Consider the following 109,924-nt stretch of genomic DNA (forward strand, 5'->3'; position numbering starts at 1 on the left):
CGTCCCGAAGCCAAACGAACCCTGTGGCGCTGGCGTGAGGTGCTGGTGGCGGTGGTGGTCCTGCTGGTCGGCCTCAGCTGGTACAGCGGCCCGGGCGGGCTGCTGGGTTGGCTCGGGCTGGTTCTGGTCGCCGTAGCCTTTGCCCTGGCGGTGATCGGCTTTCAGCGCGCGCGGTTTCGTGGCGGGGCAGGCGGCCCCGGCGTCGTGTCTGTCGACGAGGGGCAGATCACCTATCTCGGCCCGCTGGACGGCGGCATGGTCGCAACGCGTGAGATCGAGAGGCTGGCGCTGGATCCGACCTCGGACCCGGCGCATTGGGTGCTGGACCAGCCGGGACAGCCCACGCTTCACATTCCGGTGAACGCCGAAGGGGCCGAGGCGCTGTTCGATGTGTTCTCGACCCTGCCGGGGCTGAAAACCGAACAGATGCTGTCGGAATTGAACGGCGGCGCGGTGCATCCGGTGGTGATCTGGGAACGCAAGCCCATGCGCCCTTCCCACGTTCGGCTGCATTGACACCGGCGCGGATTGCGCTCAGGACTGACCGTCAAGACAGAGACACATCAGGATCGGAGAGCGGTTCATGTCCATCCCCCAGTCCGGCGGCGGGCCGATCGAACGCCATGAGCAACTGGCCGAATATCTGGAATCAGGCTGCAAGCCCAAATCCGATTGGCGCATCGGCACCGAGCACGAGAAGTTCGGCTATTGCAAGGACACGCTGAAACCGCTGCCCTTCGAAGGCACCCGCTCGATCGTTGCGGTGCTGGAAGGTCTGCGCGGCCGTCACGGCTGGGCCGAGGTGCGCGAAGCCGGGCATCTGATCGGGCTTGAGAAAGACGGGGCGAATGTCAGCCTGGAACCCGGCGGCGCGTTGGAACTGTCCGGTGCCCCGCTGGAGACGATTCACGAGACTTGCGACGAGGTGAACACCCACCTGCGTGAGGTGAAGGATATCGCTGACGAGATCGGCGTGGGATTCATCGGTCTGGGCGCGGCCCCGATCTGGACCCATGACGAGATGCCGCTGATGCCCAAGGGGCGTTACAGGCTGATGAACGACTATATGGAGAAAGTCGGCACCATGGGCCGCGCCATGATGCGGCGGACCTGCACGGTTCAGGTCAACATCGACTTCGGCTCCGAGGCCGACATGGTGCAGAAACTGCGCGTCGCACTGGCCTTGCAGCCGGTGGCGACGGCGCTGTTTGCCAATTCGCCCTTCTTCGAAGGCAAGGTGAACGGCCAGAAAAGCTGGCGCAGCTATATCTGGCGGCATTTGGACGATGCGCGGACGGGCATGCTGCCGTTCGTGTTTGAGGACGGCTTCGGGTTCGAACGCTACGTGCAATACGCGCTGGATGTGCCGATGTACTTCGTCTACCGCAATGGTGGATATATCAACGCGCTGGGAATGTCCTTCCGCGACTTCCTGCAGGGCAAGCTGCCTGCGCTGCCCGGTGAGACGCCGACGCTCAGCGATTGGGCCGACCACCTGACCACCGCCTTCCCCGAGGCCCGGATCAAGAAATTCATGGAGATGCGCGGCGCCGATGGCGGCCCATGGCGGCGTCTGTGTGCGCTGCCCGCGTTCTGGGTTGGTCTGACCTACGATCAGGGCGCGCTGGATGCGGCCTGGGATCTGGTCAAAGGCTGGGATGCAGAAACCCGCGAGGCGCTGCGGATCGAGGCCGCCAAAGACGGGCTGCAGGCGCAGGTCGGCAATATCCGCATGCATGATCTGGCGCGCGAAGTGGTCGCGATCTCGGAAGCCGGTCTGAAATCCCGCGCGCGCCCGGGTGCGGGCGGGCTGGTGCCGGATGAGACGCATTTCCTCAACGCGCTCAAGGACAGTATCGATACGGGCAAGGTTCCGGCGGATGAGCTGCTGGATCAATACAATGGCGGCTGGAACGGCGACCTGACCCGGATTTTCCCCGAATACAGCTATTGATCGCGACCGTCCCGCTTGCATTCGCGGGGCGGGGTCGATAGCAGGTTGGCGACCAAATTCAGAGGGCGTCATGGACGATCTTAAGGCAAAGTATCTGGGGCAGATCGCCGAAGCGGGCGACGAAAACGCGCTTGAGGCGATCCGCGTCGCCGCCGTGGGTAAAAAGGGCGAGGTCGCGCTGAAGATGCGCGAGCTGGGCAAGATGACGCCCGAGGAACGCCAGGTCGCAGGCCCCGCGCTGAATGCGCTGAAGGATGAGATCAACTCGGCGCTCTCCGCGAAAAAGGCCGCTCTGGCCGATGCCGCGCTGGATGAGCGTCTGCGCACAGAATGGCTGGATGTCACCCTGCCGACCCGCACGCGCCGTCAGGGCTCGATCCACCCGATCAGCCAGGCGACCGAGGAACTGACCGCGATCTTTGCCGAACTGGGCTTCTCGGTGGCCGAAGGGCCGCGGATCGAAGACGACTGGTACAATTTCGACGCGCTCAATATTCCCGGCCACCACCCCGCGCGGGCCGAAATGGACACGTTCTACATGCACCGGGCCGAGAGCGACAATCGCCCGCCGCATGTGCTGCGCACGCACACGTCTCCGGTACAGATCCGCTCGATGGAGAAACAGGGCGCGCCGATCCGCGTGATCTGCCCGGGCGGCGTGTATCGCGCCGATTATGACCAGACCCACACGCCAATGTTCCATCAGGTCGAGGGGCTGGCGATTGACAAAGACATCTCGATGGCGAACCTGAAATGGGTTCTGGAAGAGTTCGTGAAAGCGTTCTTCGAGGTCGACGATGTCGAACTGCGCTTCCGCGCCTCGCACTTCCCGTTCACCGAACCCTCGGCCGAGGTCGATATCCGCTGTTCCTGGGACAACGGCCAGTTGAAGATCGGCGAGGGTGACGACTGGATGGAGATTCTGGGTTCCGGCATGGTCCACCCCAAGGTGATCGCCGCCGGTGGGATTGATCCCGAGGTCTATCAGGGCTTTGCGTTCGGGATCGGCATCGACCGTCTGGCGATGTTGAAATACGGCATCCCGGATCTGCGGGCGTTCTTTGACAGCGACCTGCGGTGGTTGAGGCACTACGGGTTTGCGGCGCTGGATATGCCGAACCTGCATGGTGGTTTGTCGCGTTGAAGCTGGACGAGGAAAAGTTTCTTCGCGTTATGGAGTATATTGAGGCTTCGGATGATTCCGGAGCCTCTTTCGATGATGCTGCTGAGAGTGGGAACGCTCGTTATCCAACGGAGGAGCCTCGGCTAGACACAACCCAAAACAAACTTCGGATGTCGATTTCTGAACGAGACTTCCTATTCCGTCTGATGCGTGCAGAGGATCTCATCACTGGGGCGTTCATGAAGAACGGCGCTTTAAACATACACCTGACTTACAAAGGGCATGTATGGTTGCAGGAATATCGCCAAAATACTCTTTCTAGGCGGGTTCTTAGATGGTCTGGCCGTCAACTCGATAAATTGTTTTCTTCCGTTGCTTTACCAATAGTAGCCGCCGTTCTGACGGTGTTCGTTCTGGATTATATTGGAACTTCTCGTGGAAAATCTGTTGATGAGGTTGCCATCGAAGGCGCTGTGGAAAGCTATCTAGAAAAGCGTGGCGAGGAAGTAACCGAGTAGACAGAGAGCAGAATTGCCCTTTCATTATCTGTTTCTGAATAACTTGAAAGCGCGGAGCAAAGGCCGATAGGCCGCCGCGCTATCGGTCGTTCATTGCGGCGCCATTGGTTCAAGCCCAATGGGCGACACCGCCCGCACGGGCTGGCGATTTGTCTCCGCAAGCGCTCTGTTCGATCATCACACGGACTTGGCCAGTATAAAGCGCCTAACACCACCGGTATATCGCCACCCCGCGGTTTGGCGATAGCGCGGCTTGCGCGGCGCGCGAGCCCGCCGCACTGCAATATACGTTACCTCACAATCACATCTTTTCGAAAGCTAAAGATGGCGAAAAGTCTTTCATGTACAGCGGGATAGACATCAAATAGATTTAACGCATTGCAAGTTTAACATCTGGTTACCGATGAAAAAAATTACCGATTGGACCCCGAAACAGATTTTCGTCACTATGATCTCAGCGCTGGCTGCAATCCTCGGTCTCTGGGGTGGGCTGATCAGCGTCGGGCTGCTCGATCCGGTCTCGCAGGGTGCGTCGCGGGCGGATGCTCAGCTTCGTGACGCGGTTTTGGGCAACTGGTGCGCCACCAAGGAAAACGCAATGTGGTTGGATGCGCGGCTGACATTTGCCGGGCAGGGGCCGCAGACCACTCTGACCTCGGACCTGTTTACCTTTGCCGATTTCGACAATGCGCCGGTTCAATTGTTCAATGAGAATAACCGTGTTGTTTTCACCATGGATGAAAAGCCGGGGATGGTCTATTTCGTTGATGTCACAGGTGAAAACCTGATTTTGGAGATGTATCGCAAGCTTCCGGCCACCGATTTCGGGGCGGGTGAGTTCATGATGCGGCAGTTCTATGAGCGATGCGCTTAAGGCCCGAGCAATAACGCGTAAGTGACGTGACAGGGTGCGTCATCCGATTAGTCTCGGGCGCATGATTCATCGCCTGCTTTTCCTTCTGCTGATCGACTCTCCCGCCGCCGCTGTCGCCACCTGCCATGGCGATACCGCTTGTCAGGTCGGCGACCGCTCGTATCACGTGCTGGAACCGGACGGTTGGGATGGCGAGACGCCTCTGCCCGTGCTGTTGCACTTCCATGGCTGGGCGCGGCAGGGGACCGTGGTGGTGAATCATCAGCGCATTGCCGGGGCGACTAAGCTGCGGGGCGTGTTGCTGGTGGCTCCGAACGGGCTGGGCAAAAGCTGGAATTTCTGGTCGGCGGACACGGCGGATGTGGGTTTTGCCGATCGGGTGCTGCAGGATGTGGCGCGACGCTATCCGGTCGATCCCGACCGCATCTATGTCTCGGGCTATTCCTTTGGCGGCGCGATGGCGTGGCGCTTTGTCTGCCAGTCGGGCAACGACATCGCCGCCTTGCTGGCCGTTGCGGGCAGCATCCGGCAGACCGAGGAGTGCCCCGAGGCCCCGCGCGAGGCGCGGCATGTGCACGGGCTGGACGACTCGGTGATGGATTACCCCTTCGGTCCCGGCGGCGACAGGACGTATCCGGTGGCGCTGTGGCGGGCGAAATACGACTGCAACGGCCCCACCCCGCGCGGGGATTGGAGCGTTGAGCCGTTCCTGACCCTCAGCCGCGTGGAATGGACCGATTGTGCTGGGGGGCAGGTGGTGCTGGACACGCATCCCGGCGGGCATTTTATCCCCCATGGCTGGATCGGCCGGCAACTGGACGAGCTTTTGGGCCGCAGCCCGACCTATCCCTGACGCGCAGCCTTGCACCTTGGCGCAATCTTTGCCATTGCCTTTGCGGACTGGATATCTGCCAAAAAAGGCCCCGAGCAATGAAATTCACTCTGTCCTGGCTGAAAGACCACCTGGAAACCGATGCCTCGGTTGACGAAATCGCCGAGGCGCTGACCGATCTCGGGCTCGAGGTCGAAGAGATCGTGAACCCGGCGGACCGGCTGGCAGGCTTTACGCTGGGCCATGTGAAACACGCGGAAAAGCATCCCGATGCGGACAAGCTGCGCGTGTGCACGGTGGAAACCGATGAGGGCGATCTGCAGATTATCTGCGGCGCGCCCAATGCGCGCGAAGGGATCACGGTCGTGGTCTGCAAGCCGGGCATGTATATCCCCGGTCTGGACCTGACCATCAGCGTCGGCAAGATCCGCGGTGTCGAAAGCTTTGGCATGATGGCGTCCGAGCGCGAGCTGGAACTGTCGGAGGAACATGACGGCATCATCGAACTGCCCTCGGGCGAGGTGGGCGACAAGTTCGTCGACTGGCTGGCAGAGAATGAGCCTTCGAAAGTTGATCCGATGATCGAGATCGCGATCACCCCGAACCGCCCCGATGCGCTGGGCGTGGCGGGGATTGCGCGCGATCTGGCGGCGCGGGGCATCGGCAAGCTGAAACAGCGCGACTATGCGCCGGTACCGGGTGATTTCGACAGCCCGATCAAGGTGGTGATTGATGAGGACACGCTGGACGGCGCGCCGCATTTCACCGGGCGTCTGATCCGGGGCGTGAAGAACGGCCCCAGCCCGCAATGGCTGCAGGATCAGTTGAAGGCGATTGGTCTGCGGCCGATTTCGGCGCTGGTGGATATCACCAACTACATGACCTTCGATCAGAACCGCCCGCTACACGTGTTCGACGCTGACAAGGTGCAGGGCAACCTGCGGGTGCACCGCGCCAAGGGTGGTGAGACGCTGACCGCGCTGGATGAGAAGGAATACACACTGCAGCCCGGCATGATGGTGATATCGGATGACAAGGGCCCCGAATCCATCGCCGGGATCATGGGCGGTGAGGAGACCGGCTGTACCGAGGAAACGGTCAACGTGTTCCTTGAAAGCGCGTTCTGGGATCATGTGCAGATTGCGCTGACCGGTCGGGCGCTTAAGATCAACTCGGACGCGCGCTATCGGTTCGAGCGCGGTGTCGATCCCGAATATACGCTGGAAGGGCTGGAACAGGCGACGCAGATGATCCTCGATATCTGCGGCGGTGAGGTGTCCAAGGTGGTTGAGGCCGGGAAAGCCCCGAACCATGCGCGGGCCTACAAGTTGGATTCCGCCCGCGTGCAGTCGCTGGTCGGGATGGACATTCCCGAGGCCGAGCAGCGCCAGACCCTGACCCGTCTGGGCTTCCGTCTGGAAGGCGAGATGGCGCATGTGCCCAGTTGGCGGCCCGATATCATGGGTGAGGCCGATCTGGTGGAAGAGGTCGCGCGGATTGCCTCGCTGACCAAGCTGCAGGGCAAGCCGCTGCCGCGTGTGACGGATGGTATTCCGAAGGCGGTGATGACCCCGACGCAGCGCCGTCAGTCGATGGCGCGGCGCACATGCGCGGCGCTGGGGTATAATGAATGCGTGTCTTATACCTTCATCGATCAGGCCTCGGCAGCGCTGTTCGGGGGTGGGGATGATGTGACCCGGCTGGAGAACCCGATCTCGTCGGAGATGAGCCATATGCGCCCCGACCTGCTGCCCGGTCTGTTGCAGGCCGCAGCCCGCAATCAGGCGCGCGGTTATGCCGATCTGGCCCTGTTCGAGGTTGGCCCGGTGTTCCATGACGGGGAGCCCGGCGATCAGAAAACCCAGATTGCAGGCCTGCTGGTTGGCCGCAACGGCCCGAAGGATGTGCATGGCGCGTCCCGCCCGGTGGACCTTTACGACGCCAAGGCGGATGCCGAGGCGGTGCTGGCGGCCATAGGCGCGCCCGCCAAGGTGCAGATCCTGCGCGACGGCGATGCCTGGTGGCATCCGGGCCGTCATGGCAAGATCTGTCTGGGTCCGAAGAAAGTGCTGGGCGTGTTCGGTGAGCTGCACCCCCGCGTGCTGCAGGCGATGGACATCAAGGGTCCGGCAGTGGCCTTCACCATCTGGCCGGACGAGGTGCCGCTGCCACGTAAATCCGGTGCCACCCGCGCCGCGCTTGAACTGAGGGACCTGCAGGCGGTCGAGCGTGACTTTGCCTTTGTCGTCGACGCGGGCGTCGAGGCGCTGACGCTGGTCAATGCCGCCGCCGGGGCCGACAAGGCGCTGATCGAGGATGTGCGCGTCTTTGACGAATTCATCGGGGGCAGTCTGGGTGAGGGCAAGAAGTCCATGGCCATCACCGTGCGGCTGCAGCCGTTGGACGCGACCCTGAAGGAAAAGGACATCGAGGCGGTCAGTGCCAAGATCGTCGAGAAGGTGGCGAAAGCCACGGGCGGCGTTTTGCGGGGCTAAGGGCGTTTCCGCCTCCGGCGGGAGTATTTTTGAAAAGATGAAGGGGCGGGGTGCGCCCCATTTTCATAGGAGGAGAAACAGATGTTGAAGGTTTATCTGTCTGGTGAGATTCACACGGATTGGCGTGAGCAGATCGTGGCGGGGGCCGAGGGGCTGGATGTTGCCTTCAGCAGCCCGGTGACGGATCACGCGGCCTCGGACGATTGCGGGGTGGCGATTCTGGGGGCGGAGCCGAACAAGTATTGGCACGATCACAAGGGCGCGATGGTCAACGCGATCCGGACCCGCAAGGGGATCTCGGACGCGGATGTGGTCGTCGTGCGCTTTGGCGACAAGTACAAGCAGTGGAATGCGGCCTTTGACGCGGGCTATGCAGCGGCATTGGGAAAGTCGATCATCGTGCTGCATGGTCCCGACCACCAGCACGCTTTGAAAGAGGTGGATGCCGCCGCGCTGGCCGTGGCGGAAGAGCCGGCGCAGGTGGTTGAGATCCTGCGCTATGTCCTGACGGGCGCGTTGCCCGGCTGAGGTTGGGGCAGGGCGCGCAGGCGCCGCTGCCCGGTTTTTTGGATCAGTCCCGCGCGGGGATGAGCAGGCCTTTCTGGACCGCCGGTCGTTCCAGAAAGCGGTCGAGATAGGCGGCAACGTTGGTGTAGCCGTCCCAGCCAATCACCTCTTTGACGTCGTAATAGTCCAGCCCGCGCAGCCAGGGCGCGATGGCGATGTCGGCGATGGAATAGTCTCCGGCGATCCAGTTCTGCCCGTCCAGTTGCCCGTTCAGAACGTTCAGCAGGCGCTTGGCCTCGGCCACATAGCGTTCGCGGGGGCGGGGGTCTTCGATCTCGCTGCCGGCGAATTTGTGGAAATAGCCCAACTGGCCGAACATCGGCCCCAGCCCGCCCATCTGGAACATCAGCCATTGGGTGACCCGGTGTTTGTCTGCCGCGGTCTGGCCAATGAACTGGCCGCTTTTCTCGGCCAGATACAGCAGGATCGCGCCGCTTTCGAACAGGGCCAGCGGCTCGCCATCCGGCCCGTTGGGGTCGATCAGGGCGGGAATCTTGTTGTTGGGGTTCAGCGACAGGAACTCGGGGCTTTTGACATCGGCATCGGCCAGCGTGACCTTGTGCACCTCATACGGCAGGCCTGTTTCCTCGAGCATGATCGAGGCTTTGACGCCGTTGGGGGTCGGATAGGAATAGAGTTGGATCTTTTCCGGGAACTGCGCAGGCCAGCGGTTCATGATCGGGTGTGATTTGGCGTCCAGCATCGGGGGCTCCTGTTGAAGTGGCTCCTCAAAAGGTAGGCCGCGACACCCGTTCTTGTAAGGCCCAAATGATGTGCAATACCGGTCAATTGGTGTTTGCCGGTGAACAACGGGGAAAACCGGGCCGACTGGCACCTAGACCGAAAGGCATTTTTGGCACAAACTCCGCCGACCCCGCGTGAAGTACGCGGGTTTCTTGTTGTTGAAAGGAGATGCGCGTGGATGAGGTCGTAACACAGGTAGGCGCGTTCGCCCCCCTGATCATGAGTGCGGTCAAGGCTCTGGTCGTTCTGATTCTGGGTTGGATCGTGGCAAGCGCGATCGGTGGCATGGTGCGCCGCCGGATCAACGCGACCCCGCAGATTGACCCGACGCTGGGCAATTTCATGGCCAGCCTGGTCAAATGGGCCATTCTGGCCATGGTGCTTGTGGCCGTTCTGGGCATTTTCGGCATCGAGGCCACAAGCATCGTGGCCATCCTGGGTGCCGCGTCGCTGGCCATCGGTCTGGCGCTGCAGGGCACGCTCAGCGATCTGGCCGCCGGGGTGATGCTGGTGGTGTTCCGGCCCTACAAGCTGGGCCAGTATGTCGATATCGGCGGCACGGCGGGGACGGTGAAGGACCTGAACCTGTTCACGACCGAACTGGTGACGCCTGACAATGTGCAGATCATCGTTCCGAACGGGCAGGCCTGGGGCACTGTCATCACCAACTATTCGGCCCATGACACGCGCCGGGTCGATCTGGTGTTCGGTATTGACTATGGCGACAGCGCCGACAAGGCGATGCAGATCATTCTGGATATCGCCAAGGCGGATGCCCGCATTCACCACGATCCTGAGCCCTGGGTGCGGGTGACCAATCTGGGTGACAGTTCGGTGGACCTGACCGCGCGTCTGTGGTGTGCGGCGGCGGATTACTGGGATGTGAAGTTCGAATTGACCAAGGCGGTCAAGGAAGCCTTTGACGACAAGGGCGTTTCGATCCCCTATCCGCATTCGGTGGAAATCCAGAAACAGGGCTAAGGCTGCTTGCCTGAACGCAACTGCGCCGCGCCTTTTGGCGCGGCGCTTTGCCCAACGCTGTAAAGCGGCCCCCGGCAGGGGCCGTTTTCAGGGGCGGGAGGATTTACGATTTGACCACGATATTGGGCGAGACGACGTCGATCCCCAGTGCCTTGCCAACCGCGTAATAGGTCAGCTGACCGGCATGGACGTTCAGACCTTCCATCAGATGCGGGTCGTCCTGACAGGCCTGTTTCCAGCCCTTGTCCGCCAGCGCCAGCATGAACGGCATCGTGGCGTTGCCCAGAGCAATGGTCGAGGTGCGCGCAACCGCACCCGGCATGTTGGCAACGCAGTAATGCATGACGCCATCGACGTTATAGATCGGATCCGCATGGGTGGTGGCCTTCGAGGTCTCGAAACAGCCGCCCTGATCGATGGCCACGTCCACCAGAACCGCACCCGGTTTCATGGTCGAAAGCTGCTCGCGCGTTATCAGCTTGGGCGCGGCGGCACCGGGGATCAGGACCGCGCCGATCACCATATCGGCATCCTGGATCAGTTCGGCCGTTGCACCGGCGGTCGAATACTGGTTCTTGAACTGGCGGCCATACACATCGTCCAGATAGCGCAGGCGGGGCAGGGACCGGTCCAGAACCGTCACATCCGCGCCCATGCCCGCCGCGATCTTGGCGGCGTGGGTGCCGACAACACCGCCGCCGATCACCACGACCTTGGCCGGGCCAACACCGGGAACACCGCCCATCAGCACACCGCGGCCGCCATTGGCCTTCTGCAGGGTCCATGACCCGACCTGAGGGGCCAGACGACCGGCAACCTCGGACATCGGGGCCAGCAGCGGCAGGCCGCCATTGGCATCGGTCACGGTCTCATAGGCAATCGCGGTACAACCGGATTCCAACAGATCGTGGGTCTGGTCCGGATCGGGCGCAAGGTGCAGATAGGTGAACAGCAGCTGCCCTTCGCGCAGCATCTTGCGTTCGACCGCTTGCGGTTCCTTGACCTTGACGATCATGTCGGCGGTGGCAAACACCTCTTCCGCCGTGTCAACGATACGGGCACCGGCGGCAACATAGGCGTCATTGTCAAAGCCCGAGCCCATCCCGGCCCCGGTTTCGATGATCACCTCGTGACCGCGCGCCACCGCTTCCTGCGCGGCGTTGGGGGTCATGCCGACGCGGAACTCCTGCGGTTTGATTTCCTTGGGGCAGCCGATTTTCATGAGAGACTCCATTCATAAACTGCCTAAATTATGGGCATTCTTCGTTGCAATTTCTGTGAAACATTGCGTGCGAAAGAGCTTTTTCCGGGAAGAATTTCCTGTAAGATGGCAGCTTCTTGCAAAGGATGTGCATGAATGAGCCTTGATACGACGGATCGGAAGATTCTGTCCGCGCTCCAGCGGAACGGCAGAATGTCGAACGCCGAGCTTTCAGAGCAGGCGAATCTGTCGCCCTCGGCCTGCCACCGCCGCGTGCAGCGACTGGAGGCCGAGGGGTATATCCGCAACTATGTCGCCCTGCTGGATGCCCGCAAGATGAACGTGCCCACAACGGTGTTTGTCGAGATCACCCTGCAGGGTCAGGCCGAAGAGGTGCTGGATGCGTTCGAAAAGGCCGTCGCGCGCATTCCGGATGTTCTGGAATGCCATCTGATGGCCGGGACGGCGGATTACATCCTGAAAGTCGTCGCCGAAAACACCGAGGATTTTGCCCGCATTCACCGGCAGTATCTGTCGCGCCTGCCCGGGGTGGCGCAGATGCAAAGCTCGTTTGCCCTGCGGACCGTGTTCAAGACCACGGCCCTGCCGGTTTAAGGCTCAGGCCGGGGCCGGGTAGGTGAAGAAGACCAGATGCACGAAGTTGAAGGCGAAGTGCATCGCGACCGGCACCCACAGCCGACCGGTTGCAGAATAGGCCAATCCGCAGGCCAGACCAAGAAGCGAGGCGAAGATTACCAGCTCGGGTCCACCTCCGAAATGGGCCAGACCAAATGCGAGGCTGGCCAGAGCGATTCCGTTTGCTACCCCGATCCGGGAAACGAGGACGGATTGCAGGTAGCCGCGAAAAAACGCCTCTTCCGTCAGGCAGGTCAGAAACAGGTTTGAAAGTGCGAAGATCAGCCACCAGGGCGGTAGGGTGATCTCGGGCCGGACGGCTTCTGCCGCCAGCCCAATCGCGAACAGGATGGGCAGCAGGGCGAGGCCGAAAATAAGACTCGGAAGGTTTACCATCCGCCCGGTGTTCAGCATTGCGGGCCAGGCCAGCAGGACGGCGAAGAACACCATCGGCTTGTCCATGTTCAGATGCAGGGTGAAGGCGGCACTATCGGGCCCGGCAAGAACCTGATCCAGAATCCGAAGGTTGTAGAACCCCGGAACCAGATGCGCGCCCAGTGCCACGCACCAGACAATCAGTGCCAGATGTCCCAGCCCGGCTGCCCATCCCGACAGACGGGGCAGAAACGACGCGCCCAACACTCCCAAAGCAATGATCGCAGCGGCCAGTGGCGACATCAGCCCGAGGCTCAGCGCGACGCTGCCGAACAGCACCAGAACGGACAATCCGATGGCGGTTCTGCCCGTCAGCACCAGGACCTGCGCCGCGATCAGGATCAGCCAGGGCCAGAGGACCGGCAGTTGAGACAGAAAGAAGGCCACGTGCGTTCCACAGTTTTGCTGACCGCAGTGTTGCCGCGAAAATATACGCCATTGCAAGACGCCAGTCCGGCCCGGCCGGCAACCTGTTGGCATTGCGGCAATTCTGCCGGTTGTATCTGCCGCCCGTCCGGGTCACATTGAGGGCAAAGACCGCAGGGCTGTTGAAATTGCGCCTGTTTCACCCAACAGGACCCCGCACAGCCGTTCCATTGCGATGGCATCAATTTTTCCGATGACATCGGGCGGTTACACATACCCGGTACGGTCCGAACCCGTTGACTGAGAAGGAGCTGATTTTGGCTTACGAAAACAATGACGCGCCCAAAGACTGGCTGGAAGCCGAATTGGAAGACACGCTGGACGAGGACTTTGAGATCGAGTTCAGCGAGCCGATGCTCTCGATGGAAGTCCGCAAGATTTACAAGGACCAACACCCGGACATGCTGGACCGCAAGGTCTATTTCCGCAACCTGCTGCGCCTGCAGGCCGAACTGATCAAGGTGCAGGACTGGGTGCAGCACACCGGGGCCAAGGTCTGTATCCTGTTCGAAGGCCGCGACAGCGCCGGGAAAGGGGGCGTGATCAAGCGCATCACGCAACGGCTGAACCCGCGGGTGGCCCGTGTCGTTGCCCTGCCCGCCCCCAGCCGTCGTGAACAAAGCCAGTGGTATTTCCAGCGCTACGTCCCGCACCTGCCTGCTGCGGGCGAGATCGTTCTGTTCGACCGCTCATGGTACAACCGCGCAGGCGTCGAGCGGGTGATGGGTTTCGCCAACGACGATCAGGTCGAACAGTTCTTTCAGGACGTTCCTGAATTCGAACGGATGCTGGTGCGGTCGGGGATCATTTTGCTGAAATACTGGTTCTCGATCACGGATGAGGAACAGCAGCTGCGATTCCTCATGCGCATTCACGACCCGATGAAGCAGTGGAAACTGTCGCCGATGGATCTGGAATCCCGCATCCGGTGGGAGGCATATACCAAGGCCAAGGAAGACATGCTGTTTCGCACCAACATCCCCGAGGCCCCGTGGTACATCGTGGAGGGCAATGACAAGAAGCGCGAACGCCTGAACTGTATTGAACATCTGCTGACCAAAATCCCCTATGAGGATGTGCCGCAGGAAAAGGTCAACCTGCCCGATCGGCGCTACAATCCCGAATACGAACGCCGCGTTCTGCCGGATGAGCTTCACGTGCCGAAGATCTACTGACCCCGGCTGTGCGAGGCAGAGGGTCTGCCTCGCACCGGAAGGGCCGCTCAGGCGGCGTCCATCATGCAGTCGAAGGTGTAGAAATTGAACTGGAAGACATCGGCTGTATCATCGCATGCAACATCTGACATCGGCGTGTCTTCTTCGACGGTTTCAGAATCGTCCATCACCAGATCGAACGCTTCGGTCGAATCTGACGGGTCCATCCCGCTGTCATCCCAGGCAAACTGATCCAGCCGCGATTGCAGGGCTTCGATAAACGCCTCGATCTCGGCAAGGAAGGCGGCGACGTCGAAACATCCGTCATCTGTTTCGCCACTATCTGTCCCGGGTGTTTCCGGCGCGGGGTCGGCCGTTTCGGTTACGTCCGTATCGGGCGTTTCCGGTGCCGGTTCTTCGGTTTCTGTGACATCGGTATCAGGCGTTTCGGCGACCGGGTCGTCCGTCTCGGTGACATCCGTGTCGGGTGTCTCAGTTTCCGGATCGTCCGTTTCCGTGACGTCTGTATCGGGCGTTTCCGGCGCGGGATCTTCGGTTTCGGTGACATCCACGTCGGGCGTGTCCGGCGTCGGGTCGTTCGTGACATCCGTGTCCGGTGTGTCCGGCGCGGGGGCGGGTGTATCCGCAACGTCCGGGGCCTCGGTCACAGGCTGATCGGGCGCTGGCTGGTCGGTTACTGGCACCTCGGCCACCGGCGGTGTCGGGGCGGGGGGAGTCGCCGCGCCACTATCCAGAACCACCGTTCCGTCCGTGGTGGCGAAGTTCTGCGTGACCATGACCGCGTCAAAGCCTTGCATATCCCCGGTCTCGATCCCGATGCCGATATATTCAAACTCGGGGTTCAGGATGTTGGCTCGGTGGCCGGGGCTGTTCATCAGATTCTGATGCAGCTGGGCCACATCATCTCTGATGCCCGGCGCGCCGCGTTCGGATTGCCAGGCGATGTTTTCACCGGTGCGCCAGCTGCCGGACAGGTCGAACCCGGCATCGCGCATCCGCTCGGTCGCGCTGGAGCCGCCGGCACCGGTATGGCTGAACATGTCGGTGTTCAGCATCCAGGTGCTGTGATCCTCGGACGATTCATTCAGATTGGTTTCCAGTTTCAGCGCGTTCAGCCCGCGGGATGTGCGCTCGGCGTTGATAAGCGCCAGCATTTCCTGCTCGATTGTGCTTGCAGTCGACATTTTGCCTCCGTTTGGTTTGCCGTCTGTTTCGACGGGGCCAGTTACATGGGGCATCGCGGCAGGGGACAGGGGCGCTTATCAGTTGAGCGAAATCCGGCAGGCCCGCGCTACCTGAACGGGATTCGCTGCGCTGCAAAATGCCGGGCAAAATGTTGCTGAGCCGGAATTGGCAGCTTGCCGCACACTGCCCGGCGCGAGTCGGCGGAAAAGAACCAGCCCTGAAAACGACAAACCCCCGGGCGGGGCCTCGGGGGTCGTCAAATAGTGTCATCCAAAGCTGGACGAGCGAGGTTTTAGAGCAAACCTTCGCGCTGGGCTTTCTTGCGTGCCAGTTTACGGGCACGGCGGATCGCTTCAGCTTTCTCGCGCGCTTTCTTCTCGGACGGTTTCTCGAAATGTTGCTTCAGCTTCATTTCACGGAACACGCCTTCGCGCTGCAGCTTTTTCTTCAGGGCACGAAGCGCCTGATCGACGTTATTGTCGCGAACACTAACCTGCATGTGGTTGTCACCACCTTTCTAGATAGAGTTGCAAGGAAATTGCAGGAATTGGCCGTATAGCAAAGCGGGCCTATCTTGTCTAGTACTGGGGCTGAAAGCCGGAGAACCGCCATGACCGTTACCTACGAAGATGCCAAGCAGCAGCTTTTGGATGCAATTCTGATCCATGTTCCTTTCGATGGCTGGTCGGAAACAAGCTTTCGGGCGGCGATTTCCGATTGCGAAATCGATGACGGTCTGGCGCGCGCCATCTGTCCGCGCGGGGCGGTCGATCTGGCGCTGGCCTTTCACGCGCGCGGCGATGCGGCCATGCTGGAGCGAATCAAGTCCGAGGACCTGAGCGCGCTGAAATTCCGCGAAAAGATCGCCGCCGCCGTGCGGTTCCGGCTTGAGGCGGTCGAGGATAAAGAACTGGTGCGCCGGGGCATGACGCTGTTTTCGCTGCCGACCCATGCGGCGGATGGGGCCAAGGCGTTGTGGCAGACTTGCGATCTGATCTGGGACGCGCTGGGTGACACCTCGGACGATGTGAACTGGTACACCAAGCGGATGACGCTGTCGGGGGTCTATTCCTCGACCCTGCTGTTCTGGCTGGGGGATGAGACCCCGGATCATCAGCGCACGTGGGAATTTCTGGACCGGCGCATCGGCGATGTGATGCAGTTCGAAAAGCTCAAGGCGCAGGTGAACGGGAACCCGCTGCTGAAGCCGTTTCTGGCGGTACCGAACTGGCTGGCGGGTCAGGTGCGGGCCCCGATGAAGATGCGTGCTGATCTGCCGGGGCTTCTGAACCCCCGAAAGTAACTGTCTGGGCGTTTGAGCGCAGGCCTGCTAGGCATTGGGCAAAGGAGATTTGCCGATGACCCAGATGATGCGCGCTGTTGAGATCACCACCCCCGGCGGCCCGGATGTTTTGCAGGTGACCGAACGGCCCATGCCCGAGCCCAACGCCGGGCAGGTGATCCTGAAAGTGGCCTATGCCGGGGTGAACCGGCCGGACGCCCTGCAGCGCGCCGGGGCCTATGATCCGCCGCCGGGGGCTAGCGATCTGCCGGGGCTGGAAGCGTCGGGCGAAGTGGTGGCTGTGGGTGCGGGCGTCGAAGGAGTCGCGATCGGCGATCGGGTCTGCGCCCTGCTGCCCGGCGGCGGCTACGCAGAATATGTCGCCACGCCCGCCGCGCATTGCCTGCCCGTGCCTGCTGGTATGGGAATGAAACAGGCCGCCTGCCTGCCCGAAACCTTCTTCACCGTCTGGTCCAACGTCTTCACCCGTGGCGGATTGAAAGCAGGAGAACGCTTTCTGGTCCATGGCGGGTCCAGCGGAATCGGCACCACCGCGATCCAACTCGCCAACGCCTTTGGCGCGCGCGTCTTTGCCACCGCCGGGTCGGACGAAAAATGCGAGGCCTGTGTGAAGCTTGGCGCGGAAAAGGCGATCAACTACCGGGATGAGGATTTTGTGGGCGTCATGCGGGCTGAAGGCGGCGCGAACCTGATCCTCGACATGGTGGGCGGGGATTACATCCCGCGCAACGTCAAGGCTCTGGCCGAGGACGGGCGGCTGGTGCAGATCGCCTTTTTGCAGGGGCCGGTGGTCGAGTTGAATTTTGCCCTGATGATGGTTAAACGCCTGACCCTGACCGGCAGCACCTTGCGCCCGCAAAGCGATCTGGCAAAGGCCAAGATCGCGCAGGATTTGCGCGAGGCCGTCTGGCCCTTGTTGGAGGCCGGGAGGGTCGCTCCGGTCATGGATTCAGAATTCGATCTGGCCGAGGCCGCAGCCGCCCATGCGCGCATGGAAAGCTCGGGCCATATCGGCAAGATCGTTCTGAACATATCCGGCGGGTAACGGCGCGGGTCAGGCGACCGCGCGTCTGTACAGATGCCAGGTCGCGTGGCCCAGCACCGGCATCACCACGATCAGCCCAAGCAGCATCGGAATCGCGCCCAGCACCAGCAGGACCGCGACGATGAAGCCCCATGTCAGAACGACGCCCGGATTGTGCCGCAGCACGCGGACCGAGGTAACGACCGCGACCGGCACGCCGACCTTGCGATCCAGCAGCAGCGGAAAGCTGACGACGCTGATGGCCAGCGCGCACAGGGCAAAGACAAACCCGACCGCCGTGCCGACCACGAACATGGTCCAGCCTGCGCTGGTGGTGAACACATCGGTCGCAAATGCGCCAAGCGAGGCAGGCGGTTCCGGGCCCAGCGTGCGCTCGTAGATGCCTTCAGCAACCCAGAGCCAGATCAGCAGCAGCATCACCAGATAAAAGCCAAGCGCCAGAATCGCGCCGAAGGACGGTGAGCGGAAGACCCCGAACGCGTCCAGCCAGTGGACCGCGCCGCCCTGTTCGCGCTTGCGGCTGATCTCGTACAATCCAACTGCCGCGACCGGGCCGATCAGGGCGAACCCTGCGACCAGAGGGGCCAGAAGCGGCACCATATTCATGTTCACCGCAAATCCGAACATCAGAAGACCGGCAATGGGGTATATCAGCACCACAAATATCGCATCGGCGCGGGTTTCGAGGAAATCGTGATACCCCGCCCGCAGACAGGCGCGCAGATCCTGCAATGTAAGCGTTTGCACCACCGGCAGTTCGCGGGTTTCCGAGCTGCCGATCCGGGATACGCTTTCCGTGACGTGATCGCTGGTAGCGCCAAGGCTTTGGGCCACCCAGCTGATCGGATTACCGATAGTTTTTGCCATCTTGATCCCTTTCCCTGACGAAATGCGCCGCGGGACGGATCCGGCATAAGGTTGCCCGTGGCCGGACCAGCCGGCAACGCCTGTGACCACTATAGCACAGATTCCCAATTCGCCGAATCACCGCTACGAGATTGCACCGATTGCCCTGTTGCGCAGTCGTGTTAGCTTGGGCGCAGGCAAGAAGGAGGTCAGCATGCAGCAAACGGCAAAAACCGTCATCATCCATGAATTCGGCGGACCCGAGGTTTTGCAGATCGAAGACAGGCCGTTGGGCGACCCCGGACCGGGTGAGGTGCGCATTCGCCACCATGCCTGCGGATTGAACTTTATCGATGTCTATCAGCGCACTGGTCTTTATCCGCTGGACCTGCCTCATGCGCTGGGCATGGAAGCCTCGGGCGTGGTCGAGGCCGTGGGCGAGGGCGTGACCCATCTGGAACCCGGCCAGTGCGCCGCTTATGCCGCTGCGCCCTCGGGCGCCTATTGCGAGGCGCGCGTGATGCCCGCCGCGCAGGTCTGCCCGCTGCCCGACGGTATCGGCTTTGAAGCCGCCGCCGCGATGATGCTGAAGGGGATGACGGTCGAATACCTGTTTCACCGCACAACGCCGCTCAGGCGCGGGGATACGGTGTTGTTCCACGCCGCAGCCGGGGGTGTGGGCCTGATCGCCTGCCAATGGGCGAAATCCGAGGGTATCACCCTGATCGGCACCGCCGGGACGGACGAAAAATGTTCCCTCGCGCAGTTCAACGGGGCGGCGCATTGCATCAACTACCGGACCGAGAACTTTGCCGAACGCGTCGCCGAGATCACTGGCGGCAAAGGCGTGGACGCGGTGATGGATTCGGTCGGGGCCGATACGTTCGAGGGGTCGCTGGACTGCCTGAAACCACTGGGGATGATGATTTCCTTCGGCAACGCCTCGGGGCCGGTGCCGCCGGTGAATCTTGGGGTTCTGGCGCAGAAAGGCTCGCTCAAGATCACCCGGCCAACGCTGTTCACGCATATCTCGGACCATGCCGCCTGTCAGGCGATGGCAAGGCGGCTGTTCGGCAAGGTCGAAGGCGGTGAGGTCAAAATCCACATCGATCAGCGCTTCCCGCTGGAACAGGTCGCCGATGCCCATCGTGCGCTCGAGGCGCGCCAGACCACGGGCAGCACGATTCTGGACCTTTGAACGGAAAGACCCGGCGGAAAGCGCCGGGTCTGATGGTCTGTGAGGGATGCCTCAGAACCGATAGGTGGCGCGGAACTGCAGGGTGGTAGCGTCCACATCCACGCCGGTCGAGTTGAAATTGTCGAACTCGTGATACAGCAACTCGCCGCCAATGCTGACATTGGGGGCGACGATCTGCTCGTACCCTGCGCCGATGAACCAGCCATCGTCGCTGCCCAGATTGTCGGTTCCGGCCTCGGCATAGCCAGCGGTTCCGTAAAACAGGCCCTGCGGGTTCACCTTGTATCCGGCGCGCGCCTTGAGGCGCCACACATCCTCGACCTTGGCCGCGCCGGACAGGTTCACATCGGTCCAGTCATAGTCGAAGCCGCCGCCGATCACCCAATCGCCCAGATCATAATCGTAGCCCAGAACGATACCGCCGATCGCGCCATCGCCGTCGATGCCGGACACGTTGGTATCCACGTCGATATAGCCAAGCTGCAGACCGCCATAAAACCCGGTCCAGTTGCCCGAAGATTGCGCAAAGGCCGATCCTGCCGCCAAAGTCGCGACAGCGGTGACGAGTTCCAATTTACCTGTCATCTGTGTTGTCCTTTCGTTCGAAACCAGATCCCGCAGGGGTGTAATTCGCTGCGGGTGCCTGCTGATTGATACGGCCCGATCCCCGGACCGGATCAATGATGTCTGTTCTATTCCAGCCCGTAGTCTTGCGGTTCCGCGCGGTGGCGCGGATGCAGGTCCGTTGAAGCCGGACGCTTGTTTGAAGAAACAGATAGGTGCCGAACCGAAGGGTTCAAAACGACATGCGGCGGCGGATACGCTCCGCCGCCGACACGTCTGAAATATTCAGCGGATTATTGCTGCTGCAGTTCCGCAGGGGTCTTGTCGGCGATGTCTTTCCAGTTGGCATCTGCGCGCTCGTTAAAGCCCGGGATGTCGCCTTCCCAGCGTTCCTGAATATCGGCCGACAGGTTCAGGTACAGCTTGTTGTCAACGATCTTCCAGTAGTTCGGGTCGCCGTCGAACTTGAAGCCCATCGCGGTGCCGAAGGCGCAGTAACCGCCATAAGCGGGCAGATACGCTTCGGGGTTCTGCTCGAACGCCACTTTGTTTTCTTCCGACGCAAAGCGGTACAGCGCTTCGTTGTGCAGCGCGGTGATGCGGTAATCGCCCTTGGTGGCCTCGCCCACGGTGAAATAGGCAACCGGGTCGTAACCCTGCAGCGCCAGACCGGTCGAGCTTGCGTTCAGTTCGACGCCAGCGGCCAGAGTTGTGCTTGCAACCGCGACAGACAGGGCGACACCACCGATGAGGGATTTGATCTTGTTCATGACTTCACCTTTCGTGAATAGGTCCGCTTTCGGGCACCTGAATTTTGCCCCGGCGAACCGGATTTGTTTTTGTGACACCGGCAATTGGCTGTCACGAAATCCAGTTGGGAATTGCCCTGGTCACGTTCAAAGCAATCAATTGTGATTGTGCAGGGGTGAAGAGTCTCTGTTCAGAAATGCAGGGCAGAGGTCAGCCCTCGGGCCGCAGCGCGAGGACGAATTCGATGACTTTGCAGACGGGCATTTCGCAGGGTCGTAGCAGCAGGCCGCTGTTGCGGGTCTGGTACAGGTTGAGGCTGATATAGTCATTGCCGCCCCTTTGATGCGCGACCAGTTTATGGGCCTTTCCGCCCGCCATCGCCTGCCGGGTGACGACATAGCGCAGGCCATCTGCCGTGCCGGTGAACGTGCCGAGAGGCAGGTCGAAGAACGCGGATGCAAACGCGTCGGGCGGGGTCACGATTTGCCGATTTTGGGCTCGGTCCCGGCCTTGATGCGCGCGACATTGGCGCTGTGGCGCCAATAGACCAGCAGGGTCAGAACGATGCCGAGGATGAAGGTCGAGCCATCCGTCAGCACCACGATCCAGGTCGTCGACAGCGCCGCTGCCGCCAGCGCCCCGACCGAGGACATCCGCCAGATCGCCACCGCAACCAGCCAGGACAGGCAGCAGGCCACGCCCACGGGCCAGGCGAGCATCAGCCACAGGCCCAGAAAGGTCGCAACACCCTTGCCGCCCCTGAACCCCAGCCAGACCGGGAAACAATGCCCCACAAAAGCGGCCAGCGCCGCAATCTGTGCCGCATCTTCCCCGGCGAAGACCCGGGCCAGCAGGACAGCGACGGCCCCCTTGCCGCCGTCAAACAGCACCGTCAGGCCAGCTGCCGTTTTGTTTCCCGTGCGCAGAACATTGGTGGCCCCGATATTGCCGGACCCGATATTGCGCAGATTGCCCAGCCCCATGACACGGGCGAGGATCATGCCAAACGGGATGGACCCCATCAGGTATCCAAGCCCTGCCCACAGGATCAGCTGGGTCGTTGTACTGTCGATCGGGGGCATCAGGGTCTCCGGTAAACTTCTTGGCCTGCGACATAGGTCGCTGTGACCTTACCCTGCATCTTCTGCCCGTCAAACGGTGTGTTCTGGGATTTGGATTTAAGAACAAAGCGGTCGAGCACAAAAGGCACATCCGGGTCGAACAGAACCAGATCCGCCGGTGCGCCCTGCGACAGGCGGCCCGCGCCCAGCCCCAGCCGTTTCGCCGGGTTCAGCGCCATGGCGCGGAACAGGGTCGGCAGGTCCAACTGCCCCGCATGATAGAGGCGCAGTGCCGCAGGCAGCAGCGTCTCAAGCGCCACCGCGCCCGAGGCGGCCTCGGCAAACGGCAGGCGTTTGCTTTCCTCGTCCTGCGGCGTGTGCATCGAACTGATCGTGTCGATCAGCCCGGTACGGACCGCTTCGATCACCGCCTGCCGGTCGTCCTCGGATCGCAGCGGCGGCTTGACCTTGAAGAAGGTGCGATAATCGGCCACGTCCAACTCGTTCAGCGTCAGATGGTGGATCGAGGTCCCGGCGGTGATGTCCAGCCCGTTCCGCTTGGCCCGTTCCAAAGCGGGCAGGGCGCGGGCGGTGGTGATCTGGTCGGCGTGATACGCGGCCCCGGTCATCTCCAACAGCGCGATGTCGCGGTCCAGACCCATACGTTCCGCCATGGGAGAAACTGCGGGCAATCCGCGCAGGGCGGCGAATTTGCCGCTGGTGGCGGCCGCCCCGGCGCTCAGCCCCGGTTCCTGGGGGTGGGCAATCACCAGCGCGCCACAGGACTTCGCATAGGTCAGCGCGCGCGAAAACACCTTGGTATTGGCCACCACGTGGTCGCAATCGGTAAAGGCGACAGCCCCGGCATCGAGCAGAAACCCGATCTCGGTCATTTCACGCCCGTCGCGCCCCTTGGTCAGCGCCGCCATCGGCAGCACGTTGACCGGCGCATCCGCCTGCGCGCGCCTTGTGGCGAATTCCAGCGTTTCCGGCGTATCGACCGCAGGCAGCGTATCGGGCCGGGTGACGATAGTGGTCACCCCCCCGGCAGCCGCGGCGAGACCCGCTGATTTATAGCTCTCCTTGTGCCGCTCGCCCGGCTCGCAGACCTTGACGCCGATATCGACGATACCGGGCGCGAGGCACTGCCCGCCGCAGTCGATCACCTGCCCGTCAGTGCCAGGCGCATCCCCATCGCCCTTGCCCTGAATTAGACCATCGGCAATGTGCAGCCAGCCGAGACTGTCCGTGCCGGTTTCCGGGTCGATCAGACGGGCGTTGGTGAAGATCAGGGCAGTCATGTCTGGGCCTCTCGGGCTTGGGTCAGCGCCTTCAAAACAGTGTCGGGATCGGACAGGTGTTCAAAGGCAAAGAAGGGATGACGGTCAAACAAGATCGCGCGGCGTCCGGTTCGAAAGGTCAGAAAATTGTCGATTTTCAGGCTTTTGGACTTTAACTCTCTGTTGAGTTTCCAGGCGCTGTGCGAGGTGACTGCGTACATGCGCTGCGCCCGAACGAAACGGTCTGCGTAGATCACGAAGGCAAAGCCAATCGTACAAAAAAAGATCTCCCAGAATTCCCGGACAGTTTCGATCATCCATGGGCTACCCGCCCAAATCCCGATGAGCAGAAGCAGTATTGCTTTGTAGGCCCAGCCATAGCGCGGCGGAAAAAAACCCTGATCCGGCTGCCCGACCCACAGAATCTTTTCGCCATCAGGAATTTGTTCTCGCCACCACTCGTCGCTCATCCCATCTCCCTTTCAATCGCGGCTTTGGTGGCGGCGGGGTCGGCCTGATACTTGATCAGGTGCTTGTCGCCGCCTTTGGTGACAATCTGGACGAAGCTGCCCATCGTTTTGACCGCCTCGATCTGGTTCAGCGCCACCTTGCGCGGGCCGGGGCCGGTGAGGGTGGTCTCGGTCATCTCCCACGTGTTGTTCAGTTCTTCCGAGGCCAGATACCACGCGCGGACAGCAACGGCGGCCAGCCCGGCGGGTGCGCCGGTCCAGACATAGGGGTTGCCGATCAGCCAAAGCACCACCATCGCCGCCGCCATTGCGAACGCGGCCAACCACGCGTTGGTGCGGATGTAAGCGCCTTTGTCGGGGGCGAAGGTCACAGGATCAGCCACAGGGCACCTCCGATCACAAGCAGGATCACCAGCGCCAAAAGGGCCGAGCCGATGCGCCGGGGTTGCGCGTCCGGCGGGGTCTTAGGGGCCGAGAACGGCCTGGCGCTTTCGGTTTCGATCACGCCGCCAGTCCAGTTGGTGGCCTCTTCGGTGAACAGACCAATCAAGTGCAGGCGCGGGTCGGGTTCGATACTGGCCGCGCGCCCGTGAAAGGCGGCGCTGCGCAGGGCCAGGACCCAGCCCTCGACAGCCTCCAACGCAGTACGGTCCAACTGATCCGCCGACACTCCGCAGCCCTCGTTCAGATAGCCGTACAGCCCAAGGTCTTCGAGGTCGGAGACCGGGAAGATATCGATCTGCGCGGGGTCCAGCCCCTCGACCCCCAGAACCTGATCGGCGGCACCGGGTTCGCGCAGGAACTTCGCCTCTTCCGGGCGCATGCCCAGCGTGAACAGGCGGATCACGCCGCGTTCATGGGGGGCGACGGTCAGGTCGTTCATGCGGCCTCGGCCAGATTGCGGGCCAGCAGTTCCATCGCGGCCATGCGCACGGCGACGCCCATTTCGACCTGTTCCTGAATGACCGAGCGGTTGATGTCATCGGCCAGCGTGCCGTCGATTTCCACCCCGCGGTTCATCGGGCCGGGATGCATGACGATGGCGTCCGGCTTGGCAAGCGCCAGTTTCTCGGCGTTCAACCCATAGCGGTGATAGTATTCGCGTTCCGAGGGGATGAAGCCGCCATCCATTCGCTCGCGCTGAAGGCGCAGCATCATCACCACATCGACGTCTTTCAGGCCTTCGTTCATATCGTCGTAAATCTCGGCCCCGAACTCGGCGAACTGACCGGGCACCAGCGTCGGCGGGCCGATCAGGCGGATGCGGTTCTCCATCTTGCCCAGCAGGATCAGGTTTGACCTTGCTACGCGGGAATGCGCGACATCGCCGCAAATCGCGATGTTTAGCCGGTGCAGGCGGCCCTTGGCGCGGCGGATGGTCAGCGCGTCCAGCAAGGCCTGCGTCGGGTGTTCGTGCCGCCCGTCGCCTGCGTTCAAAACGGCGCAGTTGACCTTTTGCGCCAGCAGATCGACCGCACCGGAATGCGGGTGCCGCACCACCAGCAGGTCGGGATGCATCGCGTTCAGCGTCATCGCGGTGTCGATCAGCGTCTCACCCTTTTTGATCGAACTCGCCTGCATCGCCATGTTCATCACGTCGGCCCCCAACCGCTTGCCTGCCAGTTCGAAACTGGCCTGCGTGCGGGTTGAGTTCTCAAAAAACATGTTGATCTGGGTCAGTCCTGCCAGCACGTCGGAATGCTTGGTCGACTGGCGGTTCATTTCGACATATTTTTCGGCCAGATCAAGGATGGCGGTGATATCGGATTGCGACAGATGCTCGATGCCAAGAAGGTGACGATGGGCGAAACGCATGGGCGGGCTCCTGTCTGACAATCGGGCCGCTTATAGGAAGCTGCGCGGGCAGAAGCAACCTAGGGATCGGTGCCCTCGGGCAATATCTCGCACCCGCCTTCGGGCAAGCAGCGCTCGCCCGGTTTGCACCATTTGCCATAGCCGCAGTCGATCGCCCTGACGGGCACGCAGCCCTGGTTGCGCGAGCATTTGAAGCCGGGGCGGCATTGCGAGCCGGTTTTTTCGCACAAGTACCAGCCGGGGCGCGAGCAGCCGCCCTGCGGCAGGCAATAGGTGCCCGAGACACAGCTGCGCCCATCGGCGCACTGCGTCTGAAGGTTGAAACCGGGGGAGGGGGTGGGATCGAATTCGGGCGTCAGCGGCTCGCATTCCCCGCGCCCGTTGCAGAAACTGCCGCCCGGGCAGTCGAGGCGCGAGCGGCATTTATTCGCCCCCGCCGGCGCACAGCGGGTGCCCCCGGCCACGCAGCGTTCGAACGGGCCGCAGCGGCGGCCGCCGCCGCAATAGGTGCCGCCCAGCGGGATGCAATGGTTGTCAAAGCTGCATCGCTGCCCGCCGGAACAGCAGCGGCTGCCGCAGGCGAACTGGCCCCCTCGGCACTGGTCGCGTTGGGTGTTGATCTGGGCAAATCCGGGCTGGCCGCTGGTGACGGCAAACAGCACTCCGATCAGAAGGAATCGCAAAACTGACAGCATGAATGCGCCCATGGTCGGTGCGACCCGGTGCCATGGCAAGGTCTATTCGCTTTCCCTCGGTCAAAAGGTGGTTAGATTGAAAGGCATGGAATCGGCTTTGGATTATCACACCGCGCGGGCGCTGCTGGACTGGCAGATCGAACTGGGCGTCACCGATGCCATCGGCGATGCGCCGGTGGATCGATACGCGCTGCCGGATACCGCGCCCAGGCCGAAGAAGTCGCAGCCTGCACAGGCGGCACCGGCAAAGCCTGAGCAGGTTGATCCGGTTGCGGTCGCCCGGCAGGCGGCGCGCGAGGCGGGTTCGTTGGACCAATTGCGCGCGGCGATGGATGCGTTCGCGCATTGCGAGTTGAAAAAGGGCGCACGGCAGTTGGTCTTTGCCGACGGCACACCGGGCGCGCGGGTGATGATCATTGGCGAGGCTCCGGGCCGGGACGAAGACCGCGAGGGCAAACCCTTTGTCGGCCGGGCCGGGCAGTTGCTGGACCGGATGCTGGCGGCGATTGATCTGGATCGGCGCGAAAATGTCTATATCACCAATGTTCTGCCCTGGCGGCCGCCGCAAAACCGCGACCCCAAGCCGGAAGAGATCGGCATGATGAAACCGTTTCTGGACCGCCACGTGGCTCTGGCGAAACCGCAGATTCTGGTGGTGATGGGCAATATCTCTTGCCAGGCGGTGCTGGGCAAACGCGGCATCACGCGGCTGCGCGGGAATTGGGATCAGGCGCTGGACCTGCCGGTGATCCCGATGTTCCATCCCGCATACTTGCTGCGGCAACCTCAGATGAAGCGGCAGGCCTGGGCGGACTTGTTAGAATTGCGGGCACGGCTGGAGGCGGCGCGATGAGGATACTGGCCTTCTCCGACCTGCACATGGCGCGCAACCGGGCCGCTGATCTGGTTGCGGCCAGTGCGGATGCCGATCTGGTGATCGGAGCCGGAGACTACTGCAACATGCGGCAGGGTCTGGACGAAGCGATGGCGATGCTGTCCGGCATCTCGGCCCCGCTGGCGCTGGTGCCGGGCAACGCCGAAAGCGCCGGAGAGCTAGCCGATGCCGCGCCCGAGGGGGTGCACGTGCTGCACGGCTCGGGCATGACCATCGACGGCCTGCGCCTGTTCGGTCTGGGATATGGCGTGCCGGTCACGCCGTTCGGCGACTGGTCCTGTGACCTGACCGAGGCGGAAGCGACCGAAATGCTGGATCGCTGCGACGGTGCCGATGTGCTGATCGTGCATTCCCCGCCCAAAGGCCATGGCGATACCACATCGCAGGGCCAGTCGGTTGGCTCGGTCGCAGTGCGCGATGCGGTGGAACGGATACAGCCCGCCTTTGTGTTCTGCGGTCATATCCATGACAGCTGGGGCTATCGCGGCACCTTGGGGCGCGCGCAAATTGCCAATCTTGGCCCCAAGATACATTGGTTCGAGGTCCCCTCATGATCGAAACGGTAACGCTGCTGGCTTTTGTGCCAGCTGCTCTGGCGCTGAGTTTTACCCCAGGCGCGGATATGATGTTCTGTTTCGGGCAGGGGCTACGGTCCGGCGCGAAACCGGCGCTGGTGGCCAGTGCCGGTGTCTCGACGGGTTTGATGATCCACGTTCTGCTGGCCGGGCTGGGGCTGGGCGCGGCTGTGTCTGCCGTGCCCTGGCTGTTCGATGTGATCCGCTGGGTGGGTGTGGCTTACCTGCTGTATCTGGCCTGGGGCGCGATCCGGAACGGAGCCGTTTCCGGCGACGCACCCACGAAACCCGCGCATTTTGCCTTTCGGGATGGGCTGGTCGTCAACCTGACCAATCCCAAAGTCATCCTGTTCGTGCTGGCCTTCATTCCGCAATTCGTCGATCCCTCGGTTGGTCCGATCCTGCCGCAGTTCCTGATCCTCGGTGCCATGATTGCGCTGAGCGGGTTTGTGGTGAACGGGCTGGTGGGCATTTTTGCGGGCGGGGCCGGGCGGGTGCTGATTTCGAACCCGCGCGCCTCGCGGATCATGGGCTGGGTCACGGGGGGCATCTTTGCCGCGCTGGCGGTCCGGCTGGCCATCATGGAAAGGGCCTGATGCAGATGTCGCGCATCGACGAAAGCATGGAGTTCATACCGGTCCGGATCGCCGTTCTGACCGTGTCCGACACCCGCTCGCTGGCCGAAGACCGCTCGGGGCAGACGCTGGTGGACCGGATCGAACGCGCGGGGCATGCCGTGGCCGATCGCAAGATCATCCCCGATGAACGAGCGCAGATCGCCGACCAGCTAAGGGTCTGGATCGCGGACCCTGAGATTGACGTTGTGATCTCGACCGGCGGCACCGGATTGACCGGGCGCGACGTGACGGTCGAAGCCCATCGCGACGTCTATGAAAAAGAGATCGAGGCGTTCGGAACCGTGTTCACCATCCTGTCGATGGAGAAAATCGGCACCTCCGCCGTGCAGTCCCGTGCCACCGGCGGTGTTGCGGGCGGCACCTATCTGTTCGCGCTGCCCGGCAGCCCCGGTGCCTGCAAGGACGCCTGGGACGGGATTTTGCAGAAACAGTTCGATTACCGCCACCGTCCCTGCAATTTTGTGGAAATAATGCCCAGATTGGACGAACACCTGCGACGGAAGTAGACTGGTCGTACGTTCAACATCTTATAACCGCTTTGTGGCTTGGCATATTTCACCGTCCGGCTACATTTTGCGGAAGGCAGCATATTGCAACCGGGGTTAGTGGTTAATGCGATTCTTGCGGCAAAGTCTTGTCGGTGTGTTTCTGGCGTCTCTGACGCTGGCGCTGCTGTTTGTTGCGGCGCAGATGATCATGGGGGCGGTACAGGATGTGCTGACCCGTGAAGACAAAGCGCCTGCGGCGCGGGAACGGATTTTCGCCGTAACCGTCAAGTCAGCCGAGCTGGAAACGGTCACGCCCCATCTTGAAGCCTTTGGCGAGGTGCAAAGCCGCCGCCGTCTGGAACTGCGCGCGGCGCTGGGGGGCCGCGTGGTCGCGCTGGCGGATGATTTTGAGGATGGCGGCACGGTCACGGCGGGCGAGGTTCTGGTCGAACTTGATCCGGCGGATGCGCAATCGGCGCTGGATCGTGCCAAATCCGACCTGCTGGATGCGCAGTTTGAAGAACGCGATGCCGAACGGTCGCTGCTGCTGGCGCAGGACGAGTTGAAATCCGCCGAGGCGCAGGCCGAACTGCGCCAGCGCGCCCTGCAGCGGCAGCGCGATCTTGAATCGCGCGGCGTCGGTGCGACGGCCAGCGTGGAAGAGGCGGAACTGGCGGCTGCGGTTGCCGAGCAATCGGTATTGGCCCGCAGGATCGCCCTGGCGCAGGCGGAATCCCGTGTCGATCAGGCAACCACCTTGCAGGCGCGCGCGGTGATCGCGCTCGAGGCCGCCGAACGGGATCTGGATGACATGACCGTCCGCGCAGGTTTTGGCGGAACGCTGACCGATGTCACGCTGGTCGAAGGGCGGCTTGTATCGGCGAACGAAAAACTGGCGGAACTTGTGGACCCGAACGCGCTGGAGGTCGCCTTTCGGGTGTCCACCGCGCAGTTTGTGCGGCTGCTGGACCCTGACGGCGCACTGATCAATGCGCCCGTCACCATCTCGCTGGAGGTCACCGGCACCGATCTGACCGCCACCGGCAGTATCAGCCGCGACAGCGGCTCGGCGGGAGAGGGGCAGACGGGCCGGTTGGTCTATGCCCGTCTGGACAGCGCGCCGGGGTTCAAGCCGGGGGATTTCGTGACGGTTACCGTGGAAGAGCAACCTCTGGACGCGGTGGTGCGCCTGCCGTCGTCGGTGCTTGATGCCTCGGGGACGGTTCTGGTGCTGGGCGCGGATGACCGGCTTGAGGTTCTGCCCGTGACCCTGATCCGCAGGCAGGGGGACGAGGTTCTGCTGCGCGGCGAAGGGCTGGAAGGGCGCGAGGTCGTGATCGGCCGCACGCCCCTGCTGGGAACGGGCATCCGTGTCCGCCCGCTGCGGACCGAGGCCAATGCCGGCGCGGACCCGGACATGGTCGAACTGTCCGACGAACGCCGCGCCGCGCTGGTGGCGCAGGTCGAAGCCAGCGAGCGTATGCCGCAGGATGTCAAGGCGCGGATGCTCGGGCAGCTGGAAGAGGCCAAGGTGCCCGCGTCGCTGGTCCGCACCATTGAAAACCGGGCCGGGGGCTAGCCGCCATGATGCGCGAGATCCCCGGCGCGGCGGGCGGCATCCTCAGCTATTTCACCCGGCACCGCACCGTCGCCAATCTGCTTTTGCTGGTCATGCTGGTTCTGGGGGCCGCGGCCATCCCCAACATGCGGGCGCAGTTCTTTCCCGATGTCATTCTAGAAGAGGTCAACATCAACATAAAATGGGACGGTGCCGGTCCCGAGGATGTGGACAATGGCGTCGTCCAGTTGCTGGAACCCGCCCTGCTTGCGGTCGAGGGCGTGAACTATTCCTACGCCACATCGCGCGAGGGGTCTGCCGAGATAAGCCTGGAATTTGAACCCAACTGGGATATGTCACGCGCGGTCGAAGATATCCGGACAGCTGTTGATGGCGTTACCGACCTTCCCGATGACGTCGAAGAACCGACCATTCGCCGCCGCGCATGGCGCGATCGCGTGACGGATGTGGTGATCGCAGGGCCGGTCGCGCCGGACCAGTTGGCCAAGTACACAGACGAGCTGATAAACCGCCTGTTTGATGCAGGCGTCACCCGCACCACGATCCGCGGCGTCGCCGCGCCGCGCGTCGTGGTCGAGGTGCCGACCGCACAACTGATCGCCAATGATATCGCGCTGTCCGAGATTGCTTCGGCCATCGCCGCCGAAGTCAATGCCAGCCCGGCAGGGGATGTCTCAGGGGCCAATGCCCGTATCCGCACCGGCGCGGAAAAACGCACCCCGGAAGAGATCGAAGGCATCGCCCTGCGCAACTTTGCGGATGGCTCCAAGCTGTTTGTCCGGGATGTGGCGCAAATTCGTGTCGAAGGTGTGAACCGCAACCGCAGCTATTTTGTCGGCGACAATCCGGCCATGTCGATCCGGGTTGACCGCTCGAACAGGGGCGATGCCATCGCGATCCAGCGCGCGGTCGAAGATGTGGTGGTCGACATGCAGGCCAGCCTGCCCGAAGGGGTCACGCTTGAACTGATCCGCACCCGCGCGCAGGCGATCACCGACCGTCTGAACATCCTGATCGACAACGGGCTGATGGGGCTTGGTCTGGTTGTTTGCCTGCTGTTTCTGTTCCTGAACGCGCGCATCGCGTTCTGGGTGGCCGCCGGGATTCCCGTGGCCATGTCGGCGGCGATTGCCTTCATGTATATCGGCGGTTTGTCGATCAACATGGTCTCGCTGTTCGGGTTGATCATCACCCTCGGCATCGTTGTCGACGATGCGATTGTGGTGGGCGAGCACGCGGATTTTCGGGCGCGCCGGTTGGGCGAACCACCGGTGGTCGCGGCTGAGCGCGCCGCCCGCCGCATGGCGATGCCGGTCTTTGCCGCCACGATAACCACGGTGATCGCCTTTTTTGGCCTGACGCTGGTCGGCGGCCGGTTCGGTGAGCTGATCCGTGACATTCCCTATACCGTGATCGCGGTGCTGATCGCCTCGCTGATCGAATGTTTCCTGATCCTGCCCAATCACATGGCCCACGCCATCGCGCATTCCGCGAAAGAACACTGGTATGACTGGCCCAACCGGGTGGTGAACCGGGGGTTCCGCTGGGTGCGCGACCACCTGTTCCGCCCCCTTGTCGCCTGGGTCGTCTGGGCGCGGTATGTCGTGGTGGCGATGATGGTGGTCATATTGGCCAGCCAGGTCGCGCTGTTCATCCGGGGCGATGTGAACTGGCGGTTCTTCAACGCGCCGGAACGCGGCTCGGTCACCGGCAATTTCATCATGGCCGAGGGCTCGACCCGCGCCGATACGCTGGACATGATGCGGCAATTGCAGCGCGCGACCGACGAACTGGGGCAGATTTACGAAGACCGCCATGGCCGCAACCCCATCGACTATGTGCTGGCCGAGGTTGGCGGCAGCGCCGGATTTGGCCTGTCTGCGGCGGATGGCAAGGATTCCGATCTTCTGGGCGGCATTTCCATCGAACTGATCGACGCCGATCTGCGCCCCTATTCCAGTTTCGAATTTGTGGCCGAACTGCAGGAATTCGTGCCGCGCCATCCCAAGGTCGAACTGCTCAGCTTCCGGGGCTGGCGATCCGGTCCGGGGGGGGATGCCATCGATGTGGAGTTTTCCGGCGCGGATGTGAACACGCTCAAGGCCGCGTCCGAAGACCTGCAGGCCGAGTTGCTGAAATACCCCGAAGTGTCGGCGCTGGAAGACAATCTGGCCTATGACAAGGAAGAGTTTACCTTGGACCTGACCGCGCAGGGCGAAGCGCTGGGGTTCCGGATCGAAACGCTGGGCCGGGTGTTGCGGGACCGTCTGAACGGGATCGAGGCCGCAACCTTCCCAGACGGCCCGCGCAGCGCCGAGATTCGAGTGGAACTGCCCGGGGGGGAACTGACCGCCGATTTCCTTGAGCGGACCCTGATGCGTTCGCCCGACGGGGTCTATGTGCCGCTGGCCGATCTGGTCTCGGTCGAGCGCGAGGCGGGATTTTCCACCGTCCGCCGCGAAAACGGTCTGCGGGTGATTTCGGTGAATGGCGATATCTCCGAGGACAACCCCGCCCGCGCCGCGGAAATCGAACGTTCCCTGAACGAGGTGATCCTGCCCAACATCGCCGCTGAACGTCAGGTCGAATGGCGCATGTCCGGCCTGAGCGAGCAGGAGGATGAGTTCCTGTCCGAGGCCCGCACCGGCCTGATCCTGTGCCTGACCGGCATCTATCTGGTGCTGGCCTGGGTCTTTGCCAGCTGGAGCCGGCCGCTGGTCGTTATGGCGATCATCCCGTTCGGGCTGGTCGGGGCCATCTGGGGCCATTACATCTGGGATGTGCCGCTGAGCATGTTCACGGTCGTCGGCCTGCTGGGGATGAGCGGGATCATCATCAACGATTCCATCGTTCTGGTCACAACGATCGACGCCTATCAGAAAGAGCGTGGACTGGTGCCCTCGATTGTCGAAGGCACGGCTGACAGGTTGCGGCCCGTGATACTGACCACGCTGACCACGGTGCTGGGCCTGACGCCGCTTCTGTATGAGGGTTCGCAGCAGGCACAGTTCCTGAAACCGACGGTGATCACTCTGGTCTACGGCCTGGGCTTCGGAATGTTGCTGGTTCTGATCCTTGTGCCCGCGCTTCTGGCCATTCTCAACGATGTCTCGCGCCCGATGACCGCCATGCGCCGCGCGATGCGGGCGCCGGACCGGGTGGTGCAGGGATCGCTGGCCGCAACGGCGCTGGCGCTGATGCTGTGGTTCGGCGTGACGATGCTTTGGCCGTTGCTCACCGGCGCGCCGGTTGGTGTTCTGTCGGGGCTTTATGCCGGGGAAGACGGTATCGCGATTCTGCAAATGGGGCTGGGCGCATTTCTTGCGGGCGCGATTCCGATTGTGATTGTCAGTGTGTTGGCGTCTGGGCTGCTCTATACCCGCCTGCGGGGTCGCGCCGGGGCTTAATCCGCCAGGGCCCGTTGCAGCAGGTCGATCACCCGCGCGCTCATCGGCAGGTCCCCCTGCCGGATCTGGTCGATGGGAAACCAGCGGGCGTCCAGCGCATCGTCACCTGCGACAGGCGCTCCGCTTTCGTACCGGCAGGCAACCCCTACCAGCAGGTAATGAGAAACGACCTGGCCCGTTTCGTCAGATCGCAGCAAATCGAGATTGTCGAGGTAATGCGTGGCGGTTGCCGTGACCGAGGTTTCCTCGAGCAATTCCCGCTGCGCGGCCTGCAGGACGGTTTCGCCCCATTCTACATGGCCGCCGGGAAAGCCCCAAAGCCCGGCATCGGGCTGTTTGCTGCGTTGGACCAGCAATACCTGACCCCGATGCAGAACAACGGCCAATGCGCCGATCTTGGGGGTCTGGCTCATACGCTCAGCCTGCTGTGCAGCCCTGAATTTCCACCGCGTGGTCCGAGCCCAGCACGGTGATGCGAATCTCGGACCGGTCCAAAGCGAATGGTCCGCCCGAGGCGCTGATGATCTCGGACCGCGCGATCAGCGTGTCGCCGCGCCGTTCGGTTTCGGGTTGCGAGGCCCAGAGCACCGGATTGCCCGGTTCGATCACCGCAACCTCGCGCCCGCCAGCAGAGGGCATGGTCACGCGGGCCTCGATCTGCATGCCGTCCTGAGTCGCGCTCAGATGGCAACTGGCCTGTTTCACCCGCGCCTCGCGCGCCGAAAAGGGCCGTTGCGCAAGTGCTGCGGCAATGGCCGGGTTGCGTCCGGCATCGGCATCCAGCGTGTGATCGAAGCCCAGACGTTCGGGAATGCACACATCCTTGCAGACACCCAAATCCATTTCGCCGCGCAGGCGCACGGGTTTGGCCGGGTTCCTGGGCGTGATCTCGACCGGCAGCACCAGTTGGTCTTCGTATCCGATCGATTGCAGGCCGTTCTGGTTGAAGATGTCCGGTGCTGGCCAGGTGATCGACACGTCACCGACATTTCCCGATCCGCTCCAGTCGAACTCGGGCGGGATACCGGCATCGCCGGGCGCGCGCCAATAGGTCTTCCACCCGTCTTTCAGGGTCAGCCGTAGCGCACCCAGATAGGTGCCGTTTGCGGTGCGGCCGCCATCCAGAATGTCCAGTTGCACAACACCATCCAAAGCCTGCGCCGACGCCGGTGCAGCAAAAGCGAAACAGGCCGTCAGCGCGGCGGCGGTGCTGTGCAGCAGTGTTTTCATACCCCATAAATGCGCGGTCCCGCCCCGGATTCCAAGTCACGTTCCGGTCACTTGAATGAAATCTGCCGAAATATCCCCTGCTCCCTTGCCAATTCCCTTGCCGCAGGGTCATTGTTGAGGGGAGTCTAAGAATGAGATGCCCCCATGGACCTGACCGGAAAACTGTTGATTGCGATGCCCGGAATGGGCGATCCGCGATTCGATCACTCGGTCGTCTACATTTGCAGTCACGGCGATGACGGGGCGATGGGGCTGATCATCAACAAACCCTCGGATCTGCGGATCAAAACCCTGCTGGGGCAGTTGAACATCGCCTGCCGGATCCCGGTGGTGGGCGAACGTCTGGTACATTTCGGCGGCCCGGTCGAGATGTCGCGCGGCTTTGTCCTGCACAGCGCGGATTACGAGGCGAACCTGCATTCGATGCAGATTTCCGACGATTTCAGCATGACCGCGACGCTGGATGTTTTGGAGGACCTGGCCGCAGGGCGCGGGCCGCTGAACTCGATGCTGACGCTGGGCTATTCCGGCTGGGGACCCAGCCAGTTGGAGGATGAGATCGCCATGAATGGCTGGCTGACCGCCGAGGCAAGCTCGAAGCTGGTGTTCGACGAACCCGACGATGACAAGTGGGAGGCCGCTTTGGCCACGCTGGGGGTCGATCCCCTGACGCTTTCCGCCAGCGCCGGGCGCGCCTGACTACCCGTCGCGCGGCGCTGCGGCGCGGCGCAGCCGGTCATTGATCGCAGCGCCCAATCCATGATCCGGGATAGGTGTCACCGCAATCGGGCGGCCCGTGGCGTTCAGGCTGTGCAGCGCCGCGAACAGGTTCGCCGCGGCCTCGGGCAGATCGCTATCCGCTGACAGGTTGAGGTCGCAATCGACCGGGCCGAAGCCCAGCAGAACCTCATCCCCCTGCCGGGTTTCTGCGTTCAGCCGGACCGGCGCGTCGGGCGCGTAATGCGATTGCAACTGCCCCGGTGCCGTCAGCAGGTCCCCCGGCTGATGCGCGTGCAGGGGTGTTCCCAGCACCTCTTCGATCTGTTCCAGCGCCACGCCGCCGGGGCGCAGCAGGGCGGGTTCTCCGGCCAGGCCGACGATGGTGGATTCCAGCCCGACGCCGCAGGGTCCGTCATCAAGAATGGCGGCGATCCGCCCGCCAAGCCCGGCGCGGACATGGTCGGCGGTGGTTGGGCTGATCTGGCCCGAAGGGTTGGCGGATGGCGCGGCCACAGGGCCATCAAACTCGGCCAGCAACGCCCGCGCCGTGGGATGGGCCGGCACCCGGACCGCCAGCGTCCCGAGCCCCGCTGTCACCAGCGAGGACACGCCATGCCCTTCCCGCAAAGGCAGAACCAGCGTCAGGGGGCCGGGCCAGAAGGCCCGAGCCAATGCCTCGGCCTGATCCGACCATTGCACGAAACGTTGTGCCGCCTGAACCGAGGCGACATGGGCGATCAGCGGGTTGAAACTGGGCCGCCCCTTGGCCGCGTAAATCCCGGCCACCGCCTGACCGTTGCGGGCATCGCCGCCCAGCCCATAGACCGTCTCGGTCGGGAAGGCGACCAGCAGGCCCTGCCGCAGCAGGTCTGCCGCGCGCGCAATGCCGCCCGGATCGGCAGTGAGGTCGAGAGTACCGGTCAGGTTCATGGATCGTGACGCCGCGTTTCGGTTGCCTGCACCTTTGGGAAGGGTAGGTAATGGTTCCAAGCCTAAGTGCATACCGGTGCTGGCCGACGATTCCAAGCCCGTCTGCGCGACCCAATCAGACCGCCTTTTGAGGGAAGTCATGCCATACCGCGCCCCAATCCCTGACTACGAGTTTCTGTTCCGCAACGTGGTGGGATTCGATCAGGTCGCCGCCACCGAAAAATTCGCCGATGCCAGCCCGGATGTGGTCAGCGCGATCCTGAGCGAGGCTGGGAAACTGTCGGAAGAGGTTCTGGCCCCCCTGCAGCGCCCCGGCGATCTGGAACCGGCGCGGCTGGAAAACGGCATCCTGCGCTCGTCGCCGGGTTTTGCCGAGGGCTGGAAGGCCATCGCCGACGGCGGCTGGATCGGGATCAATGGCGATCCGCAATATGGCGGCATGGGGCTGCCGGTCTCGGTGACAACGGCGGTGAATGAGATGTTCGCGGGCGCCTGCCTGTCGCTGCAACTGGCCCCGCTGATGACCCAGGGACAGATTGAGGCGCTGGAACACCACGCCAGCGACGCGTTGAAAGAGCTGTATATTCCCAAGATGATAGCAGGCGAATGGACCGGCACCATGAACCTGACCGAAGCGCAGGCGGGGTCCGATGTTGGCGCGCTGGCGTCGCGGGCCGAGCCGAACGGAGATGGAACTTATGCGGTGACGGGTCAGAAGATATTCATCTCGTGGGGCGACAATGATTTCGCCGAAAATGTTTGCCATCTGGTGCTGGCGCGCCTGCCCGATGGCGTGCCGGGAACCAAGGGGATTTCGCTGTTTCTGGTGCCCAAGTTCATCCCGGAAGAAAACGGCAATCCCGGTGTGGCGAATGATCTGAAGGTCGTGTCGCTGGAACATAAGATGGGCCTGCACGGCTCGCCGACTTGCGTGATGCAGTATGACGGGGCGAAGGGCTGGCTTGTGGGCAAGGAACATGGCGGTATGGCGGCGATGTTCACGATGATGAACAACGCGCGTCTGGGTGTCGGCGGTCAGGGGGTTGGCGTGGCCGAAGGGGCCTATCAGCACGCGCTGGCCTACGCGACCGAGCGCAAGCAGGGCAAGACGGCGTCTGGCACGATCATCGACCATGCGGATGTGCGCCGGATGCTGCTTGAGATGCGCGCCGACACGTTTGCCGCCCGCGCGATCCTGCTGGCCAACGCGGCGGCCATCGACATGGCGCAAGCCACCGGCGATGCCGATTGGGTGGCGCGTGCGGCGCTGCTGACGCCGATCGGCAAAACCTTCGGAGCCGAGACCGGCATCCGCGTGTCCGAGACCGGCATGCAGGTGCATGGCGGCATGGGTTATGTCGAGGAAACCGGCGCCGCCCAGTATTGCCGCGATGTTCGTGTAACCGCGATTTACGAGGGCACCACCGGCATTCAGGCGATGGACCTGGTCGCCCGCAAGATGATGGACGGGGGCGAGGCGGCCTCGCGCCTGTTGGACGAGATCGAAGATCACGCCGAACAGGCCCGCGCCACCATGCCCGATCTGGCCGGTCCGGTTTGGGAGGCGACCGAGTCCCTGCGTGAAGCGACCGAATGGCTGATCGCGCAGGACGATCTGAACGACCGCTTTGCCGGTGCGGTGGCCTATCTGCGGGCCTTCGCGCGGGTGCTGGGCGGGCATTACCATCTGGTCTCGGCGCTGGCCGACCCGGATGGCCCGCGCGCGAAGCTGGCGCGGTTCTACATCAATGCCCTGCTGCCCGAATATTCCGGTCTGCTGGCACAGGCGCAAACCGGTGCGGGGGACTTGTTCGCGCTCAGCCCTGATGAGTTGGTCGCATGACGGGCCCGCAACAAGGAGCGATCCGGTATCCTTGGCCCGAGGCCCCCTCGGGTGCCGAGGCGGTCGAGATTGCCGAAGGCGTGCTGTGGATGCGGCTGCCCCTGCCGATGGCGCTGGATCACGTGAATATCTACGCGCTGGATGACGGCGATGGCTGGACGGTCATCGACACCGGTATCTCGACCAAGAAGTCCCGAGGACTGTGGGAGCAACTGCTGTCAGGCCCGCTGGCGGGCAAGCCGGTGAACCGCGTTGTGATCACCCATCACCACCCCGATCACGTGGGCAATGCCGGTTGGTTTCAGTCCGAACACGGGGCCGAACTGGTGTCCAGCCGCACCGCCTGGCTGTTTGCGCGGATGCTGACGCTGGACGTGCAGGACAGCTGGCCGCAGGAAACGCTGGAATTCTATCGCGGTGCCGGTATGGACCCGGACATTCTGGCCAAGCGGATGGCCGACCGCCCTTTCAACTTTGCCGACACCGTCTATCCGATGCCGCTGGGTTTCACCCGGATCAAACAGGGCGATGTGATCCGCATGGGCGGGCGCGACTGGGACGTTCACATGGGCAACGGCCACGCGCCCGAACACGCAACCTTCTGGAGCCGCGACGACAATCTGGTGCTGACCGGCGATCAGGTCATCAGCTCGATCAGCCCCAATCTGGGCGTTTACGCGACCGAGCCGATGGCCGACCCGGTGACCGGCTGGCTGGAAGCCTGCGAACGGCTGAAGCTGATGGCCCGCGACGATCATCTGGTTCTGGGCGGCCACAAACTGCCCTTCACCGGGCTGCCCCTGCGGATGCAGCAGCTGATCGACAATCACCACGGGGCTCTGGCGCGCCTGATGGACGATCTGGACAAGCCCAAAGCGGCGTCCGAGTGTTTCCTGCCGCTGTTCAAACGCACCATCAGCGAAGGCGAATATGGGCTGGCGCTGGTCGAAGCGGTTGCACACCTGAACCATCTCTACCACATTGGGTCTGTCACCCGGACGCAGCGCGCGGACGGGGCTTGGGAGTTTCAGCGCAAAGGGTAAAGCGATGCAGGACCAGATCGAAACCTCGGCCGAGGCCGCCGAAGCCGCCGCCCTGCCACGCTGTTACGAGGTTCATGCCAATCCCGACGCCGAATCCGGTGCCAAGAACCTGCCCGGCCCACTGCAAAAGCCGGTGGAAACCAAAAGCCCGGCCCAATGGGCCTATGAACGTCTGATCCTCTATATCCAGAATTTCGAAAAGACGCTGGACGGCGATCATGAGGTCGCAATGGGATTCACCGGCGGCGATGCGGGCGTCATGCGGATCGAGGGGATGGGCTATTTCGACCCCGATGTGATTACCTTTTACGGCTCTGACGGATCGGGCGCGCGGACGCAACTGGTGCAGCATGTCACCCAGTTGAACGTGATGCTGCGCGCCCTGCCCAAATCGGTCGAGGACAAGCCCGCCAACCGCATCGGCTTTCGTCTGGCTGCCGATCTGGAAGAAAGCTGACTTGCAATTCATGCTTTCGCAGCCTTGAATGAGTGAACCATTCAGGAGGCCGCGCGCGTGACCAGTTTCTCAGCCGTTACAAATGCCTATGCCCGCGCCTGGCGGCGGCGGTGGGTGTTTGTTCCGATTTATCTCGCCGTGCGCCTGCTGCTGATCGCGCTGATCGCGCCGGGTGTGGCGGTGGCTGTCAATCTGGCGGTGTCGCTTTCGGACCAGACGGCCCTGACGGATCAGGACATCGCGATGTTCATCCTGTCGCCGGTGGGCTTTGTTGCGGCCATCGTCGTGCTCAGCCTGTTTCTGCTGGCCGAGGTCTTTGTCTTCTCGGTCATGGCCGGGTCGCTGCGGATGGGCGAATCCGATCCGTGGCGCGCGGGCAGTTCCGCCATCGGTCTGATCCTGTCGCGCCTGCCTGCGCTGTTTGGTTTTGCGGCGCGGTTCATCCTGCGGGTGCTGCTGCTGGCGCTACCTTTTCTGGCGGTGGCGGGGCTGATCGCGTGGTGGACACTGACCGAATATGATATCAACTACTACCTGACCTTCCATCCGCCCGCTTTCTGGGTGGCCGTCGGTCTGATCGGCGCGGTGGCGCCGGTGATGGCCTGGGTGCTGATCCGCAGGCTGTCGGCCTGGGCGCTGGGCCTGCATCTGGTGCTGTTCGAAACCATCCACCCGGCCCATGCTTTCAACATCAGTGCCCAACGGATGGAGGGTAGGCGCGGGCGTCTCAAGGTTCAGCTGGTTCTGTGGCTGGTCCTGCGCCTTGTCATTGCTGCCGGTATCGCGTGGATCGCCGGGCTGCTGTTTGCCCTCGTACCGCTGCAGGGGGCCAGCCATCTGCGGCTGGCGCTGATCTACAGCTTGCTGGTTGCGGGCCTGTGGTCTTTGGCCGGGTTGGTTCTGGCGGCCACGGCGCTGGGGGCGCTGGCGGTGCTGCTGGACCGGTTCTTCGAGATCAGGACAGAAGAACCCCCGCATCCCGAACCGGGGCAGTTGGGGGTTCCGCTAGTTGTGGCGGTCGGGCTGGCGCTGGGGGCGCTGGTGATCGGCGGGGTGTTCAGCCATCAATTGCTGGAACGCGTGCAGGCCCCCGACCACGCCGAGGTCATCGGCCATCGCGGCGCGGCGGCGCTGCGGCCGGAAAATACCATGGCCTCGGTCCTGAAAGCCATTGAAGACGGCGCCGACTGGGTCGAGATCGACGTGCAGGAAACGGCGGATGATGTGGTTATCGTCGCCCATGACAGCGATTTCATGAAGCTGGCCGGTGTGAACCTCAAGGTCTGGGACGCCACGATGGCGGATGTGGCCGAGATCGATATCGGCAGCTGGTTCGGCCCCGAATATGCCGATGAACGCACGCCTACATTGCGTCAGGTGCTCGAGGCCGCGAAGGGCCGCGCCAAGGTGATCATCGAACTGAAATATTACGGCCATGATGTCGATCTGGAAAACCGCGTCGCCACGCTGGTCGAGGACCTGGGCATGCAGGACGAGATCGCCACCATGTCGCTGAAATACCCTGCGGTGCAAAAGATGAAGGCGATCCGCCCCGACTGGCGCGCAGGTGTTCTGGCGGCCACGGCGGTCGGCGATCTGTCCGGCCTTGAGGGCGATTTCGTGGCGGTGAACGCGGCAACCGTGTCGCCGGGGCTGATCCGGCAGGTGCATGAGGCGGGCAAGGACATCTATGTCTGGACGGTGAACGATCCGCTGCAGATGTCGGCCATGGCCTCGATGGGCGTGGACGGTCTGATCACCGACCGCCCCGCCATGGCCAACGAGGTTCTGCGCGTGCGCGCCGAAATGGGCCCGGCCGAGCGGCTGTTGCTGTGGCTTGCCACCACGTTTGGCCTGCAGGTCGATACCGAGGCGATGCGCGATGAAAGCCCCTAGGCTGGCGCTGCTTTTGCTCGGCCTGTCTGCCCCGGTATCGGCGCAGGACTTTATGCGTGGGGTTGAGATGCCCGCGCACAGGGCGCTGATCGCGCAACGCGGTGAGGCCGAGCTGATCCCGTTTGAAACCGATGGCTGCTCGGGCGGCCTGTCGGCCAGTTGGCGCTGGGTCGCAGACACCTTCCCTCAGATCGGAGAACTGTATCAGGCGCATCCGCCGTGGGAGGAGTGCTGCGTGATCCATGACCGCGCCTATCACAATGCAGGCGGTGCATCGCGGGCGGAAGACAGCTATGACGCCCGCCTGACTGCCGATGAAGCCCTGCGATCCTGTGTCAAAGCCCATGGCGAAACCCATGCGGACGACTATGCGACCCGCTACGACATGACCCCGGACCAGATTCGCAACGTGCATTCCCTGACCGCCGACGCCCTGTACGGCGCTGTCCGCTTTGGCGGGGGGCCCTGCAGCGGCCTGCCGTGGCGCTGGGGGTTCGGCTATCCGGGATGCTCGGTCTTTGGCGAACGTGGCCCTGCGCGCGAATGACGTGGTGACAGGCCCCGGATTTTCCATTATCCAACAGATCAAACACGCGAATTAGGAATCTTCGACTCATGGCTGAACACAAGCACGGCGAAATGGACATCACGGTTCAAACCAAAACCTTCAATGGCTTCATCAAGGCCACAACCTGGTGCGTGGTTTTCATCGCCTTCCTGTGCCTGTTCCTGGCGGTTTTCGCGTCCTGAGCCAAAACGGGGGCAGCCGTGTTCCGTATTCTGATTGCCTGCCTTCTGGCGGCCACACTGGCAGGCTGCGCGGGTTCGAGCCGCCCGCAGGCGGATCAGTCTGAAATAACGGCCCGGTCTTACCGCGATCCCGGCCCCTCGACCCTGACGCTTTATACGATGATCAACACGCGCACCGGCTCGGGCGCGCATACCTCGTTGATGATCGGTGGCAGCGAGCGGGTGATTTTTGACCCCGCAGGCTCGTTCCGGGCGGATGTGGTTCCGATGAAGGACGATGTTCTTTACGGCATCACCCCCGCGGTCGAGCGCGCCTATCGCAGCGCCCATGCGCGCGAGACGCATTATGCCCGCATCCAGACCATCGAGGTTTCGCCGCAACAGGCCGAGATTGCGCTGCAACTGGCGAAACAGTCCGGGCCGGTTGCCGGGGCCTATTGCGCGAACTCCACCGCCCGCCTGTTGCAGCAGGTGCCGGGGTTTGAAGAGATCGACGTGACCTTCTACCCGGTCAAACTGTCCAAGCAATTCGGGCAGCTTCCCGGTGTCGTGACCGAGGAATATCGCGAGAACGACGATGCGGACCTGCAAAAAGGTCTGGCGGCGAACAACGTGCGGCTCAATCAGCTGGATGCGTCAGCCCAGTAGATACAACAGTCCGTAAAGCACCCCTGCGCCGCTGAAAATCGCGGCCAGAACGTTCTTTGTGATCAGGCCGACCCCCAACGCAACTGCCGCAGCCGCCATGCGCGGCACATCCGGCTGGCCATCCGTGGCCGGGGGCCAGACCACCAGCGGCGCGATCAGTGCGGGCAGGATCGCAACTGCGGTATAGCGCAGATGGCGCAGCAGCCAGGGCGGCATCGGGCGGTCTCCGACCAGCCCGATGAAGGTGAACCGCAGGGTGTAGCTGCCAACTGCCAGACCGGCGATGATGATCCACATGGTGGTCGGGTCGATCTGTGTCATGTCTTTTGCCGCTCCAACATCAATTCGGTCTGTGCGCCTGCAACCATGCCCGCCGCGCCTGCGATCAGCAGGCCCAGATTGAACGGCACGCCAACGGTCAGCAGCGCGACAGCGATAGCGACCAAAGCAGCCACCACATGGGCCAAACTTCGCATCATCGGACCGATCATGGACAGAAAGGTAATCGGCAGGGCAAAATCCAGCGCCCAGCTTTCCGGGATCTGTGTCCCCAGCACGGCCCCCAGATAGGTGGCCAGCATCCAAAGCGGCGTGATCGGCGTGACCGAGCCGACGAAATAGGCCATGCGCTGCGGCACGGTCATCTCGGGCTCTTTCTCGAACCGCACGATGGAACTGGCGTAAGACTGGTCCACGATCAGATAGGCCGCGCAGGCCCGCTGCCAGAACGGCGCCGCCCCCAGATAGGGCGTCAGCGAGGCCGAATACATCGCGACCCGCAGATTGACCGCAAGCGCCGAGATCAACACGATCACCGTGGGCGTGTTGTCCTGCAAAAGCTGCAGGGCGGTGAATTGCGCGGCCCCGGCAAACACGGTGGCCGAAAACGCCATGGTCTGGACGATGTTCAACCCGGCCTCGGTCGCGAACACGCCGAACAGCATGCCAAAGGGAGCGGCCACGAAGATAAACGGCGTGCCGTCCCGAAAACCCTTCCAGAAGTATGACTTGGATGTGGCAGAGGCCATGGCTAAATCCTATGGTGACGGCAGCAGCAGTAGCGGTCTTGGGAAAGGGTTGCAATTGGCCACGGAATTGGATGTCTCGGATTACATCATCGCCCCCGATCCCGGAGCGGCCCGTCTGACCCGCGCGGTCGACGGGGTGGACCAGAATGGCGAGGTCAGCCACATCTCGGTGGTTGAGGAGCGCCCGCTGACGATTTTCCTGAACGCGCAGGAAATCGTGACCGCGATGACCATCGGCGATTACCCCGAATATCTGGCGCTGGGCTTCCTGCGCAATCAGGGCATGTTGCTGCCGGATGATAAGATCACACGCGTCGATTACGATGACGATCTGGAAACCGTGGTGGTGCGCACCGCGCGCGAAACCTCGTACGAGGACAAGCTGAAAAAAAAGACCCGCACCAGCGGCTGCGCGGTGGGAACGGTGTTCGGCGACATGATGGAGGGGCTCGAGGATGTGCGCCTGCCGCAGGTGCAGGTGCGCACCTCGTGGCTGTATGATCTGGCGGCGAAAATCAACCGCACTCCGTCCCTGTACCTTGAGGCCGGGGCGATCCACGGCACCGTCCTGTGCCATAAGAGCCGCCCGCTGGTCTATATGGAGGATGTGGGCCGCCACAATGCCGTCGACAAGATCGCAGGCTGGATGCTGTCCGAGGGTGAGGCGGCGGCGGACAAGATTTTGTACACGACCGGCCGTCTGACATCCGAGATGGTGATCAAGACAGCGACGATGGGCATTCCGGTTCTGGCATCCCGCTCGGGCTTCACCGCCTGGGGCGTGGAAATCGCGCGCGAGGTCGGCCTGACCCTGATCGGCCGCATGCGCGGGCAAAGGTTCGTGTGCCTGTCGGGCGAGGACCGGCTGGTGAGGGATGTCGATCCGGCGAGCGTGGCGGTTGAGGATAAGAAACACAGGCGGAAGAGTGCGGGATGACTTTGGACACACTCTATATCCTTGCTCTCGCTATTGTTTCGCTTGGCATTCTTCCGTTGTATTTTTTGTTTCTGCGCAGCTTTGGACGCAGCAGGCGAGCAGTTGTTGAAGGCATGGCTGAATTGGACAGCGACACGCTCAATCGATTGGGATGGACGCCAAGGGAATACATCGGGGTCTTCGATTTGCGTACTCCGTTTCAATTGGGCTGGCAGTCATGGGGATTAATGACGCAACAGCAAAACGTGGCGCTTCAGCGGGTCATTTTGCACGGGTTGCCCGGTGTTGCAGGCTTGTCCGACGATACTCAGAAAGCAGCACGCCGGTATCGGCGCTTTATGCTGTTCATTGGTATTTTTGTTGTGCTCTTCTTTGTTCCGTCTTTCATCGGTCTGAGTCGCTCGATTGCAGAATTCACAGGAACACCAAGAGGATTGTGGTACGCTCTGTTTTGTGTATGCATCCTCATCTGCGCTTTTTTGCCAACTGAGAAATTCCGAAAATGGCCGGAATTTGAGGTCCACACATGACCCGCCCCCTCGGCATAATCCTCGCAGGCGGTCTTGCCACCCGGATGGGTGGCGGCGACAAGGGGCTGTTGCAGCTTGGCGGGCAAAGCCTGCTGGGCCATGTGATAGACCGGCTGGCCCCGCAGGTGGACGCTCTGGCGCTGAATGCCAATGGCGAGCCAGAACGATTTGCGGATCTGAACCTGCCGGTGATCGCGGATTCGGTCGAAGGGTTCGCGGGCCCTCTGGCCGGGGTTCTGGCGGGGCTGGATTGGGCCGCGCAGGAAGGGGCCGATTGCATCGTCACAGCCGCCGCCGACACGCCGTTCTTTCCGCGCGATCTGGTGGCGCGTCTGGTGGATGCCGCCCAGGGGCAGACCCATCCGCTGGTGCTGGCGACGACCCCGCGCACCGGGGAAGAGGCGCTGAAATCCGGCGGCGGCAAGCGGGTCAACCGGCATCCGACCTTTGGTCTCTGGCCCGTGGCGCTGCGCGATGATTTGCGCGCCGCCCTGAACGATGGGCTGCGCAAGGTGGTGCTGTGGACTGACCGGCATGACGGGCGCGAGGCGCTGTTTGCGGCAGACCCGTTCGATCCGTTCTTCAACGTCAACACGCCCGCCGATCTGGAACGGGCGCAAAGACTGCTGGAGCAGGCATGAGGGTCTACGGCGTCACCGGCTGGAAAAACGCGGGCAAAACCGGGTTGATGGAACGTCTGGTGGCCGAGATATCCGGGCGCGGATTCTCGGTCTCGACCGTCAAACATGCCCATCACGCTGTCGATGTCGATCAGCCGGGCACCGACAGCTATCGCCACCGGGCTGCGGGGGCGCGTGAGGTGCTGTTGGCCTCGGGCCAGCGCGTCGCGCTGATGCAGGAGCTGCGCGGTGCCCCCGAACCGACGCTGGATGCGCTTCTGGCACGGCTGTCTCCGGTCGATCTGGTGCTGATCGAAGGGTTCAAACGCGAAGACCATCCCAAGGTCGAGGCGTTTCGCGCCGAAGCCGGAAACCCGCTGATCGCGGGCAGCGATGCGACGGTCCGCGCTGTGGCCAGTGATACACCGCTGGATCTGCACGTCCCGGTTTTCGATCTGAACGACACCGCTGCCATCGCGGATTTCATCCTTCAGGAGGTCGGATTATGAGCACACCTGACATCGCCCCGCCGCCCTTGCGCAACGATTGTTTCGCTCTGCCTGCGGGGGTGAACTGGACCCCGGTGGATGACGCGCTGGCCCTGCTGCGCGACAGGTTGCGCGTGGTGACAGGTATTGAGACGGTTGCGCTGCCACAAGCTATGGGCCGTGTTCTGGCCGAAGATGTGATCGCGAAACGGTCAAACCCGCCGCTGCCCAACAGCGCGGTGGATGGGTACGGCTTTGCCGGGCGCGCGCCCGAGGGTGCGCAGGTGATGCCGCTGGCCGAAGGGCGCGCCGCCGCCGGTGTCCCGTTTGACGGCGAGGTCCCTGCAGGTTTTGCGCTGCGGGTGCTGACCGGCGCGGCGCTGCCAGCCGGGGTGGATACGGTCATTCTTGAGGAAGACGTGACCCTGAAAGATGGGCATATCGCCTTCAACGGCCCTCTGAAGCTCGGGGCAAACGCCCGTGATGCCGGGGAAGACGTGGCCGAGGGCGACGCAGCGCTGCCCGCTGGCCGCCGGTTGACCCCCGCCGATCTGGCCTTGCTCTCGGCCATCGGCGTGGCAGAGGTTTCGGTGCGCAAACCGTTGCGCGTGGCGGTTCTGTCCACCGGTGACGAATTGGTCGAACCGGGAGAGGCCGCCGGGCCGGGGCAGATTTATGACGCCAACCGCCCCATGCTGTTGTCTCTGATAAAGCGCATGGGATTTGTCCCGGTCGATATGGGCCGGGTGGCCGATGATCGTGAAACTCTGCGGGCACGGCTGGACGCGTCGGCTGAGCAGGCGGATGTGGTTCTGACCAGCGGCGGTGCCTCGGCGGGGGATGAAGACCATGTTTCGGCCCTGTTGCGGCAGGCCGGGGCGATGCAGGAATGGCGCATCGCGCTGAAACCGGGCCGTCCCCTGGCGTTGGGCCTGTGGGCGCGCACGCCGGTATTTGGCCTGCCGGGAAATCCGGTGGCGGCCCTGGTGTGCACTCTGATCTTCGCCCGCCCGGCTCTGGGCCTGATGTCGGGCGAAGGCTGGTCGGAACCGCAGGGGTTCGACGTTCCGGCGGCGTTCGAGAAGCGCAAAAAGCCGGGGCGGCGGGAATACCTGCGGGCGCGCATCCGCGATGGTCGGGCCGAGGTGTTCCATTCCGAAGGATCGGGCCGGATCAGCGGCCTTAGCTGGGCCGAGGGGCTGGTGGAAATCGAGGACGGCGCGCGGGATATAGAACCCGGCGACATGGTGCGGTTTCTGCCCTATGGCAGTTTCGGTCTGTGACCGTCACCGTATCGCGCGGGTTCAGCCCGGCAGAGCGGCCCCTGGCGGCCAAACTGTTCTGGCAGGCGTTTTCGGCCAAGCTGAACAGGGTGATGGGGCCGGATGAAAAGGGTATCGCTTTCTTTGAACGCGCCCTGAATCCGGACTTTGCGCTGGTTGCGCGCGACCCGGATGGCGCCATGCTGGGACTGGCGGGGTTCAAGACCAACAAAGGCGGGTTGGCCGGGGGCAGCATGTCCGATCTGGCAGCCGTTTATGGCTGGTTCGGCGCGTTGTGGCGTGCGGCGGTCCTGAGCGTTCTTGAACGGGACCTGCAGCCCGGTGTGTTCCAGATGGACGGCATTTTCGTCGCGGCAGAGGCGCGCGGGCAGGGGGTGGGCACCGCCCTGCTGACGGCCATCAAGGCCGAGGCGCGCCGAACCGGAGCGACGCAGGTGCATCTGGACGTGATCGACTCCAACCCCCGTGCGCGCGCCTTGTACGAGCGTGAGGGGTTCCGGGCCATCGGTCAGGAACAGACCGGCCCGTTTCGGTACATTTTCGGCTTCAGCAGCGCCACGAAGATGAGTTGTGCGGTCACGCGGGACTAATCGAAGGTCCCGGCCACACGGCCCAGCAGCATGAAGGCACGGGCGGTTCGCGTCTCACCCAGCGCCGTAAGTTCGCTGTCGCTGGCATCCGGCTCGAACTCGACAATCATGTTGTCGAAGCGGCGCAGAAAGTGATGCGCGGCGTCGCGAAAGATCGGGTCCTGTTTCATCCGCGCTGCCGTCAAAGCCAGCGACGACCGGTCGCGAATGCCGCCAAGGGCCGCGATCGAGCGGCCCCGCGCGCCTTGGGCAAACTGACGCCAGATCTCGGGCCGGGCCATGTCGGGGCGCAGGTCATCCATATAGATGCCTTCCTGACTGAGCAACGTCAGAACATCCTGCGAGGCCTGCACCAGTTGTGCGGCCTTCCGGTCTTTCAACGCCATTCGCAGGGCATTGAAGCCTTCGGTGTCCTTCTCGGTCTCGGGGAAATTCATCGCCCGGATGAAGATACCCGTTGTCAGCGGCGGCGCGATATCTTCGGCCGGAGTGCCCAGTTCCAGCGAGGTCTGGTCGTCCGTCGCAGACGCCCGGACACCCGCGGCCACCGGTTCATTGCGTTTGGTCGAAAACGTCGCCAGCGCGCTTTCGGTTTTCTTCGCAGCGGCGGCGATTTCATCCAGCTTCTTGGTCACAGCTGGCTCGGAGGTGCTGGCGGCGCGCTGCTGCTGGATGACATAGGCCTGCCGGATTGCGTCGATGGCGGTTTGCAGCCGCGCGCTTTCCTCGCGCATCACACGGCTGGCGCGCATGGCGGTGGCGGCGACCCAGATCATCGCCACCGGCATGAAAACGGCCAGAAAGGACACGACAAACCCGCCCTGTCCCTGACCGGGCAGGACCAGAAACACGACCGAGACGACCAGCCAGATCACGCTCAGCACCAGCGCCGCGATCTCGATCCCGGTCACGCTGGATTGCTTGGGACGATCATAGATGCCCAATGAGGTTGGCCGTTCACTTTCCGGGTCTGGGTTGGGCCCCGACATGACGCGCGCTCCGGGTCAGGCGTATTCGATATTCAGAACTTCATAGGACCGCACGCCGCCGGGGGTGCGCACCTCGACACTGTCGCCTTCATCCTTGCCGATCAGGGCGCGTGCCATGGGCGATTTGACGTTCAGCAGACCGTTTTCGATATTGGCCTCATATTCGCCGACGATCTGCCAGGTCTTTTCTTCGTCGGTATCCTCGTCGACCAGCGTCACCTTGGCCCCGAACTTGATCGCGCCCGACAGCTTGGCCGGGTCGATCACATCGGCCAGCGACAGGATGCCCTCAAGCTCTTTGATCCGGCCTTCGATGAAACCCTGCTTTTCGCGGGCCGAGTGATATTCGGCGTTTTCTTTCAGGTCGCCCAGTTCCCGAGCGGTTGCAATCGCTTCGATGATCGCTGGGCGCTCGACGGATTTGAGGTTTTTCAATTCCGCCTCGAGCGCGGCATTGCCCGCAGGCGTCATGGGAATCTTTTCCATATTCTTGTCGTCCACGCATAAATTGAGCCGCCCCGCCGCGTGGAAAGCGCCGGGGCGAAAGATGGGTCGTCAAATACCTGACCCAAATAGCGCGTGAAATGCAAGAGCCGACAAGACCCCGCCCGTTCAATTCGCGATTTAGCGCCGTCGTGGCGGCGGCGGTCGCCTGTGGCGTTGGCCCAACAGATCCCCGCGCCGCCATCTGTGCGCCTCGGTTCCAAGCCAGAGCAATTCAATCATATTGAACCACCTCGAACTCGATGCCGTTGTCATCGTCGAAATAGAACCGCCGGCCCGGCTCGTAATCCGCATGCGACTTGGGGGTGAAACCGGCCTCGATCACACGGGCCTCGGTCGCGTCGATGTCTTCGACCAGAACGCCCACATGGTTCAGCCCGCCGACGATGTCATAGCTGCTTTCGCCGGACTGTTTGGGGTTCTCGGGCGCATAAAGTGCCAGATAGGTGTGCTGGCTGCCCACATGTACAGTGTAGCCGCCCGCGATTGCGGGACCTTCCCAGCGGGTTTTCCAGCCAAACACCTTGTGCATCCACGCCGCCGAGGCCTGCGGGTCGCGGACGGTGAAATTGGTGTGTTCAAGCGTTGCCATCATGGGATCTCCCTTTTTCAACTTGAGATATGTCCCGACTCACCGTAATTTCTAAACCTAACTTTAGGTCAAGATGTTTTTTACGAGGGTCAGATGGCAGCTTCCGACGGATTATCCATCGGCGCGTTGGCGCAGCGGACGGGGTTGGCGGTTTCGGCCATCCGGTATTACGAGGCGCAGGGGCTGATCTCGCCCTGGCGCAACGCGGGCCGGCAGCGGCGCTACCAGCGCGCCGATATCCGGCGGCTGAGCTTTGTCATGATCGCCCAGCAATTCGGCCTGACCCTGCCTGAAATACGCGAGGTGCTGTCGGGCCTGCCCGGAAACCGCACGCCGACGCCGCAGGATTGGAAAAACATCAGCACCGGCCTGCGCGCCCGTCTGGATCAGCGAATCGATACTCTGATGCGGTTGCGCGACAATCTGGATAGCTGCATCGGTTGCGGCTGCCTGAGCCTGCCGAAATGCGCCCTTTACAACCCCGATGACCGTGCCAAATCCCATGGTAGCGGTCCCAGATACCTGATGGGCGATGCTCCCGAGGCATAACTGCCGCATTGCAGCAATGTTACGCCGTGTTTTGATTGACCAAGGTCTTTCCGACCATGTAATCAGCCGTGAAACAAAATTGCGCAGACCATGCGGTGAGAGCGCCAATTCGGAAAGTTAGCTAAGGAGCCCGCGATGGCCGAGATTGAACGCGAAGCGATGGAATACGATGTGGTGATCGTGGGCGCAGGCCCCGCGGGCCTGTCGGCGGCCATCCGTCTGAAACAGCTGGATGCGGACCTGAACGTTGTGGTTCTGGAAAAGGGCTCGGAAGTGGGTGCGCATATCCTGTCGGGCGCGGTTCTGGACCCCTGCGGGCTGGACGCGTTAATCCCCGACTGGAAGGAAAAAGGCGCGCCGCTGAACGTGCCGGTGCATGAAGACAACTTCTACATGCTGGGTGAGGCGGGAAAAATCCGCATCCCCAACTTCCCGATGCCGCCGCTGATGAACAACCACGGCAATTACATCGTCTCGATGGGCAATGTCTGCCGCTGGATGGCCGAACAGGCCGAAGAACTGGGCGTTGAAATCTTCCCCGGCATGGCGTGTTCCGAGATGGTCTATGGCGACAATGGCGAGGTCAAGGGCGTGGTGGCCGGTGTCTTCGGTCTGGAACCCGATGGGTCCTATGGCCCACAGACCGAGCCGGGCATGGAACTGCACGGCAAATATGTCTTCCTGTCTGAAGGCGTGCGCGGCTCGCTGTCCAAGGAAGTGATCGCCAAATACGACCTGTCTGCGGGCAAAGAGGTGCAGAAATACGGCGTCGGCATGAAAGAGATCTGGGAGATCGACCCGGCCAAGCACAAAGAGGGCTCGGTCACGCACACGATGGGCTGGCCGCTGGGCAGCAATGCGGGCGGTGGGTCGTTCATCTATCACCTTGAAAACAATCAGGTCTATGTCGGCTTCGTGGTGCACCTGAACTACAAGAACCCGCACCTGTACCCCTATATGGAATTCCAGCGCTTCAAGCATCACCCGATGGTGGCCGACCTGCTGAAAGGCGGCAAGCGCGTGGCCTATGGCGCGCGGGCGATCACCGAGGGCGGCTATCAGTCGATGCCCAAGCTTGTCGCGCCGGGCGTGGCGCTGCTGGGCTGTTCGGCGGGCATGGTCAACGTGCCGCGCATCAAGGGCAACCACAACGCAATGCTGTCGGGCAAGGCGGCGGCCGAGGCCGCCTTTGACGCCATCAAGGCGGACCGCTCGGGCGACGAACTGACCGCCTATGAGACCGACGTGCGCGACGGTGCCATCGGTGCCGACCTGAAAAAAGTTCGCAACGTTAAGCCGCTGTGGTCGAAATACGGCCTGACCGCATCCCTGATGCTGGGTGGTTTGGATATGTGGACCAACACGCTGGGCTTTTCGCTGTTCGGCACGGTGGGCCACGGCAAGAACGATGCGGATTCGACCGAAGAGGCCAGCAAGCACCAGCCCATCGACTATCCCAAACCCGATGGCGTGCTGTCATTCGACCGCCTGACCAACGTGTCCTTTGCCGCGACCAACCACGAGGAAAGCCAGCCCTGCCACCTGAAGCTGGCCGACCCCGAAATTCCGGTCAAAGTGAACCTGCCCAGGTTCGACGAACCGGCGCAGCGCTACTGCCCGGCGGGAGTATACGAGATGGTCGAGGATGAAGACGGTCCGCGATTCGTCATCAATTTCCAGAACTGCGTGCACTGCAAAACATGTGACATCAAGGACCCCAGCCAGAACATCACCTGGACCACGCCGCAGGGCGGGGATGGCCCGAACTATCCCAACATGTAAGCAAAATACGGTCGTTGGCAGGGTCGTGAAGGCTCTGCCATTGCCTCTTGTCTGCCAAAGCCCTAGCTTGTCGTTCAGACAACGATAGCAAGGCAGGATTTCGGTGGTTTCCCTGGTTCGTCGCGCGGCGCTGGCCGTGCTGCTTTCATCCTCAGTCGCAATGCCCGGATTTGCGGATACCGGGGCCGGGTCCTATCTGGCCGGGCGTCAGGCGATCTATGAAAGCGACTATACCGCAGCCGAAAGATACTATGCGCAGGCGCTGAAATTCGACTCGCAGAACGAAAAACTGCTGGAAAGCGTGCTTCTGGCGCGTCTAGCGCTGGGCGAGGTTCAGCGCGCCCTGCCGATTGCGCAATCCATCGAAGAGGCCGGTCTGAACAGCCAGCCTGCGCGCATGGTGATCTCGGCCAATCTGATCGCCGACGGGAAACTGGACGAACTGCTGGCACGCGACCCCGAAACGCAGGGCGTCGGGCCCCTGGTCGACGGGCTGATGATCGCCTGGGCCTATCTGGGGCAGGGCGAGATGACCAAGGCGATGGAGCAGTTCGATACTGTCTCCACCCAGGACGGTCTGCGCGAGTTTGCCCTGTATCACAAGGCGATGGCGCTGGCTTCGATCGGAGATTTCGAAGGGGCCGAGGCGATTTTTGCCGCAAATGACGGCGCGGTCGCCCAGTTCACGCGCCGCGCGGCCCTTGCCCGGTCCGAGGTCCTGTCGCAACTGGACCGCAACGAAGACGCGCTGGGTTTTCTGAACAAGGTTTTTGCGGCAGGCAATGACCCTTCAATCGACGATTATTCGGCGCGGCTGAGCGCGGGGGAAACCCTGCCTTTCACCCATGCCCGATCCGCGCAGGACGGCATGGCCGAGATTTTCTTTACCGTCGGTGCCGCGCTGAACACCGAAGCCTCGCATGACTATGTCCTGCTCTATACCCGCACGGCCAGCTTCCTGCGCCCCGATCACGTCGATGCCATCCTGCTGAGCGCCGAGTTGCTGGACGAGCTGGGCCAGAACGATCTGGCCGTCGCGGCGTATCGCAAGGTGCCGCCGGGCAGTCTGGATCATCACGTCGCCGAACTGGGCCGGGCCGAGGTTCTGGGCCGGTCCGGCAAAACCGATGCCGCCGTTGAGGTTCTGCAAAACCTTGCGGCGCAAAGGCCCGATCTTCCCAGCGTCCATGTCGCCCTTGCCGACCTGCAACGGCGGCAGGAAAACTATACGGCTGCGGTCGCCTCATACGACACAGCGATTGCCTTGACCGAAGAGGGCGCAACCGGCAACTGGTTCCTGCACTATGCGCGCGGGATCTGCCACGAGCGCCTCAAGAACTGGGACCAGGCCGAGGCCGATTTCCGCCGCGCGCTGGAGCTGAACCCGGATCAGCCGCAGGTGCTGAACTACCTGGGCTATTCGCTGGTCGAACGGCAGGAAAAACTGGACGAGGCGCTGAGCATGATCGAACGCGCCGTCGCCACCCGCCCGGACAGCGGCTATATCGTCGACAGCCTCGGCTGGGTGCTGTTCCGTCTGGGCCGCTATGACGAAGCGGTCGAGCATATGGAGCGCGCGGTGGAATTGATGCCGGTCGATCCTGTGGTGAACGATCATCTGGGCGATGTCTACTGGGCTGTCGGGCGCGGGCGCGAGGCCGAATTCCAGTGGAGCCGGGCGCTGTCCTTCATCGACCCCGAGGATACGGATGGCGAAGCCGACCCCGATCGCATCCGCCGCAAGCTTGAAATCGGTCTGGACGCGGTTCTGGCCGAAGAAGGCGCCGACCCGCTGAAGGTCGCCAATGGCAACTGAGGCCTTCGCGCCGGCCAAGATCAACCTGACCCTGCATGTGACCGGCCAGCGCGAGGATGGCTATCACCTGCTGGATTCGCTGGTTGTGTTTGCGGATGTGGGGGATCGGTTGGAGTTCACGCCGGGCGATCACCTGTCCATGTCCATCACCGGCGAACATGCGCCCGGTGTGCCTGACGATCATCGCAATCTGGTCTGGCAAGCCGCCGAAGCGGCGGGTTGGGCTGGCCACATCGCTTTGAACAAAGTGCTGCCCCATGGCGGCGGGATCGGTGGCGGGTCATCCGATGCGGCGGCGGCGTTGCGCGCGTTTTCCGATCAGGGTTTCAACCTGTCGCCGGATGCGTTGGTGTCTCTGGGCGCGGATGTGCCGGTTTGCATGGTGGCAAAGGCCGCACGGATGCAGGGTATAGGTGAACAGATTTCGCCCGTGACCTTGCCGCTGCTCTACGCATTGCTGGTCAATCCCGGCGTCGAAGTGCCCACGGGCGCGGTGTTCAACGCGATGAAAACGCGCAACAATCCGGCGATGCCAGCGGTGGTTCCGTCCTTTGACGGACCGGACGAGTGCGCCCATTGGCTTGCAGGCCAGCGCAATGATCTGGAACGGCCCGCCATGGAAATCGCCCCGGCAATCGCACGGGTTCTTGATGAACTGGGCGGAACGCGGGACGTGTTGCTGGCCCGCATGTCGGGGTCAGGCTCAACCTGTTTCGCGCTCTACCCGTCGATGAAGGCGGCGCATTTCGCGGCTTACGAGATCGGCGCGGCGCATCCCGAATGGTGGTGCCGCGCTACGCAGCTTAATTGAGCCGCGAGACCACGTAATCCGCCAGATCGCGCAGCAGGGTCCGAATCTCGTGATCCGGCAACGCTTCGAGTGCTGTTTTTGCCTTCGCCGCCCAGCTGCGGGCGTCTGACCGGGTGGCCTCCAGCGTCTTGTACTTGTTCATCAGGGCCAGCGCCTGATCCAGATCGCCATCCTGCTGGCGGCCTTTCTCGATGGTACGTTCCCAAAATGCGCGCTCTTCCGGTGTGGCCTGCGCGACGGCTTTGATAACCGGCAGCGTCAGCTTGCGTTCGCGGAAATCGTCGCCCACATTCTTGCCTGTGGCGCTGCTGTCGCCCTGATAATCCAGAAGGTCATCGGCAATCTGAAACGCAATCCCCAGCGCATCGCCATAGTCATAAAGCGCCTTGACCTGCGCTTCGGACGCCCCGGCGATCACGCCACCCACTTCGGTTGCGGCCGAAAACAGGGCCGCCGTCTTGCCGCGCACAACTTGCAGGTACACGCTTTCATCCGTGCGCAGGTCGGTGGCTGCGGTCATCTGCAGTACTTCGCCTTCGGCAATTGTGGCCGAGGCGTTGGCCAGAATGTCCAGAACGCGCAGCGAGCCGGTTTCGACCATCAGCTGGAAGCTGCGGGAAAACAGGTAGTCGCCGACCAGAACGCTGGATTTGTTGTCCCACAGCAGGTTCGCCGTGGGCCGCCCGCGCCGCTGGCCGCTTTCATCGACCACGTCGTCATGCAGCAGGGTCGCAGTATGGATGAACTCGACCGTGGCCGCCAGACGCACGTGATGGTCGCCCGCATAGCCGAACAGCCGCGCGGCAGCCAGTGTCAGCATCGGGCGCAGGCGCTTGCCGCCGGCCTCGACCAGATGGGCCGTCACCTCGGGGATTCTAGGCGCATGTTCCGACGCCATCCGCGTGCGGATCAGGCTGTTCACCGCCTCCATTTCGCCGGTCAGAATTTCGGCGAGCCGCTCATGCGGTTTCGAGATCGCGTCGACGTCCATCACACTCCTGATACAAGGCTCGACTTCTGCCTATCCTTGCCCTTACATCCATCCCCATGAAAGAACTTTTGCGCAGCACCGATCCGACAATCCTGGCCTTTGCATCCGCTCTTCTTGAAGGCGAGGATATAGACTGCTTTCAGATGGACGTAAATATGAGCATCCTCGAAGGCGGCATCGGAATCTTCCCCCGCCGCCTGATGGTCCGGTCCGAGGACCTGACCCGCGCAGAACGCGTGATGCGCGACAACGAGATTCCATTGGGGCGATGAACCGGTTTCCGGACAGCGATCTGACCTGCAACGACTTTCTGGGCGGGCGCGTTCGGTTGTGGCAACCTGTCACAGGATACCGCGCCGGGGTCGATCCTGTGTTTCTGGCCGCATCGGTCCCTGCGACTTCGGGGCAGCACGTGCTGGAACTGGGCTGCGGGGCAGGGCCTGCGATTCTGTGCCTTGCCGCGCGGGTTCCGGGCCTGCGGCTATCGGGGGTTGAGTTGCAGCCCGCCTATGCCGATCTGGCGCGGCGGAATGCCAGTGAAAACAACGTGGACCTTGAGGTTGTGCAGGCCGATCTGACCGCACTGCCGACCGATCTGAAACAACGCCAGTTCGATCACGTCATCGCCAACCCGCCCTATTACCGCGCCGGCGCACACAGCCCAGCCGAAGACAAGGGGCGCAGCATTGCGTTGGGCGAACAGACCGCGTTAGCGGACTGGATCGACGTGGCAGCCAAGCGCCTTGGGCCGCGCGGATATCTGCACATGATCCAAAAGGCTGATCGCCTGCCGGATATGCTTTCGGCCTGCGACCAAAGGCTGGGATCGGTCGAGATACTGCCCCTGAGCGCCCGAACGGGCCGCGCGGCCGAGCTGGTGATCCTGCGCGCACGCAAAGGCGGGCGTACGGCATTTCGCCTGCATGCGCCGCTCATTTTACATCGGGGCGACCGGCACGAACGGGATGGCGACAGCTATACGCCCGAGGTGTCGCTGGTGCTGCGCGACGGGGCCGCGCTGCCGGGGTTTTAGCGTTCATCGGCAATGACCAGCCGAAATTGTCGGATTTATGACAGATTCTGTGCGTCTGCGGCGTGACAGACTGGAAACGATATGATCAACTTCTTACGTAACACTCAGAAACAGACAGAAGGAGGATCGCCATGAGCGTGAGCGCACATCTGACCGAACTGAAGAAAAAGCACGAAAGTCTCGGTCTTGAGGTAGAAGAAGCCCAACGCTCTCCAGGCATCGATGATCTCCATATCGCTCAACTCAAAAAGCAAAAACTGAAGCTGAAAGAAGAAATCGAACGCCTGTCCAGTTAACGAGTCAGGCTGGCGCGCGCCGCAAGGGCGGCCCCGCCGGTGATCAGCAGGGCCGCGATCGCCAGAACCCATGACGGCATGGCGATCCCGGCTACAACCAGAACAAGGGTAGACAACAGCGGTGCCGCATAGGAACTGGTGCCGAGCATCTGGATGTCGCCCTGTTTGACCCCAATATCCCACAAATAAAACGCCAGTCCAACGGGCCCCAGCCCCAGCGCAAGCGTGGACGCCCAGCTGAGCGCGGTGTCGGGAAAGACCGTTTCCTCCAGCCCGAAATGCAGCAGCCATGAGGCAATGGCCGTCAGCACACAGAACACCGCGACCGAGCTTGTCGGTGTCTCGCCCAGCCGCCGGGACTGGACGGAATAGCCCGACCATGTGACCGCACAGAGCAGCGCCAGCGCATAGCCCGGCAGGTGGTCGATCTGGAACCCGGCGCTGCCGCCGCCGGTGATGATCAGCGCCGCCCCTGCAAACCCCAGGCTGGCCCCGATCAGATGGCCGGGGCGCAGCTGCTCTCCCGGCAGCAGGCCGGAAAACAGCACGATCAAAAGGGGCCAGAGATAGGCGATCAGACCGGCCTCGGCGGCGGGAGCCATGCGCAGGGCCGAGAAATACAGCGCGTGATAGCCGAACAGACCGACCGTTCCGAACGCATAGACCTTCCAGCTGACCGCGCGCAGCTGCCCCAAACCGCCGGTTTGCCATGTCCAGATCAGACCCAGCGTGCCGCCGATGCTGAAGCAGATCGCGTTCAGCAGCAACGGCGGGGTCGGGGCCGAGCCGACCGTAAACAGGGCCAGCAGCGACCAGAGAAGAACGGCAATAAATCCGATGGCGGTGGCGCGGTTTCTGGTCATGGGGTGAAAGGCCTGCTGGGATCGATTCGACTCTGACAGCCGTATACGCTGACTTTTCCGGCCTGTCACAAACCCTGTGTGGCGGCACGCAAAAAGGCCGGCCCAATTGGACCGGCCCCATTTGTGTCTGCACCAGGGATCAGGAGAAGAACTGCGCCCCGTTGGCCGAAATGGTCGAGCCGTTGATGAACTGAGAATCGTCCGACGCCAGGAAGGTCACGCAGCGCGCAATCTCATCCGCTTCGCCAAGGCGGCCTGCGGGGATCTGGCCGATGATGGCTTCCCGGACCTTTTCCGGCACCGCCATCACCATCTCGGTGGCGATGTAGCCCGGGCAGATCGCGTTGGCTGTGATTCCGGCCCGCGCGCCTTCCTGCGCCAGCGATTTGATGATGCCCAGATCACCGGCTTTGGTGGCGGCATAGTTGACCTGCGCGAACTGGCCCTTTTGCCCGTTGATCGAACTGATGACGATCACGCGGCCGAACTTGCGCTCGCGCATACCGGGCCAGACCGGGTGAACCGTGTTGAACACGCCGGTCAGGTTGGTGTCGATCACCTGCTGCCACTGTTCCGGGGTCATCTTGTGGAACGGCGCGTCGCGGGTGATGCCTGCATTGGCCACCACCACGTCAATCGGGCCGACCTCGGCCTCGACCTTTTCGATGCCCGCTTTGGATTCACCGTAATCGGCGACGTTCCATTTATAGGTGTTGATGCCGGTTTCTTCGCTGAACTTCGCGGCGGCTTCGTCATTGCCTGCATAGGTGGCCGCAACATTGTACCCTTCGGCCTTGAGCGCCTTGGAAATTGCTGCGCCGATGCCGCGAGAACCGCCGGTAACGAGTGCTGTACGTGCCATTTAGGAATCCTCCAATTTTAGTCGTCTTGGTAATGCTGTTACTTTGAGAGGTGATCGTGCGCAATATTGTTTCGTCATGAATTTTGAGATTTCCGCGTGGCAATATCGTCGCATCTGTTGGGGTAGCGCCCCAATGTAACAAAAAAGGGCGCCCGCGGACGCCCTTTTCTATTTGCTTGTCAGAGCACTTAGTCGCGCTCCACGCACAGGGCGACGCCCATGCCGCCGCCGATGCACAGGGTCGCCAGACCCTTTTTCGCGTCGCGGCGCTTCATTTCGAACAGCAGCGTGTTCAGGACGCGGCAGCCCGAGGCACCGATCGGGTGGCCGATGGCGATGGCGCCACCGTTCACGTTCACGATCGACGGGTCCCAGCCCATGTCCTTGTTCACGGCGCAGGCCTGCGCGGCAAAGGCTTCGTTGGCCTCGACCAGATCCAGATCGTCAACCGACCAGCCCGCTTTTTCCAGCGCCTTGCGCGAGGCGTAGATCGGACCGACGCCCATGATCGACGGGTCCAGACCGGCGGTGGCGTAAGATGCGATACGGGCCAGCGGTTCGATTCCGCGCTTCTCGGCGTTCTCGGCCGACATCAGCAGGGTCGCCGCCGCGCCGTCATTCAGGCCCGAGGCGTTTGCCGCCGTGACCGAGCCGTCCTTGGTGAAGGCGGGGCGCAGCTTGGCCATTGCCTCCATCGTTGCGCCGTGGCGGATGTATTCGTCGCTGTCCATCACGATATCGCCCTTGCGGGTCTTGATGGTGAAAGGCACGATTTCATCGGCGAATTTGCCGGCCTTTTGCGCGGCTTCCGCCTTGTTCTGGCTGGCGACGGCAAACTCGTCCTGCATGTCGCGGCTGATCTGCCATTTCTCGGCGACGTTTTCCGCGGTCTGACCCATGTGATAGCCGTTGAACGCATCCCACAGACCGTCGCGGATCATCGTGTCGATATATTTCATGTCGCCCATTTTCTGACCGGCGCGCAGAGCGGCGGCGTGGGGCGACAGGGTCATGTTTTCCTGACCACCGGCGGCGACAATCTCGGCATCACCCAGTTGGATGTGCTGGGCACCCAGCGCCACGGCACGCAGGCCCGAGCCGCAAACCTGGTTGATGCCCCAGGCCGCGCTTTCCTGTGGCAGGCCGGCGTTGATATGGGCCTGACGTGCAGGGTTCTGACCCTGAGCCGCGGTCAGAACCTGACCCATGATGGTTTCACTTACTTCGCCTTTGTCGACACCGGCGCGTTCGACCACTGCTTCCAGGACGGCAGCGCCCAGATCATGTGCAGGGGTGTTCGCAAACGAGCCGCCAAAACTGCCGACACCGGTGCGTGCGGCGGATGCGATAACTACGTTGGTCATATAATCAGTCCTTTACCGTCATGGTCCTGTGGGAAATCTGACGGCACCGGCAGCAGAATGCAATCCCGCCGATAACAAGAGCGCCTGGCGATCCCCCGCTCCAGCACCACCTGCCTTAACGTAATGCTGCAATTGCAGCAACGGACAGCTTGTCTCATGACGCAGGCGGGCAAGAACTTGCGACCGAAACGCCCGGCTAAGCCCTTGCCTGAGCGTTCTTTTCATCGCGCCACGGTTGGCTGACGGTTGGCGCACCGAACAGGAAGCCCTGCAGGCAGTCGACGCCGCTGGCGACAAGAAACTCTGCATCCTGCCTTGTTTCGACCGATTCGGCGGTCACCAGAATCTCGAATTCGCGAGCCACGGCGATCAGGGCGCGGACCAGGGCCTGATTGTCCGGATTGGTGCTGACGCCCCGCACGAACTGGCCGTCAATCTTGGCGGCGTCGAACAGAAACTCGCGGAAATGGCGGAAACTGAAATTGCTGGCCCCGAAATCGTCCAGCGCAAAGGCGATCCCCCGGTCTTGCAGACGGTCCATGAAATCGACCACCAGTTCGGGCACCTGCATGGCCGAATCCTCGGAGATTTCAAGGATCAGCCGGTCGCCCAACCCGGGCTCTTTTTTCAGAAACCGGTCCAGAACACGGGACCAGCGGGCATAGCCGATGGACCGCGCGGACATGTTGATCGACAGCCGGATGCCGGGGTTCCGGATCAGCGTCCGCAGGCCCAGTTCCAGCGCGACACAATCCAGTTCGCGCCCGATGGGGGTGTTTTCCACCTGCGGCATGAACTCGCGCGCAGGGATCACCCGGCCGGTCTCGTCCAGCACCCGGATGAACCCTTCATAGAAGGCTACGCCATACGGGTCCTGCGCCTGCACCACCGGCTGAAAGGCCAGTTTGCATTGCTTGTGCTTCACCGCTTCGGTCGCCATCTGCAAAACCGAGCGGTCCCGGCTGGACAGGGCCGAGTTTAGGGGGCTTTCGGACCCTTCAGGAATGTCCGCGCGTGTCTTCTGCCGCATGATTGCCAGTGTCCGGTCTGTTGCCGATCAGGGGTTCGGCCACAGTTTCACGGCAAATGTATGAATCCGCAGTTAAAGACGGGGGAAAAACATCCGATTGGAGGCTGGCAAGCCAGTCAGGCGCGGGCCAGAGAGGCCGCCGCGCCGATCACAGCCCCGAACAGGCCGATGATCATCATCACGAAACCCAGTGCCAGAAAGACGGGGCTTGGGCTGGTGCTCAGCGCTGCGAGCATCGCCATTGCAAGACCCACAAGCCCGATCGCGGTTGCAGTTGTTGTCACGCGGGTCATGTTGGTCTCCGATCACTCGCACATCAAATACCTGCTCGATATGGACTGGCCCGGCGTGATTTCAAACTGATACGCGGATTTCCGCCGGAATTCAGGCGCGTTCTGCCTGCGTATTGGGCGCGTTTTCGGTGAATCGCTCGAATCCGGGCGTTCCGCGATCCTCCGGATGGCGGGCGATGTGCTTGGCTTTGATCTGGTCCGAGCTGTCCCGGCTGCCATCATGGCTGTAACCCGGCGGTGCAAAGCAATAGGCCAGTCGCTGGCGCAGGCTCAGCCCCGGCTGGGTCGCATCGCGCCAGATGCCGACCCATTCATGGAAAGCCACGCGCAGCGGGTTGAAAGTGCCGATATTGTGGACCAGCCCGTAATCGACCCTGTCATCCTCTTGTTCCGGTACAAAAGTGCCGAACAGCTTGTCCCAGATGATGAAAACGCCTGCGTAGTTGCAATCCAGATAGCGCGCGTTGCGACCGTGATGGGCGCGGTGGTGGCTGGGCGTGTTCATCACCGCCTCGAACCAGCGGGGCATCTTGCCGATGGCCTCGGTATGGATCCAGAACTGGTAGATCAGGTTCAGCCCGCCGACGAACAGCACCATCGCCGGATGGAACCCCAGCAGGATCAATGGCGCGCGCACCACCATCATGAAGGTGAACGTATAGGTCCAGGTCTGCCGCAGCGCCGTGGTCAGGTTGTAATGCTGCGAGCTGTGGTGGTTCACATGGCTGGCCCAGACCCAGCGGATGCGGTGGCCGAACCGGTGCACCCAGTAATAACGGAAATCGTCCAGCACAAAGCACAGGATGATTACCGGGATCGAGGTGCCCAGATTCAGCGGCGTGATCTGCCACAGCCACATGAAGAACGCATAGGCGATGAAGCCCAGCAGAAACCCGGACGCAATGTTGCCCGCGCCCATGATCAAAGACGTCACGGCGTCCCGCGTCTCATACCGGCCACCTTTGCCTTTGACGGCGATCCAGAAAAACTCGGCCAGAATCGCGGCGATGAAGAATGGCACGGCCCATTGCACGGCGTCGGGAAAGGTAATCTGATCAGTCATTCCGGGTCCATCAGGTTCCGCCAGTGCTGGCGTTCAATGTCGTCCAGGCGGATGAGGGTGCGGGGGGTGGCGAAGTCGTGAAACTGAAACTCGAACCCGTCGGGCTGTTCGATCCAGTCGAAATCCTGCAGGTGCCGCGCCACGGTGTCGGCCCCGAAAGCCCACAACAGGCCCGGACCGGTCGCCGTACGAACCAGCGCCGCATGGCCGTCCTGCGACACCGTGACATCGATCACCACATCCTCGGGAAAATGGCGCTGCCAATCCGCCCGCGCCGTCTCGTGCGTCAGGATGCGCAGTTCGGACTTTCCGGTCAGGTGCAACAGCAGGGTTATTCCGGCAATGCCTGCGACCACCAGAATTAGCAGAATTTCAAGCGGCATTCCGTCCTCCCCGCGTCAGAGTGCAGAGCGGGCCGGAACCTGTCAAAGGTGGCGTTGCGTCAAGTGGCGTCGGGACGGTCGAGGATTTCGTGCTGCACCACCCGTTCGACAAACGGCACCAGACCATCCGGCCCCGAGGCCCGGTCCTTGAGGTGCATGCAGATATCGGGGCGGCGGGCGGCGATGATGCCGACCATCTCGCCGCGCACGGTGTCGTCCAGACCGGCCCCCATGATGGCGCAGGCGATCCGGGGTTCGGCGTCCAGTTGCCTGCGAACCTCATCGGTGTCATGTGCGCCGAGCCACTGGATTGGCAAATGATCGAGCTGTTGCGCTGCATCGCCGATCACGTTTGGCAGCTTTCCGATCAGCAGAACCACCGGTTTCATCGCTGTCTCCCTTCCCGCAGATCAAGAAACGAAAAACCGGCCCAAAGGGGCCGGGTCCAGTCTAACACAAAAGCGCAGAAGACGCGCGGGCCGTCAGCTTTCGCCGCCCACAAGCGCCCCGACAATCGCTTTGGCGCTGTCCGAATTCCACTCGGCATCGCCGATCAGGCGGGCGATTTCCTGACCTTCGGGGTTCAGAATGACGGTGATCGGCAGGGCGATGACACCAAATTCGCGCGCCGCGGCCGAGCTTGGGTCCTGATGGCGGGGCAGGTTCTCGATGCCGTTGTCGCCGAAGAATTTCTTGATCCCGGCGGGCGTGTTGCGCCCGGTGGCCAGCGTCAGGACCTGAAACTTGTCGCCGCCGAACTCCTCCTGCAACTCGGCGATCTGCGGCATTTCCTTGCGGCAGGGGGCGCACCATGTGGCCCAGAAGTTCAGCAGCACGTATTTGCCGGCGTAATCGTCAAGCGTGCCGGTGCCGCCGTCATCTTCAAGCTGAAACTCGATGGTTTTGGCGGGTTTCGGTTCTTTATGCAGGATCAGCCGCTTCAGGCTGTCCTCGCGCAGCGGGGCCAGAGTTTCGGCATCGGTCGCCAAGGCGGCGTTTGCACCCAGCGCAAGGGCCATATAAAGGGGGATCAGACGTAACAGGCGCATATCAACTCCGGGTTTTCTTACATGACCGATCAATCCTCGAACCAGATGTGGGGCGGCCGCTTTGCCGCCGGTCCAGACGCGATCATGGAGGCGATCAACGCCTCGATCGGGTTCGATCAGCGGATGGCAGCCCAGGACATCGCAGGCTCGCGCGCCCATGCCGCCATGCTGGCGGCCACAGGCGTTATTACTGATAATGACGCGCAGGCCATTCGGAAAGGGCTGCTCACCGTTTTGTCAGAAATCCAGAGCGGGGAATTTCAGTTCTCGACCGCGCTGGAAGACATTCACATGAATGTCGAGGCGCGGCTGAAAGAGGTGATCGGAGAGCCGGCGGGCCGTCTGCACACCGGGCGTTCGCGCAACGATCAGGTGGCGACCGATTTCAAACTCTGGGTCCGTGATCAGCTGGACGCGGCGGAAACCGGCCTGCTGGCCCTGATCCGTGCGCTTTTGGCGCAGGCTGAGGCCGGGGCGGATTGGGTGATGCCTGGCTTTACCCATCTGCAAACCGCGCAGCCGGTGACATGGGGCCATCACATGATGGCCTATGTCGAGATGTTTGGCCGCGATCTGTCCCGTGTCCGCGACGCCCGCGCCCGGATGAACGAATCCCCGCTGGGGGCGGCGGCTCTGGCCGGGACGTCCTTTCCCATCGACCGGGACATGACGGCGGAAGCCCTGGGCTTTGACCGCCCCGCCGCGAACTCGCTGGATGCCGTTAGTGACCGGGATTTCGCGCTGGAATTCCTGTCCACCGCCTCGATCTGCGCCGTGCACCTGTCGCGCTTTGCCGAAGAACTGGTGATCTGGTCCTCGGCCCAGTTCCGTTTTGTGACCTTGTCGGACCGGTTCTCGACCGGCTCGTCGATCATGCCGCAGAAGAAGAACCCCGACGCCGCAGAACTGATCCGCGCCAAGGTGGGGCGTATCTATGGGGCCAACACGGCGCTGATGATAGTGATGAAGGGCCTGCCGCTGGCCTATTCCAAGGACATGCAGGAAGACAAGGAACAGGTCTTTGACGCCGCCGACAACTGGATGCTGGCGCTGGCGGCGATGGAGGGCATGGTCAAGGACATGACCGCCAACCGCGACAGCCTTGCCGCCGCTGCGGGCTCGGGCTTTTCCACCGCGACCGATCTGGCCGACTGGCTGGTGCGGGTGCTGGGCCTGCCCTTCCGCGATGCACATCACGTCACCGGATCGCTGGTCGCGATGGCCGAGGCCAAGGGCTGCGACTTGCCCGACCTGACGCTCGAGGATATGCAATCGGTCCATGCCGACATCACCGACGACGTCTATTCTGTCCTTACCGTGGAAAATTCGGTAAACTCGCGCCAGTCTTACGGCGGCACGGCACCGGATCAGGTGCGCGCCCAGATCGAGAGATGGAAGGCGAAGATATGAGGGCTGTTTTGCGTGTGATCCTGTTCCTGTCCGCTGGCCTCGTGCTGGCGAGCTGCGGCGCGGATGGCGAGCCGGTTCAGCCGACCGCCAGCGCAAGTGTCGGCGTCGGCAGCAGCGGCACCTATGTCGGCGGCGGCGTTGGACTGCGGCGCGGTGGGTTCGGCATCTATCTTGGCGTGTAACAAAAAGCGATTGCATTTCAATGCAGTCGCGCCCATGTGAAGGGCATGACCGGCCCTGCGCCGAAGCCAGTGAAAAGACGAACGCAATGAGACTAATTGGCCTGATCCTGTCCCTCGCTATCCTTGCGGCCTGCGAGCCGACCAGCAGCCCACGCCCCGAACCCGCGCCCCAAGCCAGCGGCACGGGCATTTCGATCTCGGGCTATGGCCGGGTTGGCGTGTCCACCAGAAAGTGATGCGGGCCTAGCCTTGTGTCGAATCCATTGATCCACGGGGCGTTTTTGGTCTAAGCGCGCTGTCATGGATCACTTTCTCTACCGCGACGGCGCGCTGTACGCCGAGGATGTCCCGATTGCCGAGATCGCTGCCGCGGTCGGAACCCCGTTTTATGTCTACTCGACAGCGACGCTGCTGCGGCATTTCAAGCTGTTCGATGATGCGCTGGACGGCATGGATCACCTTGTCTGCTATGCGATGAAGGCGGCCAGCAATCAGGCGATTCTGAAAACGCTGGCACAGGCGGGCGCGGGGATGGATGTGGTCTCGGGCGGGGAATACCTGCGGGCCAAAGCGGCGGGGGTTCCGGGCGACAGGATCGTGTTCTCGGGCGTCGGCAAAACGGCGGATGAAATTCGCACCGCGCTGAGCGGCGGTATCCGCCAGTTCAACGTCGAATCCGAGCCCGAGATGGAAGTGATCAACGCCATCGCGCTGGAACTGGGCGTGATCGCGCCGATCACCGTGCGGGTGAACCCGGATGTGGACGCCAAGACCCACGCCAAGATCGCCACCGGTAAGTCGGAAAACAAGTTCGGCATCCCCATCGCCCGCGCGTCCGAGGTCTATGCCCACGCCGCCAGCCTGCCGGGGCTAGAGGTGATCGGGATCGACGTTCATATCGGCTCGCAACTGACCGAGTTGGAGCCGTTCGAACTGGCCTACACCAAGGTCGCCGAACTGACGGAACAATTGCGGGCCGAGGGGCATGATATCCGCCGCCTCGATCTGGGCGGGGGTCTGGGCATTCCCTATACCCGCGCCAATGACGCGCCGCCGCTGCCGGTGGAATATGGCGCGCTGATCCAGAAAACGCTGGGCCATCTGGACTGCGAGATTGAAATCGAACCCGGCCGCCTGATCGCGGGCAATGCGGGCCTGATGGTCAGCAAGGTGATCTATGTGAAATCGGGCGAGGGTCGCGATTTCCTGATCCTCGACGGGGCCATGAACGATCTGATCCGCCCGGCCATGTACGAGGCGCATCACGATATCGTTGCCGTGCAGGAACCCGCGCCAGGCGTGGAACAGCAACCCTATGACATCGTGGGGCCGGTGTGCGAATCCGGCGATACCTTTGCGAAAGAACGCAACATGCCGCCGCTGGGCGCTGGTGATCTGGTCGCCTTCCGCAGTGCCGGGGCCTATGGCGCAGTGATGTCCAGCGAATACAACACCCGGCCCCTGATCCCCGAGGTTCTGGTACATGGCGATCAATTTGCAGTCATTCGTGAACGGCCAAGCTTTGACGAAATCATAAACCGCGATACCATACCCTCGTGGCTCTGACGCGATAGGCGCGCAGGCCCGATCCCGGAGGCCCGCCTTGCGCGACAAATCGAACCTGCCGATCCCAAGACTGTCCCTGTGGCTGACCCATGGGGGCATGCTGGCCGAGCAGGTTTTGCGAGCATTCTGGCCGTTTTTCTCGGTTCTGATGGTGCTTTTGGCCGCTTTGATGATGGGCCTGCATGATCACATCGCTGTCGAGATGGTCTGGGGCATCGGTGTCGCCGCGATAGTCGCGCTGATTGTCGCGGCTGTTGTCGGGGTCAGGCGATTCCATTTCCCGTCCCGTTTGGCGGCGCTGGCGCGGTTAGACGAAACGCTTCCGGGCAGGCCGATTCAGGCGCTGATGGACGATCAGGCCATCGGCGCGACGGATGCGGATTCGGTGGCGCTGTGGCAGGCGCATAAACACCGCATGGCACAGCGCGCGGCGGGGGCCGGTGCGGTCAAGCCCGACCTGCGGCTGGCCTCGCGCGATCCCTTTGCCCTGCGCTATGCGGCGCTTCTGGCGTTGGTTGTTGCGGCCCTGTTCGGGTCGTTCTGGCGGATCGGTTCCGTGGCTGAAATGACGCCGGGATCGGCAGCCGCCGGGCAGGGACCGACATGGGAAGGCTGGGTGGAACCGCCCCGCTATACCGGTTTGCCCACGCTCTATCTGGCGGATCAGTCCGACCCGGACCTGTCCATTCCCAAGGGCAGCCGCATCACGCTGCGGTTTTACGGTGAGGTCGGTGCCCATACCCTGACCGAAACAACCTCGGCCACCGGGGCCGAGGCGGTGACGGACCCGGAACAGGATTTCGTGGCGGACCGGTCCGGGCAGCTGCGCATTGAAGGCCCCGCAGGCCGGGACTGGGCGCTGAATATCATTGCCGATGCAACCCCACGGATCGCCGTGGATGGCCGGGCCGAGGCCGAGGCGGGCGGTCAGATGAAACTGCCCTTTGCCGCCAGTGATGATTATGGCGTGGTGTCCGGTTCGGCCCGGATCGAACTGGATCTGGCGGCGGTGGACCGCCGCTATGGCCTGACATCGGACCCCGAACCGCGCGAGGTGATCGAGGTTCAGTTGCCGATGCCGATCACCGGCGATCGCGCGGATTTCACCGAAGACCTGATCGAAGATTTCTCAGAACATCCATGGGCGCATCTGCCGGTCAAAATCACGCTGATGGCGCGAGATGCCGCCGATCAGGTGGCGGAATCCGAAGCCTATGCCACCGCCTTGCCCGCCCGCCGGTTCTTTGATCCGCTGGCGGCGGCGGTGATCGAACAGCGGCGCGACCTGCTGTGGTCCCGCACCAACGCACCGCGCGTGTCGCAGGTGCTGCGGGCCGTGTCCCACCGCCCCGAAGACGTGTTCCGCTCGGACACGGCCTATCTCCGCCTGCGCGTCACCCTGCGCCGGTTAGAGACATTCACCGAATTCGGTCTGAAATCCGAACAGCAGGAAGAGATCGCGCAGGCGTTGTGGGATCTGGCCGTGCTGATCGAGGAAGGCACGCTGGCCGATGCGCTGGAACGGATGCGCCGGGCGCAGGAGCGTTTGACCGAGGCGATGCAGAACGGCGCCAGCGATGAAGAGATCGCCGAGCTGATGCAGGAACTGCGCGAGGCCACGCAGGATTATCTGCGGCAATTGCAGCGTCTGGCGCAGGAAAACGGCGAGGGTCAACAGAACCAGCAGGGCCAGAACGGCGAGACCATGCAGATGACGCAGGACGACCTGCAGCGCATGATGGACCGCATTCAGGAACTGATGGAACAGGGCCGCATGGCCGAGGCGCAGCAGGCGCTGGAAGAGTTCCAGCAGATGATGGAGAACATGCGCGTCACCCAGGGCCAGGGTCAGGGTGGTCAGTCCGAAGGCCAGCAGGCGATGGAAGGGCTGGCGGAAACGCTGCGCGAACAGCAAGGCCTCAGCGATCAGGCGTTCCGGGACCTGCAGGAGCAGTTCAACCCCGGCGCGCAGGCGGGCGACAGTCAGGGCAACGAAGGTCAAAGCGGCGGTCAGGGCCGCGGTCAGAGCCATGATGGTCAGGGGCAGGGCTCGGACCAGCCGGGCGATGGGCAGTCGGGCCAGCCCTCGTTGGCGGACCGGCAGCAGGCCCTGCGTGACGAGTTGAACCGGCAGCAACAGGGCCTGCCGGGGGGCGGCACGCCCGAAGGCGAAGCCGCGCGGGAAGCGCTGGATCGCGCCGGACGCGCGATGGAGGGGGCCGAGGAGGCGCTGCGCAGCGACGATCTGGCCGAGGCCATCGACCGCCAGTCCGAAGCAATGGAAGCGCTGCGGGAAGGCATGCGGTCGCTTGGCGAGGCAATGGCCCAGAACCAGCAGAACCAGCCGGGACAGGGCACGCAAGACGGCGATATGCAGGCCAATAACCGGGACCCGCTGGGGCGGAATCCCGGCGCAACCGGGTCGATCTCAACCGATGAAAACCTGTTGCAGGGCGAAGACGTCTATCGCCGCGCGCGCGAGCTTCTGGATGAAATCCGCCGCCGGACTGGTGAATCCGACCGGCCCAGGATCGAGCTGGAATACCTCAAGCGTCTGCTGGAACGGTTCTGACCCCGGATTTGAGGCCTTACTGCGCGCCGGACCCGGCCTGCGCCTCGAGCCAGAGGCGCGCCTGATCCACCAGTGACACGTAAGAATTCAGCACCGGATCGGCCTGCGGCACGGCTTCGCTGATCTGCTGGGCGTTGCCGTAGATCAGGTACAGAACCACGCCGATAATCAGGATCAGGGCAAACCCGCGCAGAAACCCGCCGGATTTGCGGGCAGGTTGTTCCGCCGCCGTGGCACCGTCATCGCTGAGCAGGCTGGAATTGATCGCCTCGACATCCGGCAAGTCGTCCTTTTGACCGGCATCCTCGGCGGTCTCGGACAGGGCCGGGCGCTTGGGTTCAACCGGCTCGGGCGGGGTGTCCAGCGCCAGATCGGGCTGGGTTTCCAGCGGCTCGCCTTCCTGCGCGCGCAACTCGGCCTCGCGCGCGGCCTCTTCCTGCAGGATATTGGCGACAGCCGGATCGACATTGCCATTCGAAGCGGCTGCGGGTTTTTCCGGCTCTGTCGGCGCGGCTTCTGCGGCCTCATCAACCTGTGGTTCTTCGGCAGGGACGTCAGCTTCGGGCGTTTCTTCCGCTGCAGGGGCCGGTTCAGCCGGATACTTGGCCTGAAACCAGGTCTGATCGCAATTGGAACACTGAACGTCGCGGCCTTCTTCCGGGATGACCTCGTCCGGGACCTCATATTGGGCACTGCAATTCGGACATGTTAAACGCATGCTGCCTCCCCGGCCGAACGAAATAGTCGGCACGATAGTTGTTTTTTCAGGAATGATATTCCGTTAAGACCCAACAGCAAAGGGCGTTTTCGGTTTCACGGGCCAACTGTCACCAATTCGACCCGGTGCAGGCATTGAAACCACAATCGCGCTCGGGCAAGAAGAGCGGCAAAAGAACCTGGGGGTACCTGTGATCGAGCTGGAAAATGTCAGCTACACCTATGGCGGTGGCGAATTGCTGAGCGATGTCTCGGTGCATTTGCAGCCCGGATCTTTCCATTTTCTGACCGGGCCGTCGGGGGCGGGCAAAACGACGCTGCTGAAACTGTGCTACGGCGCGTTGTTGCCGACCTCGGGGCGGCTGAGCGCGTTTGATCAGGATATCTCGGCGCTGGATCGGGATCAGATGGCGCTGCTGCGCCGCCGGATCGGCGTGGTGCATCAGGATTGCCAGTTTCTGGATCACATGACGCTGGCGGAAAACGTCGCCCTGCCGCTGATGGTGTCGGGCCGTGCCGAATCCACCGAACAGGACAACCTGACCGAATTGCTGAACTGGGTCGGGCTGGGCGCGCGTCTGGAGGCCCGCCCGCCGGAACTGTCAGGCGGTGAACGTCAGCGCGCGGCGCTGGCGCGGGCGGTGATCCTGTCGCCCGATGTGGTGCTGGCGGATGAACCCACCGGCAACGTGGATTGGGAGATGTCGCAACGCCTGCTGCGCCTGCTGATCGAGCTCAACCGGATGGGCAAGACGGTTTTGATCGCGACCCATGACCTGAGCCTGATCCGGGCGGCCAAAAGCCAGGTTCAGGCCCGCGTCCTGCGCATCTCGCAGCGGAGGCTGCAACTGGCGGGGGCTGATTTATGAGCAAGGGCGACATCCGCAACCTGCTGCACCGCGACAAGCGCGCCGACCGGGTGGTGCCACCTACCGGGTACACCGCGCATCTGACCCTGTTCGTGTCCGGCGCGATGGCATTTCTGGCCGTTTTCGCGCTGGCCTTGTCCCTTGCGTCAGGCCGGATAGCAGACAGGTGGGCGACCGAATTGGCCGGGGCCGCGACCTTGCGGATCAACGCCCCCGCCGAACAGCTTGCCGCCCAGACCGAGGCCGCGCTGACGGTGCTGGGCCAGACACCGGGCGTCGCATCCGCCCGCGCCCTGACAGCCGACGAACAGGCGGCGCTGCTGTCGCCATGGTTCGGGCCGGACCTGCCGCTGGACACGCTGCCCATCCCGCAACTGATCGAGATTGTCGAAGGCGAGCCAGGTCTGGACGCCGCCGGTCTGCGCCTGCGTCTGGGGGCCGAGGTGCCGGGCGCGGTGCTGGATGATCACACCCGCTGGCGCGAACCCTTGGTCGAGGCCGCCATGTCGCTGCGACGGCTGGGCTGGATTTCGATTCTGCTGATCGGCGGCGCCACGGCGGCGATGATCACGCTTGCCGCCAATGCCTCGCTTGCCGCCAACGCCCAGATTATCGAGGTGCTGCGTCAGGTCGGCGCGCGGGACCGGTTCATAGCCGGGGCCTTTGTCCGGCGCTTTACCTACAGGGCCTTGTTTGGGGCCGCCGTGGGGACGCTGTTGGGCATGACCGGGGTTCTGCTGCTGCCCGAAGCCTCGGACGCTGGCGGCTTCCTGTCGGGGGTCGGCTTTCAGGGCGGTGACTGGGCCTTGCCGGTCTTCATCCCCTTGCTGGGTGCATTCGTCGCGTTCTTCGCCACATGGAACGCCGCGCGCCGGAAACTGAAGGAGCTTTCGTGATGCTTATGGCGGTTCAATGGGTGCGCTCGCTGATCTTCATGATCACGATCTATGTCTGGATGCTGATCCTTGGTATCGTGTTCCTGCCCTATGCGGTGTTTTCCAAACGCGGCGCTCTGGCGGCCTGCAAGACCTATGCGCGCACCACGATCTGGCTGGCGCGCTGGATGGTCGGGATCCGCTGCGAGGTCCGTGGAACCGTTCCCACAACCGAGGTTGTGGTCGGGGCAAAACACCAGTCCTTTCTGGATATCATCATCATTTTCGACGCGATTCCGCACGGCAAGTTCATCATGAAACGGGAATTGCTTTGGACCCCGGTCATCGGCATGTATGCCCGCCGTCTGGGCTGTATCCCGGTCAATCGCGGCAAAAAGGGCGCGGCGGTGGCCAAGATGGTCAAGGACGTGGCCAAAGAGTTCACCGAGCCCGGGCAACTGGTGATCTACCCGCAAGGCACGCGGGTCGCGCCGGGGGCGCAGAAACCCTACAAGGTCGGCACTGCGGTTCTGTACGAAGGCCTCGGCTTTCCCTGCGTGCCGGTCGCCACGAATGCGGGCGTTTTCTGGCCGCGCACCGGTATCCTGCGGAAGCCGGGGCTGGCGATTGTCGATTTCCTCGGCCCGATCGAGCCGGGCGTGGGGCGGGACGCGTTCCTCGGGCGGCTTGAGACGGTTATCGAGACACGTTCAAACGAATTGATGCGCGAAGTGGGGTTTGATCCGGATGGAGTTCATTGAAGACATCGCAACGCTTGAGGCTTTGTATGGCACGCCCGGCGCACCATCCCTGCGCAAAGTGGCCCACCGGCTGACGCCGCTTTATCGCAAATGGATCATGACCTCGCGCCTGTGCATTCTCAGCACCGTCGGACCGGAAGGCGTTGACGGAAGTCCGCGCGGAGATGATGGCCCGGCAGTGCTGGAGCTTGATCCCGGAACGCTGGCGATGCCGGACTGGCGCGGCAACAACCGCCTGGACAGCCTGCGCAACATCGTGCGCGACCCGCGCGTGTCGCTGATGTTTCTTGTGCCCGGCTCGAACAATGTGGTGCGCGTCAACGGCGCGGCGCGCCTGACGGCGGATGAAACCCTGCGTACCCGGTTCGAAAAACACGGCAAACGCCCGGCCACGGTGATCGTTATCCAGGTCGCCGAGGTTTACACCCAATGCGCCCGCGCCCTGATGCGCGCGCAGATGTGGAACGGTGCACATGATGCCGAGGGGCTGCCAAGCGCCGGGGAAATTCTGGCCGAGATGACCTCTGGCGAGGAAGGCGGAGCCCGCTACGATCAGGAATGGGGCCCGCGCGTCGCAAAGACGATGTGGTAGAAAAGGGGGCTCTGCCCCCGCCGCGGCAAGCCGCGACTCCCCCGGGATACTTTTGGGACAGATGAAGCAGGGAATCCGCTCTTCATCTGGCTCCAAATATCCCGGAGCGCGAGGCAGAGCCTCGCATCCCGAACTCTCAACCGTTGCAGGTTTACGAGTGGATCGGACCGTCGCCGCAAGCAAGCGCCGCTTCGCGCACGGCTTCGGAATAGGTCGGGTGGGCGTGGCAGGTCAGGGCCAGATCCTCGGCTGAGGCACCGAATTCCATCGCAACGCAGACCTCGTGGATCAGGTCGCCAGCGGCGGGGCCGATGATGTGGGCGCCGAGGATGCGGTCGGTTTCCTTGTCAGCCAGGACTTTAACAAAACCGTCGGCTGCGAAATTCGCCTTGGCGCGGCCATTGCCCATGAACATGAATTTGCCGACTTTATAGGCGCGGCCCTGTTCCTTCAGCGTGGCCTCGGTTTCGCCGACATTTGCGACTTCGGGCCAGGTGTATATCACGCCGGGGATAACGCCGTAGTTCACATGGCCATGCTTGCCTGCGACCTGTTCGGCGGCGGCCATGCCTTCGTCTTCGGCCTTGTGGGCCAGCATCGGGCCTTCGGTCACGTCGCCGATGGCATAGATGCCTGGCACATTGGTCTGCCAGTCTGCCCCGACCTTGATCTGGCCGCGCGGGGTCATCTCGACCCCCAGTGCTTCGAGCCCCAGACCATTGGAATACGGTTTGCGACCGGTGGCGACCAGTACCGTATCAGCGTCGATCACATGCTCGCTGTCGTCCTTGAGCAGCTTGTAGGTGACCTTGGCCTTGGTCTTGGTGGCTTCAGTCTTTTGCACCGCCGCGCCCATGACAAAGCTCAGGCCCTGTTTCTTCAGGATGCGCTGGAAGGTTTTCTGCACCTCGGGGTCCATGCCCGGCGTGATTTCCTTGAGGAATTCGATCACCGTCACCTCGGCCCCCAAACGGCTGTAGACCGAGCCAAGTTCCAGCCCGATTACCCCGGCGCCGATCACCACCATCTTCTTCGGGATCTTGCCCAGTGACAGCGCGCCGGTCGAGGTCACAACGACCTTTTCATCCACGGTCACGCCCGGCAGCGCCGACGGCTCGGACCCCGATGCGATGATGATGTTCTTGGCCTCGTGCACCTCATCGCCCACCTTGACCTGACCGGCGGCGGGGATCGAGCCCCAGCCTTTCAGCCAGTCGATCTTGTTCTTCTTGAACAGGAACTCGATGCCCTTGGTGTTGCCCTCAATGACCTCGTCCTTGTAGGCCTGCATCTGCTTCCAATCGACCGAAGGGCTTTTGCCCTTCAGGCCCATCTTGGCAAAGTTATGCTCGGCCTCGTGCAACTGATGGCTGGCGTGCAGCAGCGCCTTGGACGGGATGCAGCCCACGTTCAGGCAGGTGCCGCCCAGCGTCTCGCGCCCTTCGACCACGGCGGTCTTCAGACCCAGTTGAGCGCAGCGGATCGCGCAGACATAGCCGCCGGGTCCGGCGCCGATTACGATGACGTCATAGTTTGCCATTACATTCTCCTAAATCGACCGGGTGACCCGGCGCTTCCCCGACCCGATTTGGCAGGTCAGGAATATGTTTTGTCAAACCGGCTCCAGCAGCTTGATCGAGATATGGGCGATGCCGCCGCGTTCGTGGTGCATCGCCAGCTCCTCGGAGCCGAAAAAGGCCCGGGCCTTATCCAGATCGACAACCTCGAACATCGCAATCGCATGGTCGCGCTGATCGGGGTCGCGCCACACATGCAGGTCGCGGATGCCCGCGGCCTTGCGCATCGGTTGGTCCTCGCGGAACACTTTCAGCCAGGCGTCGAAATCGGCCACATCGGCCTGCCAGAGTACATGAGTCGCCATGATTACAAATCCATCAGCAGGCGGCGCGGGTCTTCCAGCGCCTCTTTCACGCGGACAAGGAACGTCACCGCGCCTTTGCCGTCGACGATCCGGTGGTCATAGGACAGCGCCAGATACATCATTGGGCGGATCTTGATCTCACCATTGATGACCATCGGGCGGTCCTGAATCTTGTGCATGCCCAGAATGCCCGATTGCGGCGGGTTCAGAATCGGCGAGGACATCAGCGAGCCATAGACGCCGCCGTTCGAAATGGTGAAGGTGCCGCCTTGCATTTCTGCCATCGACAGCTTGCCGTCGCGGGCGCGTTTGCCTTTCTCGGCAATGGCTTTTTCGATGGCGGCGAAGGACATCGAATCCGCATCGCGGATCACCGGCACCACCAGACCCTGAGGCGTACCGGCGGCCACGCCCATATGGACGAAATTCTTGTAGACGATGTCGGTGCCGTCGATCTCGGCATTGACTTCGGGAACCTCTTTCAGCGCGTGGCAGCAGGCTTTGGTGAAGAAGGACATGAAGCCCAGACGCACGCCATGCTTCTTCTCGAACTGGTCCTTGTACTGGTTGCGCAGGGCCATCACCTCGGTCATGTCCACCTCGTTGAAGGTGGTCAGGATCGCGGCGGTGTTCTGCGCATCCTTCAGGCGCTTGGCGATGGTCTGGCGCAGACGGGTCATGCGCACGCGTTCCTCGCGCGAGGCATCCTCGGCGGCAACAGGTGCGCGTGGGGTTTGGGCAGCGGGGGCGGGCGCAGCCGCCGCAGGCCCAGAAGAAACAGGTGCGGCAGAAGCCGCTGCCGCAACGGCATTCGCCACGTCTTCTTTCATGATGCGGCCATCGCGGCCTGTGCCGGTGACCTGATCGGCGGACAAACCTGCCTCGGCCATTGCCTTATCAGCCGAGGGCGCATTTGCGATATCCTTGCCGCTTGTGGCTGCTGCCGGAGCCGCCGCAGGGGCTGCCGCCGGCGCTGCTGCCGCACCTGCCGCCGAACCGGATATCACCGCCAGCTTGGCCGTTGCCTCCACGGTTGCGCCTTCCGGGGCGACGATCTCGGCCAGAACTCCCGCTGCCGGGGAAGGAACCTCGACCGAGACCTTGTCGGTTTCCAGCTCACACAGCATCTCGTCCTGCGCGACGGCATCGCCGACCTGTTTGAACCATGTGGAAACGGTGGCTTCGGTGACGGATTCGCCCAGCGTTGGGACCATCACGTCAACGCTGCCGCCGGATGCCGCCGGAGCCGCCGCAGGGGCTGGGGCCGCTGCGGGCGCGGGGGCTGCGCCTTCGCCTGCCGCGATGGTCGCCAGCAGCGCGTCGACGCCAACTGTCTCACCTTCGGCGGCCACGATCTCACCCATCACGCCAGCCGCCGGAGAGGGAACCTCGACCGTGACCTTGTCAGTCTCCAACTCACAGAGCATTTCATCCACTGCCACGGCGTCACCGGGTTTCTTGAACCAGGTTGCAACCGTGGCTTCGGTGACGGATTCGCCCAGCGTGGGAACACGAACTTCAATGGACATCATTACTTTCCTTCAATGCTCAGCGCTTCGTTCACCAGCGCTTCTTGTTGGGCTTTGTGTTGGCTGGCCAGACCCGTCGCGGGCGAGGCCGAGGTGGCGCGGCCGACATAAACGGGCCTTGTGTGTTTGGCCTTGATGCGGGTCAGGACCCATTCGATATTCGGCTCGATAAAGGTCCAGGCCCCCTGGTTCTTGGGCTCTTCCTGACACCAGACAATCTCGGCCCCTTTGAAGCGCTCAAGCTCGTTGATCAGCGAATGCGCGGGGAAGGGGTAGTATTGCTCGATTCGCATCAGGTAGACGTCATCAATCCCGCGCGCGTCGCGTTCTTCCAGCAGGTCGTAATAGACCTTGCCCGAGCACAGGACGACCCGCTTGATCTTGTCGTCCTTGACCAGTTTGGTGTCCGAGTTTCCGTGCTGCGCGTCATCCCACAGCACCCGGTGGAAGCTGGAGCCGGTGGTGAACTGATCCGCCGTGCTGACCGCCAGCTTGTGCCGCAACAGCGATTTCGGCGTCACCAGGATCAGCGGCTTGCGGAAGGTGCGGTGCAACTGGCGGCGCAGGATGTGGAAATAGTTCGCAGGCGTCGTGCAGTTCGCCACGATCCAGTTGTCCTGACCGCACATCTGCAGGAACCGTTCCAGCCGCGCGGATGAGTGTTCCGGGCCCTGCCCTTCGAACCCGTGCGGCAGCAGGCAGACCAGACCGGACATGCGCAGCCATTTGCTTTCGCCCGAGCTGATGAACTGGTCGAACATGATCTGCGCGCCATTGGCAAAATCGCCGAACTGCGCCTCCCACAGGGTCAGGGCGTTTGGTTCCGCCAGCGAGTAGCCATATTCGAACCCCAGCACCGCATATTCCGACAGCATCGAGTCGATCACTTCGTATTTCGACTGGCCCTTGCGGATGTTGTTCAGCGGGTAGTAGCGATCCTCGGTGTCCTGATGCACAAACCCCGAGTGGCGCTGCGAGAATGTCCCGCGCGTTGCGTCCTGACCGGACAGGCGCACCGGATAGCCCTCGGTCAGCAGCGAGCCAAAGGCCAGCGCCTCACCCGTTGCCCAGTCGAAGCCTTTGCCGGAGTCGAACATCTGCTTCTTGTGGTCCAGCAGGCGGGCCACCGTCTTGTGCACCGCGATGTCGTCGGGCGCATGGGTCAGGGCGTTGCCGACCTCGGCCATGGTATCCGGCGAGATGGCGGTTTCGCCGCGCACATATTCCTCTTTGCTCTTGTCCATGTGCGACCAGCGCCCGTCCAGCCAGTCGGCCTTGTTGGGCTTGAAGTCCTTCCCGGCCTCGAACTCATCGTTCAGATGGGCCTGGAAGGCGGCTTTCATGTCTTCGATTTCGCCCTCGGGGATCAGACCGTCCTTGACCAGCCGCTCGGTATAGAGGCTCAGCGTGGTCTTATGGGTCTTGATCTTCTTGTACATGATCGGGTTGGTGAACATGGGCTCATCGCCCTCGTTATGGCCAAACCGGCGATAGCAGAAGATGTCGATGACCACGTCCTTGTGGAACTTCTGGCGGAACTCGGTCGCCACCTTGGCGGCGTGGACCACCGCCTCGGGGTCGTCGCCGTTGACGTGGAAGATCGGCGCTTCGACCATCAGCGCGATATCGGTGGGATAGGGGCTTGAGCGGCTGAAATGCGGCGCGGTGGTAAAGCCGATCTGGTTGTTGACCACGATATGCATGGTGCCGCCGGTCTTGTGGCCGCGCAGGCCGGACAGGCCGAAGCCTTCGGCCACAACGCCCTGACCGGCAAACGCCGCGTCGCCATGCAGCAGGATGCCCATCACGGCAGTGCGGTCATCATCCTTCAACTGATCCTGCTTGGCGCGGACCTTGCCCAGCACGACCGGGTTCACCGCCTCGAGGTGGCTGGGGTTCGCGGTCAGCGACAGGTGGACCGCGTTGCCGTCGAACTCGCGGTCACTGGACGCGCCCAGGTGATACTTCACATCGCCTGAGCCATCCACATCCTCGGGCTTGAAGCTGCCGCCCTGAAACTCGTTGAAGATGGCGCGGTAAGGCTTGCGCATCACGTTGGCGAGGATGTTCAGACGCCCCCGGTGCGGCATGCCGATCACGATATCCCTGATCCCCAAAGCGCCGCCGCGCTTGATGATCTGCTCCATCGCCGGGATCAGGCTTTCGCCGCCGTCCAGACCGAAGCGCTTGGTGCCCATGTATTTGACATGCAGGAATTTCTCGAATCCCTCGGCCTCGACCATCTTGTTCAGGATCGCTTTGCGGCCTTCCTTGGTAAAGGCGATTTCCTTGCCGTAACCTTCGATCCGTTCCTTCAGCCAGGCGGCCTGTTCCGGGTCCGAGATATGCATGTATTGCAGCGCAAAGGTGCCGCAATAGGTCCGTTTCACGATCTCGACGATCTGCCGCATGCTGGCGACCTGCAGCCCCAGCACGTTGTCGATGAAGATCGGGCGATCCATGTCGGCATCGGTGAACCCGTAGGTTCTGGGGTCCAACTCGGGGCTGGTGCTGGCCGCGCGCATGCCCAGCGGGTCCAGATTGGCGGCCAGATGGCCCCGGATGCGATAGGCCCGGATCAGCATGAGCGCCCGCAGACTGTCAAGCACAGCGCGCTTGATCTGGTCTTCGCTGACCTTCACGCCGGTATCCACGGCCTTTTCCTTGATCTTCTTGCCTGCCGCCTTGGCGTCGATCTCGGCCCATTCGCCGGTCAGCGCGCCGGTCAGATCATCTGCCGGCATTGGCGGCCAGTCGGTGCGCGCCCAGGATGGCCCGTCCGCCTCGCGCTGGATATCCGGCACGGCGTCGCCCATGGCCCGGAAGAACTCACCCCAGGCGGCATCGACCGCGCCCGGATCCCGCGTGTATTGGGCATAAAGCTGTTCCAGATATTCGGCATTGTGCCCCTGCATGAAGCTTGAGGCATGAAAGGCAGAGTTGGGCGAGTGTTCGGTCATTGGGCTACCTCATATGGGTTGGGACCGTATTGGTTGGTGCCTGGCTGGCTGGGGCGGGCAAGCCACCACAGAACCAGGAGGGGCGACACAAACAAGACAAGCAGTGTCGGAATGACAATGAGCAGAGTGGCACGGGTGAACAGAATGTCCAAACTGCCGCCATGCTGGAAGCTGGACGCAAGGCCGATGCCAAAGACCAGCACGGCAGCGGCCCCGACGATCAGCAGGATCGGCAGCAAGGCGTAAAGCCCGCTGCGCCCGGTATCATGCATCCGCCGCCACGCGACGGCCAGATGCGGGATGAACACGATTAGGGTCACGATGCTTTGCACCGGTTGGCGGGACGTGGCGGTGACGGACTTGACCTCATCGGTTTGCGTCTCAGAGACCTGCGTAAAGAACTGCGCATCGATGATCCCGGCGATGATGTTCCAGATCACGATGAACAGGAAAAAGAACCAGTATTCCGGCCGCGAGGCTCTCCCTGAGAAGGTGAAGAATTTCGAGAAACAGGTGCGGATGGCGTCAGAGAAGGTCATGGGGTTACCTCACTGAGGCTTAGTGGGAGAGATACTGATGACTGCCGGTGGCAGAGCATCGAAGATTTGCGGATCGAATGTTCTTCTGGATTCGGGGAGCTCGATTGTCGTCGACGAATAGAGCGTTCTGAGTGTCGGTTCGTCCATATTGGCGGCAAAGATCTTTGCGTTGCCCGCCGTTCCAAACAAGGCTGTCACGCCGTCCCGATTACTCTTTGGCATGTCCTCGGGCCATTTTTCTGCAAAACTGTCGAACTGTGTTACGGCGTCAAGGATGGTGCTGGGTCCCGCCATGATACAATTACCCTTACCTAGGCTTACGCCGAGAACTGCCAGTTGGTACTCGCCTTTGCTATATGCGGGCTGGTTCGGAGGCAGCGCAGAGTTGCCCAGAATTGAGGCGGCCATGAAGTCAGCATTTACAATCAAATAACCAAGCTGCGTGCCAAGGTCGTCGCTATTTGCCATTAGCTCGAGGGCTTCATCGCCAAAGACAGTGAAGTCCCGCGCAAACAACGACCAGAACAGCACGTTCAAACTCGTTTGCGGTGCATCACCAGCCTGCCAGCCGAGATTTTTCAACTCGTCATCAACCGCCGCAACGTTGTTTCCGAGGTCAGAACACAGGCTCAATACATCGCGGACGGTTTCCGGTTCACCGGATGCATATACGGAGCTGTACAGAGTACTTAGCGCGACGAATACTGCACCCGTCCGGCGGCACCGCCGGGCAGCGCCCGGCCGCCCCCATGGGCGGGCGCATTGCGCCCACCCGCGGCCGGGCGCTGCCCTCAGAGCTATGTCCCGGTCCTTGAACATCTTACCCAATCGCTTCCAGCACAGCCTCACCCAGCTGCGCCGGGCTTTCGGCCACGACGATACCGGCACTGCGCATGGCTTCGATCTTGTCCTCGGCACCGCCCTTACCGCCAGCGACAATCGCGCCCGCGTGGCCCATGCGGCGGCCCGGAGGGGCGGTGCGGCCTGCGATGAAGCCGGCGGTCGGCTTCTTGCGGCCCTTCTTGGCCTCATCCGCCAGGAACTGCGCGGCTTCTTCTTCGGCTGAGCCACCGATCTCACCGATCATGATGATCGAGTGGGTCTCGTCATCGGCCAGGAACCATTCCAGCACGTCGATATGCTCGGTCCCTTTGATCGGGTCGCCGCCGATGCCGACGCAGGTGGACTGGCCCAGACCCACATCGGTGGTCTGCTTGACGGCCTCATAGGTCAGCGTGCCCGAACGGGACACAACACCGACCGAGCCGCGTTTGTGGATATGGCCGGGCATGATGCCGATCTTGCAGGCATCGGGCGTGATAACACCGGGGCAGTTCGGGCCGATCAGGCGCGAGTTCGAGCCTTCCAGCGCGCGCTTCACCTTCATCATGTCCAGAACCGGGATGCCTTCGGTGATGCAGACGATCACCTCCATCTCGGCATCGATTGCTTCGAGGATCGAGTCCGCCGCGAAGGGCGGCGGAACATAGATCACGCTGGCGTTGGCTTCGGTCACATGCTTGGCCTCGTGGACCGAGTTGAACACGGGCAGGTCAAGATGGGTCATCCCGCCTTTGCCGGGGGTCACGCCGCCGACCATCTTGGTGCCATAGGCGATGGCCTGTTCGCTGTGAAATGTGCCCTGCGAGCCGGTAAAGCCCTGACAGATCACTTTGGTATTTTCGTCGATGAGGACTGCCATCTGGAATTCCTTCTTTCCTGCTAGCCGGGATAGGTCATCGAGACCTGAACTGTGCCCGGTGATTCATATCGGTGATTATTGCCAATGGTGTAGATATCGATGAGCAGCGGCAGACTGCCGCCTGAGCGGACGGACCAGCTTCCCGGACCGCGCTGTTCAACTGTTGGATAGTACTGACGGAGCGTGCTGCCCACGGTCGCTTCGACCTCGGGCTGGTTCAGCAGCCGGGTGTAGACCGTGCACAGCCCCGCAGGCCGGTTCGTCGCGTCAACCTCGGCATGGGCGGTATTCGCAGGGGCGTCAAAGTAGTGCGACTGGCCCCGACGAAGGCCGGATTGATTCACCCCGCGGTCGACCACGCGATAAGTGAAACCGGCGGCGGGAAAAGCCTGCGCCGCGCTGGCCCTGCGAAACATCACCTCGACGCACCAGTAGGTCAGGCCCAGAACATTGGCCCGCGCCGCATCGCGCATGGGGTCGTTTTGCTGCGCGAGGACGGGTTGTGCCAGAGCCAGAAGAGATATGAGCGCCAACCGTATCATCACTCGGTCTCTGGAATGAATGCGGCAGCGTAGAAGCTGAACACTTCGTCCGTGACGTTGATATCGATCGGATAGGGCAATCCGGGGAGCGCTCCGAAGACCGAATAGTGGACACCGTTTTCGCTCAGCGTGTTTCCACCTGACTTTTCGACCTGTTTGCCACCAACCATGTTAAGTTCGGGTGTTTGTTCCACCATGGCCGTCAAAGCGACGCCAATCTCTCCCGGATTGGTTGGAGGAGATCGGAATTGATTCATCTCGCAGTCGATTTGATACCCTGAAGGACCGTAGGTTATTTGAACCGCTTTCCACAGAGACAAAGCCGGGTCTTCATACACCCAGTGCAGAAGGCTACCGTCGTCGGTCGTCTGATACGTCTGGCTGATCGTATCGATCAGCTTTTTGTACTCCACCCGAGTTAGCGCAAAATAGGGGCCGCATTCCTGCAGAAAACGGCTCCATTCTTCGACAACGAAATTCTGGGCGACTGATTGTGCGTTTGCCGGGTGTGGCAGTGAAATGGTGAAACCCATTCCGATTGCGAACGCCCAAGACGTCAAGCGCGACGCCTTGTAACGACTGCACTCTCGGTCGCCTGGAATTCCGGGCGAGATCATCCCTTAACCGCCTTCACGATCTTCTCCGCACCGTCTTTCAGGTTGTCCGCTGCGATCACGTCCAGGCCCGAGGTGTTGATGATCTCTTTGCCCTTCTCGACATTGGTACCTTCCAGACGCACGACCAGCGGAACCTGCAGGCCGACCTCTTTCACAGCGGCGACGACGCCCTCGGCGATGACGTCACAGCGCATGATGCCGCCGAAGATGTTGACCAGAATGCCTTTGACGTTGGGGTCCGAGGTGATGATCTTGAACGCCTCGGTCACTTTCTCTTTGGTGGCGCCGCCGCCCACGTCGAGGAAGTTGGCGGGCTCGGCCCCATAGAGCTTGATGATGTCCATCGTCGCCATCGCCAGACCGGCGCCGTTCACCATACAGCCGATCTCACCATCCAGCGCGATGTAGTTGAGGTCGTATTTGCTGGCTTCCAGTTCCTTGGGGTCTTCCTCGGTCGTGTCGCGCAGTTCGGCGATATCGGGGTGGCGGTAGACCGCGTTGCCGTCAAAGCCGACCTTGGCGTCCAGCACTTTCAAGTCGCCGCTGTCCGATACGATCAGCGGGTTGATTTCCAGCATCTCCATATCCTTCTCGACGAAGGCGTTGTAGAGCTGGTTCATCAGCTTGACGCATTGCTTGACCTGCGCACCCTGCAGACCCAGCGAAAAGGCGATGCGGCGGCCGTGATAGGGCTGATAGCCGGTGGCGGGGTCCACCGAGAAGGACAGGATTTTCTCGGGCGTGGCGGCGGCCACCTCTTCGATATCCATGCCGCCTTCGGTCGAGCAGACAAAGGAAATCCGGCTGGTCTGGCGATCCACCAGCAGGGCCAGATACATCTCGGTCTCGATGCCCGAACCGGCCTCGATATAGATGCGGTTGACCTGCTTGCCCGCCGGGCCGGTCTGATGGGTGACCAGCGTGCGGCCCAGCATCTTCTTGGCTTCCTCGGCGGCTTCTTCCACCGATTTGGTCAGACGGACACCGCCCTTTTCACCGGCATCGCTTTCCTTGAACGACCCCTTGCCGCGCCCACCTGCGTGGATTTGCGCCTTGACGACCCACAGGGGCCCGTCCAGTTCACCGGCTGCGGTTTTGGCTTCCTCGGCGCGCAACACGGCGCGGCCGTCGGAGACCGGAGCGCCATAGCTGCGAAGAAGCGCTTTGGCCTGATATTCGTGAATGTTCATCGAAATATGTCCCGTCTGACTACGATTGATCCGTTATAGGCGTGTCTAAGGATCAAGTTTAAAGGGTTTTTTGACAGGGAAGAGGTTTTTCGCGAAGATTTTCCATATTTGTGATCACAGGTTTTTTGGGTGTGATCACAAAAGAAAATGCAGTGCTTGAAATGATTCGTGCTCTGGCTGGCCCTGCCGGAAAACACATTCAATAAAGGCGTTTGCGACGTTTGCGCCAACATTTGTGACCCGATCCGGTGGCCGCAAAAGAAAACCGGCCCAGGTTTGGGCCGGTTTGAAAATCCATGACTGAGTGCCTCAGCCCAGCGAGCTGTCGATGCCCTTGCACGCCTCGATCAGGCCTTTGACAGCGTTGACCGAGTTGTCGAAACCGGCCTGCTCTTCTTCGTTCAGCTTGATGTTGACGACCCGCTCGACACCGCCAGCGCCGATGACAGTGGGGACACCGACATACATGCCCTCAACCCCCAGCTCTCCATCGCAATAGGCGGCGCAGGGCAGAACGCGCTTCTGGTCTTTCAGATAAGCCTCGGCCATTTCGATCGCCGAAGTGGCAGGCGCATAAAAGGCAGAACCGGTTTTCAGCAGACCGACGATCTCGGCACCGCCGTCGCGGGTGCGCTGAACGATGGCGTCCAGTTTCTCCTGCGTGGTCCAGCCCATCTCGACCAGATCTGGCAGCGGGATGCCTGCAACGGTCGAATAGCGCACCGACGGTACCATCGTGTCGCCATGGCCGCCCAGAACAAAGGCGGTGACATCGCGCATCGAGACGTTGAACTCTTCCGACAGGAAATGCGCAAAACGGCCCGAGTCCAGAACGCCCGCCATGCCGCAGACCTTGTTGTGCGGCAGACCCGAGAATTCGCGCAGGGCCCAGACCATCGCGTCCAGCGGGTTGGTGATGCAGATGACAAAGGCGTCGGGTGCGTTGGCGGCGATGCCTTCGCCGACCGATTTCATGACCTTCAGGTTGATGCCCAGCAGGTCGTCGCGGCTCATGCCCGGTTTGCGCGGCACACCGGCGGTCACGATGCAGACATCGGCCCCGGCGATATCCTCATAGGACTGGGTGCCCTTCAGCTTGGCGTCAAAGCCCTCTGACGGACCGGATTCCGCAATGTCCAGCGCCTTGCCTTCCGGGGTGCCTTCGGCGATGTCGAACAGGACAACGTCACCAAGTTCTTTCATTGCTGCGAGGTGGGCGAGCGTGCCGCCGATCTGACCTGCGCCGATCAGCGCGATCTTGGGTCTGGCCATTTGGAATATCTCCGATGGGTTTTGAAATCGCGGTTTTGCTAGTCGTAAATCGGGCGCCGCGCAAGCCTGCTGCGGCGTGGCATACAACCGCATACCGTTTGCGCGACCCGCGCTGATTGCGCTAAACCGCCTGTGACACACGCCGATTGACGGGACGCCCGATGTTCGAACTGAACCTGATGTTTTTTGCCGTGGCGATCCCGGCGGTGATTTTTGCGGGGATATCCAAGGGCGGTTTCGGGTCCGGTGTCGCCTTTGCGTCCTCGTCGATTCTGGCGCTGATCCTGACGCCCGGACAGGCGCTGGCGCTGATGTTGCCGATCCTGATGGTGATCGACGTGGCAACGCTGCGGCCTTACTGGAAACGCTGGAGCTGGCCGGATGCACGCCTTTTGATCCTGGGTGCAGTGCCCGGTGTGGCGTTGGGCGCGTGGCTGTATCGCGCGACCGATGACGATCTGCTGCGTTTGCTGATCGGAGGCATTTCGGTTGGATTCGTGATCTGGCACGTCGCTCAGTCCAAGGGTTGGATTCGCGGGTTCGCCAATCGTCTGCCGCCCTCGGCGGGGCTGTTTGCAGGGCTGATCGCCGGGTTTACCAGCTTCGTCAGCCATGCGGGCGGGCCACCTGCCGCCGTCTATCTGCTGTCGCAGCGCCTGTCGAAGACGGAATACCAGGCCAGCACAGTGCTGGTCTTCTGGGTGATCAACGCGGTGAAATTCGTGCCCTTCGCCTATTTGGGCCTGTTCACATGGCACACGGCGCTGGCCGATCTGCTGTTGACCCCGTTCGCCATCCTGGGGGCATGGCTTGGCGTTCGGGCACACTTCATGCTGTCCGAACGCCTGTTCTTTGGCATCGCCTACGTGCTGCTGACCCTGACGGGCAGCAAACTGATCTGGGATGCGCTGACCTAGGCGTTGGGCGGCAGAGCGTCGGCCAAGGCCTCAAACGACTGGCCCGAGGCGATCAGGCAGGTCACACCTTCAGGCAAAGTCACGGTGATGGTCCAGCTGCCGGTTTTGTCCGAGGCATAGACCTCCATCACCGCGCCCTGCCGCGCGATGCCGATGCTGCGGCGCGTTTCGCCATAGGTCTCGGCCAGCCGCTGCACCACATCTGCCCGTGGCGCGCAGTTCTGTGCGCTGACCAGTTGCGCCGCCAGCACCATGATACCCAGCCCGATCGTCATGTTCAGAAGCGTGTTCTTCATCGCTCACCCCTATTCGATTCCATCTGCCAGTCAGGGTGCAATCCGCAGGCCGAAATCGCGTTAAGGCAGCGCACGTTGCGTCAATTGCCGGAAATGCTGCGCTGCGGCGATTTTGCCCTTGAACTTTCCGCCAAAAAATGCCCCATTTCGCGCAACATTATTTCAATGGGAGAGGCCAGTGGACTCGCGTCAACGCCCCTATCGCTCTGTTCTTTACATCCCTGGCTCGCGAGATCGCGCGCTGGACAAGGCCCGCAGCCTGCCGGTTGATGCGATCATCTTCGATCTGGAAGACGCCGTCGCCGTCGATGAAAAGGCCAATGCGCGGGAAACGCTGAAGTCGGCGCTGGCTGCCGGAGGCTACGGAGCGCGGGTCAAGATCGTGCGCATCAACGGGCTGGACACCGAATGGGGCCGTGCGGATGCCGAAGCGGTGCGCGGGATGGATGCCGATGCCGTGCTGCTGCCCAAGGTGAATTCGGCGGCGGATGTGGAAGCACTGGCCGCGATCACCGGTGATCTGCCGATCTGGGCGATGATGGAGACCCCGCGCGGGATGCTGAACGCGCCCCAGATCGCGGCGCATCCGCTGATGGCCGGCTTTGTCATGGGAACCAATGATCTGGCCAAGGAATTGCAAACCCGCTTTCGCCCGGATCGCCTGCCGCTGATGACCTCGCTGGGCCTGTGCCTGCTGGCCGCCAAGGCCGAGGGGCTGATCATCGTGGATGGGGTCTACAACGCTTTCAAGGATGCCGAAGGTCTGGCCGCCGAATGTGAGCAGGGGCGCGACATGGGCTTTGACGGCAAGACACTGATCCACCCGGCGCAGGTGGATGTCGCCAACACGGCCTTTGCCCCCTCGGAGGTCGAGATCGATCTGGCCCGTCGTCAGATCACCGCCTTCGAAGAGACCGAGGCACAGGGGCAGGGCGTCGCCGTTGTCGATGGCAAGATCGTGGAAAACCTGCACGTTGCAACCGCCCGCGAAATTCTGGCAAAAGCAGAGGCGATTTCAGCTTTGCAAGCGGGGTAAGCCAGCATGGGCTTTGTTCTTCTGATCCTTGGCGTGGCGCTTTGGTGGGCCGCGCATCTGTTCAAACGCGTGATGCCCGAGCGCCGCGCGGCGATGGGCGATGCGGGCAAGGGTGCTGTCGCGCTGGCGCTGGTGGCGGCGATATTGCTGATGGTCTTCGGTTATCGGACTGCCGATTCTTTCGACACAATCGTTACTCCGCCCGGATTGAAGCACGTGAACAATCTGCTGGTCCTGATCGGGATCTGGATGATGAGTCCGGCCGGCACCAAAGGCCGTCTGTTTTCTGGGCTTCGACACCCGATGTTGCTCGGGTTTTCGCTCTGGGCGTTTGCGCATCTGCTGGTCAACTATGATCCTGCGTCGTTGATCTTGTTCGGCGGCCTGCTGGCCTGGGCTATCGTCGAGATAGTTACAATCAACAAATCCGAACCCGACTGGACCCCCGGCGAGCCCGGCACCTATGGCAAGGATGCGATGTTCTTTGTCGCCTCGATCGTGCTGCTGGGCATCATCGGCTATATCCACGGGCTGGTCGGCCCGTCTCCGTTCGGATCGTAAGGGGTTAATCACATGGCAAAACTCTACCGTCTGCTGACCGAGGAAGACACCTCGGCCTTCTGCCACAAAGTGTCCGATGCGCTGGCAAAGGGATGGGAGCTTCATGGCGACCCGGACTACGCCTTTGACGCGGCCAACAACGTGATGCGCTGTGCGCAGGCTGTCACCAAAGAGGTCGAAGCCGACTATTCCCCCGAAATGAAACTGGGACAGCAATAATGGCAAAAACCAATCCGGGTAACTTTTTCGAGGATTATTCTGTCGGGCAGGTGCTGCATCATGCGGTGCCGCGCACCGTGACCGATGGGGAACGGGCGCTCTATAATGCGCTCTACCCCGCGCGCCATGCACTCTATTCCTCGGATGAGTTCGCGCGGACCTCTGGCCTGCCGCAAAGCCCCATCGACGATCTGGCGGCGTTCCATGTGGTATTTGGCAAAACGGTCCCCGATATCTCGCTGAATGCGGTTGCCAATCTGGGCTATGCCGAGGGGCGCTGGTTGAAGCCGGTCTATCCAGGCGACACGCTGCGGTCGGATTCCGAGGTGATCGGCCTCAAGCAGAATTCAAATGGCAAGACCGGTGTTGTCTGGGTGCGGACACGCGGGCTGAACCAGCATGACGAGGTGGTCATCGAATATGTCCGCTGGGTGATGGTGCGCAAATCGAACCTCGATGTGCCTGCGCCCGAGACGTTGGTGCCCGAGTTGAAAAAGGTCTTGGACCCCAGTGATCTTGTCATTCCGCAGGGCCTCGATTTCACGACCTACGACTTTGCCCGGTCCGGCGAGCCGCATCGCTGGAGCGATTACGCAGTCGGAGAAACCATCGACCATGTGGATGGCGTGACCGTGGAAGAGGCCGAGCATATGCTGGCCACCCGCCTGTGGCAGAACACCGCCAAGGTGCATTTCGACCTGACCTTCCGCCCCGAGGGACGGTTGATCTATGGCGGTCACGTGATCTCGATGGCGCGGGCCTTGTCGTTCAACGGTCTGGCCAATGCGCAGATGATCGTGGGCCTGAACGGTGGCGCGCATGCCAACCCGTGTTTTGCGGGCAATACGATCAAGGCGTGGTCCGAGGTTCTGGACAAGGCCGAAACAGATGTGCCGGGCGTGGGCGCGCTGCGCCTGCGGCTGGTAGCGACCAAGGGCGGAGCGCCGTTTGAACTGCGCAATGCCGATGGCAAATACCTGCCCGACGTGTTGCTGGATCTGGATTATTGGGCGTTGATGCCGCTCTGACCTTCGCCGCTCTTGTCACGACATTCTGAGGAAGGCAGGGCGCGCCATCCGTGCTAACCTGCGCCCATGGTTTTGCTTCGGTCCCTTGCTGTTTGTTTGTTTCTGGCCCCGCCCGTCTGGGCCTGCGACCTTGCACTGGCGCTGGCGGTGGATGTGTCGGGCTCGGTCGACAGCAACGAGTACCGCATTCAGATGGACGGGCTTGCCACCGGGTTGCGCGATCCGGTGGTTTCCGAGGCGCTGGTGAGGGGGCAGGCGCGGTTGATGCTGGTCCAGTGGACCGGCGCGTCACGCCAGCGGATCACGATCCCCTGGACCCGGATCGACAGTTTCGATGCGCTGGACAGCTTCGCGGATCAGGTGGCCGCCGACCCAAGGGTCTGGCGCAATTTCTCGACCGCGATCGGCGAAGCGCTTGAAGCCACGATTGCCAGTTTCGACACCGTGTCGGATTGCAAGCGCCTGCTGATCGACATCTCGGGCGACGGAATATCGAACGAGGGGGTCGAGCCAACACAGGTTCACAGCCTTCTGCGCAGCCGGGGCGTGACGGTGAACGCCATCGCCATCGAAGAAAGCGAGCCCGACCTGACCGCCTATTTCTTTGAAAACGTGATCGTCGGCGAAGGTGCGTTTGTCGTTTCAGCCGCCGGATTCGACGATTACCCCGAGCGAATTCGAAAAAAGCTTCTGCGCGAAGTGACGCAGCAAACCGCGGCCCTGAAATGAGGCCGTGCAGATTCGTGATCACAACGCTTCGCCGTTGAAATCGCTAACATTGAAAGGGTGGAATAGGTTTTGTGATCACGAGATTATTTTGTGTGATCACATAGCGCGACATTCCGCCATTTTGAGGCAAAATTAACCCTTTTTGCAGCTGCAGCACGTGACAGACGTGGAAAAAACGGTAAAACCATCGGAAGCCAACCGAAAAGGAGCCGCCATGGCCGATGTCAATCGGGGCAACCGCCCGTTATCGCCGCATCTGTCGATCTATCGTCCACAGCTGACGTCGGTCACATCTATCCTGACGCGCATCACCGGAAACGCCCTGATCATCGCCGGGCTGCTGATCGTCTGGTGGTTCCTCGCTGCGGCGACCTCGCCCGAGGCCTTTGCGGTTGCAAATGGGGTGATCACCTCGGTTCTGGGCGATCTGGTCATGGCGCTGTCGGTCTGGGGCATCTGGTATCACGCGCTGGCGGGCGTCCGTCATCTGATCTGGGACAACGCTTTGGGGCTGGACCTGCCCACAGCAACCAAGCTGGGCTGGGCGGTTGTCATCGGCTCGGTCGTGCTGACCCTGCTCACCCTGCTGATCGTCGCGTAAAGGAGGCCTGACATGCGTTATCTGACGGACCGCAAACGCGCGATGGGCCTGGGATCGGCCAAGGCGGGTACGGCTCATTTCTGGCGGATGAAGGTCAGCTCGGTGGCTTTGCTGATCCTTGTCCCGCTGTTCATCTTCACATTCGGCCCGGTTCTGGGTCAGCCCTATGACGTGGTGCTGGATTATTACTCGCGCCCCTTCCCGGCGATTGTCGCGGCGCTGACGCTGGGGGTCGGGTTCAAACATTTTGCCGAAGGCGCGCAGGTGATGCTCGAGGATTATGTGCACGGCACCATGGAGAAGGTGCTGATCATCCTGACCACCTGCCTGTCCTACGGCGCGGCTGCCGCTGGCATCTTCGCCATCGCGCGTATTGCCCTTTAAATCCCGGAGCTGAAAGAAATGGCTGCATACGAATACGAAACACACGAATATGACGTGGTCGTGGTCGGCGCCGGTGGGGCCGGTCTGCGGGCGACGCTGGGCATGGCCGAACAGGGCCTGCGCACGGCCTGCGTGACCAAGGTGTTCCCGACCCGCTCGCACACGGTTGCCGCACAAGGCGGCATCGCGGCGTCGCTGTCGAACATGGGGCCTGATCACTGGCAGTGGCATATGTATGACACCGTCAAGGGCTCGGACTGGCTGGGTGACACCGACGCGATGGAATATCTGGCGCGTGAAGCCCCCAAGGCGGTCTACGAGCTGGAGCACTATGGCGTGCCGTTCAGCCGGACCGAAGAGGGCAAGATTTATCAGCGCCCCTTCGGTGGCCACACCACCGAGTTTGGCGAAGGCCCCGCCGTGCAGCGTACCTGTGCCGCCGCCGACCGGACCGGCCACGCGATCCTGCACACGCTTTATGGTCAGTCGCTGAAGAACAATGCTGAGTTCTATATCGAATATTTCGCCATCGACCTGATCATGTCCGAGGACGGGCAGTGTCAGGGCGTTGTCTGCTGGAAGCTGGACGACGGCACGATGCATGTCTTCAACGCCAAGATGGTGGTGCTGGCGACCGGCGGTTATGGCCGGGCCTATTTCAGCGCGACCTCAGCCCATACCTGCACCGGCGACGGCGGCGGCATGGTGGCCCGCGCGGGACTGGCGCTGCAGGATATGGAGTTCGTGCAGTTCCACCCGACCGGCATCTACGGCTCGGGCTGCCTGATCACCGAAGGCGCGCGGGGTGAGGGCGGATACTTGACCAACGCAGAAGGCGAACGGTTCATGGAGCGTTATGCGCCCCAGTACAAGGACCTTGCGCCGCGCGACTATGTCTCGCGTTCCATGACCATGGAAATCCGCGAAGGCCGTGGGCACGGCGACGACGGCGATCACATCCACCTGAACCTCAGCCACCTGCCCGCCGAGGCCTTGGCCGAGCGCCTGCCGGGCATCTCGGAATCCGCCCGTGTGTTTGCCGGTGTGGATGTCACCAAGGAACCGATCCCGGTTCTGCCGACCGTGCACTACAATATGGGCGGTATCCCGACCAACTATTGGGGCGAGGTTCTGAACCCGACCGCCGATGATCCGACCGCCGTGGTCCCCGGCCTGATGGCTGTGGGTGAGGCCGGTTGTGCCTCGGTCCATGGGGCGAACCGTCTGGGGTCGAACTCGCTGATCGACCTTGTGGTCTTTGGCCGCGCGGCGGCGATCCGGGCTGGCAAGGTGGTTGATGCCGCCGCGCCGAACCCGGAACTGAATCAGGCCTCGGTCGACATGGCCTTTGATCGGTTCGACGCGGTGCGCAATGCCAGTGGGGCGGTTCCGACCGCCGATCTGCGGCTTGAGATGCAGAAGACCATGCAGCAGGACGCAGCCGTGTTCCGCACCGCCAAAACCATGGCGGAAGGGGTCGAGAAGATGACCGAGATTGCCGCCAAGATGGACGATCTGAAGGTTTCGGACCGCTCGCTGGTCTGGAACAGCGACCTGATGGAATCGCTGGAACTGACCAACCTGATGCCAAGCGCGTTGGCCACCATCGTCGGGGCCGAGGCGCGCAAGGAATCCCGTGGTGCCCATGCGCATGAGGATTTCACCGAGCGGGATGATGAGAACTGGCGTGTCCATACCGTGTCCCGGGTCGATGGCAACAAGGTCGAGCTCAGCTATCGCCCGGTGATTGTCGATCCGCTGACCACCGAGGATCAGGGCGGCATCAGCCTCAAGAAAATCGCGCCCAAGGCGCGGACGTTCTAAGGGGCGACGCAGTGGGGCGCAGGCGTCATAACCAAGCGGGTACAGCGTGCGGCCTTTGCGCGCAGCGCCCTGCCGGGTGCGCCTCATGACGGTTCAGGTTCTGCAACCCACCGGAAGCGATCCGAAGATCCTGCTGATCGGCCTGAATCGCTGTGCGACGACCTCGTTCCACAAGCTGTTTCAGGCCAACGGCATCCCGTCGGTGCATTGGGTGGATGACAAGGGCGATAACCTGGCGCAGCGGATGATGACGAATATCGCCATGGGCCGCAAACCGCTGGACGGGTTCGGCGCGACCCGTGCCTTTGCCGATCTGGCCTTTGTCAACGGCCGCTTCATGGTCGATGGCGCGCGGTTCTTTCGCGAATTGCTCGAGGCCTATCCGGATGCCTATTTCCTGCTGAACACACGCAACCGCGACGACTGGATCGCGTCCCGCGCGCATCACGCCAATGGCGGCTATCTCGAACGCTGCTGCAAGGCCAACGGCCAGACGGCGGATGAAGTGAAACGGGGCTGGGCGCACATGTACGACGTGCACCACGCCGAGGTCGAAGCCTATTTCGACGGCAACCCCCGGTTCCTGCGCTTTGACATCGATGAGGACACGCCGCAGGCAATCGCGGACTGGCTCTCATCCGATTTTGATGTGAACATTGCCCATTGGGGGCACTACAATCGCGGCGCGTCAAAACGCGCCCGGACAGGCTGAATGGAGAATTGAGATGGTTCAACTGACCCTGCCCAAGAATTCCCGGATCACCACCGGTAAGACCTGGCCCAAGCCCGAAGGCGCAACCAATGTGCGCAAATTTCAGATTTACCGCTGGAACCCCGACGATGGGCAGAACCCGCGCGTGGATACATATTTTGTCGATATGGACACCTGCGGCCCAATGGTTCTGGACGCGCTGATCAAGATCAAGAACGAGGTCGATCCGACCCTGACCTTCCGCCGGTCCTGCCGCGAGGGCATCTGCGGCTCCTGTGCGATGAATATCGACGGGATCAACACGCTGGCCTGTATCTACGGCATGGATGAGATCAAGGGCGACGTGAAAATCTATCCGCTGCCGCATATGCCGGTGGTCAAAGATTTGATCCCCGACCTGACCCATTTCTATGCCCAACATGCCAGCATCATGCCGTGGCTGGAAACCAAGACCAACCGTCCGGCGAAAGAATGGAAGCAATCCATCGAGGACCGCCGCAAGCTGGATGGCCTGTATGAATGCGTGATGTGCGCAAGCTGTTCGACTTCGTGCCCCAGCTACTGGTGGAACGGTGACCGCTATCTTGGCCCCGCCGCGCTGCTGCATGCCTATCGTTGGATCATCGACAGCAGGGATGAGGCCACGGGCGAGCGTCTGGATGAACTGGAAGACCCGTTCAAGCTGTATCGCTGCCACACCATCATGAACTGCGCCAAGACCTGCCCCAAGGGTCTGAATCCGGCCAAGGCGATTGCCGAGATCAAGAAGATGATGGTCGAACGCGCCGTCTGATGCGCGCCCTGCGCTTGCCGGATTGCGGCAAGCGCATGCCCAGATTGCAAAATTATGCGAGGCGCTGCCCGTAAGCACGCCCTAATCTGAGCGCAGGGAGGAGTGATGAGATCAAGTCAGGATCACTCCGATGAGGACAAACACAGCCAAAACAAAAATCGCAGGCAGAAGAGGCACTGGAACTGCTCGAGCAGGCCTGGGCCTATTACACTCCACAGCCCGTTCCGGTCAAAACGGCGGACCAGCCGGACCTGTTTGAATACGCAAACGCGGCCTGAGCCGAAATATATCGAACTTGCCAACACCGGTTGGAATGGGCATTGAAATGAAATGCCCGTTCTGCTTCTTCTTCTTGCCGCCGGAGTGTTCGCCTATTTTATCTGGCGCGCGCGATCCTCATCTCTCAGCCGCGATTGCCGCTGGCGGCAACACCGCAAAGAGGGTCTGTGGGTCTGCACCTTTTGCGGGGCAGAGCATGAGGGGGCGGACAGCCCGACGCAATGTTTGCGGAACTCTGTTGAGCGAGAGTGAGCGGGCAGGGGCAAGCCCTGCCCGACGAGTGTCAGGTCGCCTCGGGAAAGGCGGTCTGCAGTGCGATTTCGACCATATCGCCAAAACTGCTTTCGCGGTCGGATGAGGGCAGCGCCTCGCCGGTCAGCAGATGATCTGAGACCGTCAAAACCGCCAAAGCCCGGCACTTGTGGCGCGCGGCGAGGATATAAAGCTCGGCGGCCTCCATTTCGACGCCCAGAATGCCATGCCGGACCATCTGTTCATTCAGATCGGGGCGTTCGTCATAGAACACGTCAGACGAATAGATGCCGCCAACATGGGTCGGTGTGCCCTTGGCCTGCGCTGCTGCGGCGGCGGCCTGCAACAGGTCCCAATCGGCGCAGGGGGCGAAGTTCAACTCCTTCATGATGCCGCGCGACGGGGTGCTGAGCGTGGTTGAGGTCATCGCAAGAATGACGTCGCGCACATTGACACTTTCCTGCATGCCGCCGCACGAGCCGATCCGGATCAGCGTTTTGGCCCCGTAATCGCGGATCAGTTCATTTACGTAGATCGAAAGGGACGGCATCCCCATGCCACTGCCCTGAATGGTAACAGGGTTTCCCTTCCAATTTCCGGTGAACCCGAGCATTCCGCGGACGTTATTGACTTGTTTAACATCTTGCAGAAATGTTTCCGCCGCCCATTTCGCCCGATACGGATCACCGGGCAAAAGAACGGTTTCCGCAATTTCACCTTTTTCAGCGCCGATATGAATTGTCATTCCGAAACACGCCCTGTTTTAGATTTCCAACTCGGAAATATCCGCACCCGATTTCAATGCGTCATGAACCCATTGCGGTTTGCGGCCCCGACCGGTCCAGGTCTGATCCGGCGCGGCCGGGTTGCGGTATTTTGCCTTTGCTTTCGGCCCCTTAGCGCCGCGCGGTGCATCGCCCGACAATTCGGACAGCGAGAATCCGAATTCGGCGGCTGCCTTTTCCGCGGCTTTCAGCGCTTCCTGACGCTCGCGTTTCTCGGCGTTCACAAGCGCCTTTTCGACATTATCGCGTAAGTTCAGCAGCTCTTTTCGCGACATGCTTTCAAGATTGATCCCCATCATTCTTCTCCGTACCTGTATTGAATCACGGCAAACATACGTATCCGTATGAATTGCAAATGCCGGTATATTCCATTCCCGTTTGATCGGAAATAGGTATTGGGAAGTTTGGGATAAAGTGGTCGTTATTCCGCCGCTATCGATTGCGGATCCACCAGGGTCACGATGTCACCCATGATGGAATTCAACTCGAAATTCTTGGGCGTGTAGATTTTCGCCACCCCCATGGATTTCAACTTTTCCGCGTCTTCATCGGGAATGATACCGCCGACAATCACCGGAATATGCGCCAGACCTGCGTCTTTCATACGGGTCATGACGTCCTGAACCAGGGGCAGATGGCTGCCGGACAGGATCGACAGGCCGATCACATGGGCGTCGTCCTCGATGGCTGAGGTCACGATTTCCTCGGGCGTCAGGCGGATACCCTCATAGCTGATATCCATGCCGCAATCGCGGGCGCGGAATGCGATCTGTTCGGCCCCGTTCGAATGTCCGTCCAGCCCCGGTTTGCCGACCAGGAATTTCAGGCGGCGGCCCAGCCGGTCGCTGGCGGCATCCACGGCGGCGCGCAGGTCGTCCAGACCTTCGGTCTTGTTCGACACCGACCCCGAAACGCCCGTTGGGCCGCGATAGGTGCCGTAGACCTTGCGCATCTCCTCGGCCCATTCGCCGGTGGTGACCCCGGCCTTGGCAGCGGCAACGGACGGCTCCATCACATTGGCCCCGGTCTGCGCCGCCTCGCGCAACGCCGCCAGAGCCGCCTTAACCGCTGTGTCGTCGCGTTCGCTGCGCCAGTCGTTCAGGCGGTTGATCTGTTCCTGCTCGACCGCCGGATCGACAACCATGATGCCGCCATCTTCGGTCTGCAGCGGCGAGGGTTCGCCGTCGATCCATTTGTTCACGCCGACAACGACGGTTTCGTTGCGCTCGATCCGGTTCAGGCGCTCGGCATTTGAATCCACCAGACGGGATTTCATGTACTCGATCGAAGCGACCGCGCCGCCCATCGAGTCCAGATTGGCCAGTTCGGCCCGCGCGCCCTCTTTCAATTCCTCAACCTTGGCATCCACGGCGGGGTTGCCATCGAACAGGTCGTCATATTCCAGCAGGTCGGTCTCATAGGCCAGAATCTGCTGCATCCGCATCGACCATTGCTGATCCCATGGGCGGGGCAGGCCCAGGGCTTCGTTCCATGCGGGCAATTGCACGGCGCGCGCGCGGGCCTTCTTGGAAAGGGTGACGGCCAGCATCTCGATCAGGATGCGGTAGACGTTGTTTTCCGGCTGCTGCTCGGTCAGGCCCAGCGAATTCACCTGTACGCCATAGCGGAATCGGCGGAACTTGGGGTTCTCGACGCCGTAGCGCTGTTGCAGGATCTCATCCCAAAGATCGACGAAAGCGCGCATTTTGCACATTTCGGTGACAAAGCGGATGCCGGCATTCACGAAGAAGGAAATCCGCCCGCACAGCGCCGGGAAGTCCTCGGCAGGCACACGGGGGCGCAATTCGTCCAGCACCGCGATTGCGGTGGCCAGCGCATAGGCAAGTTCCTGTTCCGGCGTAGCACCCGCCTCTTGCAGGTGATAGGAACACACGTTCATCGGGTTCCATTTCGGCACGTTGGAATAGCAATACTCGGCCACATCCGCGATCATCTTGAGCGAGGGTTTGGGCGGGCACACATAAGTCCCGCGGCTCAGGTATTCCTTGATCAGGTCGTTCTGCACCGTGCCTTGCATTTTAGACACATCCGCGCCCTGTTCCTCGGCCACCGCGATATACAGCGCCAAAAGCCACGGCGCGGTTGCGTTGATCGTCATCGAGGTGTTCATCTGTTCCAGCGGAATCTGGTCGAACAGAACCCGCATGTCGCCCAGATGGCAGATCGGCACGCCCACTTTGCCGACCTCGCCGCGCGCCAGCGTGTGATCGCTGTCATACCCGGTCTGGGTCGGCAGATCGAAAGCCACCGACAGCCCGGTCTGACCCTTGGCCAGATTGCCCCGGTACAGCGCGTTCGAGGCCTGGGCGGTGGAATGTCCGGCATAGGTCCGGATCAGCCAGGGGCGGTCTTTCTGCGTCTGCGTCATAAGCGGGCCTCGATTCACGTTGAGCAACAAAATTACGTTCAGACGTTCTAAAGCGCAATTTTCGGGACATGTCAATTCGCTGCGTTGCGGCATTCCGGGATTGTTCAGATTGTGAGCGCTGGCGATTGATGGCAGTGTGCAGTCATGACGCAGACCGTGGAACTTCCGCTTTGGCTTTTTGTGCTGATCGTGATCTTTGCCGCGGTCACCTTCGCGTCGCATTTTCTGTTTCCCTCGGTGCGCTGGTTCTTTCGCCGCCGCCTGGAACGCGCGGTCTCGCGCCTGAACACACGCCTGCAACGTCCGATCCAGCCGTTCAAGCTTGCGCGCCGTCACGACATGATCCAGCGGCTGATCTACGATCCGCAGGTGGGGCAGGCAGTGCAGCAGCATGCGCGTGAAGAGGGCATCCCCGAAAGCGTCGCCTCGGAAAAGGCGCGCCGCTATGCGCGCGAGATTGTGCCGTCATTCTCGGCCTTTGCCTATTTCAGTTTTGCCATCCGTCTGGCGCGTCTGCTGAGCAATACGTTCTATGACGTGCGCCTGAGCTATGAAGACGAGGCGGCGGTGAAAGACATCGACCCGGACGCCACGGTTGTCTTTGTCATGAACCACCGCAGCAATATGGACTATGTGCTGGTGACCTATCTGGCGGCGCAGCAGTCGGCCTTGTCCTATGCGGTGGGGGAATGGGCGCGGGTCTGGCCGCTAAGCCGCCTGATCCGGGCCATGGGCGCTTATTTTATCCGCCGCAAGTCCGGCAATGAACTTTATCGTCAGGTGCTGGCCAGCTATGTGCGCCACGCGACCGAGGCCGGTGTGACGCAAGCCATGTTTCCCGAAGGTGGTCTGAGCCTGACCGGGGCGCTGGGCCGCCCCAAGCTTGGATTGCTCAAATACATCATGGACGGAACCTCGCCTGACGGACGGGATGTGGTGTTTGTGCCGGTTGCGCTGAACTACGACCGGGTGCTGGAAGATACCATTCTGACCCGCGCGGCGCTGGGATCAGAACGGCGGTTCCGGGCCCGGATCGGGGTGATCACCGGCTGGATCCTGAAACAGTTCTGGCGTCGGCTGATTGGCCGGTACAAGCGGTTCGGGGTGGCCTCGGTCCGTTATGGAATGCCGATCTCGCTGCGCGAGTTTCGGGGCGGCAATGGCGAAGATGTGATGACGGATCTTGCAAGGGAACTGATGCGGCGCATCGGGCGGGCCATCCCCTTGGTTCCCGTACCCGCGGCCTGCGCGTTGCTGCAGGACAAACAGACCCTATCGGTAACCGAGGCACAGACGCGGATCGAAGCCATGCTGGAGCAGGACAACACGCAACCGGCGACCTATACCGATGCGGTCTCGGCCGCGCTCGACATTCTGGTTGAACGCCGGATTCTGCGCCGGCAGGGGGATGTTCTGTCGCTGTCGGGACAGCGCACGGACCTGCTGGAATATTACGCTGCTTCGGTCCCGGACCGTCTGAATTTGGCTGACGCCGCACCTGCAAAAGAAAATTCTGCACCTGCTGGGTCATAAAATTACAAATTCGCGTGGAAAACGGTTGCATTGTTGCGTGGCGGCCAATATCCCATCATATGAAGCACGCGATTCTGCGTCGCGGCAAAAGTAATGAAAGAAAAAGGAGGCCAGCATGGCTTTGGACACCGAAAGCGGTATCGCGTCGTACGAGGCACCCGAGAAAGACCTCTATGAAATGGGTGAAATCCCTCCGATGGGATTTGTGCCCAAACAGATGTATGCGTGGGCCATCCGCAAGGAACGCCACGGCGAGCCGGTCACGGCCATGCAGCAGGAGGTTGTCGATGTTCCGGCGCTGGACAGCAACGAGGTGCTGGTTCTGGTGATGGCGGCGGGCGTCAACTATAACGGCGTCTGGGCTGCGCTGGGCCAGCCGATCAGCCCGTTTGACGGCCACAAGGCCCCGTATCACATTGCCGGTTCGGATGCCTCGGGCATTGTCTGGGCGGTGGGCGACAAGGTGAAACGCTGGAAGGTCGGGGATGAGGTTGTCATCCACTGCAACCAGGACGATGGCGATGATGAGGAATGCAACGGCGGCGATCCGATGTATTCGACCAGCCAGCGCATCTGGGGGTACGAGACGCCGGATGGCTCGTTCAGCCAGTTCACCCGCGTGCAGGCGCAACAATTGATGCCGCGCCCCAAGCACCTGACCTGGGAAGAGGCCGCGTGCTACACCCTGACCCTCGCCACAGCATATCGCATGCTGTTCGGGCACGAGCCGCATGACCTGAAGCCCGGCCAGAACGTTCTGGTCTGGGGCGCGTCGGGCGGGCTGGGTTCATACGCGATCCAGTTGATCAACACGGCGGGTGCCAATGCGATCGGCGTGATCTCGGACGAAAGCAAGCGTGACTTTGTCATGGGTCTGGGCGCCAAGGGCGTTCTGAACCGCAAGGATTTCAATTGCTGGGGGCAATTGCCCACGGTGAATACCCCGGAATATGCCGAGTGGTTCAAAGAGGCCCGCAAGTTCGGCAAGGCGATCTGGGACATCACCGGCAAGGGCAACAATGTCGACATGGTGTTCGAGCACCCCGGCGAAAGCACTTTTCCGGTCTCGACCTTCGTGGTGAAAAAGGGCGGCATGGTGGTGATCTGCGCCGGAACCTCGGGGTTCAACTGCACCTTTGACGTCCGCTACATGTGGATGCATCAGAAACGCCTGCAGGGATCGCATTTCGCGCATCTGAAACAGGCCTCGGCCGCGAACAAGCTGATGGTCGAGCGTCGCCTGGATCCGTGCATGTCCGAAGTCTTTACATGGAACGACCTGCCCGAGGCGCATATGAAGATGCTGCGCAACGAGCACAAGCCGGGCAACATGTCGGTTCTGGTGCAATCGCCCCGCACCGGCCTGCGCACGCTTGAGGAAGTTCTGGACGCAGGCTGAGATACACGCATCGGTTGTTGACCCTGACACCCGCAAACTGCGCTGCCGGTTTGCGGGTGTTTTGCGTTTGATTTTCACCGCGCCCCGTTTTCAAGGTCTTACAATTTTCAGCCCCGCTGTTTTTGGGGAGTAGAAACCAGCGAATATGCCAATAAACATGGCACATGTTATGGTTGTGTTAACCCTTCGTTAACTAATTCAGTGAGACCCTGATGGCGCAAAATGATTGGATACTGGACGTTTTGTCGGACCTTAACGCTTTCGCCGTCGCGAATGGGTTAAGTGCGCTTGCGGAACAGCTTGATGACACCAAGTTGATCGCTGCGGCCGAGATCGCGTCCATGAAGGATGAGGCACAGACGCCCGCGCATGGGAACAGAACTCGATTTGAGTCAAATCCTGCAGGATTTGGAAAACACCAGCACGCTTGATGAACTCACCGGCGTCGCCGTTCGGCTACGGAACCGGCTGAAGGTCGAACATCTGACATATCACTGGGTGGATGGCGCCGGGGACCAATACGGCTGCACCACCTATTCCGATGCCTGGGAGGAACGGTATCGGGACAAGAATTACCACAGAATTGACCCCGTTATCCTGGGCTGTTTCCAGCGGTTTCATCCGGTTGACTGGAAAACTCTGGACTGGTCGGGAAAGGTGGCCAAGGCGTTTTTGCAGGATGCGCGCAGCCATGGGGTTGGCAATCAGGGATATTCGATCCCGATCCGCGGCCCCAATGGCCAGTTTGCCCTGTTCACGGTCAATCATTCCTGCAGCGATCCGGTCTGGGCCGATTTCATCGCCACCTATGGGCGCGAGCTGATTCTGGTGGCGCATTACATCAACCGCAAAGCGCTGGAGTTCGAGGTGGACAGGCAACCCGACGCCCCGCGCAGCCTGTCGCCCCGTGAAATTGACGCGATGACGCTGCTGGCGCTGGGCTACAGCCGGGCGCAGGTGGCTCATTCCCTGTCGATCTCTGAACACACATTGCGGGTCTATATCGAAAGCGCGCGCTCGAAGCTGGGCGCGCAGAATACCACTCATGCCATCGCAACGGCCCACAGCCGCGGATTAATAGTCGTTTAACGGGCGCTCGCCCCTCGAACGGGAAATTAACCACGTGCTTGTACCCCCTTCGTTCCTTCACAGGACGACAAGGGGAACAAGACATGTTGCGCTATCTCTATGCTGATGAGCTGCACAAATTTCCGGTATTGGCCGAGGGGATGTTCAGGGACCGGGCGGATCAGTTCAAAACCCGTCTGGGATGGGATGTTCACGTCAATGACAAGGGGGAAGAGCGGGATCAGTACGACGACCTGAATCCGCTTTACGTCATTTGGGAAGAAGCCGATGGCAGCCATGGCGGCTCGATGCGGGTTCTGCCGACGACCGGACGGGTTATGGTGAATGAGGTCTTTGGCCATCTGACCGGCGGCAGACCGATCCACAGCCCCCTGATCTGGGAGGTGACGCGCTTCTGCCTGTCCCGCACCGCCAGCCCGCACACCGCCGGGGCCATCATGCTGAGTGGTGGTGAGATGATGGAGGGGTTCGGCCTGACCAACATCGCCGGGGTGTTCGACGCGCGCATGATCCGCATCTACCGCCTGATCGGTTCCTCGCCTCAGGTTCTGGGCACCGAAGGCAGCGGTCGCGATCAGATTTCGGTGGGCCTGTGGCCCTATTCTGCGGACGATTGCAACCGCGTGGCGGAGCGTGCGGGCATCCCGCGCGAGCTGTCGCGTCTGTGGTTCAACACCGCGTTTGGCACCGGTCGGCAACACCGGTTTGCGCTGTCTGCTTGAACGGCTGGATTTCGCAAATCCGCATCTGGTGAAGGCTGGCGCGGCCCTGTAGGGTCGCGCCATGTCCTTGCCGAATGTGACTTTCTCTGACGATCAGGCCGCGGCTTTCGACAGCATTGCCGAGATGCTGCGCGCGGCCGGTGTTGACCTGGAAGACGACGCCCTGCTGAAACTGCCGGGGGGCGGAACATCGGGCACAATGGCGGTGATCGGCAAGGCCGGTTCGGGCAAGACGCTGTTGCTGGCCGAGCTTTACAAGGCGCTGGCCGAAACGGGCGTGCAGATCGTTTCGGGTGATTTTGAAAGCCGGAAGTCGAGGGACAAGCGCAGCCTTGCGATTCTGGCCCCGACCAACAAGGCCGCCAGCGTGTTGCGGCTGCGCGGGGTGCCCGCGACGACCATTCACCGCATCCTTTATACGCCGGTTTACGACCCGGAATATGAACGCATCGCCGAATGGCTGGCGGGCAATGACGACCGGCCCGAGATCGAAGGCCTGACCGACGAAGCGCTGGATCGTGCTGCCGCCTTTTATGCGAACAACAAATCCATTCCGGGGGCTCTGGCCGCTGCTGGCCTGCGCGGCTCGGACTTCATCACCGGCTGGAAACGCCGGGATGAGCCGCTGGATATCGGCTTTGTCGATGAGGCCTCGATGCTGGACGACCGGCAGTTCGAGGACCTGCAGGAAATCTTTCCCACCCTGCTGCTGTTCGGCGATCCGGCACAGCTGGCCCCCGTCAACCAGTCCGGGTCGATGGTGTTCGACGGGCTGCCCGAGCCGCGCAAGCTGACCCTGCACCGGGTGCACCGGCAGGACGCGGACAACCCCATCCTCGACCTCGCGCATGCGCTGGCCGACCCGGCCATGGGGTTTGAGGATTTCGAGCGTCTGATCGAAGACACCGCCCGCCGCGACGACCGTGTGGTCTGGGGCCAACGGGTCGAGGTCGATCTGATGGCGCGCAGCCCGGTTCTGGTCTGGCGCAACGCGACCCGCATCCGGCTGATACAGGCGTTCCGGCAGGTGCACGGCGCGCCGGATACGGAATTGCTGGAAGGTGAGCCGCTGATCTGTGACGGCATCGAACTGCCGTTGAAACACCGCAAAAAGCGCCTTGATCTTGAGGCGCGCGGGCTGATCAAGGGTGCTCAGGTCATCTATCTGGGGCCGGGCCGGAAGCCCGGATTCTCGCGACTCCATGTGATGGGGGCCGAAGACCCGCAGGTCAGCGCCGCCTCGATCGTAAAGATCGAAAAACCGGATGAGGAAGAGCCGTTCATCCCCTACGCGGCCCGCATGGGGGCCACCTTTCTGCACGGTGCAGCGGTAACCATCCACAAGGCGCAGGGGTCGCAATGGGACACGGTGCAGGTCTTTGCCCCCGACATTTACGCCGCCGCCCGCATGGGGCGGACCGAGGCCGGGCAGCCCTTGTGGAAGCGGCTGGCCTACGTTGCCATCACCCGCGCGCAGGAACGCCTGATCTGGGTGGTGCGCAACCGGTTGGCGAAACCCACGCATCCGCTGCGTGTGGATGACCTGCGCGCGGTCCCTGCGGCGTCACTGACATTGGAGGCGGAAGAGACATGAAAACCATCATCGTAACCGGCGCAAGTTCCGGTATCGGGCGCGCCACGGCCGAGCTGTTTCTGGCCGAAGGCTGGACCGTTGGTCTGCTGGCGCGCAGCGAAGACAAGCTGTCCGAAATGGCGCAGGCGCATGCGAACGCAATCCCTCTGGTCGCGGATGTGACCGACCCGGTTGCGGTTGCGCGGGCGTTCCGGTCCTTTTCCAACCGTGCCGACAGGCTGGACGTGCTGTTCAACAATGCCGGTATCTTCGCGCCCGGCGGCAAGATCGACGAGATTGCACTGGACGATTGGTATCAAAGCGTCAACGTCAACCTGAACGGCATGTTCCTGAGCGCGCGTGAGGCATTTCGGATCATGCGCGACCAGAGCCCTCAGGGTGGGCGCATCATCAACAACGGCTCCATCGCCGCCCATGTGCCGCGCCCCAATTCGGTGCATTATTCGGCCACCAAACACGCGATCACCGGGCTGACCCGCAGCCTGTCGCTGGACGGGCGCGAGCTGAATATCGCCTGCGGTCAGATCGACATCGGCAACGCCCGCACGCCGATGGTTCAGGACCTGGTGGATACAGCCATTGCCGAGGGCAGAACGCCGGATCCCACTATGGCGGTCGAAGACGCGGCGCGCTCGGTCCTGCATATGGCCAACCTGCCGCCCGAGGCGAATGTTCAGTTCCTGACGGTGATGGCGACCACCATGCCCTATATCGGCAGAGGCTAGGCGCTACTTCTCGCGCAGCAAGCGGAACGCGGTCGAGGCCCCCCAACCCGAGGCGATGGCGATGACCAGCGACATCAGCCCGTACCAGACCGGTTGCTGGCGGGACATGTTGTACAGGAAACGCTCCAGCCCGACCTTGCGGACATCGATGGTGGTTTCGTATTGCGACACAACCTCGCCGCCCCGGGTCAGGAAGATGCGCGCCTTGTAGTCGCCTTCGGTCAGGTCGGCCGGCATGTCGATTGAGGTGCGGAACAGGGTTTGTTCATCGACCGCAACGGTGTTTTCCCGGATCGAATACAAGTGTTCGCTTTCCCGTATGCGCACCACCGCCTCGGCGAAGTCCTGAGCGCCGCGAATATGCATGGCCGCCCCGACCGAGCGGATGGCGCGTTCAATGGAAATCCGATAGCGCAGGTCCTCGGTATCGGTCAGGATCTGGTTGAACGGGCCGCTGGTTGCAACGGCATAAAAACTTGGGGCCGAGTCGACCAGAACGCTGTCCACGTTCACCCATATCCCCAGTTTGCGCTCTTTGCGGCGCACCATCACCGGCTCGGACGGCCCGGCGACAGCCACGATAACCTCAAGCGGTGGTCCGGAGGGGATCGGGGCCTCGCGTTTGATGGCACCGAAGATCAGGATTTCCGAGCCGTCGAAATTCGCCGTGATGGCCACGCGGTCCTGGCTCAGGCCCAAAACGACCTGTTCGTCCACGGCGAAGGCGGGTTGGCCCAGAAGGCACAGAAGGGCGATGAGCGCGCGCAGAGCCATCAGTGCCCCCCCTCAGCGCCAAGGGAAAACAGCTCGGACGGTTGCAGCAGCAGGTCCAGCGCCAGTTTTCCGCAGACCACAAGAACCAGCGCCGCCAGCAAGACACGCAGCTGTTCTGCGGGCATGCGGGCGCCGATCACCGTGCCGATCTGGGCCCCGACGACGCCGCCGATCAGCAGCAGAACCGCCAGAACCACGTCGACAGTGTAGTTCGTTGTCGCGTGCAGCATGGTCGTGAAGGCGGTCACGAAGATAATCTGAAACAGCGAGGTGCCGACAACCACCTTGGTCGGCATGCCCAGCAGATAGATCATCGCAGGCACCATGATGAACCCGCCGCCCACACCCATGATGGCCGACAGGACCCCGACGCAAAGCCCGACCAGAACCGGCGGGATGACCGAGATATACAGGCCCGATGTGCGAAACCGCATCTTGAACGGCATCGCGTGCACCCAGCCCCGCTGCCGCCGTTTTGCGGGCGCGCCGCCGCCTTTCTTGGCCTTGCGCAGCGCGCGCAGGCTTTCGACGAACATCAGGCTGCCGATGACCCCAAGGAAGATGACGTAGCACAGCGTCACCAGCAGATCGACCTGGCCCAGGCTTTTGAGGTAGTTGAACACAACCACCCCCAGCGCGGCCCCGATCAACCCCCCGGTTAGCAGGACCGTCCCCATCCTGAAATCCACGGTTTTTCGTCGGAAATGCGCCAGCACACCTGAAAAGGACGAGGCCACGATCTGGTTGGCCTCGGTCGCGACGGCCACGGCGGGGGGGATGCCGATGAAGAACAGAAGCGGCGTCATCAGAAAGCCGCCGCCAACCCCGAACATGCCCGACAGAATACCCACCATACCGCCAAGCCCCAGCAGCAGGAAGGCGTTGACAGAGACTTCGGCAATCGGAAGGTAAATCTGCATGGTGTCTCTTAAGCAAGCCCCGGACCGGCGGGGTGCGCGGCCAGGCTGATTCCAAAATTGTTACGAACGGCTTGCACGTAGCACCACAGTCCGGGTGATGCGCAACCCGCCTCACCCAGATGCTTTTTGAACCCGAATGGCAAAGGGTACACGCGCATACCCCTTTAGAACGGTTGCGACATGCAAAATCAACACTGCATGCCGCTCTGCAGCGAACAGGACTGAGTTTTGGTTCGGAACTGGACCTATCACCGTTCCTTGACGTAAGGCTCGCCGCCTGCGCGCGGGGGGATGGCCTTGCCGACGAAACCGGCCAGAATCACCACGGTCAGGATGTAGGGCAGGGCGTCCATGACCTGCACCGGAATGATAACGCCGCCCAGATCGATGTTCTGGAACCGCAGCGCGACCGCCTGCAGCAGCCCGAACAGCAGACAGGCCCACATGGCATGCCAGGGCCGCCATTTCGCGAAGATCAGCGCTGCCAGCGCGATAAAGCCACGGCCAGCGGTCATTTCCTTGACGAACCCGGCTTGCAGGGCCGTCGCCAGATAGGCCCCTGCGATACCGCACAGAATGCCGCAAATGGCAACGGCGGCATAGCGCAGGCCGACCACGGACACACCGGCGGTGTCCACCGCTGCCGGGTTTTCGCCCACCGCCCGCAGGCGCAGACCGAACCGGGTGCGGAACAGGATCCACCATGTCAAAGGCACCATCAGAAAGGCGACATAAACGAGGATCGAGTGCCCGGACAGCAGCTCGGAATAAACCAACTCCACCGGATTCGCATCGGACATCAGGTCCGAGACCGAGCGGCCGCTCAGTTCGGCATCTTCGGGACCGATGGCATAGGGAAACTCGGCGGATTCAAAGCGTCCGCCGCCAAACAGCGATGGGGTGCGGCCGCCCTGCTGGAACCAGCTTTGGGCAATCAGCACCGTCAGGCCAGACGCAAGGAAGTTGATCGCCACGCCCGAGATCAACTGATTGCCCCGGAACGTGATCGAGGCAAAGCCGTGCAACGCGGACAGAACCAGCGAGGCCGCGATACCTGCCAGCAGCCCCAGCCAGACCGAGCCGGTCACGGCGGCAACGGCGGCAGAGAAGAAGGCCGACATCAGCATCTTGCCTTCAAGCCCGATGTCGAAAATGCCCGCGCGTTCGGAATAGAGCCCCGCCAGACAGGCCAGCAGCAGCGGCGTGGCCAGACGGATGGTCGAATCGAGGATCTGGATGAGTGTTAAGAAAAACTCCATCACTCCGCCCCTTTCCGCAGGCTCAGAAACAGCTTCTCAAGCGGCATGCGCACCATATTGTCCAGCGCCCCGGTGAACAGGATCACCAGCGCCTGAATGACCACGATCAGCTCGCGCGGGATCGAGGTCCAGAGCGCCAGTTCGGCACCGCCCTGATACAGGAACCCGAACAGCAGCGCGGCCAGAAATACGCCGAAGGGATGCGACCGGCCCATCAGTGCCACGGCAATCCCGATAAAGCCCGCGCCTTCGGTCGAGTTCAGGACCAGCCGCTCTGCCTCACCCATCACGTTGTTGATCGCCATCAGA

The 109,924-nt window shown here is 62.1% G+C and carries 121 protein-coding genes (2 of these 121 running past the window's edge); 67 read left to right on the plus strand and 54 right to left on the minus strand.

Features of this window, described 5'->3' with window-relative positions:
- From ACR0EZ_RS14090 to ACR0EZ_RS14125, 8 genes are all read left to right on the plus strand, one after another.
- Positions 1–516, plus strand: the 3' portion of a protein-coding gene (locus tag ACR0EZ_RS14090; RefSeq protein WP_480614034.1) for a hypothetical protein. Its footprint begins 12 nt before the window's first position; only the last 516 of its 528 coding nucleotides appear in the window; its start codon lies beyond the left edge, outside the window; the stop codon is at positions 514–516.
- Between the two features lie 67 nt (positions 517–583).
- Positions 584–1,954, plus strand: coding sequence for a glutamate--cysteine ligase (locus ACR0EZ_RS14095; RefSeq protein ID WP_480614035.1), 1,371 nt, complete (start codon positions 584–586; stop codon positions 1,952–1,954).
- Between the two features lie 70 nt (positions 1,955–2,024).
- Positions 2,025–3,098, plus strand: coding sequence for a phenylalanine--tRNA ligase subunit alpha (gene pheS, locus ACR0EZ_RS14100; RefSeq protein WP_480614037.1), 1,074 nt, complete (start codon positions 2,025–2,027; stop codon positions 3,096–3,098).
- Positions 3,095–3,595, plus strand: coding sequence for a hypothetical protein (locus tag ACR0EZ_RS14105; RefSeq protein ID WP_480614039.1), 501 nt, complete (start codon positions 3,095–3,097; stop codon positions 3,593–3,595). Before pheS ends, ACR0EZ_RS14105 begins: the two co-directional genes overlap by 4 nt.
- A gap of 403 nt (positions 3,596–3,998) precedes the next feature.
- A complete protein-coding gene (locus ACR0EZ_RS14110) occupies positions 3,999–4,469 on the plus strand; it encodes a hypothetical protein (protein WP_480614041.1) in 471 nt (156 codons plus the stop codon).
- A 61-nt stretch (positions 4,470–4,530) separates the two neighbouring features.
- The gene (locus tag ACR0EZ_RS14115; protein ID WP_480614043.1) at positions 4,531–5,322 is read left to right on the plus strand and encodes a CE1 family esterase; all 792 of its coding nucleotides are present in this window, start codon (positions 4,531–4,533) and stop codon (positions 5,320–5,322) included.
- 77 nt (positions 5,323–5,399) lie between these two features.
- Positions 5,400–7,796, plus strand: a complete 2,397-nt coding sequence (pheT, locus tag ACR0EZ_RS14120; protein ID WP_480614045.1) for a phenylalanine--tRNA ligase subunit beta — start codon at positions 5,400–5,402, stop codon at positions 7,794–7,796.
- Positions 7,797–7,877: 81 nt separating this feature from the next.
- A complete protein-coding gene (locus ACR0EZ_RS14125; protein ID WP_480614047.1) occupies positions 7,878–8,324 on the plus strand; it encodes a YtoQ family protein in 447 nt (148 codons plus the stop codon).
- A gap of 43 nt (positions 8,325–8,367) precedes the next feature.
- Here the strand turns inward: ACR0EZ_RS14125 and ACR0EZ_RS14130 are convergent, their stop codons facing one another.
- Entirely contained in the window at positions 8,368–9,066 is a 699-nt protein-coding gene (locus tag ACR0EZ_RS14130; RefSeq protein WP_480614049.1) for a glutathione S-transferase family protein, read from the minus strand.
- Between the two features lie 209 nt (positions 9,067–9,275).
- Here ACR0EZ_RS14130 and ACR0EZ_RS14135 point away from each other — a divergent pair, with 209 nt between their 5' ends.
- On the plus strand, positions 9,276–10,088 hold the full coding sequence (locus ACR0EZ_RS14135; protein ID WP_480614050.1) for a mechanosensitive ion channel family protein: 813 nt from the start codon (positions 9,276–9,278) through the stop codon (positions 10,086–10,088).
- Positions 10,089–10,191: 103 nt separating this feature from the next.
- Here the strand turns inward: ACR0EZ_RS14135 and ald are convergent, their stop codons facing one another.
- Positions 10,192–11,310 (minus strand): alanine dehydrogenase, encoded by a 1,119-nt coding sequence (ald, locus tag ACR0EZ_RS14140; protein WP_480614052.1) that lies wholly within the window; start codon positions 11,308–11,310, stop codon positions 10,192–10,194.
- A gap of 135 nt (positions 11,311–11,445) precedes the next feature.
- On the opposite strand from ald, the gene ACR0EZ_RS14145 reads away from it, so the two are divergent.
- Positions 11,446–11,904 carry an Lrp/AsnC family transcriptional regulator gene (locus tag ACR0EZ_RS14145; protein WP_480614054.1) on the plus strand — a complete coding sequence of 153 codons (459 nt, stop codon included), beginning with the start codon at positions 11,446–11,448 and terminating at the stop codon, positions 11,902–11,904.
- 3 nt (positions 11,905–11,907) lie between these two features.
- Here ACR0EZ_RS14145 and ACR0EZ_RS14150 read toward each other — a convergent pair whose 3' ends face one another.
- Positions 11,908–12,747 carry a CPBP family intramembrane glutamic endopeptidase gene (locus tag ACR0EZ_RS14150; RefSeq protein WP_480614056.1) on the minus strand — a complete coding sequence of 280 codons (840 nt, stop codon included), beginning with the start codon at positions 12,745–12,747 and terminating at the stop codon, positions 11,908–11,910.
- 296 nt (positions 12,748–13,043) lie between these two features.
- Here ACR0EZ_RS14150 and ppk2 point away from each other — a divergent pair, with 296 nt between their 5' ends.
- A complete protein-coding gene (gene ppk2, locus ACR0EZ_RS14155) occupies positions 13,044–13,961 on the plus strand; it encodes a polyphosphate kinase 2 (RefSeq protein ID WP_480614057.1) in 918 nt (305 codons plus the stop codon).
- Positions 13,962–14,008: 47 nt separating this feature from the next.
- Here the strand turns inward: ppk2 and ACR0EZ_RS14160 are convergent, their stop codons facing one another.
- Together ACR0EZ_RS14160 and rpsU are read right to left on the minus strand one after the other, a co-directional pair.
- Entirely contained in the window at positions 14,009–15,145 is a 1,137-nt protein-coding gene (locus ACR0EZ_RS14160) for a CAP domain-containing protein (RefSeq protein WP_480614059.1), read from the minus strand.
- 293 nt (positions 15,146–15,438) lie between these two features.
- Complete coding sequence (rpsU, locus tag ACR0EZ_RS14165) at positions 15,439–15,645, minus strand: 30S ribosomal protein S21 (RefSeq protein ID WP_005614280.1); 207 nt, start codon at positions 15,643–15,645, stop codon at positions 15,439–15,441.
- Positions 15,646–15,756: 111 nt separating this feature from the next.
- Here rpsU and ACR0EZ_RS14170 point away from each other — a divergent pair, with 111 nt between their 5' ends.
- Positions 15,757–16,449 (plus strand): COQ9 family protein, encoded by a 693-nt coding sequence (locus ACR0EZ_RS14170; protein WP_480614061.1) that lies wholly within the window; start codon positions 15,757–15,759, stop codon positions 16,447–16,449.
- Positions 16,450–16,504: 55 nt separating this feature from the next.
- A complete protein-coding gene (locus ACR0EZ_RS14175) occupies positions 16,505–17,494 on the plus strand; it encodes an NAD(P)H-quinone oxidoreductase (RefSeq protein ID WP_480614063.1) in 990 nt (329 codons plus the stop codon).
- Positions 17,495–17,503: 9 nt separating this feature from the next.
- On the opposite strand, the gene ACR0EZ_RS14180 is transcribed toward ACR0EZ_RS14175, so the two are convergent.
- The gene (locus tag ACR0EZ_RS14180) at positions 17,504–18,361 is read right to left on the minus strand and encodes a DUF2189 domain-containing protein (RefSeq protein WP_480614065.1); all 858 of its coding nucleotides are present in this window, start codon (positions 18,359–18,361) and stop codon (positions 17,504–17,506) included.
- Positions 18,362–18,554: 193 nt separating this feature from the next.
- On the opposite strand from ACR0EZ_RS14180, the gene ACR0EZ_RS14185 reads away from it, so the two are divergent.
- Positions 18,555–19,538 (plus strand): quinone oxidoreductase family protein, encoded by a 984-nt coding sequence (locus tag ACR0EZ_RS14185; RefSeq protein WP_480614067.1) that lies wholly within the window; start codon positions 18,555–18,557, stop codon positions 19,536–19,538.
- A 51-nt stretch (positions 19,539–19,589) separates the two neighbouring features.
- Here ACR0EZ_RS14185 and ACR0EZ_RS14190 read toward each other — a convergent pair whose 3' ends face one another.
- From ACR0EZ_RS14190 to ACR0EZ_RS14235, 10 genes are all read right to left on the minus strand, one after another.
- A complete protein-coding gene (locus ACR0EZ_RS14190; protein ID WP_480614069.1) occupies positions 19,590–20,123 on the minus strand; it encodes an outer membrane protein in 534 nt (177 codons plus the stop codon).
- Positions 20,124–20,395: 272 nt separating this feature from the next.
- Positions 20,396–20,872, minus strand: a complete 477-nt coding sequence (locus tag ACR0EZ_RS14195; protein WP_480614070.1) for a YHS domain-containing (seleno)protein — start codon at positions 20,870–20,872, stop codon at positions 20,396–20,398.
- A 190-nt stretch (positions 20,873–21,062) separates the two neighbouring features.
- Positions 21,063–21,332: a hypothetical protein gene (locus tag ACR0EZ_RS14200; RefSeq protein ID WP_480614072.1), complete on the minus strand. Its 270-nt coding sequence runs from the start codon at positions 21,330–21,332 to the stop codon at positions 21,063–21,065.
- Entirely contained in the window at positions 21,329–21,934 is a 606-nt protein-coding gene (gene plsY / locus ACR0EZ_RS14205; protein ID WP_480614074.1) for a glycerol-3-phosphate 1-O-acyltransferase PlsY, read from the minus strand. The genes ACR0EZ_RS14200 and plsY overlap by 4 nt, the downstream gene beginning before the upstream one ends.
- A complete protein-coding gene (gene pyrC, locus ACR0EZ_RS14210; RefSeq protein ID WP_480614076.1) occupies positions 21,934–23,214 on the minus strand; it encodes a dihydroorotase in 1,281 nt (426 codons plus the stop codon). Before pyrC ends, plsY begins: the two co-directional genes overlap by 1 nt.
- Complete coding sequence (locus tag ACR0EZ_RS14215; RefSeq protein ID WP_480614078.1) at positions 23,211–23,663, minus strand: hypothetical protein; 453 nt, start codon at positions 23,661–23,663, stop codon at positions 23,211–23,213. The genes pyrC and ACR0EZ_RS14215 overlap by 4 nt, the downstream gene beginning before the upstream one ends.
- Complete coding sequence (locus tag ACR0EZ_RS14220) at positions 23,660–24,046, minus strand: hypothetical protein (protein WP_480614080.1); 387 nt, start codon at positions 24,044–24,046, stop codon at positions 23,660–23,662. The genes ACR0EZ_RS14215 and ACR0EZ_RS14220 overlap by 4 nt, the downstream gene beginning before the upstream one ends.
- A complete protein-coding gene (locus tag ACR0EZ_RS14225; RefSeq protein WP_480614082.1) occupies positions 24,031–24,546 on the minus strand; it encodes a hypothetical protein in 516 nt (171 codons plus the stop codon). Before ACR0EZ_RS14225 ends, ACR0EZ_RS14220 begins: the two co-directional genes overlap by 16 nt.
- Positions 24,543–25,478 (minus strand): aspartate carbamoyltransferase catalytic subunit, encoded by a 936-nt coding sequence (locus tag ACR0EZ_RS14230; protein ID WP_480614084.1) that lies wholly within the window; start codon positions 25,476–25,478, stop codon positions 24,543–24,545. Before ACR0EZ_RS14230 ends, ACR0EZ_RS14225 begins: the two co-directional genes overlap by 4 nt.
- A 59-nt stretch (positions 25,479–25,537) precedes the next feature.
- On the minus strand, positions 25,538–26,173 hold the full coding sequence (locus ACR0EZ_RS14235; protein WP_480614085.1) for a scavenger receptor class F, member 2: 636 nt from the start codon (positions 26,171–26,173) through the stop codon (positions 25,538–25,540).
- Between the two features lie 85 nt (positions 26,174–26,258).
- Here ACR0EZ_RS14235 and ACR0EZ_RS14240 point away from each other — a divergent pair, with 85 nt between their 5' ends.
- The 6 genes from ACR0EZ_RS14240 to ACR0EZ_RS14265 all read left to right on the plus strand — a co-directional run bounded on the left by ACR0EZ_RS14240 (position 26,259) and on the right by ACR0EZ_RS14265 (position 33,755).
- Positions 26,259–27,026 (plus strand): uracil-DNA glycosylase, encoded by a 768-nt coding sequence (locus ACR0EZ_RS14240; RefSeq protein WP_480614479.1) that lies wholly within the window; start codon positions 26,259–26,261, stop codon positions 27,024–27,026.
- The gene (locus tag ACR0EZ_RS14245) at positions 27,023–27,622 is read left to right on the plus strand and encodes a metallophosphoesterase family protein (protein ID WP_480614087.1); all 600 of its coding nucleotides are present in this window, start codon (positions 27,023–27,025) and stop codon (positions 27,620–27,622) included. The genes ACR0EZ_RS14240 and ACR0EZ_RS14245 overlap by 4 nt, the downstream gene beginning before the upstream one ends.
- Positions 27,619–28,239, plus strand: coding sequence for a LysE family translocator (locus tag ACR0EZ_RS14250; RefSeq protein WP_480614089.1), 621 nt, complete (start codon positions 27,619–27,621; stop codon positions 28,237–28,239). Before ACR0EZ_RS14245 ends, ACR0EZ_RS14250 begins: the two co-directional genes overlap by 4 nt.
- Positions 28,240–28,244: 5 nt before the next feature.
- Positions 28,245–28,787, plus strand: coding sequence for a molybdenum cofactor biosynthesis protein B (gene moaB, locus ACR0EZ_RS14255; RefSeq protein ID WP_480614482.1), 543 nt, complete (start codon positions 28,245–28,247; stop codon positions 28,785–28,787).
- Positions 28,788–28,893: 106 nt separating this feature from the next.
- Entirely contained in the window at positions 28,894–30,348 is a 1,455-nt protein-coding gene (locus tag ACR0EZ_RS14260; RefSeq protein WP_480614091.1) for an efflux RND transporter periplasmic adaptor subunit, read from the plus strand.
- A 5-nt stretch (positions 30,349–30,353) separates the two neighbouring features.
- The gene (locus ACR0EZ_RS14265; protein ID WP_480614093.1) at positions 30,354–33,755 is read left to right on the plus strand and encodes an efflux RND transporter permease subunit; all 3,402 of its coding nucleotides are present in this window, start codon (positions 30,354–30,356) and stop codon (positions 33,753–33,755) included.
- Here the strand turns inward: ACR0EZ_RS14265 and ACR0EZ_RS14270 are convergent.
- Entirely contained in the window at positions 33,752–34,168 is a 417-nt protein-coding gene (locus tag ACR0EZ_RS14270; protein WP_480614095.1) for an NUDIX hydrolase, read from the minus strand. The two genes, ACR0EZ_RS14265 and ACR0EZ_RS14270, sit on opposite strands and share 4 nt — an antisense overlap.
- Positions 34,169–34,172: 4 nt before the next feature.
- A complete protein-coding gene (locus ACR0EZ_RS14275) occupies positions 34,173–34,985 on the minus strand; it encodes a protein-disulfide reductase DsbD domain-containing protein (protein ID WP_480614097.1) in 813 nt (270 codons plus the stop codon).
- 144 nt (positions 34,986–35,129) lie between these two features.
- Here ACR0EZ_RS14275 and ACR0EZ_RS14280 point away from each other — a divergent pair, with 144 nt between their 5' ends.
- Positions 35,130–35,684 carry a YqgE/AlgH family protein gene (locus ACR0EZ_RS14280; RefSeq protein WP_480614099.1) on the plus strand — a complete coding sequence of 185 codons (555 nt, stop codon included), beginning with the start codon at positions 35,130–35,132 and terminating at the stop codon, positions 35,682–35,684.
- On the opposite strand, the gene ACR0EZ_RS14285 is transcribed toward ACR0EZ_RS14280, so the two are convergent.
- A complete protein-coding gene (locus ACR0EZ_RS14285; protein ID WP_480614485.1) occupies positions 35,685–36,635 on the minus strand; it encodes an L-threonylcarbamoyladenylate synthase in 951 nt (316 codons plus the stop codon). It abuts the gene before it with no gap.
- Between the two features lie 139 nt (positions 36,636–36,774).
- Between ACR0EZ_RS14285 and ACR0EZ_RS14290 the strand changes: the two genes are divergently transcribed.
- The 7 genes from ACR0EZ_RS14290 to ACR0EZ_RS14320 all read left to right on the plus strand — a co-directional run bounded on the left by ACR0EZ_RS14290 (position 36,775) and on the right by ACR0EZ_RS14320 (position 43,272).
- Entirely contained in the window at positions 36,775–38,478 is a 1,704-nt protein-coding gene (locus tag ACR0EZ_RS14290; RefSeq protein ID WP_480614101.1) for an acyl-CoA dehydrogenase, read from the plus strand.
- Positions 38,475–39,521, plus strand: coding sequence for an MBL fold metallo-hydrolase (locus ACR0EZ_RS14295; protein WP_480614103.1), 1,047 nt, complete (start codon positions 38,475–38,477; stop codon positions 39,519–39,521). The genes ACR0EZ_RS14290 and ACR0EZ_RS14295 overlap by 4 nt, the downstream gene beginning before the upstream one ends.
- Before the next feature lie 4 nt (positions 39,522–39,525).
- The gene (locus ACR0EZ_RS14300; protein WP_480614105.1) at positions 39,526–39,978 is read left to right on the plus strand and encodes a DUF6173 family protein; all 453 of its coding nucleotides are present in this window, start codon (positions 39,526–39,528) and stop codon (positions 39,976–39,978) included.
- Between the two features lie 57 nt (positions 39,979–40,035).
- Positions 40,036–41,874, plus strand: coding sequence for a glycerophosphodiester phosphodiesterase family protein (locus ACR0EZ_RS14305; protein ID WP_480614107.1), 1,839 nt, complete (start codon positions 40,036–40,038; stop codon positions 41,872–41,874).
- Positions 41,861–42,421 (plus strand): hypothetical protein, encoded by a 561-nt coding sequence (locus ACR0EZ_RS14310; RefSeq protein ID WP_480614109.1) that lies wholly within the window; start codon positions 41,861–41,863, stop codon positions 42,419–42,421. Before ACR0EZ_RS14305 ends, ACR0EZ_RS14310 begins: the two co-directional genes overlap by 14 nt.
- 68 nt (positions 42,422–42,489) lie before the next feature.
- Positions 42,490–42,624 carry an aa3-type cytochrome c oxidase subunit IV gene (locus tag ACR0EZ_RS14315; protein WP_480614111.1) on the plus strand — a complete coding sequence of 45 codons (135 nt, stop codon included), beginning with the start codon at positions 42,490–42,492 and terminating at the stop codon, positions 42,622–42,624.
- Positions 42,625–42,642: 18 nt separating this feature from the next.
- Positions 42,643–43,272, plus strand: coding sequence for a hypothetical protein (locus tag ACR0EZ_RS14320; protein ID WP_480614113.1), 630 nt, complete (start codon positions 42,643–42,645; stop codon positions 43,270–43,272).
- On the opposite strand, the gene ACR0EZ_RS14325 is transcribed toward ACR0EZ_RS14320, so the two are convergent.
- Together ACR0EZ_RS14325 and ACR0EZ_RS14330 are read right to left on the minus strand one after the other, a co-directional pair.
- Positions 43,261–43,593, minus strand: coding sequence for an AzlD domain-containing protein (locus ACR0EZ_RS14325; protein ID WP_480614115.1), 333 nt, complete (start codon positions 43,591–43,593; stop codon positions 43,261–43,263). The genes ACR0EZ_RS14320 and ACR0EZ_RS14325 overlap by 12 nt on opposite strands.
- Entirely contained in the window at positions 43,590–44,300 is a 711-nt protein-coding gene (locus ACR0EZ_RS14330) for an AzlC family ABC transporter permease (protein WP_480614117.1), read from the minus strand. Before ACR0EZ_RS14330 ends, ACR0EZ_RS14325 begins: the two co-directional genes overlap by 4 nt.
- On the opposite strand from ACR0EZ_RS14330, the gene ACR0EZ_RS14335 reads away from it, so the two are divergent.
- From ACR0EZ_RS14335 to ACR0EZ_RS14360, 6 genes are read left to right on the plus strand one after another with little or no spacing between them, the layout of a single operon-like run.
- Complete coding sequence (locus ACR0EZ_RS14335; protein ID WP_480614119.1) at positions 44,299–45,237, plus strand: formate dehydrogenase accessory sulfurtransferase FdhD; 939 nt, start codon at positions 44,299–44,301, stop codon at positions 45,235–45,237. The two genes, ACR0EZ_RS14330 and ACR0EZ_RS14335, sit on opposite strands and share 2 nt — an antisense overlap.
- Positions 45,234–45,767, plus strand: a complete 534-nt coding sequence (locus ACR0EZ_RS14340; RefSeq protein ID WP_480614121.1) for a hypothetical protein — start codon at positions 45,234–45,236, stop codon at positions 45,765–45,767. Before ACR0EZ_RS14335 ends, ACR0EZ_RS14340 begins: the two co-directional genes overlap by 4 nt.
- Positions 45,764–46,408: a molybdenum cofactor guanylyltransferase MobA gene (mobA, locus tag ACR0EZ_RS14345; RefSeq protein ID WP_480614123.1), complete on the plus strand. Its 645-nt coding sequence runs from the start codon at positions 45,764–45,766 to the stop codon at positions 46,406–46,408. Before ACR0EZ_RS14340 ends, mobA begins: the two co-directional genes overlap by 4 nt.
- The gene (gene mobB, locus ACR0EZ_RS14350; protein WP_480614125.1) at positions 46,405–46,896 is read left to right on the plus strand and encodes a molybdopterin-guanine dinucleotide biosynthesis protein B; all 492 of its coding nucleotides are present in this window, start codon (positions 46,405–46,407) and stop codon (positions 46,894–46,896) included. Before mobA ends, mobB begins: the two co-directional genes overlap by 4 nt.
- Positions 46,893–48,158 carry a molybdopterin-binding protein gene (locus ACR0EZ_RS14355; RefSeq protein ID WP_480614127.1) on the plus strand — a complete coding sequence of 422 codons (1,266 nt, stop codon included), beginning with the start codon at positions 46,893–46,895 and terminating at the stop codon, positions 48,156–48,158. The genes mobB and ACR0EZ_RS14355 overlap by 4 nt, the downstream gene beginning before the upstream one ends.
- Positions 48,155–48,748, plus strand: a complete 594-nt coding sequence (locus ACR0EZ_RS14360) for a GNAT family N-acetyltransferase (protein WP_480614129.1) — start codon at positions 48,155–48,157, stop codon at positions 48,746–48,748. Before ACR0EZ_RS14355 ends, ACR0EZ_RS14360 begins: the two co-directional genes overlap by 4 nt.
- Here ACR0EZ_RS14360 and ACR0EZ_RS14365 read toward each other — a convergent pair.
- From ACR0EZ_RS14365 to ACR0EZ_RS14375, 3 genes are all read right to left on the minus strand, one after another.
- Positions 48,745–49,737, minus strand: coding sequence for a hypothetical protein (locus tag ACR0EZ_RS14365; protein ID WP_480614131.1), 993 nt, complete (start codon positions 49,735–49,737; stop codon positions 48,745–48,747). The genes ACR0EZ_RS14360 and ACR0EZ_RS14365 overlap by 4 nt on opposite strands.
- Positions 49,738–49,752: 15 nt before the next feature.
- Positions 49,753–50,223, minus strand: a complete 471-nt coding sequence (gene greA, locus ACR0EZ_RS14370; protein ID WP_480614133.1) for a transcription elongation factor GreA — start codon at positions 50,221–50,223, stop codon at positions 49,753–49,755.
- A gap of 232 nt (positions 50,224–50,455) precedes the next feature.
- On the minus strand, positions 50,456–50,836 hold the full coding sequence (locus ACR0EZ_RS14375; RefSeq protein ID WP_480614135.1) for a VOC family protein: 381 nt from the start codon (positions 50,834–50,836) through the stop codon (positions 50,456–50,458).
- Between the two features lie 90 nt (positions 50,837–50,926).
- Between ACR0EZ_RS14375 and soxR the strand changes: the two genes are divergently transcribed.
- The 4 genes from soxR (at position 50,927) to ACR0EZ_RS14395 (ending at position 55,791) form a co-directional block, all read left to right on the plus strand.
- Entirely contained in the window at positions 50,927–51,382 is a 456-nt protein-coding gene (gene soxR, locus ACR0EZ_RS14380) for a redox-sensitive transcriptional activator SoxR (protein WP_480614137.1), read from the plus strand.
- A 135-nt stretch (positions 51,383–51,517) separates the two neighbouring features.
- Entirely contained in the window at positions 51,518–53,164 is a 1,647-nt protein-coding gene (locus ACR0EZ_RS14385; protein WP_480614139.1) for an electron transfer flavoprotein-ubiquinone oxidoreductase, read from the plus strand.
- Positions 53,165–53,267: 103 nt separating this feature from the next.
- Complete coding sequence (locus ACR0EZ_RS14390) at positions 53,268–54,980, plus strand: tetratricopeptide repeat protein (protein WP_480614141.1); 1,713 nt, start codon at positions 53,268–53,270, stop codon at positions 54,978–54,980.
- Positions 54,970–55,791 carry a 4-(cytidine 5'-diphospho)-2-C-methyl-D-erythritol kinase gene (locus tag ACR0EZ_RS14395; RefSeq protein ID WP_480614143.1) on the plus strand — a complete coding sequence of 274 codons (822 nt, stop codon included), beginning with the start codon at positions 54,970–54,972 and terminating at the stop codon, positions 55,789–55,791. The genes ACR0EZ_RS14390 and ACR0EZ_RS14395 overlap by 11 nt, the downstream gene beginning before the upstream one ends.
- On the opposite strand, the gene ACR0EZ_RS14400 is transcribed toward ACR0EZ_RS14395, so the two are convergent.
- Positions 55,784–56,782, minus strand: a complete 999-nt coding sequence (locus ACR0EZ_RS14400) for a polyprenyl synthetase family protein (protein WP_480614145.1) — start codon at positions 56,780–56,782, stop codon at positions 55,784–55,786. The two genes, ACR0EZ_RS14395 and ACR0EZ_RS14400, sit on opposite strands and share 8 nt — an antisense overlap.
- Positions 56,783–56,838: 56 nt before the next feature.
- On the opposite strand from ACR0EZ_RS14400, the gene ACR0EZ_RS14405 reads away from it, so the two are divergent.
- From ACR0EZ_RS14405 to ACR0EZ_RS14415, 3 genes are all read left to right on the plus strand, one after another.
- Positions 56,839–57,054: a putative signal transducing protein gene (locus tag ACR0EZ_RS14405; RefSeq protein WP_152456800.1), complete on the plus strand. Its 216-nt coding sequence runs from the start codon at positions 56,839–56,841 to the stop codon at positions 57,052–57,054.
- Positions 57,051–57,815: a tRNA1(Val) (adenine(37)-N6)-methyltransferase gene (locus ACR0EZ_RS14410; RefSeq protein WP_480614147.1), complete on the plus strand. Its 765-nt coding sequence runs from the start codon at positions 57,051–57,053 to the stop codon at positions 57,813–57,815. The genes ACR0EZ_RS14405 and ACR0EZ_RS14410 overlap by 4 nt, the downstream gene beginning before the upstream one ends.
- Before the next feature lie 131 nt (positions 57,816–57,946).
- On the plus strand, positions 57,947–58,111 hold the full coding sequence (locus ACR0EZ_RS14415; protein ID WP_480614149.1) for a YdcH family protein: 165 nt from the start codon (positions 57,947–57,949) through the stop codon (positions 58,109–58,111).
- Here ACR0EZ_RS14415 and yddG read toward each other — a convergent pair.
- The 9 genes from yddG to ACR0EZ_RS14460 all read right to left on the minus strand — a co-directional run bounded on the left by yddG (position 58,108) and on the right by ACR0EZ_RS14460 (position 65,018).
- Positions 58,108–58,974 carry an aromatic amino acid exporter YddG gene (gene yddG / locus ACR0EZ_RS14420; protein ID WP_480614151.1) on the minus strand — a complete coding sequence of 289 codons (867 nt, stop codon included), beginning with the start codon at positions 58,972–58,974 and terminating at the stop codon, positions 58,108–58,110. The genes ACR0EZ_RS14415 and yddG overlap by 4 nt on opposite strands.
- Positions 58,975–59,113: 139 nt before the next feature.
- Positions 59,114–59,836, minus strand: a complete 723-nt coding sequence (gene phbB / locus ACR0EZ_RS14425) for an acetoacetyl-CoA reductase (protein ID WP_480614153.1) — start codon at positions 59,834–59,836, stop codon at positions 59,114–59,116.
- 188 nt (positions 59,837–60,024) lie between these two features.
- Entirely contained in the window at positions 60,025–61,200 is a 1,176-nt protein-coding gene (locus tag ACR0EZ_RS14430) for an acetyl-CoA C-acetyltransferase (protein ID WP_480614155.1), read from the minus strand.
- 196 nt (positions 61,201–61,396) lie between these two features.
- Positions 61,397–62,230 carry an EAL domain-containing protein gene (locus ACR0EZ_RS14435; protein ID WP_480614157.1) on the minus strand — a complete coding sequence of 278 codons (834 nt, stop codon included), beginning with the start codon at positions 62,228–62,230 and terminating at the stop codon, positions 61,397–61,399.
- 116 nt (positions 62,231–62,346) lie between these two features.
- Positions 62,347–62,523 (minus strand): hypothetical protein, encoded by a 177-nt coding sequence (locus ACR0EZ_RS14440; protein ID WP_480614159.1) that lies wholly within the window; start codon positions 62,521–62,523, stop codon positions 62,347–62,349.
- A gap of 91 nt (positions 62,524–62,614) precedes the next feature.
- A complete protein-coding gene (locus ACR0EZ_RS14445; RefSeq protein ID WP_480614161.1) occupies positions 62,615–63,586 on the minus strand; it encodes a sterol desaturase family protein in 972 nt (323 codons plus the stop codon).
- A complete protein-coding gene (locus tag ACR0EZ_RS14450) occupies positions 63,583–63,969 on the minus strand; it encodes a hypothetical protein (protein ID WP_480614163.1) in 387 nt (128 codons plus the stop codon). Before ACR0EZ_RS14450 ends, ACR0EZ_RS14445 begins: the two co-directional genes overlap by 4 nt.
- A gap of 59 nt (positions 63,970–64,028) precedes the next feature.
- Entirely contained in the window at positions 64,029–64,358 is a 330-nt protein-coding gene (locus ACR0EZ_RS14455) for a hypothetical protein (RefSeq protein ID WP_480614165.1), read from the minus strand.
- 93 nt (positions 64,359–64,451) lie between these two features.
- A complete protein-coding gene (locus ACR0EZ_RS14460) occupies positions 64,452–65,018 on the minus strand; it encodes a TlpA disulfide reductase family protein (RefSeq protein WP_480614167.1) in 567 nt (188 codons plus the stop codon).
- A 21-nt stretch (positions 65,019–65,039) separates the two neighbouring features.
- On the opposite strand from ACR0EZ_RS14460, the gene argH reads away from it, so the two are divergent.
- From argH to ACR0EZ_RS14485, 5 genes are all read left to right on the plus strand, one after another.
- Complete coding sequence (gene argH, locus ACR0EZ_RS14465; protein ID WP_480614169.1) at positions 65,040–66,428, plus strand: argininosuccinate lyase; 1,389 nt, start codon at positions 65,040–65,042, stop codon at positions 66,426–66,428.
- Positions 66,425–66,610: an argininosuccinate lyase gene (locus ACR0EZ_RS14470; protein WP_480614171.1), complete on the plus strand. Its 186-nt coding sequence runs from the start codon at positions 66,425–66,427 to the stop codon at positions 66,608–66,610. Before argH ends, ACR0EZ_RS14470 begins: the two co-directional genes overlap by 4 nt.
- Positions 66,611–66,696: 86 nt before the next feature.
- On the plus strand, positions 66,697–66,846 hold the full coding sequence (locus ACR0EZ_RS14475; protein ID WP_480614173.1) for a hypothetical protein: 150 nt from the start codon (positions 66,697–66,699) through the stop codon (positions 66,844–66,846).
- A 64-nt stretch (positions 66,847–66,910) separates the two neighbouring features.
- Positions 66,911–68,176 (plus strand): diaminopimelate decarboxylase, encoded by a 1,266-nt coding sequence (lysA, locus tag ACR0EZ_RS14480; RefSeq protein ID WP_480614175.1) that lies wholly within the window; start codon positions 66,911–66,913, stop codon positions 68,174–68,176.
- A 37-nt stretch (positions 68,177–68,213) separates the two neighbouring features.
- On the plus strand, positions 68,214–70,748 hold the full coding sequence (locus ACR0EZ_RS14485) for a TIGR02302 family protein (RefSeq protein WP_480614177.1): 2,535 nt from the start codon (positions 68,214–68,216) through the stop codon (positions 70,746–70,748).
- 16 nt (positions 70,749–70,764) lie between these two features.
- Here ACR0EZ_RS14485 and ACR0EZ_RS14490 read toward each other — a convergent pair whose 3' ends face one another.
- Positions 70,765–71,466 carry a zinc-ribbon domain-containing protein gene (locus tag ACR0EZ_RS14490; protein WP_480614179.1) on the minus strand — a complete coding sequence of 234 codons (702 nt, stop codon included), beginning with the start codon at positions 71,464–71,466 and terminating at the stop codon, positions 70,765–70,767.
- Between the two features lie 190 nt (positions 71,467–71,656).
- On the opposite strand from ACR0EZ_RS14490, the gene ACR0EZ_RS14495 reads away from it, so the two are divergent.
- From ACR0EZ_RS14495 to ACR0EZ_RS14510, 4 genes are read left to right on the plus strand one after another with little or no spacing between them, the layout of a single operon-like run.
- Positions 71,657–72,334, plus strand: a complete 678-nt coding sequence (locus ACR0EZ_RS14495; RefSeq protein ID WP_480614181.1) for a cell division ATP-binding protein FtsE — start codon at positions 71,657–71,659, stop codon at positions 72,332–72,334.
- Positions 72,331–73,230, plus strand: a complete 900-nt coding sequence (locus ACR0EZ_RS14500) for a cell division protein FtsX (protein WP_480614183.1) — start codon at positions 72,331–72,333, stop codon at positions 73,228–73,230. Before ACR0EZ_RS14495 ends, ACR0EZ_RS14500 begins: the two co-directional genes overlap by 4 nt.
- On the plus strand, positions 73,230–73,970 hold the full coding sequence (locus tag ACR0EZ_RS14505) for a lysophospholipid acyltransferase family protein (RefSeq protein ID WP_480614185.1): 741 nt from the start codon (positions 73,230–73,232) through the stop codon (positions 73,968–73,970). Before ACR0EZ_RS14500 ends, ACR0EZ_RS14505 begins: the two co-directional genes overlap by 1 nt.
- The gene (locus ACR0EZ_RS14510; protein WP_480614187.1) at positions 73,957–74,562 is read left to right on the plus strand and encodes a pyridoxamine 5'-phosphate oxidase family protein; all 606 of its coding nucleotides are present in this window, start codon (positions 73,957–73,959) and stop codon (positions 74,560–74,562) included. The genes ACR0EZ_RS14505 and ACR0EZ_RS14510 overlap by 14 nt, the downstream gene beginning before the upstream one ends.
- Positions 74,563–74,713: 151 nt before the next feature.
- Here ACR0EZ_RS14510 and lpdA read toward each other — a convergent pair whose 3' ends face one another.
- From lpdA to mdh, 11 genes are all read right to left on the minus strand, one after another.
- Positions 74,714–76,102, minus strand: coding sequence for a dihydrolipoyl dehydrogenase (lpdA, locus tag ACR0EZ_RS14515; RefSeq protein WP_480614189.1), 1,389 nt, complete (start codon positions 76,100–76,102; stop codon positions 74,714–74,716).
- A 72-nt stretch (positions 76,103–76,174) separates the two neighbouring features.
- On the minus strand, positions 76,175–76,444 hold the full coding sequence (locus ACR0EZ_RS14520; RefSeq protein WP_480614191.1) for a hypothetical protein: 270 nt from the start codon (positions 76,442–76,444) through the stop codon (positions 76,175–76,177).
- A 2-nt stretch (positions 76,445–76,446) separates the two neighbouring features.
- A complete protein-coding gene (gene odhB, locus ACR0EZ_RS14525; protein ID WP_480614193.1) occupies positions 76,447–77,973 on the minus strand; it encodes a 2-oxoglutarate dehydrogenase complex dihydrolipoyllysine-residue succinyltransferase in 1,527 nt (508 codons plus the stop codon).
- Positions 77,974–77,975: 2 nt separating this feature from the next.
- Positions 77,976–80,933, minus strand: coding sequence for a 2-oxoglutarate dehydrogenase E1 component (locus ACR0EZ_RS14530; protein WP_480614195.1), 2,958 nt, complete (start codon positions 80,931–80,933; stop codon positions 77,976–77,978).
- A complete protein-coding gene (locus tag ACR0EZ_RS14535) occupies positions 80,930–81,472 on the minus strand; it encodes a DUF805 domain-containing protein (protein WP_480614197.1) in 543 nt (180 codons plus the stop codon). The genes ACR0EZ_RS14530 and ACR0EZ_RS14535 overlap by 4 nt, the downstream gene beginning before the upstream one ends.
- A 9-nt stretch (positions 81,473–81,481) precedes the next feature.
- Positions 81,482–82,105 carry a hypothetical protein gene (locus tag ACR0EZ_RS14540; RefSeq protein ID WP_480614199.1) on the minus strand — a complete coding sequence of 208 codons (624 nt, stop codon included), beginning with the start codon at positions 82,103–82,105 and terminating at the stop codon, positions 81,482–81,484.
- Positions 82,106–82,292: 187 nt separating this feature from the next.
- On the minus strand, positions 82,293–83,174 hold the full coding sequence (gene sucD, locus ACR0EZ_RS14545; RefSeq protein ID WP_170544616.1) for a succinate--CoA ligase subunit alpha: 882 nt from the start codon (positions 83,172–83,174) through the stop codon (positions 82,293–82,295).
- A 20-nt stretch (positions 83,175–83,194) separates the two neighbouring features.
- Positions 83,195–83,716 (minus strand): hypothetical protein, encoded by a 522-nt coding sequence (locus tag ACR0EZ_RS14550; RefSeq protein WP_480614201.1) that lies wholly within the window; start codon positions 83,714–83,716, stop codon positions 83,195–83,197.
- Entirely contained in the window at positions 83,716–84,249 is a 534-nt protein-coding gene (locus tag ACR0EZ_RS14555; RefSeq protein WP_480614203.1) for a hypothetical protein, read from the minus strand. The genes ACR0EZ_RS14550 and ACR0EZ_RS14555 overlap by 1 nt, the downstream gene beginning before the upstream one ends.
- Before the next feature lie 80 nt (positions 84,250–84,329).
- Positions 84,330–85,523, minus strand: coding sequence for an ADP-forming succinate--CoA ligase subunit beta (gene sucC / locus ACR0EZ_RS14560; RefSeq protein ID WP_480614205.1), 1,194 nt, complete (start codon positions 85,521–85,523; stop codon positions 84,330–84,332).
- A gap of 309 nt (positions 85,524–85,832) precedes the next feature.
- Positions 85,833–86,795, minus strand: a complete 963-nt coding sequence (gene mdh / locus ACR0EZ_RS14565) for a malate dehydrogenase (protein WP_480614207.1) — start codon at positions 86,793–86,795, stop codon at positions 85,833–85,835.
- Between the two features lie 161 nt (positions 86,796–86,956).
- Here mdh and ACR0EZ_RS14570 point away from each other — a divergent pair, with 161 nt between their 5' ends.
- Positions 86,957–87,712 carry a sulfite exporter TauE/SafE family protein gene (locus tag ACR0EZ_RS14570; RefSeq protein WP_480614209.1) on the plus strand — a complete coding sequence of 252 codons (756 nt, stop codon included), beginning with the start codon at positions 86,957–86,959 and terminating at the stop codon, positions 87,710–87,712.
- Here ACR0EZ_RS14570 and ACR0EZ_RS14575 read toward each other — a convergent pair.
- Entirely contained in the window at positions 87,709–88,008 is a 300-nt protein-coding gene (locus tag ACR0EZ_RS14575) for a hypothetical protein (RefSeq protein ID WP_480614211.1), read from the minus strand. The two genes, ACR0EZ_RS14570 and ACR0EZ_RS14575, sit on opposite strands and share 4 nt — an antisense overlap.
- A 178-nt stretch (positions 88,009–88,186) precedes the next feature.
- Here ACR0EZ_RS14575 and ACR0EZ_RS14580 point away from each other — a divergent pair, with 178 nt between their 5' ends.
- From ACR0EZ_RS14580 to ACR0EZ_RS14625, 10 genes are all read left to right on the plus strand, one after another.
- Entirely contained in the window at positions 88,187–89,044 is an 858-nt protein-coding gene (locus ACR0EZ_RS14580; protein ID WP_480614213.1) for an HpcH/HpaI aldolase/citrate lyase family protein, read from the plus strand.
- 6 nt (positions 89,045–89,050) lie between these two features.
- A complete protein-coding gene (locus ACR0EZ_RS14585; protein WP_480614215.1) occupies positions 89,051–89,605 on the plus strand; it encodes an NnrU family protein in 555 nt (184 codons plus the stop codon).
- Between the two features lie 12 nt (positions 89,606–89,617).
- Positions 89,618–89,824, plus strand: coding sequence for a DUF1737 domain-containing protein (locus ACR0EZ_RS14590; RefSeq protein WP_480614217.1), 207 nt, complete (start codon positions 89,618–89,620; stop codon positions 89,822–89,824).
- A complete protein-coding gene (locus tag ACR0EZ_RS14595) occupies positions 89,824–90,852 on the plus strand; it encodes a MaoC family dehydratase (protein ID WP_480614219.1) in 1,029 nt (342 codons plus the stop codon). Before ACR0EZ_RS14590 ends, ACR0EZ_RS14595 begins: the two co-directional genes overlap by 1 nt.
- Positions 90,853–90,918: 66 nt before the next feature.
- A complete protein-coding gene (locus ACR0EZ_RS14600) occupies positions 90,919–91,581 on the plus strand; it encodes a DUF1194 domain-containing protein (protein WP_480614221.1) in 663 nt (220 codons plus the stop codon).
- 214 nt (positions 91,582–91,795) lie between these two features.
- Entirely contained in the window at positions 91,796–92,182 is a 387-nt protein-coding gene (gene sdhC / locus ACR0EZ_RS14605; RefSeq protein ID WP_480614223.1) for a succinate dehydrogenase, cytochrome b556 subunit, read from the plus strand.
- 12 nt (positions 92,183–92,194) lie between these two features.
- On the plus strand, positions 92,195–92,566 hold the full coding sequence (sdhD, locus tag ACR0EZ_RS14610) for a succinate dehydrogenase, hydrophobic membrane anchor protein (protein ID WP_480614225.1): 372 nt from the start codon (positions 92,195–92,197) through the stop codon (positions 92,564–92,566).
- Between the two features lie 18 nt (positions 92,567–92,584).
- A complete protein-coding gene (gene sdhA / locus ACR0EZ_RS14615) occupies positions 92,585–94,390 on the plus strand; it encodes a succinate dehydrogenase flavoprotein subunit (protein ID WP_480614227.1) in 1,806 nt (601 codons plus the stop codon).
- Positions 94,391–94,475: 85 nt separating this feature from the next.
- Positions 94,476–95,102 carry a sulfotransferase gene (locus ACR0EZ_RS14620; RefSeq protein ID WP_480614230.1) on the plus strand — a complete coding sequence of 209 codons (627 nt, stop codon included), beginning with the start codon at positions 94,476–94,478 and terminating at the stop codon, positions 95,100–95,102.
- Positions 95,103–95,115: 13 nt separating this feature from the next.
- Positions 95,116–95,895 carry a succinate dehydrogenase iron-sulfur subunit gene (locus ACR0EZ_RS14625; protein ID WP_480614232.1) on the plus strand — a complete coding sequence of 260 codons (780 nt, stop codon included), beginning with the start codon at positions 95,116–95,118 and terminating at the stop codon, positions 95,893–95,895.
- A gap of 562 nt (positions 95,896–96,457) precedes the next feature.
- On the opposite strand, the gene deoD is transcribed toward ACR0EZ_RS14625, so the two are convergent.
- From deoD to ACR0EZ_RS14640, 3 genes are all read right to left on the minus strand, one after another.
- Positions 96,458–97,171 carry a purine-nucleoside phosphorylase gene (gene deoD / locus ACR0EZ_RS14630; protein ID WP_480614234.1) on the minus strand — a complete coding sequence of 238 codons (714 nt, stop codon included), beginning with the start codon at positions 97,169–97,171 and terminating at the stop codon, positions 96,458–96,460.
- Positions 97,172–97,189: 18 nt separating this feature from the next.
- Positions 97,190–97,507 carry an H-NS histone family protein gene (locus ACR0EZ_RS14635; RefSeq protein WP_480614236.1) on the minus strand — a complete coding sequence of 106 codons (318 nt, stop codon included), beginning with the start codon at positions 97,505–97,507 and terminating at the stop codon, positions 97,190–97,192.
- A 125-nt stretch (positions 97,508–97,632) separates the two neighbouring features.
- Positions 97,633–99,600, minus strand: a complete 1,968-nt coding sequence (locus tag ACR0EZ_RS14640; protein ID WP_480614238.1) for a protein meaA — start codon at positions 99,598–99,600, stop codon at positions 97,633–97,635.
- 144 nt (positions 99,601–99,744) lie between these two features.
- Here ACR0EZ_RS14640 and ACR0EZ_RS14645 point away from each other — a divergent pair, with 144 nt between their 5' ends.
- The 6 genes from ACR0EZ_RS14645 to ACR0EZ_RS14670 all read left to right on the plus strand — a co-directional run bounded on the left by ACR0EZ_RS14645 (position 99,745) and on the right by ACR0EZ_RS14670 (position 106,662).
- Positions 99,745–101,133, plus strand: coding sequence for a 1-acyl-sn-glycerol-3-phosphate acyltransferase (locus ACR0EZ_RS14645; protein WP_480614239.1), 1,389 nt, complete (start codon positions 99,745–99,747; stop codon positions 101,131–101,133).
- Between the two features lie 115 nt (positions 101,134–101,248).
- Entirely contained in the window at positions 101,249–102,532 is a 1,284-nt protein-coding gene (gene ccrA, locus ACR0EZ_RS14650; RefSeq protein ID WP_480614241.1) for a crotonyl-CoA carboxylase/reductase, read from the plus strand.
- Between the two features lie 369 nt (positions 102,533–102,901).
- Complete coding sequence (locus ACR0EZ_RS14655; protein ID WP_480614243.1) at positions 102,902–103,621, plus strand: helix-turn-helix transcriptional regulator; 720 nt, start codon at positions 102,902–102,904, stop codon at positions 103,619–103,621.
- A gap of 83 nt (positions 103,622–103,704) precedes the next feature.
- Positions 103,705–104,343, plus strand: a complete 639-nt coding sequence (locus tag ACR0EZ_RS14660; RefSeq protein ID WP_480614245.1) for an acyl-homoserine-lactone synthase — start codon at positions 103,705–103,707, stop codon at positions 104,341–104,343.
- A 61-nt stretch (positions 104,344–104,404) separates the two neighbouring features.
- Positions 104,405–105,937 carry an ATP-dependent DNA helicase gene (locus tag ACR0EZ_RS14665; RefSeq protein WP_480614247.1) on the plus strand — a complete coding sequence of 511 codons (1,533 nt, stop codon included), beginning with the start codon at positions 104,405–104,407 and terminating at the stop codon, positions 105,935–105,937.
- Positions 105,934–106,662 carry an SDR family oxidoreductase gene (locus ACR0EZ_RS14670; protein WP_480614249.1) on the plus strand — a complete coding sequence of 243 codons (729 nt, stop codon included), beginning with the start codon at positions 105,934–105,936 and terminating at the stop codon, positions 106,660–106,662. Before ACR0EZ_RS14665 ends, ACR0EZ_RS14670 begins: the two co-directional genes overlap by 4 nt.
- Before the next feature lie 3 nt (positions 106,663–106,665).
- Here the strand turns inward: ACR0EZ_RS14670 and ACR0EZ_RS14675 are convergent, their stop codons facing one another.
- From ACR0EZ_RS14675 to ACR0EZ_RS14690, 4 genes are all read right to left on the minus strand, one after another.
- Positions 106,666–107,436: a TIGR02186 family protein gene (locus ACR0EZ_RS14675; RefSeq protein WP_480614251.1), complete on the minus strand. Its 771-nt coding sequence runs from the start codon at positions 107,434–107,436 to the stop codon at positions 106,666–106,668.
- Positions 107,436–108,356 (minus strand): sulfite exporter TauE/SafE family protein, encoded by a 921-nt coding sequence (locus tag ACR0EZ_RS14680; RefSeq protein WP_480614253.1) that lies wholly within the window; start codon positions 108,354–108,356, stop codon positions 107,436–107,438. The genes ACR0EZ_RS14675 and ACR0EZ_RS14680 overlap by 1 nt, the downstream gene beginning before the upstream one ends.
- A 248-nt stretch (positions 108,357–108,604) precedes the next feature.
- The gene (locus tag ACR0EZ_RS14685) at positions 108,605–109,615 is read right to left on the minus strand and encodes an ABC transporter permease (RefSeq protein WP_480614255.1); all 1,011 of its coding nucleotides are present in this window, start codon (positions 109,613–109,615) and stop codon (positions 108,605–108,607) included.
- Positions 109,615–109,924, minus strand: partial view of an ABC transporter permease gene (locus ACR0EZ_RS14690; RefSeq protein WP_480614256.1) — the final stretch only. 785 nt of this gene lie beyond the right edge of the window; the window shows 310 of its 1,095 coding nt (coding positions 786–1,095); its start codon lies off the right edge, out of view; the stop codon is at positions 109,615–109,617. Before ACR0EZ_RS14690 ends, ACR0EZ_RS14685 begins: the two co-directional genes overlap by 1 nt.

This window comes from Ruegeria sp. AK4 (assembly GCF_056541025.1).

Coding starts and splice junctions, on each gene's coding strand:
- ACR0EZ_RS14095 (WP_480614035.1), top strand. CDS start 584: ATGTCCATCCCCCAGTCCGGCGGCGGGCCGATCGAACGCCATGAGCAA.
- pheS (WP_480614037.1), top strand. CDS start 2,025: ATGGACGATCTTAAGGCAAAGTATCTGGGGCAGATCGCCGAAGCGGGC.
- ACR0EZ_RS14110 (WP_480614041.1), top strand. CDS start 3,999: ATGAAAAAAATTACCGATTGGACCCCGAAACAGATTTTCGTCACTATG.
- ACR0EZ_RS14115 (WP_480614043.1), top strand. CDS start 4,531: ATGATTCATCGCCTGCTTTTCCTTCTGCTGATCGACTCTCCCGCCGCC.
- pheT (WP_480614045.1), top strand. CDS start 5,400: ATGAAATTCACTCTGTCCTGGCTGAAAGACCACCTGGAAACCGATGCC.
- ACR0EZ_RS14125 (WP_480614047.1), top strand. CDS start 7,878: ATGTTGAAGGTTTATCTGTCTGGTGAGATTCACACGGATTGGCGTGAG.
- ACR0EZ_RS14130 (WP_480614049.1), bottom strand. CDS start 9,066: ATGCTGGACGCCAAATCACACCCGATCATGAACCGCTGGCCTGCGCAG.
- ACR0EZ_RS14135 (WP_480614050.1), top strand. CDS start 9,276: ATGCGCGTGGATGAGGTCGTAACACAGGTAGGCGCGTTCGCCCCCCTG.
- ald (WP_480614052.1), bottom strand. CDS start 11,310: ATGAAAATCGGCTGCCCCAAGGAAATCAAACCGCAGGAGTTCCGCGTC.
- ACR0EZ_RS14145 (WP_480614054.1), top strand. CDS start 11,446: ATGAGCCTTGATACGACGGATCGGAAGATTCTGTCCGCGCTCCAGCGG.
- ACR0EZ_RS14160 (WP_480614059.1), bottom strand. CDS start 15,145: ATGTCGACTGCAAGCACAATCGAGCAGGAAATGCTGGCGCTTATCAAC.
- rpsU (WP_005614280.1), bottom strand. CDS start 15,645: ATGCAGGTTAGTGTTCGCGACAATAACGTCGATCAGGCGCTTCGTGCC.
- ACR0EZ_RS14170 (WP_480614061.1), top strand. CDS start 15,757: ATGACCGTTACCTACGAAGATGCCAAGCAGCAGCTTTTGGATGCAATT.
- ACR0EZ_RS14175 (WP_480614063.1), top strand. CDS start 16,505: ATGACCCAGATGATGCGCGCTGTTGAGATCACCACCCCCGGCGGCCCG.
- ACR0EZ_RS14180 (WP_480614065.1), bottom strand. CDS start 18,361: ATGGCAAAAACTATCGGTAATCCGATCAGCTGGGTGGCCCAAAGCCTT.
- ACR0EZ_RS14185 (WP_480614067.1), top strand. CDS start 18,555: ATGCAGCAAACGGCAAAAACCGTCATCATCCATGAATTCGGCGGACCC.
- ACR0EZ_RS14190 (WP_480614069.1), bottom strand. CDS start 20,123: ATGACAGGTAAATTGGAACTCGTCACCGCTGTCGCGACTTTGGCGGCA.
- ACR0EZ_RS14195 (WP_480614070.1), bottom strand. CDS start 20,872: ATGAACAAGATCAAATCCCTCATCGGTGGTGTCGCCCTGTCTGTCGCG.
- plsY (WP_480614074.1), bottom strand. CDS start 21,934: ATGCCCCCGATCGACAGTACAACGACCCAGCTGATCCTGTGGGCAGGG.
- pyrC (WP_480614076.1), bottom strand. CDS start 23,214: ATGACTGCCCTGATCTTCACCAACGCCCGTCTGATCGACCCGGAAACC.
- ACR0EZ_RS14215 (WP_480614078.1), bottom strand. CDS start 23,663: ATGAGCGACGAGTGGTGGCGAGAACAAATTCCTGATGGCGAAAAGATT.
- ACR0EZ_RS14225 (WP_480614082.1), bottom strand. CDS start 24,546: ATGAACGACCTGACCGTCGCCCCCCATGAACGCGGCGTGATCCGCCTG.
- ACR0EZ_RS14230 (WP_480614084.1), bottom strand. CDS start 25,478: ATGCGTTTCGCCCATCGTCACCTTCTTGGCATCGAGCATCTGTCGCAA.
- ACR0EZ_RS14235 (WP_480614085.1), bottom strand. CDS start 26,173: ATGCTGTCAGTTTTGCGATTCCTTCTGATCGGAGTGCTGTTTGCCGTC.
- ACR0EZ_RS14240 (WP_480614479.1), top strand. CDS start 26,259: ATGGAATCGGCTTTGGATTATCACACCGCGCGGGCGCTGCTGGACTGG.
- ACR0EZ_RS14245 (WP_480614087.1), top strand. CDS start 27,023: ATGAGGATACTGGCCTTCTCCGACCTGCACATGGCGCGCAACCGGGCC.
- ACR0EZ_RS14250 (WP_480614089.1), top strand. CDS start 27,619: ATGATCGAAACGGTAACGCTGCTGGCTTTTGTGCCAGCTGCTCTGGCG.
- moaB (WP_480614482.1), top strand. CDS start 28,245: ATGTCGCGCATCGACGAAAGCATGGAGTTCATACCGGTCCGGATCGCC.
- ACR0EZ_RS14260 (WP_480614091.1), top strand. CDS start 28,894: ATGCGATTCTTGCGGCAAAGTCTTGTCGGTGTGTTTCTGGCGTCTCTG.
- ACR0EZ_RS14265 (WP_480614093.1), top strand. CDS start 30,354: ATGATGCGCGAGATCCCCGGCGCGGCGGGCGGCATCCTCAGCTATTTC.
- ACR0EZ_RS14270 (WP_480614095.1), bottom strand. CDS start 34,168: ATGAGCCAGACCCCCAAGATCGGCGCATTGGCCGTTGTTCTGCATCGG.
- ACR0EZ_RS14275 (WP_480614097.1), bottom strand. CDS start 34,985: ATGAAAACACTGCTGCACAGCACCGCCGCCGCGCTGACGGCCTGTTTC.
- ACR0EZ_RS14280 (WP_480614099.1), top strand. CDS start 35,130: ATGGACCTGACCGGAAAACTGTTGATTGCGATGCCCGGAATGGGCGAT.
- ACR0EZ_RS14285 (WP_480614485.1), bottom strand. CDS start 36,635: ATGAACCTGACCGGTACTCTCGACCTCACTGCCGATCCGGGCGGCATT.
- ACR0EZ_RS14290 (WP_480614101.1), top strand. CDS start 36,775: ATGCCATACCGCGCCCCAATCCCTGACTACGAGTTTCTGTTCCGCAAC.
- ACR0EZ_RS14295 (WP_480614103.1), top strand. CDS start 38,475: ATGACGGGCCCGCAACAAGGAGCGATCCGGTATCCTTGGCCCGAGGCC.
- ACR0EZ_RS14300 (WP_480614105.1), top strand. CDS start 39,526: ATGCAGGACCAGATCGAAACCTCGGCCGAGGCCGCCGAAGCCGCCGCC.
- ACR0EZ_RS14310 (WP_480614109.1), top strand. CDS start 41,861: ATGAAAGCCCCTAGGCTGGCGCTGCTTTTGCTCGGCCTGTCTGCCCCG.
- ACR0EZ_RS14315 (WP_480614111.1), top strand. CDS start 42,490: ATGGCTGAACACAAGCACGGCGAAATGGACATCACGGTTCAAACCAAA.
- ACR0EZ_RS14325 (WP_480614115.1), bottom strand. CDS start 43,593: ATGACACAGATCGACCCGACCACCATGTGGATCATCATCGCCGGTCTG.
- ACR0EZ_RS14335 (WP_480614119.1), top strand. CDS start 44,299: ATGGCTAAATCCTATGGTGACGGCAGCAGCAGTAGCGGTCTTGGGAAA.
- ACR0EZ_RS14330 (WP_480614117.1), bottom strand. CDS start 44,300: ATGGCCTCTGCCACATCCAAGTCATACTTCTGGAAGGGTTTTCGGGAC.
- ACR0EZ_RS14340 (WP_480614121.1), top strand. CDS start 45,234: ATGACTTTGGACACACTCTATATCCTTGCTCTCGCTATTGTTTCGCTT.
- mobA (WP_480614123.1), top strand. CDS start 45,764: ATGACCCGCCCCCTCGGCATAATCCTCGCAGGCGGTCTTGCCACCCGG.
- mobB (WP_480614125.1), top strand. CDS start 46,405: ATGAGGGTCTACGGCGTCACCGGCTGGAAAAACGCGGGCAAAACCGGG.
- ACR0EZ_RS14355 (WP_480614127.1), top strand. CDS start 46,893: ATGAGCACACCTGACATCGCCCCGCCGCCCTTGCGCAACGATTGTTTC.
- ACR0EZ_RS14365 (WP_480614131.1), bottom strand. CDS start 49,737: ATGTCGGGGCCCAACCCAGACCCGGAAAGTGAACGGCCAACCTCATTG.
- greA (WP_480614133.1), bottom strand. CDS start 50,223: ATGGAAAAGATTCCCATGACGCCTGCGGGCAATGCCGCGCTCGAGGCG.
- ACR0EZ_RS14375 (WP_480614135.1), bottom strand. CDS start 50,836: ATGATGGCAACGCTTGAACACACCAATTTCACCGTCCGCGACCCGCAG.
- soxR (WP_480614137.1), top strand. CDS start 50,927: ATGGCAGCTTCCGACGGATTATCCATCGGCGCGTTGGCGCAGCGGACG.
- ACR0EZ_RS14385 (WP_480614139.1), top strand. CDS start 51,518: ATGGCCGAGATTGAACGCGAAGCGATGGAATACGATGTGGTGATCGTG.
- ACR0EZ_RS14395 (WP_480614143.1), top strand. CDS start 54,970: ATGGCAACTGAGGCCTTCGCGCCGGCCAAGATCAACCTGACCCTGCAT.
- ACR0EZ_RS14400 (WP_480614145.1), bottom strand. CDS start 56,782: ATGGACGTCGACGCGATCTCGAAACCGCATGAGCGGCTCGCCGAAATT.
- ACR0EZ_RS14405 (WP_152456800.1), top strand. CDS start 56,839: ATGAAAGAACTTTTGCGCAGCACCGATCCGACAATCCTGGCCTTTGCA.
- ACR0EZ_RS14410 (WP_480614147.1), top strand. CDS start 57,051: ATGAACCGGTTTCCGGACAGCGATCTGACCTGCAACGACTTTCTGGGC.
- ACR0EZ_RS14415 (WP_480614149.1), top strand. CDS start 57,947: ATGAGCGTGAGCGCACATCTGACCGAACTGAAGAAAAAGCACGAAAGT.
- yddG (WP_480614151.1), bottom strand. CDS start 58,974: ATGACCAGAAACCGCGCCACCGCCATCGGATTTATTGCCGTTCTTCTC.
- phbB (WP_480614153.1), bottom strand. CDS start 59,836: ATGGCACGTACAGCACTCGTTACCGGCGGTTCTCGCGGCATCGGCGCA.
- ACR0EZ_RS14430 (WP_480614155.1), bottom strand. CDS start 61,200: ATGACCAACGTAGTTATCGCATCCGCCGCACGCACCGGTGTCGGCAGT.
- ACR0EZ_RS14435 (WP_480614157.1), bottom strand. CDS start 62,230: ATGCGGCAGAAGACACGCGCGGACATTCCTGAAGGGTCCGAAAGCCCC.
- ACR0EZ_RS14440 (WP_480614159.1), bottom strand. CDS start 62,523: ATGACCCGCGTGACAACAACTGCAACCGCGATCGGGCTTGTGGGTCTT.
- ACR0EZ_RS14445 (WP_480614161.1), bottom strand. CDS start 63,586: ATGACTGATCAGATTACCTTTCCCGACGCCGTGCAATGGGCCGTGCCA.
- ACR0EZ_RS14450 (WP_480614163.1), bottom strand. CDS start 63,969: ATGCCGCTTGAAATTCTGCTAATTCTGGTGGTCGCAGGCATTGCCGGA.
- ACR0EZ_RS14455 (WP_480614165.1), bottom strand. CDS start 64,358: ATGAAACCGGTGGTTCTGCTGATCGGAAAGCTGCCAAACGTGATCGGC.
- ACR0EZ_RS14460 (WP_480614167.1), bottom strand. CDS start 65,018: ATGCGCCTGTTACGTCTGATCCCCCTTTATATGGCCCTTGCGCTGGGT.
- argH (WP_480614169.1), top strand. CDS start 65,040: ATGACCGATCAATCCTCGAACCAGATGTGGGGCGGCCGCTTTGCCGCC.
- ACR0EZ_RS14470 (WP_480614171.1), top strand. CDS start 66,425: ATGAGGGCTGTTTTGCGTGTGATCCTGTTCCTGTCCGCTGGCCTCGTG.
- ACR0EZ_RS14475 (WP_480614173.1), top strand. CDS start 66,697: ATGAGACTAATTGGCCTGATCCTGTCCCTCGCTATCCTTGCGGCCTGC.
- lysA (WP_480614175.1), top strand. CDS start 66,911: ATGGATCACTTTCTCTACCGCGACGGCGCGCTGTACGCCGAGGATGTC.
- ACR0EZ_RS14490 (WP_480614179.1), bottom strand. CDS start 71,466: ATGCGTTTAACATGTCCGAATTGCAGTGCCCAATATGAGGTCCCGGAC.
- ACR0EZ_RS14500 (WP_480614183.1), top strand. CDS start 72,331: ATGAGCAAGGGCGACATCCGCAACCTGCTGCACCGCGACAAGCGCGCC.
- ACR0EZ_RS14505 (WP_480614185.1), top strand. CDS start 73,230: ATGCTTATGGCGGTTCAATGGGTGCGCTCGCTGATCTTCATGATCACG.
- ACR0EZ_RS14510 (WP_480614187.1), top strand. CDS start 73,957: ATGGAGTTCATTGAAGACATCGCAACGCTTGAGGCTTTGTATGGCACG.
- lpdA (WP_480614189.1), bottom strand. CDS start 76,102: ATGGCAAACTATGACGTCATCGTAATCGGCGCCGGACCCGGCGGCTAT.
- ACR0EZ_RS14520 (WP_480614191.1), bottom strand. CDS start 76,444: ATGGCGACTCATGTACTCTGGCAGGCCGATGTGGCCGATTTCGACGCC.
- odhB (WP_480614193.1), bottom strand. CDS start 77,973: ATGTCCATTGAAGTTCGTGTTCCCACGCTGGGCGAATCCGTCACCGAA.
- ACR0EZ_RS14530 (WP_480614195.1), bottom strand. CDS start 80,933: ATGACCGAACACTCGCCCAACTCTGCCTTTCATGCCTCAAGCTTCATG.
- ACR0EZ_RS14535 (WP_480614197.1), bottom strand. CDS start 81,472: ATGACCTTCTCTGACGCCATCCGCACCTGTTTCTCGAAATTCTTCACC.
- sucD (WP_170544616.1), bottom strand. CDS start 83,174: ATGGCAGTCCTCATCGACGAAAATACCAAAGTGATCTGTCAGGGCTTT.
- ACR0EZ_RS14550 (WP_480614201.1), bottom strand. CDS start 83,716: ATGATACGGTTGGCGCTCATATCTCTTCTGGCTCTGGCACAACCCGTC.
- ACR0EZ_RS14555 (WP_480614203.1), bottom strand. CDS start 84,249: ATGGGTTTCACCATTTCACTGCCACACCCGGCAAACGCACAATCAGTC.
- sucC (WP_480614205.1), bottom strand. CDS start 85,523: ATGAACATTCACGAATATCAGGCCAAAGCGCTTCTTCGCAGCTATGGC.
- mdh (WP_480614207.1), bottom strand. CDS start 86,795: ATGGCCAGACCCAAGATCGCGCTGATCGGCGCAGGTCAGATCGGCGGC.
- ACR0EZ_RS14570 (WP_480614209.1), top strand. CDS start 86,957: ATGTTCGAACTGAACCTGATGTTTTTTGCCGTGGCGATCCCGGCGGTG.
- ACR0EZ_RS14575 (WP_480614211.1), bottom strand. CDS start 88,008: ATGAAGAACACGCTTCTGAACATGACGATCGGGCTGGGTATCATGGTG.
- ACR0EZ_RS14585 (WP_480614215.1), top strand. CDS start 89,051: ATGGGCTTTGTTCTTCTGATCCTTGGCGTGGCGCTTTGGTGGGCCGCG.
- ACR0EZ_RS14590 (WP_480614217.1), top strand. CDS start 89,618: ATGGCAAAACTCTACCGTCTGCTGACCGAGGAAGACACCTCGGCCTTC.
- ACR0EZ_RS14595 (WP_480614219.1), top strand. CDS start 89,824: ATGGCAAAAACCAATCCGGGTAACTTTTTCGAGGATTATTCTGTCGGG.
- ACR0EZ_RS14600 (WP_480614221.1), top strand. CDS start 90,919: ATGGTTTTGCTTCGGTCCCTTGCTGTTTGTTTGTTTCTGGCCCCGCCC.
- sdhC (WP_480614223.1), top strand. CDS start 91,796: ATGGCCGATGTCAATCGGGGCAACCGCCCGTTATCGCCGCATCTGTCG.
- sdhD (WP_480614225.1), top strand. CDS start 92,195: ATGCGTTATCTGACGGACCGCAAACGCGCGATGGGCCTGGGATCGGCC.
- sdhA (WP_480614227.1), top strand. CDS start 92,585: ATGGCTGCATACGAATACGAAACACACGAATATGACGTGGTCGTGGTC.
- ACR0EZ_RS14620 (WP_480614230.1), top strand. CDS start 94,476: ATGACGGTTCAGGTTCTGCAACCCACCGGAAGCGATCCGAAGATCCTG.
- ACR0EZ_RS14625 (WP_480614232.1), top strand. CDS start 95,116: ATGGTTCAACTGACCCTGCCCAAGAATTCCCGGATCACCACCGGTAAG.
- deoD (WP_480614234.1), bottom strand. CDS start 97,171: ATGACAATTCATATCGGCGCTGAAAAAGGTGAAATTGCGGAAACCGTT.
- ACR0EZ_RS14635 (WP_480614236.1), bottom strand. CDS start 97,507: ATGGGGATCAATCTTGAAAGCATGTCGCGAAAAGAGCTGCTGAACTTA.
- ACR0EZ_RS14640 (WP_480614238.1), bottom strand. CDS start 99,600: ATGACGCAGACGCAGAAAGACCGCCCCTGGCTGATCCGGACCTATGCC.
- ACR0EZ_RS14645 (WP_480614239.1), top strand. CDS start 99,745: ATGACGCAGACCGTGGAACTTCCGCTTTGGCTTTTTGTGCTGATCGTG.
- ccrA (WP_480614241.1), top strand. CDS start 101,249: ATGGCTTTGGACACCGAAAGCGGTATCGCGTCGTACGAGGCACCCGAG.
- ACR0EZ_RS14655 (WP_480614243.1), top strand. CDS start 102,902: ATGGGAACAGAACTCGATTTGAGTCAAATCCTGCAGGATTTGGAAAAC.
- ACR0EZ_RS14660 (WP_480614245.1), top strand. CDS start 103,705: ATGTTGCGCTATCTCTATGCTGATGAGCTGCACAAATTTCCGGTATTG.
- ACR0EZ_RS14665 (WP_480614247.1), top strand. CDS start 104,405: ATGTCCTTGCCGAATGTGACTTTCTCTGACGATCAGGCCGCGGCTTTC.
- ACR0EZ_RS14670 (WP_480614249.1), top strand. CDS start 105,934: ATGAAAACCATCATCGTAACCGGCGCAAGTTCCGGTATCGGGCGCGCC.
- ACR0EZ_RS14675 (WP_480614251.1), bottom strand. CDS start 107,436: ATGGCTCTGCGCGCGCTCATCGCCCTTCTGTGCCTTCTGGGCCAACCC.
- ACR0EZ_RS14680 (WP_480614253.1), bottom strand. CDS start 108,356: ATGCAGATTTACCTTCCGATTGCCGAAGTCTCTGTCAACGCCTTCCTG.
- ACR0EZ_RS14685 (WP_480614255.1), bottom strand. CDS start 109,615: ATGGAGTTTTTCTTAACACTCATCCAGATCCTCGATTCGACCATCCGT.